Origin of the sequence: Dyella choica (genome assembly GCF_003977665.1) — a bacterium.
Lineage (GTDB): Bacteria > Pseudomonadota > Gammaproteobacteria > Xanthomonadales > Rhodanobacteraceae > Dyella_B > Dyella_B choica.
Genome location: NZ_RYYV01000005.1, coordinates 288,105 through 372,152 on the forward strand (window position 1 = coordinate 288,105; position 84,048 = coordinate 372,152).

Annotated in this window: 60 protein-coding genes (1 of these 60 cut by a window edge); 34 read left to right on the plus strand and 26 right to left on the minus strand. The window is 62.7% G+C overall.

The features are described 5' to 3' along the window. Window positions 1-1,416 carry the 5' portion of an acyl-CoA dehydrogenase C-terminal domain-containing protein gene (locus EKH80_RS08935; RefSeq protein WP_126684381.1) on the minus strand. Its footprint begins 360 nt before the window's first position, so only the first 1,416 of its 1,776 coding nucleotides appear in the window; its start codon is at window positions 1,414-1,416; the stop codon falls past the left edge of the window. A 28-nt stretch (window positions 1,417-1,444) separates the two neighbouring features. Beyond that, the gene (locus EKH80_RS08940; protein ID WP_126684382.1) at window positions 1,445-1,942 is read right to left on the minus strand and encodes a hypothetical protein; all 498 of its coding nucleotides are present in this window, start codon (window positions 1,940-1,942) and stop codon (window positions 1,445-1,447) included. Window positions 1,943-2,205: 263 nt separating this feature from the next. On the opposite strand from EKH80_RS08940, the gene EKH80_RS08945 reads away from it, so the two are divergent. The 10 genes from EKH80_RS08945 to EKH80_RS08990 all read left to right on the plus strand — a co-directional run bounded on the left by EKH80_RS08945 (window position 2,206) and on the right by EKH80_RS08990 (window position 11,506). Then, window positions 2,206-2,685: an SET domain-containing protein gene (locus EKH80_RS08945; RefSeq protein ID WP_126684383.1), complete on the plus strand. Its 480-nt coding sequence runs from the start codon at window positions 2,206-2,208 to the stop codon at window positions 2,683-2,685. A gap of 373 nt (window positions 2,686-3,058) precedes the next feature. Then, entirely contained in the window at window positions 3,059-3,583 is a 525-nt protein-coding gene (locus tag EKH80_RS08950; RefSeq protein WP_126684384.1) for an RDD family protein, read from the plus strand. After that, the gene (locus tag EKH80_RS08955) at window positions 3,583-4,263 is read left to right on the plus strand and encodes an RDD family protein (RefSeq protein ID WP_126684385.1); all 681 of its coding nucleotides are present in this window, start codon (window positions 3,583-3,585) and stop codon (window positions 4,261-4,263) included. The genes EKH80_RS08950 and EKH80_RS08955 overlap by 1 nt, the downstream gene beginning before the upstream one ends. Next, the gene (locus EKH80_RS08960; RefSeq protein WP_126684386.1) at window positions 4,260-5,237 is read left to right on the plus strand and encodes a stage II sporulation protein M; all 978 of its coding nucleotides are present in this window, start codon (window positions 4,260-4,262) and stop codon (window positions 5,235-5,237) included. Before EKH80_RS08955 ends, EKH80_RS08960 begins: the two co-directional genes overlap by 4 nt. Further along, a complete protein-coding gene (locus EKH80_RS08965) occupies window positions 5,227-6,741 on the plus strand; it encodes a DUF4129 domain-containing protein (protein ID WP_126684387.1) in 1,515 nt (504 codons plus the stop codon). The genes EKH80_RS08960 and EKH80_RS08965 overlap by 11 nt, the downstream gene beginning before the upstream one ends. After that, entirely contained in the window at window positions 6,738-7,871 is a 1,134-nt protein-coding gene (locus EKH80_RS08970) for a DUF4350 domain-containing protein (RefSeq protein ID WP_126684388.1), read from the plus strand. Before EKH80_RS08965 ends, EKH80_RS08970 begins: the two co-directional genes overlap by 4 nt. Further along, entirely contained in the window at window positions 7,868-8,860 is a 993-nt protein-coding gene (locus EKH80_RS08975; protein WP_126684389.1) for an AAA family ATPase, read from the plus strand. Before EKH80_RS08970 ends, EKH80_RS08975 begins: the two co-directional genes overlap by 4 nt. Continuing rightward, on the plus strand, window positions 8,860-10,167 hold the full coding sequence (locus EKH80_RS08980) for a DUF58 domain-containing protein (protein ID WP_126684462.1): 1,308 nt from the start codon (window positions 8,860-8,862) through the stop codon (window positions 10,165-10,167). Before EKH80_RS08975 ends, EKH80_RS08980 begins: the two co-directional genes overlap by 1 nt. A 464-nt stretch (window positions 10,168-10,631) precedes the next feature. After that, window positions 10,632-11,027, plus strand: coding sequence for a hypothetical protein (locus EKH80_RS08985; RefSeq protein WP_126684390.1), 396 nt, complete (start codon window positions 10,632-10,634; stop codon window positions 11,025-11,027). Window positions 11,028-11,098: 71 nt separating this feature from the next. Then, a complete protein-coding gene (locus tag EKH80_RS08990) occupies window positions 11,099-11,506 on the plus strand; it encodes a hypothetical protein (protein ID WP_126684391.1) in 408 nt (135 codons plus the stop codon). Between the two features lie 245 nt (window positions 11,507-11,751). Here EKH80_RS08990 and EKH80_RS08995 read toward each other — a convergent pair whose 3' ends face one another. After that, window positions 11,752-12,252: a GreA/GreB family elongation factor gene (locus tag EKH80_RS08995; protein WP_126684392.1), complete on the minus strand. Its 501-nt coding sequence runs from the start codon at window positions 12,250-12,252 to the stop codon at window positions 11,752-11,754. Window positions 12,253-12,339: 87 nt separating this feature from the next. Beyond that, window positions 12,340-14,379 (minus strand): elongation factor G, encoded by a 2,040-nt coding sequence (fusA, locus tag EKH80_RS09000; protein ID WP_126684393.1) that lies wholly within the window; start codon window positions 14,377-14,379, stop codon window positions 12,340-12,342. 419 nt (window positions 14,380-14,798) lie between these two features. Between fusA and EKH80_RS09005 the strand changes: the two genes are divergently transcribed. After that, window positions 14,799-15,680, plus strand: a complete 882-nt coding sequence (locus EKH80_RS09005; RefSeq protein WP_126684394.1) for a hypothetical protein — start codon at window positions 14,799-14,801, stop codon at window positions 15,678-15,680. Between the two features lie 87 nt (window positions 15,681-15,767). Continuing rightward, window positions 15,768-17,708, plus strand: a complete 1,941-nt coding sequence (locus EKH80_RS09010) for a hypothetical protein (protein ID WP_126684395.1) — start codon at window positions 15,768-15,770, stop codon at window positions 17,706-17,708. A 120-nt stretch (window positions 17,709-17,828) separates the two neighbouring features. Here the strand turns inward: EKH80_RS09010 and EKH80_RS09015 are convergent, their stop codons facing one another. The 5 genes from EKH80_RS09015 to EKH80_RS09035 all read right to left on the minus strand — a co-directional run bounded on the left by EKH80_RS09015 (window position 17,829) and on the right by EKH80_RS09035 (window position 25,172). Then, on the minus strand, window positions 17,829-20,081 hold the full coding sequence (locus tag EKH80_RS09015; protein WP_126684396.1) for a xanthine dehydrogenase family protein molybdopterin-binding subunit: 2,253 nt from the start codon (window positions 20,079-20,081) through the stop codon (window positions 17,829-17,831). Then, the gene (locus EKH80_RS09020; RefSeq protein WP_126684397.1) at window positions 20,078-20,614 is read right to left on the minus strand and encodes a (2Fe-2S)-binding protein; all 537 of its coding nucleotides are present in this window, start codon (window positions 20,612-20,614) and stop codon (window positions 20,078-20,080) included. The genes EKH80_RS09015 and EKH80_RS09020 overlap by 4 nt, the downstream gene beginning before the upstream one ends. A 204-nt stretch (window positions 20,615-20,818) precedes the next feature. After that, window positions 20,819-22,153 carry an APC family permease gene (locus EKH80_RS09025; RefSeq protein WP_126684398.1) on the minus strand — a complete coding sequence of 445 codons (1,335 nt, stop codon included), beginning with the start codon at window positions 22,151-22,153 and terminating at the stop codon, window positions 20,819-20,821. 47 nt (window positions 22,154-22,200) lie between these two features. After that, window positions 22,201-23,136, minus strand: coding sequence for a PhzF family phenazine biosynthesis protein (locus EKH80_RS09030; RefSeq protein ID WP_126684463.1), 936 nt, complete (start codon window positions 23,134-23,136; stop codon window positions 22,201-22,203). A gap of 116 nt (window positions 23,137-23,252) precedes the next feature. After that, a complete protein-coding gene (locus EKH80_RS09035) occupies window positions 23,253-25,172 on the minus strand; it encodes a S53 family peptidase (protein WP_126684399.1) in 1,920 nt (639 codons plus the stop codon). 691 nt (window positions 25,173-25,863) lie between these two features. On the opposite strand from EKH80_RS09035, the gene EKH80_RS09040 reads away from it, so the two are divergent. The 4 genes from EKH80_RS09040 (at window position 25,864) to murD (ending at window position 32,970) form a co-directional block, all read left to right on the plus strand. Then, on the plus strand, window positions 25,864-27,378 hold the full coding sequence (locus EKH80_RS09040; protein WP_126684400.1) for a fumarate hydratase: 1,515 nt from the start codon (window positions 25,864-25,866) through the stop codon (window positions 27,376-27,378). Window positions 27,379-27,557: 179 nt separating this feature from the next. Next, window positions 27,558-30,170, plus strand: coding sequence for a bifunctional aspartate kinase/diaminopimelate decarboxylase (locus EKH80_RS09045; protein ID WP_268991849.1), 2,613 nt, complete (start codon window positions 27,558-27,560; stop codon window positions 30,168-30,170). Between the two features lie 90 nt (window positions 30,171-30,260). Further along, window positions 30,261-31,610 carry a UDP-N-acetyl-alpha-D-muramoyl-L-alanyl-L-glutamate epimerase gene (gene murL, locus EKH80_RS09050; protein ID WP_126684401.1) on the plus strand — a complete coding sequence of 450 codons (1,350 nt, stop codon included), beginning with the start codon at window positions 30,261-30,263 and terminating at the stop codon, window positions 31,608-31,610. A gap of 1 nt (window position 31,611) precedes the next feature. Then, complete coding sequence (gene murD / locus EKH80_RS09055) at window positions 31,612-32,970, plus strand: UDP-N-acetylmuramoyl-L-alanine--D-glutamate ligase (RefSeq protein ID WP_126684402.1); 1,359 nt, start codon at window positions 31,612-31,614, stop codon at window positions 32,968-32,970. 29 nt (window positions 32,971-32,999) lie between these two features. On the opposite strand, the gene EKH80_RS09060 is transcribed toward murD, so the two are convergent. After that, window positions 33,000-33,623 carry a TetR/AcrR family transcriptional regulator gene (locus EKH80_RS09060; RefSeq protein WP_126684403.1) on the minus strand — a complete coding sequence of 208 codons (624 nt, stop codon included), beginning with the start codon at window positions 33,621-33,623 and terminating at the stop codon, window positions 33,000-33,002. Window positions 33,624-33,686: 63 nt separating this feature from the next. Here EKH80_RS09060 and EKH80_RS09065 point away from each other — a divergent pair, with 63 nt between their 5' ends. Continuing rightward, window positions 33,687-34,322 carry a glutathione S-transferase C-terminal domain-containing protein gene (locus EKH80_RS09065; RefSeq protein WP_126684404.1) on the plus strand — a complete coding sequence of 212 codons (636 nt, stop codon included), beginning with the start codon at window positions 33,687-33,689 and terminating at the stop codon, window positions 34,320-34,322. A gap of 78 nt (window positions 34,323-34,400) precedes the next feature. On the opposite strand, the gene EKH80_RS09070 is transcribed toward EKH80_RS09065, so the two are convergent. Together EKH80_RS09070 and EKH80_RS09075 are read right to left on the minus strand one after the other, a co-directional pair. Beyond that, window positions 34,401-36,485, minus strand: coding sequence for a M13 family metallopeptidase (locus EKH80_RS09070; RefSeq protein WP_126684405.1), 2,085 nt, complete (start codon window positions 36,483-36,485; stop codon window positions 34,401-34,403). A gap of 186 nt (window positions 36,486-36,671) precedes the next feature. Further along, complete coding sequence (locus EKH80_RS09075) at window positions 36,672-40,022, minus strand: GH92 family glycosyl hydrolase (protein WP_126684406.1); 3,351 nt, start codon at window positions 40,020-40,022, stop codon at window positions 36,672-36,674. Between the two features lie 243 nt (window positions 40,023-40,265). On the opposite strand from EKH80_RS09075, the gene EKH80_RS09080 reads away from it, so the two are divergent. Further along, on the plus strand, window positions 40,266-41,726 hold the full coding sequence (locus EKH80_RS09080) for a DHA2 family efflux MFS transporter permease subunit (RefSeq protein ID WP_230473536.1): 1,461 nt from the start codon (window positions 40,266-40,268) through the stop codon (window positions 41,724-41,726). Window positions 41,727-41,817: 91 nt separating this feature from the next. Here the strand turns inward: EKH80_RS09080 and EKH80_RS09085 are convergent, their stop codons facing one another. From EKH80_RS09085 to EKH80_RS09100, 4 genes are all read right to left on the minus strand, one after another. Next, entirely contained in the window at window positions 41,818-45,600 is a 3,783-nt protein-coding gene (locus EKH80_RS09085) for a translocation/assembly module TamB domain-containing protein (protein WP_126684407.1), read from the minus strand. A gap of 10 nt (window positions 45,601-45,610) precedes the next feature. Continuing rightward, on the minus strand, window positions 45,611-47,374 hold the full coding sequence (locus EKH80_RS09090; protein WP_126684408.1) for an autotransporter assembly complex protein TamA: 1,764 nt from the start codon (window positions 47,372-47,374) through the stop codon (window positions 45,611-45,613). 113 nt (window positions 47,375-47,487) lie between these two features. Further along, a complete protein-coding gene (locus tag EKH80_RS09095; RefSeq protein WP_126684466.1) occupies window positions 47,488-50,049 on the minus strand; it encodes a glycosyltransferase family 2 protein in 2,562 nt (853 codons plus the stop codon). 270 nt (window positions 50,050-50,319) lie between these two features. Further along, on the minus strand, window positions 50,320-50,787 hold the full coding sequence (locus EKH80_RS09100; RefSeq protein WP_126684409.1) for a Dps family protein: 468 nt from the start codon (window positions 50,785-50,787) through the stop codon (window positions 50,320-50,322). A 113-nt stretch (window positions 50,788-50,900) separates the two neighbouring features. On the opposite strand from EKH80_RS09100, the gene hrpA reads away from it, so the two are divergent. The 10 genes from hrpA (at window position 50,901) to EKH80_RS09150 (ending at window position 68,994) form a co-directional block, all read left to right on the plus strand. Next, window positions 50,901-54,899 carry an ATP-dependent RNA helicase HrpA gene (hrpA, locus tag EKH80_RS09105; RefSeq protein WP_126684410.1) on the plus strand — a complete coding sequence of 1,333 codons (3,999 nt, stop codon included), beginning with the start codon at window positions 50,901-50,903 and terminating at the stop codon, window positions 54,897-54,899. Between the two features lie 112 nt (window positions 54,900-55,011). Then, complete coding sequence (locus EKH80_RS09110) at window positions 55,012-57,141, plus strand: RelA/SpoT family protein (protein WP_126684411.1); 2,130 nt, start codon at window positions 55,012-55,014, stop codon at window positions 57,139-57,141. Between the two features lie 184 nt (window positions 57,142-57,325). Continuing rightward, on the plus strand, window positions 57,326-59,071 hold the full coding sequence (locus EKH80_RS09115; RefSeq protein WP_126684412.1) for a hypothetical protein: 1,746 nt from the start codon (window positions 57,326-57,328) through the stop codon (window positions 59,069-59,071). Next, entirely contained in the window at window positions 59,068-59,910 is an 843-nt protein-coding gene (locus EKH80_RS09120; protein WP_126684413.1) for an SDR family oxidoreductase, read from the plus strand. The genes EKH80_RS09115 and EKH80_RS09120 overlap by 4 nt, the downstream gene beginning before the upstream one ends. 273 nt (window positions 59,911-60,183) lie before the next feature. Next, entirely contained in the window at window positions 60,184-62,514 is a 2,331-nt protein-coding gene (gene mrcB, locus EKH80_RS09125) for a penicillin-binding protein 1B (RefSeq protein ID WP_126684414.1), read from the plus strand. Between the two features lie 11 nt (window positions 62,515-62,525). Then, window positions 62,526-63,062 carry a tetratricopeptide repeat protein gene (locus EKH80_RS09130; protein WP_126684415.1) on the plus strand — a complete coding sequence of 179 codons (537 nt, stop codon included), beginning with the start codon at window positions 62,526-62,528 and terminating at the stop codon, window positions 63,060-63,062. 77 nt (window positions 63,063-63,139) lie between these two features. Beyond that, window positions 63,140-63,487 carry a hypothetical protein gene (locus EKH80_RS09135; RefSeq protein WP_126684416.1) on the plus strand — a complete coding sequence of 116 codons (348 nt, stop codon included), beginning with the start codon at window positions 63,140-63,142 and terminating at the stop codon, window positions 63,485-63,487. 45 nt (window positions 63,488-63,532) lie between these two features. Beyond that, window positions 63,533-65,455, plus strand: coding sequence for a DNA repair helicase YoaA (yoaA, locus tag EKH80_RS09140; RefSeq protein WP_126684417.1), 1,923 nt, complete (start codon window positions 63,533-63,535; stop codon window positions 65,453-65,455). A gap of 255 nt (window positions 65,456-65,710) precedes the next feature. Continuing rightward, window positions 65,711-67,138: a sugar porter family MFS transporter gene (locus tag EKH80_RS09145; RefSeq protein WP_230473552.1), complete on the plus strand. Its 1,428-nt coding sequence runs from the start codon at window positions 65,711-65,713 to the stop codon at window positions 67,136-67,138. 308 nt (window positions 67,139-67,446) lie between these two features. Further along, window positions 67,447-68,994, plus strand: a complete 1,548-nt coding sequence (locus EKH80_RS09150) for an alpha/beta fold hydrolase (protein ID WP_230473538.1) — start codon at window positions 67,447-67,449, stop codon at window positions 68,992-68,994. 87 nt (window positions 68,995-69,081) lie between these two features. Here EKH80_RS09150 and hemE read toward each other — a convergent pair whose 3' ends face one another. The 4 genes from hemE to EKH80_RS09170 all read right to left on the minus strand — a co-directional run bounded on the left by hemE (window position 69,082) and on the right by EKH80_RS09170 (window position 72,275). Beyond that, entirely contained in the window at window positions 69,082-70,146 is a 1,065-nt protein-coding gene (gene hemE, locus EKH80_RS09155) for a uroporphyrinogen decarboxylase (protein ID WP_126684420.1), read from the minus strand. Between the two features lie 7 nt (window positions 70,147-70,153). Beyond that, a complete protein-coding gene (locus EKH80_RS09160) occupies window positions 70,154-70,417 on the minus strand; it encodes a WGR domain-containing protein (protein ID WP_126684421.1) in 264 nt (87 codons plus the stop codon). Window positions 70,418-70,632: 215 nt separating this feature from the next. Beyond that, window positions 70,633-71,733, minus strand: a complete 1,101-nt coding sequence (gene aroB / locus EKH80_RS09165) for a 3-dehydroquinate synthase (RefSeq protein WP_126684467.1) — start codon at window positions 71,731-71,733, stop codon at window positions 70,633-70,635. Continuing rightward, on the minus strand, window positions 71,733-72,275 hold the full coding sequence (locus EKH80_RS09170; RefSeq protein WP_126684422.1) for a shikimate kinase: 543 nt from the start codon (window positions 72,273-72,275) through the stop codon (window positions 71,733-71,735). The genes aroB and EKH80_RS09170 overlap by 1 nt, the downstream gene beginning before the upstream one ends. 44 nt (window positions 72,276-72,319) lie before the next feature. Between EKH80_RS09170 and EKH80_RS09175 the strand changes: the two genes are divergently transcribed. Then, complete coding sequence (locus tag EKH80_RS09175) at window positions 72,320-73,165, plus strand: NAD-dependent epimerase/dehydratase family protein (protein WP_126684423.1); 846 nt, start codon at window positions 72,320-72,322, stop codon at window positions 73,163-73,165. 6 nt (window positions 73,166-73,171) lie between these two features. Here the strand turns inward: EKH80_RS09175 and EKH80_RS09180 are convergent, their stop codons facing one another. Then, window positions 73,172-73,912 carry a response regulator gene (locus EKH80_RS09180; protein WP_126684424.1) on the minus strand — a complete coding sequence of 247 codons (741 nt, stop codon included), beginning with the start codon at window positions 73,910-73,912 and terminating at the stop codon, window positions 73,172-73,174. A gap of 259 nt (window positions 73,913-74,171) precedes the next feature. Continuing rightward, window positions 74,172-75,002, minus strand: a complete 831-nt coding sequence (locus EKH80_RS09185; RefSeq protein WP_126684425.1) for a kinase — start codon at window positions 75,000-75,002, stop codon at window positions 74,172-74,174. Between the two features lie 39 nt (window positions 75,003-75,041). On the opposite strand from EKH80_RS09185, the gene pdxH reads away from it, so the two are divergent. Genes pdxH through EKH80_RS09200 form a run of 3 tightly spaced genes read left to right on the plus strand, consistent with a single transcriptional unit; the run spans window position 75,042 to window position 76,896 of the window. Beyond that, entirely contained in the window at window positions 75,042-75,629 is a 588-nt protein-coding gene (gene pdxH, locus EKH80_RS09190) for a pyridoxamine 5'-phosphate oxidase (RefSeq protein ID WP_126684426.1), read from the plus strand. A 13-nt stretch (window positions 75,630-75,642) separates the two neighbouring features. Next, on the plus strand, window positions 75,643-76,083 hold the full coding sequence (locus EKH80_RS09195; RefSeq protein WP_126684427.1) for a secondary thiamine-phosphate synthase enzyme YjbQ: 441 nt from the start codon (window positions 75,643-75,645) through the stop codon (window positions 76,081-76,083). A gap of 3 nt (window positions 76,084-76,086) precedes the next feature. Further along, on the plus strand, window positions 76,087-76,896 hold the full coding sequence (locus tag EKH80_RS09200) for a cobalamin-binding protein (RefSeq protein WP_126684428.1): 810 nt from the start codon (window positions 76,087-76,089) through the stop codon (window positions 76,894-76,896). A gap of 74 nt (window positions 76,897-76,970) precedes the next feature. Here the strand turns inward: EKH80_RS09200 and EKH80_RS09205 are convergent, their stop codons facing one another. From EKH80_RS09205 to proC, 3 genes are read right to left on the minus strand one after another with little or no spacing between them, the layout of a single operon-like run. Continuing rightward, window positions 76,971-77,513, minus strand: coding sequence for a hypothetical protein (locus tag EKH80_RS09205; RefSeq protein WP_126684429.1), 543 nt, complete (start codon window positions 77,511-77,513; stop codon window positions 76,971-76,973). A gap of 6 nt (window positions 77,514-77,519) precedes the next feature. Continuing rightward, the gene (locus EKH80_RS09210) at window positions 77,520-78,089 is read right to left on the minus strand and encodes a YggT family protein (RefSeq protein WP_126684430.1); all 570 of its coding nucleotides are present in this window, start codon (window positions 78,087-78,089) and stop codon (window positions 77,520-77,522) included. Window positions 78,090-78,092: 3 nt separating this feature from the next. After that, entirely contained in the window at window positions 78,093-78,914 is an 822-nt protein-coding gene (gene proC, locus EKH80_RS09215) for a pyrroline-5-carboxylate reductase (protein WP_126684431.1), read from the minus strand. A gap of 350 nt (window positions 78,915-79,264) precedes the next feature. Between proC and EKH80_RS09220 the strand changes: the two genes are divergently transcribed. Together EKH80_RS09220 and EKH80_RS09225 are read left to right on the plus strand one after the other, a co-directional pair. After that, window positions 79,265-80,302 carry a type IV pilus twitching motility protein PilT gene (locus EKH80_RS09220; RefSeq protein ID WP_126684432.1) on the plus strand — a complete coding sequence of 346 codons (1,038 nt, stop codon included), beginning with the start codon at window positions 79,265-79,267 and terminating at the stop codon, window positions 80,300-80,302. 28 nt (window positions 80,303-80,330) lie between these two features. Next, window positions 80,331-81,500, plus strand: coding sequence for a PilT/PilU family type 4a pilus ATPase (locus EKH80_RS09225; protein WP_126684433.1), 1,170 nt, complete (start codon window positions 80,331-80,333; stop codon window positions 81,498-81,500). Window positions 81,501-81,696: 196 nt separating this feature from the next. On the opposite strand, the gene EKH80_RS09230 is transcribed toward EKH80_RS09225, so the two are convergent. Next, window positions 81,697-83,460 carry a hypothetical protein gene (locus tag EKH80_RS09230; protein WP_126684434.1) on the minus strand — a complete coding sequence of 588 codons (1,764 nt, stop codon included), beginning with the start codon at window positions 83,458-83,460 and terminating at the stop codon, window positions 81,697-81,699. Window positions 83,461-84,048: the final 588 nt, after the last annotated feature.

Here is an 84,048-nt window from a genome sequence, read left to right on the forward strand (position 1 = left end):
CTCACCTAGGAAATGCTGCAAGCCAACGCCCTTCAGCTGCAGGATCTTGCGTCCAAGCAGGTCCGCGGCCTGGATGCCGGTGGTGCCTTCGTACAGTGTGATGATGCGTGCGTCACGCACGAATTGCTCCACCCCGTTCTCCACGATGAAGCCGTGACCGCCGTAGACCTGCAGCGCTTCCTTGGTGCATTCCTGCGCCAGCTCGGTGACCACGCCCTTGGCAATGGGGATCAAGAAAGCGAGCAGTTCGCCGGCTTTGCGTCGCTGTGACTCGTCCGCGCCGCGCGCTTCGATGTCGGTCTGCAGTGCGGCATACAGCAGCAGCATGCGCGAACCTTCCACCAAGGCGCGCTGGGTCAGCAACATGCGCCGCACATCCGGCTGCACCAGCAGGTTATCGGCCGGCTTGTCCGGGAACTTCGCGCCGGAAAGGGAGCGCGACTGCAGGCGCTCGCGAGCATAGTTCAGGCTGTTCTGCCACGCGCGTTCGGAAAGCGCGAGCCCTTGCACGCCGACCGACAGGCGCGCGGCATTCATCATGGTGAACATGGCGGCCAGGCCCTTGTTCGCTTGGCCGATCAGGAAACCTTCCGCCTCGTCGAAGTTCATTACGCAGGTGGCGGAACCACGAATGCCCATCTTGTGTTCGATGGCGCCTGCGTACACGTTGTTGCGGTCACCCAGAGAGTCATCCGCGTTCAACTTGAACTTCGGCACGATGAACATGGAGATGCCGCGGCTGCCGGCTGGTGCATCGGGCAGGCGCGCGAGCACCAGGTGGACGATGTTTTCGGCGAGGTCATGGTCGCCTGCACTGATGAAGATCTTGGTGCCGGTAAGCTTGTAGCTGCCGTTGGCGCCGGGCTCGGCGCGCGTTTTCAGCAGCCCCAGGTCGGAGCCGGCCTGAGGTTCCGTCAGGCACATCGTGCCGGTCCAGCGACCGGCCACGATGGGTTTGAGGTAGGTGTGCTTCTGTTCTTCGGTGCCGTGCAGCTCCAGCGCGTGGCAGGCGCCTTCGGACAGCAGCGGATACAGGCTCCACGACAGGTTGCCGGACTGGAACAGCTCGGTAGTGGCGATACCCAGCACCGAGGGCAGCGCCTGGCCGCCGAACGCTTCGGCCATGGTGAGCCCGGCCCAGCCGCCTTCGGCGAACTGCTTGAACGCTTCCTTGAAGCCCTTGGGCGTGGTGACGGCACGGCTGACCTTGTCGAAATGGCAGCCTTCCTCGTCGCCCGACGCGTTGGTCGGCGCAAGCACTTGCTCGCTCAGCCGGCCAGCCTCTTCCAATACCGCGTCGAGCAGGTCACGGGTGTGGCCTTCGCCGCCTTGCAGCCTGGTTAGTACGGACTCCGCGCCGAGCACGTCGAAAAGTGCAAAGCGCTGATCATCGAGCGGGGCCTTATAGAGCGTCATGGCTAAATCCTTCGTAAGACTTGAGTCGTCAGCGGAAAGTGTTGGGGATGCCGGGAACCGGCGACAGGAAAGAGTTGCTGTTGAACGGGAAATCGCGTGGATTCTTGTTGTCCGGATGGTCTTCCAGATCGGGTACGCAGTGCACCGTGCCGGTCAGTGCATAAGCCAGAGAACCGGAACTGCCCTTGGCAGCCACCTCATGCAAGGCCTGGTTCATGGCCGGCGTCGGCAGCACTTCCACCTGCACCACGTCGCCGGCGAAGGAGGGCACATCCAGCTCAAACTTCGCGTGTACTCGCACCGGGATGCCCTGCGCCACCTGCAGGCTGCCTTCGAGCGACTGGTAATCCATGCCGGTGTAGCTGTTGTTCTGGATGCGCAGGGAAAGCTGCCAGGCGCCATCGGGTAGCGCACGCATCTGCTGGATGGTGATCGTGGGCGGGAACACGCTCTGCCGTTGCGGTCCGCAGGCCGTCAGCAGGGTTGCCAGCAGCAGAAGGGCCAGTCCGTGGAGCAGTCGTTTCATGGAAGCACCTCAAACGATTGTTTGAATATAGCAGGGAATGGGAGGGGTGGGTGGGGCAGCGCAATACGTAAAGCGTTTGAAACAGAAAGGCTTATACCGAAGGAAGGCGGCCAAAGGTATGCCCGGTCTTGCCATCCGCGATGGACCGCTTTCAGGGCGAAGGGAGCGTTGTGCACATCCCCCCTCGGTGCCTGCGGTTCCCAACGTCATACGGAGCAGGCATCATTGGTGGTTGCATTAACTCTCATTCCACACGGTCATCCATGTCCCGTCGCATCGTTGCTCGCCGCTCCCCCATCCACGGCAATGGCGTATTCGCCGTCACCCCCATCCAGAAGGGTGAAGAAATCATCGAGTACAGGGGCACGCTGATGACCCATGACGAAGCCGACGAGATGTACGGCGACGGCGGCGAAACAGGCCATACCTTCCTGTTCACGCTCAATGACGACTACATCATCGATGCCAACCGCAAGGGCAACGTCGCGCGTTGGATCAACCATAGCTGCGCCCCCAACTGCACCGCCTTCGTGGTGGAAAACGAAAGCGGCAATGCGCGCAAGGACAAGGTGATCATCGAAGCCAAGCGCAACATCAAGGCGGGTGAAGAGCTCACCTATGACTACGGCATCGTGCTGGAAGTGCCGCATACCGCGCGCCTGAAGAAAAAGTGGGCGTGCCTGTGCGGTTCGCCCAAGTGCACGGGCACTCTGCTCAAACCCAAGCGCGCCAAGAAGGGCTGATCACGCTAGTCGCGAGTTGGATGATGTATCGGCGTTCAGCAGGGCGTTGATCGAGTTTTTGGTAATTTGATCGGCAGGGCGAGGGCTTGGGCAGGAGACCATGCCTGTCTGATGCCTATCCGTGGCAAGCGTAGCTGGGATGCGAATCCCAGCATGGCCATCCATTCGAAAGCTGGGATCGTCATCCCAGCCTACGCCAGCTGGGATGGCGAGCGGAAAACGTGGGGTAGGTCAGCTCCAACCTTTTCTACGCGGCGCGGGAATAATGACCCGGTTGAAAGCGCCGCGCCACTTGTGCGCCCTTCACATCTTGCGCCTATACTCAAGGCAGGCATCGGCACAGGGGCCGATGTGCAGACAGGGAAAACTAGCCATGGAAAACAATCCGTATGCCGCGCCCGGCGCGGTGGTTGAGGATGTGCCTGCATTCGCGGGCGATGACCTGGAGGCACGCAAGGCGGGTCGCGGACGGCGGCTTGGGGCGCTCCTGCTGGATGACCTGATGTTTGCCCTCTGTCTGCTGCCTGTCGCGATCCCCGCCTATACGAATTATCTAGCCAGGGCACGTGGGGGAATCGCGTCGGCTCCCACCGCGAATGTGTACGCAATGGTGGGGGTCGCGCTCCTAATTTGCCTGGCAACTTACGACCTGGTGCTGCTTCACCGTAGTGGCCAGACCATCGGCAAGCGCCTGCTAGGTATCAAGATTGTGCGTACCGACGGTGACCGGGCATCGCTTGCGCGCATCTTCTTTTTACGAGCTTTACCCATTGGCCTGCTGGCGGCTGTTCCATTCGTCGGTCGTCTTGCCAGCCTCATCGATGCGCTGATGATTTTCGGTCAGGAAAAACGTTGTCTGCATGATCGGATCGCGGACACCATCGTCATCAACGACTGATGCTGGATACGGTGCGCGAAATCGAAACGCCGGAAGGTGTCAGCCTGCGTCTGCGTGCGGCCGGAGCGTTTGGCCGTGCGCAAGCCTGGCTGCTGGATACCTTGCTGCGTGCGGTGGTGTTCTTCGTGGGGCTGGGCATTTTTTCGGCGCTCGGCCGCGGCGGCGTAGGCTTGGGTCTGCTGCTGCTGTTTGTGCTCATGTGGGTTTACAACGTGATTTGCGAGGTGTGGTTCCACGGCCAGACCATCGGCAAGCGAGCATTGGGCTTGCGCGTGGTCAATGCCGACGGTACGCCGATCACCTTGCTTCCATCAGTGGTGCGCAACCTGCTACGCGTTGTTGATGCCTTGCCTGGCATCTACGGCGTTGGCTTGATCATGAGCATTATTGATCCTTCTGCGCGACGCATCGGCGACATCGTGGCCGGTACGATGGTGATTCACGCCGAGGAGCTACCTGCCGGCAGCAGGGTCCCGGTGGCTCCCGCACTACCGCTGCCCTTGCCGCTCGACCAGGATGAGCAGGCCGCCCTGATCGAATTCGCCGAACGTTCGTCGCAGCTTACCCCGCAGCGGCAGGAAGAGCTGGCCAACATTCTTTATCCGTTGACGGGGCGGGAAGGCAGCGCGGCTATTGTGCAGATTACAGCTTATGCCAATGGGTTGCTGGGTAGGCCATGAGGCAGGAGCAGTTCGTCGCCTTGCACGCCAAAGAATGGGACGCGTTGCGTAAATGGCTCGAACAGCTCGACCGGCAGCCGAAGGCGGCCATGAGCGCCGAACGTGCGTTGGACTTTCCGCAATCGTATCGACACGTGTGTCACCACCTTTCGCTGGCGCAAGCGCGCGGCTACAGCCGCGAAGTAACCGATCGCCTGCAGCAGATCGTGCTGATGGGGCATCGTCAGCTCTACCGTCCGCCTGCGCCGCGGTGGCACAAGCTGGCGATGTTTCTGGTTGCCGACTTCCCCCGGCTGGTACGGCAACAGTGGCGCTACATGCTGGTGGCTCTATTGTTGCTATACCTGCCGGCCGTCATTGCCTACGCGTTGATCCTATGGAAACCCGCGCTGGCGCATTCGCTTTTCACGACGCGGGAACTGGCTGATTTCGACAAGATGTACGACCCTGCCAACGGCCATATCGGACGAAGCAGCGGCACGGATTTGCAGATGTTCGGTTTCTACATCATGAACAACGTCAGCATCGCATTTCGCACGTTCGCGTCAGGTTTGCTGCTCGGTGTGGGAGCCATCTACGTGCTGGCGGCGAACGGTGTAATCATCGGCGGCGTGGCGGGCCATCTGAATGCCATCGGCTATGGCGCACCGTTTTGGCGCTTTGTGGTCGGCCATTCGGGGTTTGAGCTCACCGCCATCGTGATTGCCGGCGGCGCCGGTTTGCAATTCGGCTTGAGTTTGCTGGCGCCGGGACGGCTGCGGCGTGAGGTGGCGTTGCGCCGTGCGGCGTGGATAGGTGCACGCCTGGCCATGGGGGCGTTCGCGATGCTCATCGCTGCGGCCTTCATTGAAGCGTATTGGTCTTCGATTGCCGCACTGCCGGACCTCGTGAAGTACGGCAGCGGTGCGGGCATCTGGCTGCTGGTGTTGTGGTGGTTGCTGCGTGGCGGGGCAGGGGGCAAGCATGCAGCTTGAGCGCATCGGTGTGACGCTGCGTCCGCGTACGCCACAGGAAGCGATGGATCTGGGCATGGTCATGTTGCGCGCGCACGCGCGTCCGGTGTGGTCCGCCTGGCTGGTATTCACCCTACCGATATTTCTGCTGTGCCAGTTGCTGGCATGGTGGCTTGGCATGCCATGGCTGGGATTGGCGTTGCCGTGGTGGCTTCGTCCGATGTTCGATCGCATCCCCCTGTTTGTACTGTCGTACGCAGTGTTCGAGCAGGCCCCAAGTTGGCGCGTAACGCTGAAGGGGCAACGGACGTGGCCGTGGAAGCGTACTTTGGCGGCTTTGACCTGGCTGCGCGTGGATACCAATCGTGCGTTACGCCTGCCGATGGAGCTGCTGGAAGGTGTCGACTCGAAGCAGCGACGGGCACGCTGGCGGGTGTTGAGCCGGCCGCTGGCCGGAGTTGCTAGTGGCCTGACATGGACCTGCATGGCCTTCGAATGGGTGATTTCGCTCAGCCTGGGCATCTTCGTGCTGTGGCTGGTGCCGAAGGAGGCTTTGCCTGATTCCATGCGAAGTCTGGATCAGGCGCTCAGCTTGCCAGCGTTTCGGAACGCGCTGGTATGGATCGCCTCGGGCTTGACCTACCTATCCATGAGCATCATCGAGCCGCTCTATGTGGCGAGCGGTTTCGCGCTATATCTCAATCGTCGCACGCAACTGGAAGGGTGGGATGTCGATCTGGCGTTTCGGCGCTTGCGCAAACGCCTTGTGGACGCCGGCCTGGCCATCGCGTTGTTTGTTTGTGTGGTGTGCCTGCCAGGCTTCGCCTATGCGGCGGACAAGCGGTCCGACGCCGATCGTACGCCGCCGCAGAACATCGCCGAAGTTTTTCATCAGCCGGTCAACGACAAAGATACGTCGTTCGCCAGCGAAGCGGCTAACGTCTATCGCGATGCCCGCTTCGGTCAGTCGCGCAATGTGCGGCACTGGGTGCGGCGCACCCCCTCGACGCCACAAGCTGACGCGTCGTGGCTCGGCGGGATGTTTGCCAACCTTGGTGCGGGTCTTTTGAACGTGCTGCTATGGGGTTTGCTTGCGGTGTTGGTGGGTGCATTGATCTTGTTTGCGCTGCGCCGCCTGCGTATTGCGAAAGCGTCGCCGGGGGAAAGCAGCGAGACGCCCAGGCCGCTGAGCAGCATCATCATGCGGGAGATGCCACTACCGGAAGACCTTGCTGTTGCCGTGCACGAGCTATGGCGCGGTGGTAGCTGTCGCGAGGCCTTGGCCTTGCTCTACCGCGGCAGCGTGCAGCGCGCTGCCGCGGCACTGCGCATCCCGCCACCGATCGATGCAACGGAATCCGATTGGCTGCAGTATGCACGCGGTATGGAAGACTCGGCGCGCCGTGAGCGGCTGATCGCCATCGTGCGTACCTGGCAGCTCGCTGCCTATGCCGATCGTTATCCTGGCGACGCCGACGTGGATGCCTTGCTGACAGGTTGGCCGGCGCAGCAGGTGGCGTCATGAAAGGCAATTCGCGCCTCGTCGCTGCATTGATCGTGCTCGCCGTGATCGTGCTGGGCAGCGCTTTGTTCTTCGGCACGTACAAGCGGGAATGGACGACGACAACCACGGCTTCGTCCGGTGAAGCACGCTATAACCGCTTTTTCGCGCTGGAACAGATCCTGCAAAACATGGGGCAGCCAGCCAGCAGCGGCGTCTTGCTCGATCGGGTTCTGCCCTCGCTCAAGCCGGGTGACACGGTAGTCATCGGAGATGACGTAGGCCGGATCAAACCCGGGCAGGCAGAGCGGCTCGCCGCCTGGGTGCGCGGGGGCGGGCATCTGGTGTTCGTGCCCACCTCCGATGGCAGTCGCGATGTGCCGTTGCTTGAAGCGTTCGGATGGTTGGGCGATCAAAAGGGCAGCCAGGTCTGTGTGACGCTTTCGATGGGCGTCACCGCGCATGCCGAAGCTGAACAGCAATCGATGATGTTGTGCGGCATGGGTTTCCATCTGCAAGCCCGGGCGTACGCGCGCGCCGACGTTGTCATTGGCGACAATGCCGGCAAGGGGCTGCTGTTTGCCCGCGTGAAGGAAGGCTTGGGGCTGGTCAGCCTGCTGGATGACATGAGCGCGCTTTCAGGCGGCAACCTGAAGCATCTTCCCGAACAGCAGTTTGCCCTGCGTCTGCTCGCACCCCGTTTCGGACATGGCGAGGTCTATTTGCTGTACGAACTGATCGGCAACTCGTTCTGGGTCAATCTGTTCGTGCGTGGCTGGCCGGCGTTGCTGGCTTCCATGCTGCTGATACTTGGCTGGATGGCAGTACGCAGCGAGCGTCTGGGGCCGTTGGCGCCGGCGCCTGGCGCAGATCGCCGTGCGTTGCTGGAACACATCCAGGCGGTGGGCGAATTCCTGTTTCGCCGCGATGGCGGGCACAGCCTGCACCGTCTGGCCTGTGAATCCATACTGGCGCGCCTGCATCGCAGCGACCCGGCCAGCGCGATGCTCGGCAACGATGAGCTTTACGCTTGGCTGGCGCATCGCAGCCGGCTCGAATCAACACATATCGAACACGCTTTCCGCTCGCCCGCGAACGCGGTCGCGTTTCGCAGCAGCATGATCACTTTGGCGCGGCTGAGGAGCCACTTATGACGACAGAAACTCTTGCGCCCGCGGCGCCGATGGCGGTCGACTCCATCCATGCGCGCACCCATGCATTGCGGCAGCAAGTAGCGCATGCCTTCATTGGCCAGGCCGAGGTGTTCGACCAGGTACTGATGGCCCTGCTCGCCGGTGGTCATGTGCTGATCGAAGGCGTGCCCGGACTCGGCAAGACTCTGCTCGTACGCGCACTGGCTGCGGCCATGAACTGCAGTTTCGGCCGCATCCAGTTCACCCCCGATCTGATGCCCACCGACGTGACAGGGCACGCGATCTACGACGTCAAGGCCGAGCGCTTCCAGATCCGCCGCGGTCCGGTATTCGCCAATCTGCTGCTGGCCGATGAAATCAATCGCGCGCCGGCCAAGACGCAGGCGGCTTTGCTTGAGGCGATGCAGGAGGGGCAGGCCACCATCGAAGGGCGCCGCTTTCCGTTGCCGGCGCCGTTCATGGTGGTGGCCACACAGAACCCGATCGAGCAGGAAGGTACCTATCCGCTACCGGAAGCGCAGCTCGATCGCTTTCTGATCAAAGTACTGATTAACTACCCCTCGCTGGAGGACGAAAAGCACATGGTGGAGAGCGTGCTGAGCGGCAAGGTCGCCGCCGACCTCGATGTGTCGCGTGTGCAGCAGGTGATCACGCAGGAAGAACTGCTGGCGATGCAGCAAGGCGTGGCACACATGCACATGGACCCCGCCGTGACGGATTACGCCGTGCGCATTGCGCGCTCCACGCGCGAGTGGCCGGCTGTGGTGGGGGGCGCCGGTCCACGTGGCGGCCTGGCGCTGGCGCGCCTGGCGCGTGCGCATGCCGCCATGGACGGCAGAGATTTCGTTACGCCGGACGACGTGCGCACGGTTGCGCTGCCGGCATTGCGCCATCGCCTGATGCTCGCGCCGGAAGCCCTGGTCGAACGGCAGCGCCCGGATGACGTGATCCGCGCCCTGCTGCACAAGGTCGCAGCGCCACGGCAATGATGCGACCGGCACCACTGCTGCTGTGGCTGTTGTTCGGCTGGACGCTGGTGGGCGTGCTGGCGAGTATCGGCACGATCTCGTTGACAGCATGGCTGGCGTATGGCGCTGTATCGGCGTGCGTGATGCTCATCGATGCGTGGCGCCTGCTACGCACGCCTTCGCCGGCCTTGGAGCGCGAGCTCGCGCCGGTGGTACCGCTGGGCCTGGATATGTTCGTGCGCCTGCGCCTGCAGTCTGCCAAGCAGGCGTTGCGTGTCATTGACGTACATGACCTGCATCCAGGCGGCTGGCCGGTACGTGGCTTGCCACACAGATTGCAATTGGCGGCGCAGACTGAGTATGCGTTCGAATACATGTTGACTCCCGATGAGCGGGGACCTGCGGTCTTTGCCGGTTGTCATCTGCGGCTGCACTCGGCATGGCGCCTGTGGTCGCAGCGCCGCACGCTCGATGTGGTGAACAGCGTGCGCGTGTATCCCAATTTCGCGCCGTTGGCCGAACTGGCCGGCCTCAGTGTCGAGCTCGCCTCGCATACCATCGGCGCTCGTTTGCAGCGGCGGCGCGGCGAAGGCACTGAATTCCAGGAACTGCGCGACTATCGCGTCGGCGACAGTATGCGCAAGATCGATTGGAAGGCCACTGCGCGCATGGGGCATTTCATCTCGCGCGAATATCGTGAGGAGCGTAACCAGCAGATCGTGCTGCTGCTGGACTGCGGACGCCGCATGCTGGCGCGGGATGGCGCCATCTCGCATTTCGATCACGTACTGAATGCTTCGCTGTCATTGGCTTATATAGCCATGCGCGAAGGCGATGCCGTGGGCTTGCTCGCTTGCACGGGGCGCGCGCATCGCTGGTTGCCTCCGCAACGGGGCAGCGGGGGAATGGATATGCTGCTTGGTACAGGTTACGACTTGCAGGCGACTTCCGCGCCCACCGACTATCTGGCTGCGGCAAGCGCGCTGCAGGAGCGGCAGCGGCGACGTGCGCTGGTGATTCTCGTGACCAATGTGCGCGATGAGGACGATAAGGAACTTGCCATGGCGGTGACATTGCTGGCGCAAAGGCATCTGGTGTTGGTGGCCAGTTTGCGTGAGCAGGCCGTGGAACAGGCGGCCAACCATACCGGCGACACCCTGGAAACCGCCATCCGCAACGCCTCCGCCATGCACTATTTGGCGGGACGCGAACGCGTGCATGACGATCTCAACCGGCGCGGGGTGATGACGCTGGATGTGGAGTGTGCGCAGTTGTCGGGAGCGTTGATTGAGCGGTATTTGCGGCTCAAGCGGGAAAGCAGGCTTTAAGGATGTCCTGATCTATCCAGCGCACCCGTCACCGCACTGCGTGCACGTTTGGCTACGCAGGAGTGACAACCCCATCGCTGTGGCACGTTGGGCTCTGTCCACCTCGGCCGAGCCTGCGTCCAGTGTTCGCGGCCGCCATTCCTTGGTTTGTCCATGTTTGGGACCGCAATATTTTAAATTTCTTCTAATAAATGATGAATTGACGCGGGGATGGTCCCTCATAACACTGGCTTGGCCATGTGCCATGGCTTAAACGATTCTGATTAACGTTGTGTCTCAGTTGGCGCGTATCAGTCCCCGTATAGGATGGGCTTGGGTGGGGTGAGGCAACCTCGCCGTGAACTCAAACGGTGCGACAAGCTCGTACAGCCCCACCCAAACCTCCCCTGCAAGCAGAAGGGAGCTGCATACAGCGCAGCTGAAATTCGATGTCAATCAGGTAAATGATTGATTGGAGATTAATTATGGAAATGAAATACAGTGGATTGTCTTGGCTGATGCTATCCCTGTTTATAGCGCCTGCGATTGCATGCGCCAGCGACAATGATGCTCGCCAAACCGTGATAAACAGCATGCATGATATTCAATTGCAGCCGGGAGAGTCGGTTGAGGTAGATCATTTCGATTGTGGGAAAAATACCCTGGCCAGCCTTACGGTCAATCATTCATCGTCATATCCACTGCTCTTGCAAATTCAAGGCGGTGATTTTGCAAAATTCACGCTGGCTAAGCAGGACGGCGATTACGTCACGGCCAGGGCTCAGTCGTCCGGTACGCGTTTTGATTTTCATGTCACCAATCGGTCCACGCAGGCTATAACTGCAACGGTCGGTGCCACTTGCCAGGCTGTGGAAAGTTGAGAGCTGGCTGCCCAAGATGCTGGTTTCTATAGGTCGCATGTCTTAAATGGATTTTTTTGGAAATATCAATGATGAAAAATAAACTCAAAGGCTTGTCTTGGTTTGCGTTATCCATGATTTTGGTGCCGGTCATGGGGTATGCAAGCCCAGACGATGGTCGCCAAGTCGTACTGAACGGTGTTCATACCATTACATTGGACCCAGCGTCCGGGCTGGATGTGGACTATTTCATTTGCTCGTCCAGTTCCGTGCCGACATTGACGGTCAACCATGCATCGGGATACCCGCTGGTTCTACAAATTAAACCTGCAGCAGGTGCTGTAACAGCACAAAAAACCGCGATGAAAGATGGGGACTATGTCGAGTATCTCGGAAGGCCGCAGGATATGTACTATACGTTTACGGTGATTAATCCGTCTTCTACAAGGCCGCAGACCATAACCGCAACAGTCAATGCGAGTTGCCGGCCTAAGCTCTGACGGTATGCGACTGACCGTTGAACAGGATCCACAGGTGCAGGCATCGCACGTAGGCTGGGATGATAATCCCAGCTTTCCACGCAGCATCCAGGTGCTGGGATTGCCATCCTGCCTAGGCGCTCAGATGATTGCTATTCCTTCGATCCGGCGGTGTGCGGCAATGTCCATCACGCCTGCGCCGGAATAAAGGTTAGGTAAGGTTGTCGCCGCTTCGCTCTGGCCTGGCCAAGTGGAAAGAGGTGGCATCAGGCAACATAGTCAATCCGCAACACCTCGATCATCATGTCCCCCGCCGGCCGCTGCCAGCGCACTTCGTCACCCACCCGCGCGCCAAGCAGGGCTGTCGCTAATGGCGATACGTAGCTCACCAGGCCGTGTTCCGCGTCGGCTTCATCCTCGCCGACGATTTGCCAGCGCCGCTCGCCTTCTTCGCTGTCCACCGTGACGGTGGCACCGAACGCCACGCGATCGTGCGGCTGCTTGGATGGGTCGACTTCGATTGCGCTGGCGATGCGTGCATGGAGGTAGCGCAGGTCGCGTTCCAGCGCGCCCAGCTCGTTGCGCTGGTCGAGCGTCTCCTGCTCGTTCCCCTTTAAAGCATCGTGGCTCGCAGCGGCTTTTTCCAGGCGTCCACGCAACAGCGCCAGTCCGCGCGGCGTCACGTAATGGGGATGCGTGCTGATCGGCAGCTCGGGTAATACCTCGGGGGTATCGCCATCATCGTCTTTTACGAAGGCTCGGCTCATGCGGCCCTCCTGTTAGTGATCAAAAACCAGATGAAGCCAGGCGGCTGCTGCGTCGCCCGGCTTCTTTCGGTGAATGCGCGGGCGACGTCAGTCTTCGTCCAATTTGGGTTTCCAGGCCTCGCTGAGCTGGCGCTGGATCGGTGGCGGCACGGGTTCGTAATGGCTGAGATCGAGGCTGTATCGGCCACGGCCGCCGGTCATGGCTTTCAGCTCGGTCGGGTAGTCGGTGAGTTCGGCCAAGGGTGCCTGCGCCTTGATCACGATTTCACCGTCGTGCCTGGCGTCGGTACCCATGATGCGTGCGCGCTTGCTGGCTAGGCCGCCGGTGACGTCGCCCACGTTGGGTTCGGGTATCGCCACTTCGACATCCACGATCGGCTCCAGTACCAGCGGTCGCGCCCGGCTGACCGCATCGAGAAACGCCTTCTTGCCTGCCGCAACGAACGCCACTTCCTTCGAATCGACGGGGTGATATTTGCCGTCGTAAACCGTCACGCGCAGATCCTGCAGCGGATAGCCGGCCACTGCGCCGTTTTCCATCGCCTGGCGCACGCCTTTCTCGATCGCCGGCAGAAATTGCCCAGGGATCACCCCGCCCTTGACCGCGTCGACGAACTCGAAGCCCGCGCCGCGGTCGAGCGGATCGACGCGCAGGAATACCTCGCCGAATTGTCCGGCCCCGCCGGTTTGTTTTTTGTGACGGTGATGTCCTTCCGCCGAATTGGAAATGGTTTCGCGATAGGCAATGCGTGGCGGATGCGTTATCACTTCCACGCCATAGCGCTCTTTCATCCGCTCCAGCATGATCTTCAGATGCAGGTCGGAAAGGCCGCGAATCACCGTTTCGTTCAGTTCCTTGTGATGTTCCACCCGGAAGCATGGATCTTCTTCGGACAGCCGTGACAGCGCCTGCGAAAGCTTCTGCTCATGGCCTTTATGCTTGGGCTCCAGCGCCAGCCCGAACATGGGCTGCGGAAAGTGCACCGGCTCTAGGTGAATGCGGTCTTCGTCGCGCGAATCGTGCAGCACCGTGTCGAAATGAATGTCATCCACCTTGGCCACGGCAGCGATGTCGCCTGCGATGGCCTGCTCCGTTTCCACGTGTGATTTGCTGTTCAGGCGGAACAGGTGTCCCACTTTGAACGCCTTGCGGTTGTCGTCGATGAACAGTTGGCTGTCGCGGCGAATCGTACCTTGCCACACACGGAAAATGGCCAGCTTGCCAACGAAGGGGTCGTTCACCACCTTGAAGACATCGGCGATCACGTGTGCATCCGGATCGGGTTCCACGGCGAGCTGCACGTTCTGCGCATTGCGGAAGGGCGGAGGATTGGCCTCGGCCGGATTGGGCAGCAGCCGGTCGATGAGATCCAGCAGTTCATTCACACCAGCGCCGGTGCGCGCGCTGGCGAAACAGATCGGCACCAAGTGGCCTTCGCGCAGGCATTGTTCGAAGGCATCGTGCAATTGCTGCGGGGTAAGCGCGTCTTCGCCGGCATCCAGGTAGGCACCCATGGTGGCCTCGTTGATCTCCACCACCTGGTCGAGGATCTGTTGATGCGCTTCGGCCAGCGAGGAGAAATCGGTGGCGCCGTCACGCTGGAAGAAGCAGTCCAGCACCTTGCCGCCGTTCTCGGCTGGCAGGTTCACCGGCAGGCATTCGCTACCAAATTCCTCGCGTAACGCATTGACCAGCGCCGGAAGATTGGCGCCTTCGGCATCGATTTTGTTGATCACCAGCAGCCGGGCCAGATTGCGCTCGCGTGCGCGATCCATCATCCGCCGCGTGCCGTGTTCAATGCCGTTGGCGGCATTCACCACCACCGCCACCGTCTCAACCGCGGCAAAGGACGCCAGCGTGCCGCCGCGAAAATCCGGATAGCCGGCGGTGTCGGTCAGATTGATGTGGCAGGCATTGCGATCGATGCCGGCGATGCAGCTATCGATGGAATGGCCGCGCGCCTTTTCCTGCGGATCCGTATCGGACTGCGTTGTGCCACGCTCTACCGATCCAATAGTCTGGATGACGCCGCCGGCATGCAGCAAGGCTTCGAACAAGGTGGTCTTGCCCACGCTGGCATGCCCGGCGAGCGCGACGTTGCGGATGTGTTCCGTGTGGTAGGACACGATGCGACCCTCCTCTGCTTGAGCCGCACCTGGCGGCCGATAGTGGCGGGCCGTCATGCTCGTCCTTGGCGTGTGGACGCAGGGCGGTCATGGCGGGGAGCGGCAGCGACGCCTTTAAGGTTGCTGCTGTTGGTTAGCGTTCTCCCATTGGCGGAGATGGTCAAGTTGCAGTGCGAAGACAGCTGCACGACAACTCGCCGGTAAGCGTTAACCTCGCGTGATTGCCAGGGGAACTCTGCGGCCAAGGCAGGGTCTGTGAACCGCATTCCCTACCCACTACGGCCACAAGCAGGGGCCGGCAAATCATCTGAGGACGCCTTATCCAACGCGCTCAAAAGGTCGACCACCATCGCTGGTTCCCGTCGCCCGATGACGACAGACAGCGCGGACTGGCTCAGCTCGATGGCTCCACACGAGCCATGCTGCACGAATTGCGTTGGCGCAAACCACCGCGTGATCACCGCCGCCTGTGGCTGGCGGTGGCGATCGCGTTGCTGTTGCATGCCTTTTTTGCAGGGGCAGTGTGGTACGAGATGAAGCCGGGTGTGCAGGCGCCGCAAGTCGAGGGGGTGCGCCTTGAACAAGGGATCCAGGTACGCTTCATCACGCGCGGCGAGACGAAACCGCAAGCGGTTCCTCCGCCCGCCCCCCTGCCACCGCCTCGTCCTGTACGCGAGCCGGTATCGAAAAACGCGATGGCGCTGCACATGTCGGCGTCTCCCGCCTCGGTGCCTCAACCTGCCCCCGCATCATCGGCACTGCATCCGCCGTTGTTCGATCGCACCGGGCAGGTCTTGCTGCCTGCCACTGGATCCAGCGCGCCCGCCACGCCTTCGGCGGATTACGTGCAGCGGGCGCCGCAGGGAGACGCGCAAATCATGCAGCATCGTGCCGGAGCGGCTTACCAGTCGGCACCAAACGCCTTCAAGAAGTATTTTCCGCCGCCCAAGGAATCGTTCGTGGCGGGCGTCATGCGCAAATTGAATGGCCACGAAAGCAATACGAAGAATGTCGACCTGCCGGGTGGCATTCACCTGAAGTGCCCGAAGGTGCTGGGTATTGCCTTTTACCCCAACTGCGTCATGCCGCCTCCCCCTCCTCCCTCGACCGACGGCGATCAGCGCTTGAGCATGGCATCTGCGCCGCTGGCGAAGGGAACGCCCATGCCGAAGTTGGACACGGCAACTTGCATAGCCGACTATCGAGCCGGCAGGCCGCTACCTTATGGCTGTCCGGTGGATACTCCCGCGCGGGCGGTGGACGCCGAGAAGAACAAACAAACAGGAACCGTCGGCGGTTAGTGCGCGCTCGAGAATTTACTTCGTCCCATTACACTGGCGCCCATGCCGCCATTGCCACCCGAGCATCCCAACCCGTCCAAGGTCGTCATGATCAAGTCGCCACGCGATGCGGCGGCCTGGGCGATCGTTTATCGGCGGCGGACACGCGACAAGCCTGGTGATCGCCTGCTGAAGCTGGCGGGGGCTTTAGGGGCGCTGCTGGTGCACCTTATCGTGCTATTCGGAATGATACTCGGCGCGCCCTACGAGCTGCGGCCTCCGCCGCCGGAGCCCAAGGGCAATGCGTTGCTGGTACGGCTGATCACGAACAAGCCACAGCCGCCTCCGCCACCACCGGTGCGCGGCGTGCCGCCCAAGGAGCACGGCCCGACGCATCGCGGCAACATCTCCCAAGTGGCGCATGCCACGCATGAAGCTTCCACTGCCGCGCCCGTTGCGGCAGTGGCCCAACCGGCTGCGCCCGCACCAAAACAGCCGCCCGTAGTGGCGCAGGCCAAGCCGCCGGCCGCCGAAAAAGCGCAGCAGCAGCCTGCAGCTCCGTTGCCGCCGATCACGTTGCCAAAGCCGTCGCCGCAGCAGATCGAGCAACCCACGCCGACGGGCCTGCCGCCGCCTCCATTGTCCTTGCAGGCGATGCAGGTACCACAGCCGATACCGCCGCAGTTCCAACCGGAACCGGTCCGCAAGGCACAAGCCGAAGGCACGCAGCCGATGCCGCCCCTGCCATCCATCGCGCTGCCCACGCCGCCGGCGCAATCGGCGCAGACCATCACGGCAGAGCAAATTGCCGTGGAAAAACCCTCGCTGGCGCCGTCGCAGATGCCGAGCGTAGTGCCCGCGCAACCAAGTCCCACGCCTGCGGCGCCACCTTCGCCGTCGTTGCAGCCCATACCCATGCCGGCGCAGGCGGCGCCGAGCGTCAACTTGCAGGCGTCGGCGACGCCATTGGCAACGCCCAATGTGTCGCGTACTTCACCGCAGGAGCTCGGCCCGGTATTGCGTCCGCAGCAACAGCCGGAACTCGCGCCGGCCCCAGTGACGCCGATGGTCGCCCCGACGCCGAGTGTTGCGCCGTCCGCGCCGGCCGTGAATATCGAAGCGCCTAAACTGGCGGTGCCGGCGGTATCGCTGCGTCCGCAGCTGAGCCCGGCACCTTCGCTCACCCCGGCGCCGGCGCAGAACGAGGCGAAGCCGTCGACCTCGCCCAGTCGGGAGCAGGAAACCGCGGCCAGCTCTTCGCCTGCATCCACCCCATCCCCCTCCAACGAGCCTGCGAATGAAGGCAATGCGAGCGCCAGCAGCGCACCCAACGCCATTCCACTAGGCAGCGAAACCGGTAATCCAGGGCAGCCCAATGGCGTGGTGCAGGCGCCGAACGAAAGCAACGGGACCCAAGGCACGCAGCCGACGCCGTCCATTGGCACGGGCAACAACCCGGCAGGCGAGCAGGGCGGGGGAACGCCCGGGACCCCGAGCGGCACTTATATTCAACTCAAGCCGCGCGGTGATACGCAGATCATGTCGCATAACGTGCACCTGCCGGGTTATCGGCCCACGCGCTTCGACCAGTACTGGACGCCCGAGGGCGAGAGTTCTGTGGATACCGCTTTGCGCCATGCGGTGGAGAAGACGACGGTGAAGCACACCTTCAACCTGCCGCAAGGCGTACGCGTCGAATGCGCGGTGAGGCCGCTGCTGCTGCCGGCACTATTCGGCTGCCGCAATCCCGATCCACCGGCGCAGCCGTTGGAAAAGAAAATCTACGACCGGTTGAACCTGCCTTCGCAGAATGCGTCGATACCCAAGTCGCAAGCGGCGGCCGCGGCCAGTGCGCCACCACCTGCGGCATCGGTGGTGTTGGACAACAGCGCGGAATGCGCGGCGGCGCGTGTCAGCGGCGGACCGATGCCACCAAATTGCCCGCAGACCGCAGCAACGCCATCAAAGCCTTTGCCGCCGATCAAGTCGGTGGGTACGCCCACATCGGCGTCGGGTTCGTGGGTGCCTGCCGGCGATCAGTTCCATTGAACAACCGGAGCGTTGTGGTCCGGCGATGATCGAGTCGAGCAGGCTGGGATGACAGTCCCAGCGTTTCCAGCATCCCAGCCTACTCAATCGTCATTCCGGCGCCGGCGAGTCCGGTGAGTGTTACAGCAACCGCAGCAATTCCTTCATCAATGGAAGCCTGCGCACGCGCACCGCACTCACACGGAAAACAGCATTGGCCAGCGCCGGCGCCGCGGTCGGCATGGCAAGGAAACTCGCACCGGCCGGATCGCCTTCGCCCGGCACGGTGATCACTTCGACTGTGCGTGGCAGTTGCGCCATGCTGGCCAGCGGATATTCCTTCCAACTGCTTTGCTGCACCTTGCCGTCCTTGACCGTGATCGCGAGGTTGAGTGCGCTGGAAAGCGCATCCAGCGTGGCGCCGGCCACCTGGCCTTCCAGGCCGGTTGGGTTGATGACGCGGCCCACGTCCACCGCGCACACGGCGCGTTCGATGGTGAGTCTTTCGCCCTTCATCGACACTTCGATCGCATGGGCAACGTAAGCGCCGTCCATGTACCAGCAGGCGAGCCCCAGGCCGTTCACCGAATGCAGCCAGTCCTTCCAACTGATGCGGTCCGTGGCGAGCTTCAGCACGTTGGCCAGCCGTGCAGTGTCGACTGCACCGCCGCCTTGCTGGGGAATCAGCCGTGGTTCGCCGATCAGGCGCAGGTGGGTGGCCAGCGGATCTTCCTTCAGTGCATGCGCGATTTCGTCGATAAAACTGCCGACCGCGAAGGCGTTGGTGAGATGCGGCATGCCTCGATGCGGGCCGCGCGGCAAAGACGAAGACAGGCCCAGCCAGTCGCTGCGGTAATTCGGCACGAAACCCGCGGGAAACTGGTTGACGCTGACTTCGGAACTCCATAGATGATCGACCGGCACGCCGCGTCCGGCCAATGCCGAGGCACTGGCGACGCGCTGGTCCCAAGCGAGCACATGGCGCTTGGCGTCGATGGTCGCACTGAACTTGTGCACGCAGCCGGAGCGATAGTAGTCGTGCGTGAGATCTTCGTCGCGCGTCCAGAACAGACGCAGCGGCTTATCGACCTCTTTGGCCAGCAGCACCGCTTCGGCGACGTAATCATGATCGAGACGCCGGCCGTAACCGCCGCCGACACGAGGTACACGAATGTCGATCTGGTCTGGTGCCAGGCCGGTAAGGCGCTGCACCACCGTCCAAGCCTGTTGTGGCGATTGCGTCGGTACGTAGAGCGTGGCGCTGGTCTTGTCCAGGCGCACCAGACAGTTCATAGGTTCGCTGGTGGCATGCGCCAGCCATGGCTGGTAGTAGGTGGCTTCGACACGGCGCGCGGCTTTGCGTTTGGCCTTGTCGATATCGCCATCGTCGCGTACGCGTGTAGTTGGCGCGGCGTCGCTGTTGAGCAGGGCGGTGGTTTGCTGTTCCAGCGCAGCGCTGCTTTCGCCACCGCTTGCACCCGGTTTCCACTCGAGTTTCAGCGCGAGCCGCCCTTGCAAGGCGAGCCAGGTGTTTTCGGCGATTACCGCCACCGCCGGCGCAATGACCGTTTCGCCCAGCGGCAGTCGGGGGTCGGGCTTGAGCTCGATCACTTTCACGACGCCCTTGATGGCGAGCGCGGCGCTGCTGTCGAGCCCGGTGAGCTGGCCATCCGGCCATGGGCAATGCGCGAGCACGGCGGCAAGGGTGTCGCCGAAATGTTGATCGAGCGTGTATGCCGTTTGCCCCGTGACGATCGCCCGTGCTTCAGCGTCGCCGGCGGGCTTGCCGATCAAGCTGTAGCGGTCCGGGGTCTTCAGCGGCACCGGGCCGGAGGGCAAGGCTATTTTCGCCGCTGCCGAAGCAAGCTGTCCGTAGCCGAGACGGCGACCGTCAGGCGCTATCACCGAACCCTGCTCGGTGCGTAGTTGCTCGGGCGGGACGCCCAGTAACGGTACGGCGGCGCGAATCAGCAGCCAGCGCGCCAGGGCGCCGGCCGAACGCAGGTCGCGCCACGCGCGCGGTATCGAATTGCCGGTGCCGCCTGCCTGCTGGCCATACAGCCATCGTGGCTTGCCGTTGTCATCGGCAACCCCCAGGCCGAGCGGTACTACGCGCACGCGTTGCCAGTCGGCGTCCATTTCGTCGGCGATGATGCGTGCAAGGGCGGTGGAGACTCCGGTGCCGGTTTCCGGGTCGCGCGAACCGATCAGCACCGTACCGTCCGCATCAACGCGCACATACACGCCGAGGTCGTAAAGCGCATCGCCCAGCATGTCCGGCGGCACCGGTGTGGTGGCTGCGCGGGTGCTGCGAATGCCGACGATCAGTGCGCCGGCCGTACCGGCAAGCACCTGCAGGAAGCGGCGGCGCGAAAGCTTCAGCGTGCCGCTCATGCCTTGGTTCCTTGCTTCATCACAGCGGCCGCGCGCTTGACTGCTCTGCGCACGCGCGTTTGGCAGCCGCAGCGGCAAAGGTTGGGCAGGGTATCGATGTCGTTGTCGCCGGGATCCTTGATGCGGTTGAGCAGATCCATCGAGGCAATCAGCCAGCCTGGCGTACAGTAGCCGCAGCCGATCGCGTCTTCATCGATGAATGCCTGCTGCAGAGGATGCAGGCCGCCCTTGGCGTCAGCCATGCCCTCCACCGTGGTGACCTGCTTGCCGTCCAGCTTGCTCATCGGCAGACCAATGGCGGAAGCGGCCTTGCCGTTCACCAGCACCAGGTCCGCGCCGTCTTCGCCGTGCTCGCCGCCGTACTTGGTGCCGTCCAGTTGCAGCACATCGCGCAGGTACCACAGCAAGGGCATCGCGGGATCGCCACTGTGGTGAAACTGCTCGCCGTTGATGCGAAGGTCGATGCCGGCTGGGACGGAAACCGGAGTAACGTCATTCGGCTTGCTGGTCAGCGCGGCGTGGTCTTGCGCCATCGGGTGGTGTCTCCATCAAATCCTAACGGCGCATTGTGGCATTGCCGCACGCAATTAGGGATGGTCTGAAAAAGTCCGTCACGGACTTCCGCGCCGCGTCCGGTACACGCTCCGACGCGGTTACGCCAGATCAGGCACTTAGGTGTCCGATCTGCGGTGGGCCTTCCCTGGCCCACGGAAACTCTGAACTTGTTCAGAGTTTCCTTAGGAGCGTGCCGGGCTGAACAGATGCCGCCAAACCAGGTAGACGGGGATGCCCATCACCATGATGGCAAGGCCGATGCCGGTATTTACCCAGCTCGTCCGCAGGCTTTGCACCACCACCAGTCCGATCGTGGCGATGAAGATCAGCGGCGGCAGCGGATAGCCGGGCACGCTGAACCTCACTTCGGCGGCCTCCTCGCCGGTCTCCCTGCGGCGATACCAGAACAGCGTGCTCACGCCCACGGCGCAGGCCAGCCAATCGCCGAAGGTGGCGTAGTCGAGCAGCTGACCGTAACTACCGGACAACACCAACACGATGGACCAGCCTACCAGCAGCAGCAGTGCGAGGTTGGGCGTGTGGTGGCGTGGATGCAGGCGCCCTACGCTGGCGAAGAACAGGCCATCCGCCCCCATCACCTGTAGTACTCGTGCGCCTGCTACCAGCGTGATGTTGCAGAAGCCGAAGGTGGAAATGGCGATGCCCACGGCGATCAACTTGGCGCCGGCTGGGCCGAACACTTTGTTCATTACGTCGGCGGCCGGCGTGCGGCTGAGCGCCAGGCCGGCATGCCCGAGCACTGCCAGGTACGCCACGTTGACGAGCGCATATGCGCAGACCACGCCGAGCATGCCTAGCACTAGCGCACGGGGCAGGGTGCGCTGCGGTTCGCGCACTTCGCCGGCCAGATTGTTGAGGTAGGTGAAGCCGGAATAGGCAAACAGTACCGGCAGTGCAGCGCCCATGAAGCCGGCTTCGCCTTGGGCGGGGTCCGCTGCCAGCCAGGGTGCGCCGGTGCCGACGCCGGCCAGCAACAGCCCGCACACCACCAGCACCGCCACAGCCAGCAGCTTCAACAGGGTGAACAGGTTTTGCATCTGCACCCCGAACTTGAGGCCGAACAGGTTGATCAGCGCCACCAGCGCCAGCGCGCCCACCGCCAGTGGCGTCGCCATGCCGGCCGGGAGTCCGAATACCGTCGCGGTATAGCTGGCGAAGATGGTGGCTACCGCCGCGCTCGAACCGGAATAGATCACCAGCAGCATGGTCCAGCCGAACAGGAAGCCGGCCAGAGGACCAAAGGCCTCGCGCAGGTAGACGTAGCTGCCGCCGGCATGGGGCCGTCGCGCGCCCAATTCGGCGTAACACAGCGCGCCTAGCAGGGTGAGCACCCCGGCGCCCACCCACATGAGCAGCAGGGCCAGGCCCGATTCCGTGCGCTGCGCGGCAATCCCCGGATTGAGAAAGATGCCGCCTCCGATGATGCCGCCGATCACGACCAACGCCGCGTCCCGCAGGCGAAGGCTGCGCTGATAGCCGGTAACCGGTGACGTCATGGGAGAGCCCCTGGATTGGAAACGCAGAGCATGGCAATCGCGGAAGGTTACGGCAAGCTAGGCGTCATATTGCCTCCAGCCCGCACCCCTTTTTCCGTGTGGCCGCTCGGCAGGTCGAGTTCGCCCTGAATCACCGCCACGCACTGGCCGCCGATCGTGATAGCTGCAGTGGCGGCATCGTGCTTGACGATGACGTATCCGTCGCGGCCGATCTCGCGTCCCTGGCTTGCGACGTAGCCCGCGCCGTAGCGGATGTCATTGCGTGCGACCAGAAAAGCCATGATCGCGGCGTTGGCGCTGCCGGTCACTGGATCCTCCGGAAAGCCGTCCGCCGGGCAAAAGGCGCGCACGGCCATTTGTGCAGGGCCGCCGCCACGCTCCTGGCCGAACACGGCGAGACCGATCGCAGCGTGCTCCTCGCACAAGCGCTTGATGGCGTGCAGATCGGGCGTCAATGTACGCACGCGTGAGGCGTCCCCGAGGTCGCACACGTACCAACGCGGACCGTTGTCGACCAAGCCGGAGGGTGCATCATTGGCCATGCCAACTGCCCTGGCGATCGCATGGCGCATTTGGGCGCTTACGTCGCATTGCTTGGCAACAGGAGCCTGCACGTGGATGATGCGTTCCGTGCCGGGATGCTCGATCTGCACGGGCAGCAGTCCCGCGGCGCATTGCTGAATCAATTTCGTTTTACCGCCAGCGACGAGTCCCGCTTCGATTGCAGCATAGGCACTGCCAACACTCGGGTGTCCGGCGAACGGCAATTCCTGCTGCGGCGTGAAAATGCGCACGCGGTAGTCGGCTTCCGGTGCCGTCGGAGGCAGCAGAAAGACGGTTTCGGAGAGATTCGTCCAGCGCGCGAAAGCGCGCATTGCGGCTACGTCCAGCCCATCACCATCGATGACCACCGCCAGCGGATTGCCGTGCATGGGCTGGCGCGAGAACACGTCGATTTGCATGAAACGGCGCTTGATGGGCATCGGCATGTGAAGTTGCGGGATGGGTAGCCATCATAGCAATTGCCACACATGCGCTTTTTGCAGCAGTCAACCAGTTGCTCCCGCCTCTGCCAGCAGGGGCGGGAGCAATCCATCACTTAAAAACCAGCGCGCAGGAACGCATCCAGGTTCGCTACATCCAGCGTTCCGATGCCGGCACCTGGGGTGTAGTGCGGAGCACCGTTATAGAACCAATTGTCGCCGGCGCTGACGCGGTTGAACGGCGAGAAGAAGTCGTAGCCGAAGATGTTCTGCAAGGCATACACCTGCGGATTCCACCAGCCGATGCGACGACCCGTGCTCTGCTTGAGTAGCGCCGTGATGCCGTTGAGCTGCGGTGCTACGAAGCTGGTGCCGCCTTCGCCGCTGCTCAAAGCGCCGTTGGATACAAAGACGTAGCCGGTTTCCGGGTCGGCGTTGAGCGAGATATCCGGCACGTTGCGACCCGCGAAGCGGCTGGGCAATTGCAGCAGCGTGGTCGGGCCGGCACTGGGATCGTTGAAGACCAACGACTGGTTCGGCTCACTGCGGCGAATACCGTAGGTGAATGCCTGGTAGAACGGCCGGTGCCAGTACACGCTCACGCCGCCGCCGCCGCCCACGGAGAACAGGTTGATCGGACGGACGTACTGGGTGAAATAGGTCTGCAGATAATCCCAGCCCCATACGCTTTCCTGCGTGATCGACGCGGTCGGGCCCTTGCCGAACTGATAGCTGTAGGGCGTGGTGGTTCCGCCGGCCGCGGTGATGAAGGGATCGGAAGCCGGCGAATCGACGGTAAGCGGCGCGGTGTATTGGCCCACTCCCGTGCCCGCCCCCAGGTCGCGCGCCGTGTCGTATGCGCCCGAATCACCTGACGCAGCGAACAGCGATTGTCCCTGCACGGCGGCTTCCAGGAAGATCTTGTGGAACGCGCGCAGATCACCTGCGTCCGTAGTGTCGGTATTGCTTGCACCGGGCGTGTTGAGTGCGGCGAAGTTGAAGATTTCCGGCAAGCCCCAGCTGGTGGAGATGCTGTCGGCGGTGTTGTCCGAGACGGCTTGGGCGAAGGCATCGACATAGCCTGCGGTAGTGTTGGGCGCGTCATACACGATGACGTTTGCATAGGGGGCGATCCCGCCCGACTGCTCCACGTCGATCGAGGTCTCGCCGCTGCCGCCGTCGATGGCACCACCGCCATCCACGTGCACTTGCGTGATGCGATTGGGCTTGGTGTCCAGGCCGATATCCGACCAGTACGTGGTGGCGTCGTTGGGATCGAAGTTGGACAAGGTGACGACGCCTACGGTCGATCCATCGCCGACCACGCCGCGCTGGTAAAGCGGATTGATGTCATAGAAGTTGGCGACGTCGCCCACCGTGTACTGGCCCGGTACGCCGGATGCCGTGGGATTGTCGCTGGACCCGTTGCCGCTCTTTTTGCCCAGCGCATTGGCCTGCACGTTCGGTGTGCCCAGTGACGCAAAGGCAGGCGACGAAACGTGATGCGGACGATAGGCCTTCTCGCTGCTCAAGCCGGTCGCCACGTCGACCACGTCGGCAATGGCCGATGGTATCTGCGGTGCCGAGACGGGTTTGTGGAAGCTGCGGCCGTCCTCGCGCGAGACATAGTTGTGGATCGAGGTCTGGAACAGTTGGCCGAACTGGCTGAGCGAACCACTGGTGCGAATCGCCAGATGGCTGGGCAGGACTTCGCTGCTCAGGCCCTGGCTGCGCAAGTAGGACTGCACGCGCGCAATCTCCGCGTCAGTGGCGCCGTACCGTTTTGCAAACTGCTGAGTGGTAAGGAACTGCTGATAGTGCTCGCCGCCGGGCGTTACGGTCTGGCGGACGTAGTCCTCCAGCGCGGCTTCATGCTGCAGTTTCAAGATCAGCGTGACGTGTGCGACCTGATTGCCTGATGCCATGCCGACATCGACGGCAGGTTTGAGGTCCGCGGCCAACGCCCCGGCGCTCGTGCCGGCCAGCAACAAACCCAAAGACAAGGAAAGCGAATTGCGATGCAGCTTTGCAAACATGGATGCTCCCTCCAAGTGAGCACGACGGCATGTCGGCATGCGAGGCAAAGGTCGCAAGTGCGCACCCTTGCTTCATGCGAACGATGGCGTTGCGCATGGCTGAAATTTCCTCTTCTTCCCAGCGACGTCGTCCGTCTCCCCTGACGACCGGCATCGAGCCGCTTCGGTGAGCCTATAGGGCTTGCGTGAAACCTGGAAGTGCCTGAACGGCATCAGGGCAGAACCGCAAGTCATAGGCTGCGAAATGCTTGTCGCCTATTTCGATGCGGCGAAAAATGCTTGCAACAAGGCGCAGACGGATTGCTTGTGAAAAACCCTACCTAACGTGTTGGATATTTCTTAGGCATCAGCGAGATGATTGGGTGGGTGTTGCGGGAATTTTTCTCACGGGCTGCATACCCCGCGTGCGCATCGATGCGATCGATCACCATGAAAATCTTCGATGCGCAAGTTCGCGGTCAGTCACGAAGGCGACGATCCTGGGGTATGGTTCGGTCGCTGCGTTCGCCGATGCAAAGTCGTCGCCAACGCCAAAGCCGCCATTTCCGGCTGATTGGAGGCGTTCCCCATCCCGCGCGGCCGGTTTGCGCGAAGTTTTTTATCTGCGACGCATGATTGGGGCACAATAGGGCGGTTGTGCCCGGCCAGCGCAAGGCTGGCCGGGCCTCGTTCCCCAGTCGAAGCCACCGCCATGACCATCATCAAGCAAGACGATCTGATCCAGTCCGTCGCCGACGCCCTGCAATACATCAGCTACTACCACCCCGTCGACTACATCACCAACCTCGCCAAGGCCTATGAGCGCGAGGAATCGCCGGCCGCGAAGGACGCGATGGCGCAGATCCTGATCAATTCGCGCATGGCCGCCGAAGGTCATCGCCCGCTGTGCCAGGACACCGGCATCGTCACGGTATTCCTGAAAGTCGGCATGAACGTGCGCTGGGACGCGACGCTGAGCCTGGAGGACATGGTCAATGAGGGCGTGCGCCGCGCCTACAACCATCCGGACAACAAGCTGCGCGCGAGCGTATTGGCCGATCCGGCCGGCAGGCGCGCCAATACCAAGGACAACACGCCGGCGGTGATCAACGTTGCCATCGTTCCTGGCGATACGGTGGAGGTGATCGTGGCGGCGAAGGGCGGCGGCTCGGAGGCCAAGTCCAAGTTCGTCATGCTCAACCCCTCCGACTCCATCGTGGACTGGGTGCTCAAGACGGTGCCGACCATGGGGGCCGGCTGGTGCCCGCCGGGCATGCTGGGCATCGGCATCGGCGGCACGGCCGAGAAGGCCATGCTGTTGGCGAAAGAGGCCTTGATGGAGCCGATCGACATCCAGGATCTGATCGCGCGCGGCCCGCGCAATCGGGCGGAAGAGTTGCGTCTGGAGCTGTACGAGAAGGTGAATGCGCTGGGCATCGGCGCGCAGGGCTTGGGCGGTCTCACCACGGTGCTGGACGTGAAGGTCAAGGATTACCCCACCCACGCCGCCAATCTCCCGGTGGCGATGATTCCGAACTGCGCAGCCACGCGCCATGCGCACTTCACCCTGGACGGTTCCGGCCCGGTGATGCTCGACGCGCCCTCGCTGGAAGACTGGCCCAAGCTCAGCTACGACGCCTCCAAGGGTCGCCGCGTGAACCTCGATACGGTGACCCGCGAGGAAGTGGCCGGCTGGAAGCCAGGCGAAGTGCTGCTGCTCAACGGCAAGCTGCTCACCGGCCGCGACGCGGCCCACAAACGGATGGTGGACATGCTGAACAAGGGCGAGAAGCTGCCGGTGGATTTCCGCGGCCGTTTCATCTACTACGTCGGCCCGGTCGATCCGGTGCGTGACGAGGTGGTCGGTCCCGCAGGCCCCACCACCGCCACCCGCATGGACAAATTCACCGAACAGGTGCTGGCGCAGACCGGCCTGCTGGGCATGGTCGGCAAGGCCGAGCGCGGTCCGGCCGCCATCGAGGCGATCAAGCAACACCAGTCGGTGTACCTGATGGCCGTGGGTGGCGCGGCGTACCTGGTCTCCAAGGCCATCAAGGCCAGCCGGGTGGTGGCGTTCGAGGACCTGGGGATGGAGGCGATCTACGAATTCGAGGTCAAGGACATGCCGGTGACAGTGGCGGTGGATTCGGCGGGTAGCTCGGTGCACAAGACGGGCCCAAGGGAATGGCAGGCCAAGATCGGGAAAATTCCCGTTTCGATCGAGTGATATGGCGCGCTTTGCGCGCGACGTTGGCTCCCTCTCCCCTTTGGGAAGAGGGAGCAGATCGCGGCACGCGGGCACTATTTAGCCATCCAAACGCCATGCCGAATTTTCGGTTGCATTCCTGCTGACGCGGCGCAACACTGGCGGGATTGACTTTTCCCGCAACCCTAGACAGAGAAACCGTGACCTCGAACGCCCCCGCGCCGCTGTCCGCCGGCGCACCCTGGATCGTGATGAAGTTCGGCGGCACCAGTGTCGCCACCTTGCCGCGTTGGCAGAACATCCGTGAACTCGTTTCCAGCCGCCGCGCAGAAGGCGCTCGCGTGCTGGTGGTCGTGTCCGCGCTCACCGGCATCACCGACGCACTCAAACAACTGTGCGCCCAGGAAGACAAAGGCAAACGCATCGAGGCCTACAAGGCAATCGCGCAGCGTCACTACGAGTTGCTCGATCACATGCAGCTGCCAGTGCCCGAAACGCTGGCCGAGCGCCTGCGAGAGCTGGCTGGACTGGCCGAAGAAGGCCCGGCAGTGCTGGGCGAACTTGCATGGTCTGCGCTGGTACAGGCACATGGCGAGTTGATGTCCAGTGCGTTGGGTGCAACGTTTCTCTCGCACACCGGCGTACCCACGCAGTGGGTGGACGCGCGCGAATGTCTTGCGGCCATCGCGTTGCCGAACCAGAACGAACGCACCAAGCTGCTCTCGGCGATGGTCGAGGCCAAGCCTGATCCGGCCTTGAATGCGCGCCTGGAGCAGCTCGGCGAAGTGTTCATCACGCAGGGTTTCATCGCGCGTGAATCGCAAGGCCGCACAGTATTGCTCGGCCGTGGCGGCTCGGATACGTCGGCGTCGTACTTTGGCGCACTGCTGAAAGCGCAGCGCGTGGAAATCTGGACCGATGTGGCTGGCATGTTCACCGCCAACCCGCGCCAGGTGCCGGGTGCACGCCTGCTGCAGAAGCTCGACTACGAAGAAGCCCAGGAAATCGCTTCCACCGGTGCCAAAGTACTGCACCCGCGCTGTCTGTCGCCGCTACGCGAGCCGCGGGTACCCATGCTGATCAAGGACACCAACCGTCCGGAGCTGGAAGGCACGGTGATCGGACCGGAAGTGCGCGAGCACGCGCCCAGCGTGAAAGCGATCAGTGCACGCAAAGGCATCACGCTGGTGTCGATGGAGTCGGTGGGCATGTGGCAGCAGGTCGGCTTCCTGGCCGACGTGTTCGCCCACTTCAAGCAGCATGGACTGTCGGTGGACTTGATCAGTTCGGCCGAAACCAACGTGACGGTGTCGCTGGATCCCACCGAGAATCTGCTTGATTCCGACGCGGTGGCGGCGCTGGCCAGCGATCTGGCCAAGGTCTGCCGCGTGAAAGTGATCGCGCCGTGCGCGGCGATCACCATGGTGGGGCGCGGCATGCGTTCGATGCTGCACACCTTGTCCGGTGTGCTGGCGGAGTTCGGCCAGCTGCGCGTGCATCTGATTTCGCAGTCGTCGAATAATCTCAACCTTACCTTCGTGGTGGACGAGAGCGTGGTCGACGAACTGATGCCGCGCCTGCATGAAATGCTGATCGCCGCGGGTGCGCTGCGTACCGACGACAGTGCCTTGTTCGGCCACAGCTGGCAAAGCCTGTATGGCAGCGGCGAAACGGTCATGGCAGCGGATGCATGGTGGCGCAACGAGTGTCGCGATCGTCTGCTGGCGCTGGGTGCCGAAGCCACGCCACGCTACGTGTATCACCTGCCGACGGTGCGCAAGCAGGCGCGTGAGTTGAAGACGCTCACTGCGGTGGATCGCATGCATTACGCGGTGAAGGCCAATACCCATCCAGCCATCCTGCGTGCCCTGGCCGGGGAGGGCTTCGGCTTCGAATGCGTGTCGCCCGGGGAACTGAAGGCGGTCATGGCGGTGGTGCCCGAATCGGCCCCGTTGCTGTTCACGCCCAACTTCGCACCGCGCGAGGATTACGCGTGGGCCTTGAGCACCCGCGCCACGGTTTCGCTCGATTCGCTGTATCCGCTGGAACACTGGGGCGAAGTCTTCCGTGGGCGCGAAATCGTGCTGCGTGTCGACCTTGGCCGCGGCCTGGGGCACCACGAGAAGGTGCGTACCGGCGGCAGCGGCAGCAAGTTCGGCCTGCCGGTGGATCAGCTCGACGCCTTCCTGCGGCTGGCCGACACCCACGGTGTGGCCGTGCGAGGTCTGCATGCACACCTTGGCTCGGGCATCCTCGACGTCAAGCACTGGGGCGAGGTGTACAGCCAGCTGGCCAGCATTGCCGAACGCATCGGCAGCGTGGCCTTCCTCGACATCGGCGGCGGCCTCGGTGTGCCTTCGCATCCGGGCGAGGCCAGTCTTGACATCGCGGCGCTGGACGAGACCTTGCGCAAGGTCAAGGCGGCCTATCCGTACTACCAGCTGTGGATGGAGCCTGGCCGTTACCTGGTGGCCGACGCGGGCGTGCTGATTGCCCGTGTCACGCAGCAGAAAGGCAAGGGTTCATGGCGCTATCTCGGCGTGGATACCGGCATGAACAGTTTGATCCGTCCGGCGCTGTACGATGCCTGGCATGAAATCGTGAACCTCTCCCGTCTCGACGCAGAAGCCACCGCGCTTTACCAGGTGGTCGGCCCGATCTGCGAAAGCGGTGACGTGATCGGCTCCGACCGCCGCCTGCCGGAGGCGCAGGAAGGTGATGTGGTGCTGATCGCCCAGGCCGGCGCATACGGCAAGGTGATGTCCTCGCCGTACAATCTGCGGGATGAGGCGGAAGAGATCATTCTCGACTAATGGCGTCTGCTCCCTCTCCCTTTCGGGGGAGAGGGTTGGGGTGAGGGGCAACCTCGCGAAGTGTTAGCAATGAAGCCGGAGCTGTTTTAAGTGACCCAACCGATCCAACCCCGCCTGACCCAGGTTTTCCGCTTCGTCCGCGCGAGCTATGCCGACGGCGTGGCCGAGCTGGCGTATGCCTTCGACCAGGGCGAGGAATTGATCGAACGCGTGCGCTTTCCCGCGCCGCCCGCACTGACGCCGGAGCGAAAGCATGCTTTTGCAGCAGCGCTGAAATTGCTGCATCTGATCGCCGGCATCAGCTACTACAAGGCGGGCGTGCCGCCGAGCATCGAGGTGGCCTACGGTCCGCTCGACGATGCCACGGCAAACCTGCTGGATGACCTGTACCTGCATGGCCTGGCCGAGTTCGCCTATCGCAACGGATTGGATTTGCGCGGACGTATCGCGTTTCCCCGTTCTGGCGAGCCGCCGGGTAAAGTGGAAGCGCCCGCCTTGCATCTCCCCAAGCGCACGCTGGTACCCATCGGCGGCGGCAAGGATTCCGTCGTCGCGGCGGAAGCGATCAAGCGGATCGGTGGTGAGGCCACCGCAGTCTGGGTGGGCAATTCGCCGCTGATCGCGGCATGCGCCGAACGCACCGGCCTACCCTTGCTCAACATTCAGCGCGAACTCGCGCCAGGCCTGTTCGAATTGAACCGGCTCGGCGCGTGGAACGGCCATATTCCGGTGACGGCCGTCAATTCAGCCATCCTCGCCGTAGCGGCGGTGCTCTACGGCTATGACAGCATCGCCTTTGCCAACGAGCGTTCCGCGTCGGCCGCAACGCTGGAGTACGAAGGTCAGCAGGTCAACCATCAATGGAGCAAGGGCTATGCCTTCGAGCAGTTGCTCAGTGATTGGCTGCATACGCATGTCGCTGCCGATCTCGACTATTGCTCGCTGCTGCGCCCGTTCTCGGAGCTCGCGATTACGCGCGCGTTCGCCAAGCACACACCGTATTTCGATGTCTTCTCCAGCTGCAACCGCAACTTCAAGATCCTGGGCCCCAAGCCGGCCGATCGCTGGTGCGGCCAATGTCCGAAGTGCCATTTCGTGTTCCTGGCGTTAGCGCCGTTTCTGCCCAAGCCGCGCCTGCTCACCATTTTCGGTCGCAATCTGCTGGATGACGAATCGCAAGCCGCTGGCTTCGATGCTTTGCTTGAGTATCACGATCACAAGCCGTTCGAGTGCGTGGGCGAAGGTGCGGAGGCGCGCGCTGCCATGTACGCGTTGAGCCAGCGGCCGGAATGGCAGGAAGACGCACTCGTCGCGCGTTTCCGCAGTGAAATCCTGCCGCAGCTCGACGTTGCGCAATTGGCGCTGGAACCCTGGTTGCAGCCTTCCAGCGAGCATCGCGTGCCGAAGCGCTTGCAGGCGGCGCTGGCAGCGATCGCCTGACATGCGTATCGCGGAACTGGCCGGCAGGCGGGTTGCGATTTGGGGTTTCGGCCGCGAAGGGCGTGCCGCCATCCATGCTCTGCGCAAGCGTCTCCCCGAGCTGCCGCTTGCACTCTATTGCAGCGAGTCCGAGGCCGCCCAAGCACAAGCTTTCGATTCGTCGCTGCGGATCTATCCGAGTGAACCGGATGCCGTCGCCCTCAGCGCCTACGACGTGGTCATCAAGTCGCCGGGCATTTCCGCTTACAAGCCGGCCATCATCACGGCACAAGCGCAAGGCACGCATTTCACTTCCGGTACCGCGTTGTGGTTTGCGGAGAATCCGCAAGCGCGTGTGGTGGCGGTGACCGGTACCAAGGGCAAGAGCACCACGACCGCCCTGATTGCGCATCTTGCCCGCGTACAAGGCGTGCGCACCGCGCTGGCCGGCAATATCGGCTTGCCGTTGCTTGAACTGCTCGACAGCCAAGCCGAGCTTTGGGCGATCGAGCTGTCCAGCTTCCAGACCGGCGAAGCAGGCCAACTGGAACTGGGCGTGATTACGAGCCTTTATGAGGAGCACCTCGACTGGCATGGCTCGCGCGAACGTTATGTGGCCGACAAGCTCAAGCTGGTCGACCAGGCAAAGCGGCTGCTGGTGAACGCCCAGCAACCTCCATTGTTGGAGAAAACAGAGCATCACCCGCATCGTTTGCTGTTTGGGCGCACAGATGGATGGCATGTGGCAGAGGATGTCATTCGTTGCGGTATCACGGACGTATTTCCGTTGCAGCGAATCTCGGTTCCTGGTGCGCACAATGCATTGAATGCATGCGCGGCATTGGCTGCGCTGGAGGCCATGGGGGTTGATGCCATGGCGGCGGCGCAAGGCTTGGCGTCGTTTCACCCACTGCCGCATCGCCTGCAGCCGTTGGGTGAACGTGATGGCCTGCAATGGATCAACGACTCCATCAGCACGACGCCGCAGGCTACGCTTGCAGCACTTGAAAGCCTGCACGGCCGGGAGATCACCGTCATCGTCGGCGGCCACGACCGCGGCCTGGACTGGGCTCCCTTCGTTGATGCCGTGAAATCGCGCAAGGCGCTGCGCATCGTGGCGCAAGGCGCCAATGGCCAGCGCATTGCCGCCGCTTTGCGTGCTTCCAGGTCAGAAGTGCCATTGGGCGATGTCGACAAGCTTGCGGATGCCATCGAGATGGCGCGCACCATAACGCCGGAGGGGGGCACAGTGGTACTGTCGCCTGGAGCGCCGAGCTTCGACCAATTCCACGATTACGCAGAGCGCGGCAAGCGGTTTGCAGAAATGGCAGGGTTTGATGGAAGCAAGATAGCCGGCATCGTCGGATTGGGCATTGCCTAAGCCATGTAGGCTGGGATGGTCATCCCTGCCTATCCGGCACCGGCACAAATCATCTTCGCGCCGGCGACTGCCGTCAGCCGTAGGGCAGCACGCGCATCGCCTGCGCGCGAACGCAGGGCCAAGGTGTGCAGGATGGCCGAGGCAAGCTTTGCCAGCACGGCCGGTTTGGTCAAGGCAGGAATCTCTCCCTGCTTGTGCGCGCGCCTGAAACGCCGCTCAAAGGCGTCGTCGAAGCTTTTCAAGCCCTGGCCAAGCTTTTCGCGCACCTCGGCATCGTTCATCGCTTCGGCCAGCGACGTACCGATGAGAAAACAGCCGTGTGCGTCGTCGTTCGACGGGAAGTACATTTCAAGGGCGAGGTCATAGACCCGCATCAATGACTGTTCCAGTGGCATATCCGCGGCCAATGCAGTTTCCATGGCCAGCTCGCCGGCGGCGATATAGCGATCCATGGCGCACAGATAGAGCGCCCGCTTGTCACCGAAGGCGGCATACAGGCTCGGGCGATTCATACCGGTTGCCGCGCTCAGATCGTCAAGCGAAGTACCGGAGTAGCCCTGTCGCCAGAAGGTGTCTCGTGCGTCCGCAAGCGCCTGCTGCGGATCGTAGGCGCGTGGTCGCCCGCGCCGTGGCCTGGGTTCTTTTTGTACCATTTTGTATAAAAATTTGACCGTCGGTAATTTTGTGCAATATAGTACAAAAAATAGGAGCTCTACATGAATCTGTACTTTTCCCCGTTGGCTTGCTCGATGGCTACCCGTATCGCGTTCTACGAGGCAGGCGCCGAGGCCGAATTCACCCAGGTCGACACCAAGGCCAAGTCCCTGGCCGACGGGGCGGATTTCTATGCCATCAACCCGCTGGGCCAGGTGCCGGTATTGCGCACCGGCGAAGGTTTGTTGCTGACCGAAAACACGGCGATTCTGCCGTTCGTCGCCGAGCAGTTCCCTGCGTCCGGGCTTGCACCGGTGGGGGCAGCAGAGCGTGCCAGCATGCAGCAGTGGCTGGGCTTCATCAGTACGGAGCTGCACACGGCGGTATTCATTCCGCTGCTGGATTCGAAGGCGCCGGACGGGGCCAAGGCGTATGCGCGCGAAAAGGCAGGGCTGCGCTTGGACGTGCTGCAACGACACCTGGCATCGCGACTATTCCTGCTCGGCCATTTCACCGTGGCAGACGCCTATCTGTTCGTGGTGTTGAACTGGGCTGCGTTCAGTGGCATCCAATTGCAGCAGTGGCCGGGCGTGGCGGAGTACTACCAGCGCCTTGCCGCGCGCCCCAGTATTGCAAGAGCGCTATCCGAGGAGATAGTCATGTACAACGAACAGCGCTCCAAGCGTGCAAAAGCCTAAGCCTCCTGGGGCGCTTAATGCACGAAAAAGGCCGTGCCCCGAGAGGTACGGCCTTTTTGCTTTGTCGTCCCGGCGTGACTACCAGATCTTTACCCGCTGATCCGGCGCCAGATAGAGCTTCTCGCCCGGCTTCACATCGAAGGCGTCATACCAGCCATCGATGTTGCGCACGGTCAGCGCGCGAAACGCCGCCGGCGCGTGCCCGTCGGTGGCTAGGCGCTGGCGTTGTGCCGCATCGCGGATCTTGGAACGCCAGGCCTGCCCGAACGCCAGGAAGAAGCGCTGGTCGCCGCTGAGGCCGTCGATCACCGGCGCCGGCTTGCCACCGAGCGATTTGTGATAGGCGGCATAAGCGGCGGTCAGGCCGGAGACGTCGGCAATGTTCTCCCCCAGCGTCTGCTGGCCGTTCACATGCAGGCCGGGCAGGGGCTCATATTGGTCGTACTGCTTGACCAGCTTCTGCGTCGCGGACTGGAAGTGCGCGGCGTCTTCGGGCGTCCACCAATTTTCCATCCTGCCCTGCGCGTCGAAATCGGCGCCGGTGTTGTCGAAGCTGTGGCTGATTTCGTGGCCAATGATGGCGCCGATGGAGCCATAGTTGGCGGCGGCATCGGCGTTCGGGTCGAAGAACGGCGACTGCAGGATCGCGGCCGGGAAGTTGAGGGCGTTCTGCAGCGGCAGGTTCACGGCGTTGACGGTCTGTGGCGTCATCCACCACTCGCCCTTGTCCACCGGCTGGCCGAGCTTGGCGAGCTGATGCTTGTATTCCAGTGCCGCGGCGCGTTCATGATTGCCGAGCGGATCGTCAGCGCGAATTTCCAGCGTGCCGTAGTCGCGCCAGCTATCCGGGTAACCGACGCTTACGCGCAGTGTAGCGATTTTCTCCTTGGCCTTGGCGCGCGTCGCGGGAGTCATCCAGGCGAGCGTATCCAGGCGCTCGTCGAAGGCCGCAACGATGTTCTTCACCAGCGCCTCCACCTTGGCCTTCGAAGCAGGCGGGAAGTAGTGCTTTACGTAGAGCTGGCCTACTGCGTCACCGAGGTCGATGTTGGTGGCGCTGACCGCGCGTTTCCAGCGATCCTGCTGCTTGGGCGTACCTTGCAGCGTAGTGCCGTAGAAATTGAAGCTGAGATCCACATACGCCTTGGGCAGCAGCGGCGTGGCCTGGTTCAGTGCGTGATAGCGCAGCAGCTGCTTCCAGGCGTCGATCGGCTCGCTGCCCACCAGCTTGGCAATGCCGGTGGTGGCGGAGGGCTGCCAAACGTCGATCTGCTGCTGGTTATCCAGGCTGGCTGCCTTGAAGTAGGCGGACCAATTGAGTCCCGGCGCCTTCTGCGCAAAGTCGCTCCTGCTCCATACATTATTGGCCTTGTGCACGTCCTCGCTGTCGACCAGGTTTTCCTGCGCCTGAGCAATCTTGGTTTCCAGCGCAATGATGGTTTTGGCCTGGGCTTCCGCATCCGGCGTGCCGGCGAGCTTCAGCAGCGAGCTTACGTAGGCCTGATACTTCGCGCGAGTTTCGACCATGTCCTTGTCTTGCGACAGGTAGTAGTCGCGACTAGGCATCGCGATGCCGCCCTGCAGCAGGTACGCCATATTGTGCGACGAATCTTCCAGCCCCTGCGTCACGAACAGGCCGAACAGGTGATCGGTATGGAAGTTGGTGCTGTTGATCGGATCGACGTCAGCGCGCAGCTGGCTGCCGAGCACGCTGGCCAGGTCGTCGCGGGTCTTGATGGCATCGATACGGTCGAAGTCGGACTTCAGCGGAGCGAGGCCCAGCTTTTCGATGTTGGCCTCATTCATGTAGGCCGCGTAGTAGTCGGCAATCTTGCGCTCGTTGGAGCCGGTGGCTGCGTGGGCCTGCGCCACGTTGCGGATCAGCTGCGAGGTCTGCTTTTCGGCCAGCTGATACACCTGCAGGAAGGTGCCAGTGCCGGGGCGATCGGCCGGGATCTGCGTGTTCTTCACCCAGACGCCGTTGGCGTAGTCGAAGAAGTTGTTGCCGGGCTTGACGGCATGGTCGATACCTTTGAGATCGATGCCGATGTCCGTGCGAGCGGCTTGGGCCGTCGGCGCGTTATCCTCGGCGCCAGGTGCTGCGGCCAGGACAGTGCTGCTGGTCAGCATGGCCGCGGTGAGAACCCATCTGAATCGCTGCATGGCGATCACCTTTTATTGTGAGAAAGATTCCCCCACCTTAGTCGCCTGCCGGTGGCTTGTGAGCATGACTTTCGGGCTAGGGCGCGACTGCTCGCCACCATGCCCCATTCCCCATTCCTCCTTTTTGTGCGTCGCCCACCAGCGAATCGGTCACGTAGGCTGGGATGAAATCCCAGCTTTCTTGCTTCAGCGTCCCAGCAAGGCGATCTCCGCCAGGGCCATGGACGCCTTGCCATCGAAGCGCATGCGGTAATAGGCATGCGCGCCGGATTGATGAATGCCGAACACCCGCGTCTGTTGCGGCCACGGGAAGCGCTCTCCTTGTCGCCTGTCCAGCGCCATCCAGTGCTGGCCATCATCGGAGGCCTCCAGCGTCCAGTCCGACGGCGCCGGCGCTTGCTTTGCCGAAGTCAGCGTATACATCGCCACCAAGTGCGGCTGCGGAAAATGCCAGCTCACGATGGGCCGCTCACCAGGCAACTGCGCTTGGGTATCGCTGCTGTGATCGAACAGCTTGCCAAGATCGGGCATGGCCGGTTCGCTGCCGGGATCGCCTTGCCCTGGGCCGACGAGATCGCGCATCGGCGTGGGCTTGCCGGAGGTCGTAAGCGATGACGGTAAATCCCGTTCGTCGCTGCTCCAGGTGGAGGGTTTCGGTCCCATCACGAAATCCAGCGTGGCGCCCTGCGCAAGAAGCTCGTGCGGCAAGGTGAGTTTGTTCCATGGTTGCCCGTTCACGCGCAGGCCCTGTATATAGCGATTGTTATCGCTGACATCGGGTGCGTTGATGAGGATGTGCCTGCCGTTCTCCAGCGTGATGTCCATGTGCGGGAAATACGGCGCACCGATCACATATTCGGGCGTGCCCATCCGCAGCGGATAGAAGCCGGCGGCGCTGAACAGCCACCAGCCGGACATCTCGCCGTTGTCCTCATCGCCGACATAGCCCTGGCCGATCTCGCTGCCCAGGTACAGGCGCGAGAGCACGTCGCGTACCTTGTCCTGCGTTTTCCATGGCTGGCCGGTGTAGTCGTACATGTAGATGATGTGGTGCGAAGGCTGGTTGCTATGGCCGTATTGGCCCATGCGCACTGCCTGCGCTTCGCGCATCTCATGAATGGGCTCGCCGTAACTGCCGACGTGATAGATGCCCGCAGTGGCAAAGAACTGGTCCAGCTTTGCGGCGAGCTGGGCGCGGCCGCCGTACAGCGCGGCAAGTCCGTTACCATCCTGCGGGGCATGGAATGCCATGTTCCAGGCATCGGTCTCGGTGTAGTCATCGCCCCAGCGCATGGGGTCGAAATTCTGCTTCGTATAGCGCCAGTCGCCTTGCGCACTGCGGCCGACGAAAAAGCCGAGATTGGGATCGAACAAATTGGCGTAGCCCAGGGCACGGTCGTGGAAGTACGCAGCGTCTTCGACGTAGTGCACCTGATAGGGATCTTGCGCAGTTTGGCCAGCAGCCAATGCCGCGGCAAGATTGCCGATAGCGAAATCGTTGATGTAGCCGTCCATCGACCAGGACAGACCTTCCTTGACCGCGTAGTCCGTATAGCCGTTGAAGATCGAGCGCTGTATACCCTTTCGCCCAGTTCCGGCTAGCGGGCTTGCTACCGTGGCGTCCTTCAGCGCAGCCTGATAGAACGACTGCACGTCGAAGTTGCGTACGCCTTTCAGCCATGCATCGGCAAAAGCGACATCGGCGCTCGTGCCCACCATCAGATCGGCATAACCGGGCGAAGACCAGCGGGCGATCCAGCCGCCGTCGCGGTATTCCTGCACGAAGCCGTCGATCATCGTGCCGGCCTGTTGCGGCATCAGTAGCGCATAGGCAGGCCACGCGGTGCGATAGGTATCCCAGAAGCCGTTGTTGACGAATACCTTACCATCAACGATGCGTGCGCCGGTCTGCGTGGGCGTGTTCTTGCCTACGGTGGGCGAGAAGGGGCTGGCGTAGCGATAGACTGGATGGTTAGCGGTGCCGGCGTTCTCGTAGGCCGAATTGGGATACATCTGCAGGCGATACAGATTGGAATACAGCGTCGCCAGTTCGTCGTGAGTGGCGCCTTGTACTTTCACGATGTCCAGTTGCTTGTCCCAGATGGCCTGGGCATGTTCGCGCAGTTCATCGAAGCTCTCCTTTGGCGCGATTTCCAGCTCAAGGTTGTGCTTGGCCTGTTCAAGGCTGATCAGGGAGGTTGCGATACGCACGTTTACCGCTTTGGCCCTGGACGTGTCGAAGCCGAGCCATGCCGTGACGTGATCGCGGCCTTCGCCAGACAGCCGTCCGCTTTCGGCGATCGGCTGGTCGACCGTGGCATAGAAGAACAGGCGCGTGGCGCCGGTGGATAGCACGCTCTTCACGTCGGAGTAGCCGCTGAAGCTGCGATGCAAGGAGTCGAGCGTGATGGCTCCTTCATCCGTGCGGTTGTCGAACACGAGTTGTCCACGCTTGCCGGGGAAGCTGAAACGAAGCATGGCGGCGTGATCGCTGGGCGTCATTTCGCCGACGATGCCGTTGTCGAACGTTACCTTGTAGTAGTGCGCGTGGGCGATCTCATGGTCATGGCTGAAGCTCAAGGCGCGCGCTTGACGATTCGCATCCGGCGCGCCGCTGGCAACCGCTGCAGGCATCATCTGCAAGGTTTGGCGATCGCCCATCCAAGGGCTAGGCTCGTGCGAGAGCGAGAATGCTTCGATGCGCGGGCGGTTGTTCGCATCGTTGAGCTGCTGGTATTGGTACATCCAATCCGAACCGGCATCGGTCACCGGCGTCCAGAAGTTGAAGCCGTGCGGCAGGGTGACGGCGGGAATATTGTTACCGCGCGAGAACGTATGGCCGGAATTCGTGCCGCGCAAAATGTTTACGTAGTCACTAGGGCGCTTGTCCGCGTTGTCGTCAGGGGCCGGCCCGAGGTGCAGATCATCGAGGAAGCCTTCGATGTCCCCGGCAGGGCCATCATGTGTCAGCACGATGCGACGTATATGGCGTCCGGCCGCAACCCGGCCTACATCGATGCTCAGCCTGTTCCATTGATTCACATACACGGTACGGCTAGCACCCAGGGCGTGCGCGTTGGCGGGGATGCGGTGCTGATCTTGCGCTTGGCTCGCTGAAAGGCGCGAGCCATCATCGAACACCAGGTCGATGGCCACATAGGTGGAAGGGTCGGCGAGATCGTTCGCCGCGATGCGCGGGAACAGCAGATAGGTAAGCTGCGTATTTGCCTGTATCGCCAGGTCCAAATCAAATAGTGCAGCTTCCTGCTTGCCGCCGGTGTGCCCGTGAAATGCAAGCGAATGAAGGCCCGTGAACCCCACGCCTGGACGGGTGCTGTAGGCGTCATCCGGGGCGGGACCATCTTCGATCCGGACAGAGAAGGTCGCATTAGCCTGGCTCGCTATCGGCGCGGCTTCGCCTGTTTCGAACGAAGTGTAGAACGTACCGTTGCCATCTGCGCTGGCGACGGTAGTGCCGCAGGCGAGTGCGAGCAAAAGCAGTTTCTGCCGATATGGGCGGGTGGTGAAAGCTGGCATCGAGGACCCCTGTGGAAAGTGCTTGCGGATGTGCGGAGCGTGCCAAGAGCCGGATTTGATCGATCTAAATTAGGGGTGTCAAACCGCAGCGCAGCATGCACAGGTCGCGGTTTCGCCGTTCGCGGCCGCTGGGCAAACGGAGGCTTGTGCGATCGGGTAAGACGGGGAAGCAGTCGATTCCATCCTTTTTCATTCGTCGCGTAAAAGTGCAAACTCTTACGTCTCCCTCACAAGGACCTACTGATGAGCCACGCCGGACATGCCCCTCACGTCGCCATGCACCCTGAGCGCCGCTGGCTGGCGTTGATCGTGCTGTGCCTGGGCGTGTTGATGATCGTGCTGGATACCACGATCGTTAATGTGGCCTTGCCTTCCATCAAGATGGATCTGAAGTTCGGTGACACCGAGTTGGCCTGGGTGGTGAATGCGTACCTGTTGACCTATGGCGGCTTTCTCTTGCTGGGCGGTCGCCTGGGCGATCTGTACGGACACCGCCGCTTGTTCCTGATCGGCATCGCGGCCTTTACGCTTGCTTCGCTCGCCTGCGGGCTTTCCACTACCCAGATGGCGCTGGTCGTAGCACGGGCAGTGCAGGGGCTTGGTGGCGCGGTGGTCACAGCTGTGGCGCTCTCGCTGATCATGGACCTGTTCACCGACGCGCAGGATCGTGCAAAAGCGATGGGCGTCTACGGCTTCGTATGCGCGGGAGGCGGCAGCCTCGGCGCCATGTTGGGAGGCGTGCTGACTAGCAGCCTGAGCTGGCATTGGGTATTCCTGGTGAACCTGCCGATCGGCATTGGCGTGATCGTGGCCTCGCTGCGTCTGCTGCCCGCGGCGGCAGGTACGGCCAGTTCGCGGCATCTGGATGTGTGGGGTGCAGTGACCGTGACGGTGGCGCTGATGCTGGCCGTGTATGCCATCGTCAACGGCAACGAAGCAGGCTGGCTGTCATCGCGCACATTGGGACAGCTTGGCATCGCCACGATCCTGCTGGCGGTCTTCTTCTGGCTGGAAGCGCGCGTGCAGGCACCGTTGATGCCATTGCGTCTGTTCCGGCTGCGTAATCTGGTGGTTTCCAATGTCGTCGCCGTGCTGTGGGCGGCGGCAATGTTTGCGTGGTTCTTCCTGTCGGCGCTGTATATGCAGCTCGTGCTTGGCTACGGTCCGCTGGAAGTGGGCCTGGCCTTTCTGCCTGCGAATCTGATCATGGCGATGTTCTCGCTGGGCCTTTCCGCCAAGCTGGTGATGCGTTTCGGCATTCGTCGTCCCCTCGCGCTGGGCCTCGCTTTCGCTGCGTGTGGCTTGCTGCTGTTCGCGCATGCACCGGCGAACGGGCACTTTGTGAGTGACATTCTGCCCAGTATGGTTTTGCTCGGCATCGGCGCAGGCGTGGCCTTCAATCCCGTGCTGTTGGCGGCGATGAGCGAGGTGGGGCCATCGGAATCGGGACTCGCTTCGGGGGTGGTCAACACCGCCTTCATGATGGGTGGATCATTGGGCCTTGCCGCACTGGCCAGTCTTGCATCCTGGCGCACGCAAACCTTGGCGGCAATCGGCAATGGACAGGCGTTTGCACTCACCGGTGGCTATCAGTGGGCATTCCTGGTTGGAGCTTGCTTTGCGGCGCTAGGCGCATTGCTCGGAGCGTTGTTGTTGCGCACGGCGCGGGTCCCGACCGCAGAGCCTGCGGCCAGTGCCCATTGAAGGCGGCGATGCCGGGTTTCGCAACCCAGCCTACGCCCCCAACTTACATATTGCGGAGCCTCCTAGCGTGCAGACCCAATATAAAGGGTCATTATTTCTCGATCCGATAGTTAAGGCTCGCACGATTGAAATCGGTGGCGTTTTGCGCTTCGAAATTCCAGCGCCGGCTCAGGCGATAGCGCAGTGTGATCACCTGGCCGGGTTCGAACAAGCCGATGCCATAACTGAGATAAAGCCGTGGCGAAAGGTATTTGCCGACGGTGAAGGCGGAGCTGCCATTCAACGCTTCGCTGCTGCTTACACCGATATCTTCGATTCCAAGCTTGCTGCCGATGCTCTTGGCAAGCAGGTTGCCGGTGGCTGAGCCGAGCGCCTGCGCGGCCTTGCTCACCATGCTGCTTTCGCCGCCGCTGCTCACTTGCGAAATGGGCTTGCCGGTAACCAGATAGGAGAGCGCATCGGATTGATCCATCAGCGGATTGGAGAACACGGTAAGAACAGGCCGCTTCGCGGTGCCGGTGATCTGCAGCCCCACCTGCTGGCCTTCGTTGATGGTGGCATTGGGCTGCAGGTTGCGGATGGCCTTGAGGTTGAGGCCGGGGTTGTCGATCGGCGTGCTGGCGAACAGCAGTTGGCCTTGCTGGATCACAAGGTTTTGCCCGTAGGCTTGGTACGTGCCGCTGACGGTCACTTGACCTTGTCCGGTGGTAGGCCGACCGGGGTGTTCGTCCACGGTGATCACGCCGCCAAGTCGGCCGTCCAGGCCCATGCCGGCCAGATGCGCATGCTGGCCGAGATCGACTTTGATCGACGCGTTGATCAAAGTCGATCCACTGCTGGCAGCGGATTGAGGCTCATCTAACACGACTACGTCAGGCGATGCCTTGTTGACGCCGCCACCCGGCAGCTTGTCGAGATTCACGTCGGCACTGTCCAGCCGTACGGAACCGGTAGCCTGAATGCCCTGCGCATCATGACGCACCATGAGATCCGGTGTAAGCGCAACTTTGGCCGCAGGAATATCGATGACGGTGACATCACTGCCCTTCAACGTGATGGCAGTGGGCGTTTGCGCATCCAGTCCTGACGTCCCACTGATGGCAAGCGTGCCCTTGCCGGATTGCACGCTGCCGTCGATGTTCAGCACTCGCGCATCAGTCGTGCTGGCAGCGAGGCGACCGCCGGTAAGTTTCAGGCCTGCGTCGGGCACTTCGGCGGCAAAACCGTCAATGCCGGCCTGGCCGGTGACGGCAGGTGCAGTGAGCGTTCCGCCGAGCTTGAAATCGCCGTCGATGCGGCCTTTCACGTTGGCAAGGTCGTCTGAGAACAAGCTGATGAAGGCGAGATCGCCCAGATGCAGGCTGACTTGGCCGCCGAGCGCTTGCTGTGTACCGGTAATCGCAACCTGGCCGTCCAGGCGGCCGTTGCCATTGATCGCAGCGTGCACAGTCGCCAGTTGGTTGCCCGGGGCGAGCGTGGCGCTCAGCGCGAGATCCTCGTACGACAGCAGCGGCTGATCAGGATGCTCGTTGTACGTGATGCGGCCCTGCGAAGAAGTGATGGATGCATTGCCGGTCAGCACCCCTGTTGCCGTGCGCCTGATCCTGCCGCTTCCCTCCAGCGTGCCATCGGCGCTGATCGGCATTTCGGTGCGACCGGTGGCGCTGGCAATCAGGGCCACCGGTACTGCGTGCAGGCGATAACCGGCATCGATGTTGCCGGCCTTGTCCATGTCGCCGCTGGCGCAAAGCAAAGGTTCTCCAGCGCTAAGGCACAGCTCGCCAAGGCTCGCGGCGCCATGGTTCCAGGCCAGCTTCGTCGCCTGTTGCAATCGCCAGCGCGGCAAGGCTTGCACGTCCAGTGTGAGCGAGGAGAGCGTGCCGTTCCAGTTTCCGCCTTTGACCGCGCCGTTGAGCGCAAACGAGGTGGAAAGCTGGCCGCCTTGCGCATCGAGCATGAGCTGATGTTGGGTCGAGGTACCTTGGCCACTCAAATGGATCTGCTTGAACGCCAGGCCGGCCAGTTCGGCGCCGACCGCATTCAACTGCAGCTTGCCGCCAATGCTGGTAATGTCGGGCAGGTCGGCCTGCAGTTGAAACTGCTGCACACGCTGTTTGTCCCAGGTCAGCGCTTGGCCCTGCAATGTGCCGCCAACTGCCAATTCGGGATACTTGCCGCGCACAAGGAATTGGCCATTGAGCGCGCCGGATGCTTGCGGCAACCAGTCGTTCAAGGAAGCGATGGTGAGCGTCACACTGGCATCATTGCGCTGCCCCGCTCGCGCCTGCACTTTCACGCTGCTGCTGCCGGATGCGAGGTCAAGCGTGCCATCCACCACCTGGTTCGCCGACAAGTGCAGATGACCGGCGCCACGCAGCTGGCGTTGACGCAATTGTCCTTGCAGTTTGCGCAAGTCGAGCGTCGCTTCAGGTCCGTTCTGCGGGAGTTTGCCTTGCGTGGTGAGATCGGTATCCAGCGAACCTTGCCAACCGGCAAAAAGTTGGCCGGGATCGAACTTGCTGGCATGCGCCTCAAGCTGCCAGGCAAGATCAGGTTGCAAGGTGATCTTGCCCTGAGCGGTAAGGCTGCCTTGTGGCTGTAGGAGGCTCAACGTCTGCAACCGGATGTACCGCGGCGTTCCCTCCAGATTGAGCGCGAGCTTGGCTAGCTTGCCAGACGGACCGATCGTCACGTTGCCCTCGGCGTGATACGCGTCGGCGCTGCCTTTTGCCGCGAGACGCCCTTCACTGTCGAGCGCCTGGCCGATCAAGTCAGCCGGCAATTCCACGCCCCTCCAGTCGATGGCCAGATCCGCACTCAGCGGATGCACGTTGAGCTGGACGGTACCAGCGGCGTGGACTATGCCTTTGATCTGCGGCGAAGCGATTTGCAGCTGCTGCAAAGTCAGTTGTTTGAAATCCTGGTCGAGGATGGCCCGCATGGGCAGCAGCAGCACGCGATAGGCGTTGAGATCGAGCTGGCCGCTAAGCGTGCCGCCTTGCTGGTCGCCACTCCCTTGCAGGTCTGCGCCCATGCGCGCGATCGAAGTGCTGCCGAGCAGGGGCCTGGGATCGAAGGGCGGTACTTCGAGTTTGCTGGTCCAGGCGTTGTTCCTGTTCTGATCCAGTTCGAGCTGCCAGTGCGCCTTCATGGGCCGGGTCAGGCTGAGCCGGGATCGCGCATGGCGGCCATCGCCTTGCGCGTCCAACGTGCCGACGTATTCGTTCTCGCCAATTTTCCATACGACATCCGCATGGCCCTTGCCGCGATAGCGGCGGCCGGTGCCGAGCTGTCCGACAAGGTCGACGTGTCCTGCGGGCGCACGCAGGGCCAGCTTGCCTACCTCGATACCGCCGTTGGTCCAGCTGCCGGAAAGATCAAGCTGGTCGGCAGCAAACAAGGGCTTGCCATCCCGCTTGATCGTCACCGGGCCGACGTGCATGCGATCCAGCGTCAGCGCGATGGGCGGTTTCAGTGAGAACGGGCCGGATGACGAAGTGTTTTCCTGCGCGGCGGGCAATGCAACATCCACGCGCTCCACACGGAGGTCAAGCACATGCACATGCCGGTAGAGCAGGGTGTTGATATTCCAATCCAGATGCGTGCCTGTGATGAGAACGTCAGTGCCCTTGCCATCGTCGTAGCTCAGCCGCGAGATATCGATGGGGCCGATCAGGCGGCCTTCTGCCTGCTGCGCCTGCAGCGCACCGTGAGTAAAGCTCTGTGCTCGCGACAATGCGAAGCGCAAACCGGAACCGGTGCATAGCAGCCAGCCCAGGCCGCTCGATGCAAGAACCACGACCGAGACCAGCACAATGCCCGTAATGCGCAGCCAGCGGCGGCGAAGACGAGGTGCGGCTTGTGCTGCATTCATGCCATTCGCCTCACAGATCCGGTCCGATCACGAGGTGCAATTCCACGCCGTGGCGTTGGGCATCGTTGATGGGCGTGCCGACGTCCACGCGAATCATGCCGACGGGTGAACGCCAGCGTACGCCGATACCGGTGCCGATTTTGGGATGTACGCGGGTACCGCTGAAGGCATTGCCGGCATCGACGAAACTGGCGATGCCCCAGCGCGGTGTGAAGTAGTGCTCCAGGGTGGCGCTGCCGATCACCAGGTTGTCGCCGCCGATCACTCGGCCGTAGCTGTTCTTGGGGCCGATGGCCTGATACGTGTAGCCGCGAATCGATTGATCGCCGCCGGCGAAGAAGCGCAACTGCGGCGGCAGGGCCTCGAAATGGTTGGTCCATACGTGCCCAAGGTCTCCGCGCAGGATCAGGCGATTGCTGCGCCAGAATCCGCGTATCCATTTTCCGCTGGCGGTCAGCTCGCTGAAGCGTGCGGTGGAAAACAGGTCTCCAGCCGTGCTGCGCATGTCCAAATTCAGCGACCAGCCGCGGTGCACGAAGTCGAGGTTGTCCGCCACCTTCCGGCTCAACGAGCCTTCCGCGTAAATCAGAGTGCTGCGACCATGCTCCACGCCCGGCGTGCTTTCCGGTTCATCCGAACGCTTGCCGACGTCGAACGTGCCCGTCAGCGCATGCACGCCCACGGTGCGCACCCATTCGTGCCACAGCTCGCTTTCGTTGGCGACCAGCTCAAGCGTGCGCGACTGCGAGGTCACGGTATTCGCATCGCGGAAATTTACGCCGAAATTGACGCTACGCTGATTGTCGCCGGGCAACGGAATGGTGTATTGGCTGGAGAGTGTTTTCAGCCTCTGCGCCAGCACGATGTCGTTCTTCCACTTATGGCCGTAGCTGTTCACCCAGCGGTATTCCAAGCCGCCGCGTATGCCGATACCGGTATCGGTACCCACGAACAGGCCGCTGGTGTAGATCCTGCGCTTGGCGGGCGCCAACTGCACCTTGACGTCGACCACACCGTCCTGGGCGGTGGGGATTTCGGGCATTACGTTGACCACCGAGAAATAGTCGGCGTTATTCAAGGCCTGCTGCAGGCCGAGCAATTGGTTCTGGTCGAAGTAGTCGCCGGGCTTGAAGGGAACATAGCGCTGCAGGAAGTCTGGCTGGAACTGCGAGCCTTCGAAGCGCACCGCGCCGTAGCGGTAACGGCGGCCCACATCCCAGGCCAGATGGATGGCCGCGCTGTGCTCGCCCCGATTCACCTCGACGCGGCGCACAGTGAGCTTCGCATCAAGATAGCCGTTGGCGGCCAGGGCGTTGTTCAAGGCATCGCGAGCGGAGTCGTAGGCAGCGTCATCCAGGCGTTGATCCTTGAGTTTTTCAATGCCGCGGCGCGCGGCGCGGATGGGGCGCAGTGCGGCGGCGGCGGGATCTAGCCGAAGATCGATGGACGTAACCTTCACCGGTTGGCCGGGGGCGATGTGCAGGGTAACGCGCCAGTCCTTGCCGGACTGTCCGATTTTGCCGGTGACGTGCGCATCGTAGTAGCCGTACGGCCGTAGCGCGTTGCCGACTTCCGCGTCGGCACGGTCGTAGAGACGGTGCACCTGTGCTTCGCTCACTTCGCGTGCGGCATATTGCGAAAGACCTACGCCTGCGACGACGGCAGCCTTGAGCGGATCATCCACGCCATCCACGACGAGCTGCACCCCGGCATGGCTCAGAGCGGGAACCATCAGCAGCGGGAGCAGGCTCAGGTAGCGGCGGATCCGGCGCATCCGTCAGGGTTCCATCCTCGGCTGGGCATCGCAAGTGCAGAAGCGTAGGCTGGGATGGTAATCCCAGCATCGTGAAGCCGAGTAAAGCTGGGATGCCCATCCCAGCCTACCCATTAGCCGGCCTTATCGCCTGAACGGTGTGCAATCCATGCGCCCACCAACGCCGAAAAATACGGAATCGACTGCGCGGCCAGGATGAATATCCACAGCTGGCCCTCCGTGAAGTGCGCCGCGGTGCTCTTAGCCATGCCAATGACGCACAGCAGGAGCGCGATGAACATCAGCATTTCCTCGCGTACTGGCGTGAAGGCGGCGAAGTTGCTGCCACCGAGGCGGCGGCTCTTGGCGGTGACCACGAACGAGGTCTTCTTGCGCGTAAGGCCATGCAGGATGCCGCGCGCGATGGCGTGGCTCAAGCTCATGCTGGCCAGCGAGGCCATGATGGTGTCGTACCAACTGCAAGGCACGCGCACACGGTACAGCACCACGCCGAAGATCGCCTTGGCAAAGAAGAAGCCGATCACCGGAATCAGGAACAGCTGCATCGGCAGGCTGAAGAATTGCGGCAGGCCCACCATGCCTGCGGTCCAGAAGATCGCCATCAGCGTAAAGAGCAGGTGCAGCGCGTCGGCAAACCAGCTGAACCAGCCGGTGAGGAAGTGGAAGCGCTGGCCGCTGGAGAGCGGGCCTTTCCTGGTCATCCAGCTCCAGCGGCCTTTCAGGATCTGCATCGCGCCGAAGGCCCAGCGGTAGCGCTGGCTCTTGTAGGCCTTGAAGTCGGCAGGCGTGAGGCCCTTGCCCATCAGTTCGTCAACATAGACCAGGTCGTAGCCGGCATGCATCAAGCGCAGGCCGAGTTCGGCGTCTTCGCAGATGGTCCATTCCGACCAGCCGCCGGTGCCTTCCAGCGCCGAGCGGCGCACCATGGTCATGGTGCCGTGCTGGATGATCGCGTTGCGCTCGTTGCGGTGATGCATGCCGATGCGGAAGAAACCGTCGTATTCCCACGCGGTCATGCGGCGGAAGCGATTGTGCTCGAAGTCGCGATGGGCTTGCGGGCATTGCACCACCGCCACTTTCGGATCGTGGAAATAGCCGGTGAGCGTGCTGAGCCAGTCCTTGCGCACCACATAGTCGGCATCGATCACCGCCACCACGTCGGCCTTCGGGCTGGTTTCCTTCAGGCCGAAGTTCAGCGCACCGGCCTTGAAGCCGGGCCACGGCTCCAGGTGGAAGAAGCGGAATTTCGATCCCAGCTTCTCGCAGTATTCCTGCACCGGCTTCCAGATCGCCGGGTCCTTGGTGTTGTTGTCGATCACCAGCACTTCGAAGTTTTCATACTCAAGCGCGGCGAGCGAATCGAGCGTGACGATGACCATCTCCGGCGGCTCGTTGTAGCAAGCCAGATGGATGGAGACGAAGGGCTGCTTTTCCTGGCTGTCCGGCGGCAGCAGCTCGGCGTGGCGAATCCATCGACGCCGCCACAACACCTCCGTGAACTCGAAGCCGTTGATCAGCAGGATCGCGAGGATCGCCACCTGCGCGGGGAACAGCAGCACCAGCATGCTCCAGTCCACCCAGCTCAGGTAGAAATTGAACGGCAGCGTCACCGACCACACGATCAGGCCGCAGGCAAGCTGGATCAGCATGTCGAAGAACAGCCGGCCCATCAGCTTGAAGCGGCTGAAGCGGATGCCGAACCAGACCATCGGAAGCAGCGCCAGCAGGCTCGCAGCCAGCGCTTTCCACGGCCAGCCGGTATCTTCCGTCACCGGGCCGGTGAAGGGGAATTTCAGCTGGCGATCCGCATTGAACACGCCCCAGTAGGCGCCGGTGCGGCCTTCGCCCAGGCCTTCCTTCCACGGTTGGTCGAAGGCTTCGAAGAGATAGTAGTCGACGTTGTGGCGCTTGGCCCAGATCAGCCACTGGCGATCGAAGATGGCTTCGTCGGAAATGGACGGATAGGCGTGCTCGCGGTGGTCACCATTGGAGGGCCAGCCTATTTCGCCCACGACCACAAGCTTGTTGGGGAATCGTTGCTTGATTGCCAGGTAGGCGTCTTCGGCCTGCCTGACGGCGCCCTGGTCTTCGCCCCGGACCCGCTGGGGAGAAACGGCAACGCCGTTCCAGAACGGGAACAGGTGGATGGTGATGTAATCCACGTGATCGGCCAGTTCCGGGTACTTCAGCCAGATGTAGTCCGGCTCGGCGATCGACACCGGCTGGTGAATGTGTGCGCGTGCCCGGTCGAGGTACGTGATCATCTTGTCGACGGGCAGATCGTTGCGGAACAGCACTTCGTTGCCGATCACCACGCGCTCGATGGTGTCCGGATAGCGCCGCGACAGGGCGGTTAGCGCGTCCAGTTCCTTCTCGTTGTGCTCCAACCGGGTGTCGATCTCCGCGCCGGCCATCATCTTCAGCCCCTCTTTCTGGGCCAAGCGGAACGCCTGCGGATTCACTACCGTGGAATAGGTACGGATGCGACCCGTGTACTGATGCAGCAGCTTCAGGTCGCCAGCGATCTCATCATCGCTGGGAAAGCTCTGGTTGAACGGGTTCTGGTAGCGCTGGAACAATGATACGGAAAAGCCGCTGATCTGCCCGTGCCAGTCTTCCGGACCATGCGGGCGGTTGCCCCACCACCACAGGCCGATGTTCAACGCCGCAACCATGAGTGCCAGCAGGATGGCGGCGATGATTGAGGATGGGCCGGCTTTGGTTGGAGTGGGTCTGGCGCTCAAGAAAATCCCCGCGGTTCACCTCTCTCGAGGTATACGAAACTCACGGAGCTTAACCAATTCACGGCGGGTGGCTCAATAAATTGCGGTTGGGGTGGTCAGCCGAAGGTCAGGGGGTGCCTTCGCGCCGATACGCGGGCTGGGGCGCTGACCCCAGCATCGGCATCTATACAGTACCCGATGGTGGGGCTGCCCCGAATGCCATCACTTCAACAACGACCGCAACATCCATGCGGTCTTCTCATGCGCCTTCAGGCGGCCGGTGGCCATGTCCACGCTGCCTTCGTCGCCCGCCGCCTCGGCCGCCTTGATCACTTCGCGCGCCGTCACGGCGGCAATCTCATGGCCCGCCACCAGCTGGTTCACCATGTCTTTCCAGTCCGGTACGCCGGGTTCTTCCTGGATCGTAGTGAGCTTGCCGAACTGGCTGTAGGAGCCCGGCGCGAACACATCCAGCACGCGGATGCGCTCGGCCACTTCGTCCGCGGCCAGCCACAATTCGTTGTACTGGGTCTCGAACATGGTGTGCAGGCTGTTGAAGTGGGGGCCGGTCACGTTCCAGTGGAAGCTGTGGCTTTTCAGGTACAGCGAATAGGTGTCGGCCAGCAGCTTGGAAAGCTGCCTGGCAATGGTGTCCCGATCCTGCCGGGCAATGCCGATGCTGGTATCCATCATGCGCTCCTTTGATCTGTCGAATCTGGAGTCGAGCTTAGCCAGCCGTGCACAGACGGGGAAATGAATAATGCGGATGCCGCCGATAGATACGGGCTATCATATGCGGCTCCATGAGCGATCCGAAGCCCGATACTCCTTCCGCTTCCCCGGAAACCCGATTGCCAGCGCTGCGCAAGTCGCTGGACGCCGTCTCCAGCCGCGACTTCGGCCGGCTGCTGGGCCGCTGGCGCAGTCTGTCGCGTCGTCCGGATGCGAGGAAACTGGAAGCCCTCGCTGCCGACATTGCCGCATCGGCCCAGCGGAGGCAGCGGCGCGCGCAAAGCAAGCCGGAAATCCGCCTGGACGAATCGCTGCCGATCACTGCGCGCGCCGATGAGATCGTCAAGCTGATCCGCGACCACCAGGTGGTGGTGATCGCGGGCGAGACCGGTTCGGGCAAGACCACGCAGTTGCCCAAGCTGTGCCTGGCGGCGGGACGCGGCGAAGCCGGCATGATCGGCTGCACGCAGCCGCGCCGCCTCGCTGCGCGTTCCGTGGCCAGGCGCGTGGCAGAAGAACTGGGCACGCAACTGGGTGACAAGGTCGGCTTCCAGGTGCGCTTTACGGATCAGGTCTCAGAGCAGAGCCTGGTCAAGTTCATGACCGACGGCATCCTGTTGGCCGAAACGCAGAACGATCCGTGGCTGTCGACTTACGACACCCTCATTATCGATGAGGCGCACGAGCGTAGCCTCAATATCGATTTCCTGCTCGGCTACCTCAAGCGCCTGACCACCAAGCGGCCGGAGCTGAAGATCATCGTCACCTCCGCCACCATCGACACCGCACGTTTCGCCGAGCACTTCGGCGATGCGCCGGTGGTCTCGGTGGAAGGGCGCACCTATCCGGTGGAGGTGCGCTGGCGTTCCGGGGAGGAGGTCGCTGCGCGCCGCAATCAGCGCAACGCAGATTTGCAGCAGGGCAGCGCGGAACATATCGCCGCCGTGCTGGACGAAATCACCCACGACGACCCGCGTGGCGACGTGCTGGTGTTCATGCCCGGCGAACGCGAAATACGCGATGCGCATCTGTTGCTGTCTCGGCGGCAATACCGTGAAACGGAAATCCTGCCGCTGTACGCACGCTTGTCCGCGCACGACCAGGATCGCGTGTTCAAGCCCGGGCCAAAGCGGCGCGTGGTGCTGGCCACCAATGTGGCGGAAACTTCGCTGACCGTGCCCCGCATACGCTATGTGGTAGACACCGGCAGTGCGCGCGTAAAACGCTACAGCCAGCGCAGCCAGCTCGAACGCCTGCACGTGGAGCCCATTTCGCAGGCCGCAGCCGACCAGCGTAAAGGCCGTTGCGGCCGCGTTGGCCCCGGCATCTGCTATCGCTTGTATGACGAAGGCGATTACGCATCGCGCGCCGCCTATACCGACCCCGAATTGCTGCGTTCTTCGCTCGCGAACGTGATCCTGCGCATGCTGTCGCTGCAGCTGGGCGAGGTGGACGAATTTCCGTTCCTCGAAGCGCCCGACGTCCGCGTGGTGGCGGATGGCTACCGGCGCCTTGCCGAGATCGGCGCGATTGACGAGCAGCGGCAGCTGTCCAGCACCGGGCGCACCTTGTCCCGCCTGCCGATCGATGTGCAGCTCGCGCGTATGCTGGTCGAGGCACACAAGCTCGGCAGCCTGCGCGAGTTGCTGGTGCTGGTGGCTTTCCTCAGCATCCAGGATCCGCGCGAGCGCCCCGCTGATGCACGCCAGCAGGCGGATGCGGCGCATGCGGCTTTCGCCGATCCCAAGTCGGATTTCATCGGTGTGCTTAACCTGTGGCGCGAATACGACAGTGCGCACGGGGAACTGACTCAGTCGAAATTGCGCGACTGGTGTTCGCGGCACTTCCTGAGCTTCCTGCGCATGCGTGAGTGGCGTGAGCTGCATCGCCAGCTGTTGCTGGTGGCGCAAGAAATCTGGGGAACCGGGAACAGGGAGCGAGAGTCGGGCAAGAGCGCCCAGTCCCATGCCGAGCGGCCCGAACCCGGCGACAAGAGCAGGAATACAGGAGAGACCAAGGATCCCCGGTCCCCGTTTCCCGACCATCAATACGAGGCCATCCACCGCAGCCTGCTCGCCGGTCTTCCCACCCAGGTCGGGAGCAAGGACGAAAAGGGCATCTACCGCGGCACGCGTGAGCGCCGTTTCCAGGTGTTCCCTGGCTCCGCCCTAGCCAAGACGCCGCCCAACTGGATCTTTGCCGCGCAAATCCTGGATATCGGCGGTCGCGTATGGGGCATGATGTGCGCGCGCGTCGAGCCGCTGTGGATCGAGCAGCAGGCCGCGCATCTCCTGCGCAGCAGCTGCCGCGACGCTCACTGGTCGCGCAAGCGCGGGACCGTGGTGGCGTACGAACAGGTGAGCTTGTTCGGGCTTGTACTGGTCGAGCGCCGGCCGGTGACTTTCCAGCAACAAGATCCTGCGCTCGCCCATGAGATATTCCTGCGTGAAGCACTTGCTCGTTGCGACATCCAGGCGCGCGCGGATTTTGTGCGCGCCAATCAACGAGTACTTGAAGACGCCCGCGGTGTCGAAGCACGCCAGCGCCGCGAAGGCCTGATCCGCCACGAAGACGAACTGGTGGATTTTTTCCGCGGCAAGCTGGCGCAAGAGATCGCCAACAGCCGTGCGCTGGATGCCTGGTATCGCAGCGCGCGTCCTACGGAGCAGGCAGCGCTGCGCTGGTCGATCGATGACGTCATGGCTGCTGGTGCGGGCCTGGACCCGAGGGCGTTTCCTGCCGCGCTGGAGCTGCCGCCGCAGCGTTACCGCCTGGAATATCGCTTTGTGCCAGGTGATGAAGCTGACGGCGTCACGCTGCATCTGCCGCTAGCGATGCTCAACGCATTGCCGGCCGCTCGCTGCGAATGGCTGGTGCCTGGCCTGCTGGGCGACAAGGTGGCCGAGTTGATCCGCGGTTTGCCCAAGGCACTGCGCCGCAACTTCGTACCGGCGCCGGATTTCGCGCGTGCCTTCGTGGAGGCGGAAGCACCGAGGGATGAACCGCTGGCCAAGGTGCTTGCTGGTTTCCTGCGCCGTGCGACAGGCGTGGAGGTTGAGGCGGGCGATTTCGTGCAGATCGAACTTGCGCCACATTTTGCGATGCGTTTCCGCTTGCACGATGAGAACGGACGAACGCTTGCCACAGGGCGCGAGCTGGCAGGCTTGCGCAACCAGTGGGAGGGGCCGGCACGCGAAGCGTTTTCGCGCAAGACCGACATTGAGCTTACGCGCGAAGACGTGACGAGCTGGGATTTCGAGGAAATCCCGCAACAAGTTCGCTCCGAAGGCGGTTTGCTGGCATTTCCAGCACTGGTCGATCTGGGCGAGGCCGTGGCGCTGCGCGTGTTCGAACGTCGGGACGAAGCGCTGGCTGCACACGTAAAGGGTGTGGAACGCCTGCTGCGCAATGCACTTGTCACTGACATCAAGCAGGCGCGTCGACGTCTGCCGATCTCCCATCCCATTTCCCTGAAATATGCGCCGCTGGGCAGCGTGGACGGCTTGCGCGAGGACTTGGTGGAAGGCGGCGTCCGTGATCTGCTTGCCACGCAAGACCTGAATGCGCGCAGCGCCACCACGTTCGAGCTGTTGCGTACGCACTTCGCACGCGAATTGTTCGCGGCAGCAGTATGCCGGCTCAAACTGGCCGAACCGATCATCGAGGCGCAAGCCGACATGAAGCCCTGGCTGCAGCCGCCGTTGATCGGATTCGCCCGCGCCAGCTACGACGATTTGCGTGAGCAGATTGATGGCTTGCTTGGGCCGGGCTTCTTGTGCGAGCTGTCGACGGTGCGGCTTGCCCACTTTCCGCGTTATCTGAAAGCGATGCGCCTGCGTGCCGAACGTCTGCGCCAGGATCCTGCCAGGGATCAGCAGCGCCTGCTGCAGGTCCTGCCGTATTGGCGCGAATGCCTCAAGCACCGCGCCGCCGGCGATGAAGGACTGGACGAATTGCGCTGGCTGATCGAGGAGTGGCGGGTGTCGCTGTTCGCACAGGAACTGAAGACGGCCGAGCCGGTGTCGGTGAAGCGACTGGCGAAAGCACTCGAAGCCCTGCGCAACTCATAGGCTGGGATGGCAGTCGTAGGCTAGGTTGCGAAACCCAGCATCGCCATGCATGCAATACGCGATGCCGGGATTAGCATCCCAGCCAACGTGCTTGCGCTATGCTCCCAACACAATGGTTCACGCTATCACCACTCCAGGGCACTTGGCGGCGTGGCAGTCACGGGCCGGCAGCTTGCCCCCCGTACTGGCCGACGCTCTGGAGCTGTGCGCGCAAAACGGCGTGAACGAGCTCGAGTGCGGCGATGTGCTGGACCTGCTTGCCATGCTCGGTTGCGATGCACATACCCAGGCGGCCGCGTTGTGGTTCGAGATCGGACGCACGCATCCGTTGGTATGGGAGCAGCGCGCAGCTTCCTTGCCGGAAGAATTGCAGCGGCTGGTCGCTGGCCAGGTGGCGGCTGAGCGGGTATGGGCACTGCATGCACAGCGGCCGCCGCAGGGCGGTTCCGAAGGCTTGCGGCGCCTGTTGCTGGCGATCATTCGTGACGTGCGTGTGGTGTTCATTCTGCTTTCGCGCCAGCTGGCGCGCATGCGCGCGGCCGCCACCCTGCCGGAAGGCGAGCGGCAGGAACTGGCGCGGCTCACCCGCGACATCCATGCACCGCTCGCCAACCGGCTCGGCATTTGGCAGCTGAAGTGGGAGCTGGAAGACCTCGCCTTTCGCTACCTGCAGCCGGACACGTACAAACGCATCGCCAAGCTGCTGGACGAACGTCGCAGCGATCGCGAACACTTCATTCGTGAGACGCTGGCCGCACTGGGCAAAGCGTTACGCACGGCGGGCATCAAGTCCGACCTGGCAGGACGTCCCAAGCACATATACTCCATCTGGAAGAAGATGCAGCGCAAAGCCGTGGAGTTCTCCGATCTCTACGATATCCGCGCCGTACGCATCCTCGTCGACAGTGTGGCCGATTGCTATGGGGCACTCGGCATCGTGCATTCCCTGTGGCCGCATCTGCCCGGCGAGTTCGACGATTACGTGGCGCGCCCCAAGAGCAATGGCTATCGCTCGTTGCATACCGCCGTGGTCGGCCCGCATGGCAAGACGCTGGAAGTGCAGATCCGCACGCACGACATGCATCGCGCCAATGAGCTGGGGGTGGCAGCGCATTGGCGTTACAAGGAAGGTGGCAGCGGCGACGCGGATTTCGAGGCGAAGATCGCCTGGATGCGCAAGCTGCTCGAGCCGCGTAGCGACGATGGCGAGCTGGCGGCAGAACTGCAGACCGAGCTGCACGAAGATCGCGTCTACGTGCTCACGCCCAGGGGCGAGGTGGTCGACTTGCCACGCGGCGCCACCGTGCTCGATTTCGCCTATCACGTGCATACCGAGGTAGGTCACCGCTGCCGCGGCGCCAAGGTCAACGGGCGCATCGTGCAGCTGACGCATCAGCCGCACAGCGGCGATCGCGTGGAAATCCTCACCGCCAAGGTGGCCGAACCGCGGCGTGACTGGCTTTCGCCGCATCATGGCTATCTGCATACCAGCCGCGCGCGTGACAAGGTGCGCGCATGGTTCCGGCGCAGTGCGCACGAAGCCAATCTCGCGGCGGGCCGCGCGTTGCTGGAGCGCGAGCTGAAACGACTGGCGCTGCCTGAGGCGGATCCGTCCAAGCTGCCAGCGTTGTTTCACTTGCAGACGCTGGACGAATTACTGGTCGCACTCGCCTTGGGCGAGATCAGCTTGGGGCAGGTGGCGCGGGTACTGCAGGAGTCGCAACAGCCATCCGAGCCGCTGCTGCCCAGCGTGCCGCTTCCGGCGACGCGTCCCACCGTGCTCGATCACAGCGCCATCACGATCGAGGGCGTGGGCAATTTGCTCACCGCGCTGGCCAAATGCTGCCAGCCGCTGCCGGGCGACCCGGTGCGCGGTTTCATCACGCGCACCAAGGGAGTTTCGGTGCATCGCGCAAACTGCGCCAGCCTGGCGCGGCTGGCGCGGCGTGACCCGGAGCGGGTGATCGAGGTGAGCTGGGGGCAGGCTGGCGCGCAGGCCTATGAGGTCACCATCCAGCTCAACGGCTACGATCGCAAGGGATTGCAGAAGGACGTGGTGGGTGTGATCAGCAACGCCAGCATCAACATCATCGCCTCCAACAGCCGGCTGTTCCCGCGTAGCGGGGAGGTGGAGATGCGGTACACCTTGCGCGTGCGGGATTTCGAGCAGCTCTCGGCCCTGCTGGATCGGCTGGCGGCGCTGCCGAATGTGGTGGAAGCGCATAGGATTGGGACAGGTTGAAACGGGGAACAGGGGGGGCAGGGAATGGAATAGGACCCGAATCAGGTCCATGGCGTTCCAAGTGAGCTGCTTACGCTATCCCCCGTTACCCGTTCTCCGCCTTCCTGAACGCAACTTTTCGCTCCCCGCGCCTGCCTTCGACGCAATGCTAAGCTGAACACCTTGATCTGCTAGCCCACGAGCCATGAGCGGAAACCGCGACTTGAACGATCCGGGCCACAACGGCAACGGCCGTACCGAACCGAAGCTGGGTAACTTGGAAGACTTGCATCGGCCACCTGCAGCCGCGCCCGATGACGGCCTGCCGAAAATCAAGGTGGAGCCCGAGTATCGCCGTGACGTATCGGCCGGCAAAAGTCCTTACAGAAAGCACAATTGGTTCCTGCCGGCACTTATCGTCGTGCTGGCGGCGGCGATCGGTGGGCTGTGGTTCAACCAGACGCGCTTGCGCAGCCTGGTGCCGCGCACCGATTTCGACGACGTGTTGCATCGTGCGCAGGTCGCCTTGCAGCAGGGGCATCTGGATGGTACCGACGGCACCAGCGCCCGCGAGCTGTTCGAGGCTGCCCGTGGGCTGGAACCCGACAACGACGCCACGCGGCAAGGCCTTAACCAGGTCGGCCGCGCGGAAATAGCACGCGCGGATGCGGCCTTGCACGCGGGCAAGATCGATGAAGCCACGCAAGCGCTGACCAACGCGCGCGAACTGCTCGGCGGCGGCAACGACGTGGATCGCCTTACGCAGGCGCTTGCCAAGGCGCAGGTATCATCCGGGCAGACGGATACCTTGATCGCGCAGGCGCAGCAGGCGTTCAGCCAGAACCGGCTGGACGGTCCGGATGGAGCGGCCGCGCTTTACCAGCGTGTGCTGGCGGCTGAACCGGATAACGCGGTCGCACGGCATGGCATGGATCAGGTCGGTGACGCGGCGGCAGCGCAAGTCCAGAAAGCGTTGAGCGCTAACGACATGGCGACGGCTTCCGCCGGCATCGATCGCCTTGCGGCCATGTTGCCCAACTACGCTCAGTTGCCGACCTTGCGTGCATCGTTGTCGGCCCTGCAAACCCAGACCAATGGCGCCCTTGCGGACGCGATCAACCAAGGGAATGATGCCTTGCGCGCGGGGCGCATTGCCGGTGACGGCAACGACACCGCGCTGGCGCATTTCAAGGCGGCGCTGGCGATCGATCCGAACAATGCACCGGCGAAAGCGGGGATTGGACAGGTTGCCCAGGCGCTGGTGGTGCAGGCCGATGCAGCCATCGATGCGGGCGATGCCGATCATGCGCGGCAACTGCTGGATGAGGCCGATGCGCTAGCTCCCGGTTCGGCGGACCTGGTCGCCGCGCGGGCACGCCTGGGACAGCCGCCGGTTCCCGCCATAGCGTCATCGTCCGCCACCAGCAACGCAAGTTCAGGTGCAAAGCCGCAGGAGATCACGCAACCGAAGGACGACACCGCGGCTTCACCGACAGTGCACCTCACGGGCGCACAGGAAGTCCAGGTCGCCGACCTGGTAAGCCGCGCCAGGCAGGCTACGTCACGCGGCAATATCATGTCGCCTCCCGGAGATTGCGCGTACGACCTCTATCGCGGCGCACTCGCCATCGACGGCAACAACCCGGGAGCATTGGCTGGCCTGCAAGCGCTGCCCGGCGAAGTGCAGCAACAATTCAACCAGGCGTTGCGAGGCGGCAGCCTGAGCAAGGCCGGTGACCTGCTCAACGCACTCGACAACCTCGAACCGGGCAACGCGGCGATCGCCATTTCGCGCCAGCGCCTGGCGTATGCATGGATCGACCAGGCCGAGCAGCAATTCGATAGCGGCGATCGCAACAACGCCGCCGTTTCACTGGCACAGGGGCGCCGGCTGCTCCCCGACGATCCGCGGGTGCGGGAACTCGCTGCGCGCATGCAGGGCAGCCGATGACGGTACTGTTGTTCGGAGGCAGCAGCCAGATCGGGCATTACCTGCTGCCGTTGCTTGCTGCCCGGGATGAGCCTGTGGTGGCGCTGAGCCGCGAGGCGCGCGCATCTGTACCAGGCGTGACCTGGCTGAACGGGCATCTGCCGGATGGCGTGCCTGCCATCGAAGACGTTTCGGCCATTTTCAGCATGGGTCCCTTGCAACGGTTCGTAAGCTGGTTGAACCAGGCTGCGTTGCTGCATGCGCCGCGCGTGATTGCATTCAGCTCGATGAGTGCCGAAAGCAAGCGCGCTTCGGAGGTGCCGGCCGAGCGGGACCTCTCGCAATTGCTTCGCGACAGCGAGGCCGCGTTGGCCGAGGCCTGCGCCAGGCACGGCAGTGCGTGGACTGTGCTGCGTCCCACGCTTGTCTATGGCGCAGGGCTGGACAAGAGCCTGACCCCGATTGCCCATCGCGCGATGCGCTTGAGAGTGTTTCCGTTGCCGGCGGGCCAGGGCATGCGTCAACCGGTGCATGCGCAGGATCTGGCCCGCGCAGCGCTCGCGGCGCTGGATAACCCGGTCGCGGCGGGCAGGATCCTCGCCATCGGTGGCGGCGAACGGCTGACGGCAGGCGAGATGTTTGCACGCGTGCGGGCCAGTTTGCCGGTGGATACCTTGCCGCTGCCGTTGCCGGCCTGGTTGTTGCGCATGGCTCGGCGCGGTGTGGGAAAGTTGCGCGGACCGCTGAGTCGCCTGGAGGCAGACCTCATCGCCGACAATACGGAGATGACGCGATTGCTGGGCATACAGCCGCGGCCGTTCCGGCCGGATGCGGAGTGCTGGGGGCGCAGGTTGGGGTAGAGCCCCAGCCCCGCCCTGCCAACCATCGCGCCATGTTGGGGCTTGCACCCCGGTATCGCTGGCGGGGAAGGTGGCGGTCAGGTGAAAACCCCTGAAATGCCCCGCCCATGCCACCAAGCAGCCTCTGATCATTCCTACGTGACCGGCATGATGTCCAATAGGCCGCAAGGTGAGGGCTCCCAGGCCAGGTGGCGTTCATCCGGCCGCCGGGTACCGGGCTCTATGATCCTTTAAGTCACGCCGATCCGACTTCCTGCCCTGGATACTGCCCCGTTGGACTTTCTTAGCCGACTTCGATCGATTGCAAGCGCCTGCTGGCCCTGGCTGCGCATTCCCTTTTGGGTCTGCACCGGCCTGTTATTCGGTTTCCTGCTGCCGTATTCGCTGATACTCAACAAGCGCGTGCAGGATCGTTTCAGCGACCTTGTGTTCGCCGTGCCGACGCGAATTTACTCGCAGCCGCTGCGGCTGGCGCTAGACGTACCGATGACGCCTGGCGCGCTGGAAGTGGAACTGACATTCGCCGGCTACGCCGATGACGGTCACGGCGACGTGCCGGGCAGCTGGGCGAAGAAGGGCAGCACGTATTACATTTCTTCGCGCGGCTACGCAGGCCCTGACGGTGGCGAATTGCCCAAGCACATTCGCGTTGCGCTGGGTGAGGGCGTGGTGCAATCGGTCACCGACCAGGGCACCGCCAAGCCGTTGAAGGAAACGCATCTCGATCCAGCGCGAATCGGCACCGTGTATGGCGTCAAGCAGGAAGATCGCAGCTACGTGCAGTTGAACGACGTGCCGCAGTTGCTGGTATCGGGCCTGCAGGCGGTGGAAGACCGCGACTTCAAACATCACATAGGGGTGGACTTCATCGCCATCCTGCGCGCGGCCTTTGCCGATTTGCGCGCCGGTCATACCGTGCAGGGGGCTTCCACGCTCACGCAGCAATTGGTGCGCAATCTGTTCCTCAATCGCGAACAGACCATGGGACGCAAGTTGAACGAAGCCTTGATGTCGATCCTGCTGGAGATGCACTACAGCAAGGCACGCATCCTTGAGGCTTACATCAACGAGGTGTTCCTCGGCCAACAGGGGAGCCAGGCGGTGCACGGCTTTGCGGCAGCATCGGAATTCTATTTCGGGCGCCGCCTGCAGTACCTGCGCCCGCAGGAAGTCGCTTTGCTGGTCGGGTTGGTGAAAGGCCCCAGCCAGCTAGATCCGCGGCGCTATCCCGACCGCGCCATGGCGCGGCGCAATCTGGTGCTGGACACGTTCGTCAGCACCGGCCTGTTGACGGAGCAACAAGCGCGTGTGGCCAAGGCCACGCCGTTGAGCGTGATCGAAGATGGCCAGCTGCCGCATAACCGCTTCCCGGCCTTCATGGAGCTGGTGCGCCAGCAGATCACCAACGACTTTGACGAAGACACCCTCAAGCAGGGCAATCTGTCGATCTTCACCACGCTCGACCCGGCCACCCAGTTGTATACGGAAGAGGCGGTCAGCACGGCGATCAGGAATCTCGGCAAGCGCGGCGACGACACGCAGGGTGCCGCGGTGGTGACCGACTCGAAAACCGGCAAGGTGCTCGCCGTGGTTGGCAGCAAGCTCGCCGATGAGCAGGGCTTCAATCGTGCGCTGGATGCACGCCGGCCCATTGGCTCCACCATCAAGCCGTTCGTGTATCTGGTCGCGCTGGCCGATCCCGGGCGCTGGAATCTCGCCGTTCAACTGGACGATTCGCCGATCAGCATGAAGCAGCCTGACGGCAGCTGGTGGACGCCGCACAACGACGACAACCAGAGCCATGGCATGGTGCCGATGGTGGACGCACTGGCGAACTCGTGGAACCTCGCCACGATTCACCTCGGCATGACGGTGGGGGTGCCCCGCATCAAGGCGTTTCTTGACTCATTCGGCTTGGCTGACGTCCAGCCCGGTCCGTCGTTGCTGATCGGCGCGCTCGACCTGGCGCCGATCCAGGTCACGCAGCTTTATCAGTACATTGCTTCGGATGGCCACGCCTTGCCGCTGTTGGCGGTAAGCGGTGTGGTCGACGGCAATGGCCGCACCATCAAGCGATACGAAGTGGAAGCGGGCAAGGGCGAATACCAGCCGGCTGTGCGCCTGGTGACCTGGGCGATGCAGCAGGTCGCCACGTATGGCACGGCGAGCTCGCTGGCCAAATCCAACCTTGCCTACCTGCATACGGCCGGCAAGACCGGCACCAGCAACGACCTGCGCGATAGCTGGTTCGCCGGTTTCACCGGCGACCGTCTGGCGGTGTTCTGGATGGGCCGCGACGACAACAAGCCCAGTCACCTGTGGGGCTCGACGGGCGCCCTGCGCGGCTGGCAGGAACTGTTCCGAAAGCTGCCTACCGTGCCGTTGTCCGCTGCACCGGGCGATGGCCTGGAAATGGCGTGGATCAACCCCGCTGACGGCCGCCGCAGCGATCCGGCGTGTTCCGGCGCCAAGCAGGTGCCGGTGATCGCGGGCAGCCTGTCGACGGATACGGAAGGGTGTTTCTGGCAAAAGATCGGTAATCTGTTCGGCTCCGGCGAGAGCGCTGCACAGCCTTCCGCCGGATCGCCCACGACTGCTCAGTAGACTGAAGACCCATGCCGTATCGTTCCTTCCGCCTCCGTCATCCCCTTGCCCCCGCTGCGCTGGCGGGCCTGTTGCTCACCGCCTGCGCGCAGCCCGCGCCCGAGGCGCCCAAGCCGCCACCCGGAAAATCCAACGCCTTGATGGTGGACGAGATCCGCGCCGCCGGCGAGCGGGACAAGTCGGTCATCAACGTGCATCCGCTGGTCGATCCGGGCATCGTCGCATTGCAGGACGCCGCTCGACAGGACGAGCGCAGCGGCCAGTACCAAGCGGCGGCCACGAAGCTCGACATGGCCCTGAAACGCAGCCCCGAAGCGCCGGATGTGCTGCAGGATCGCGCCGAGGTCGCCATCTACATGGGCGACTTCCAGTTGGCTGAAAAACTGGCGCACCAGTCTTGGGCGCTGGGCTCCAAGCAAGGCCCGCTGTGCGCACGCAACTGGCAGACCATCGTGGAGATTCGCCTGCAAGTGCATGACCAGACTGGTGCGGCTTCGGCGAGCAAGTGGGTGGGGGAATGCCGCGAGACGGGTGTTCAGCGGCTTTGATGCGGTGACTGTTCTGCTGTCCTTCGGGGAAGGGATCAGAACATCCCTGGCAGAACAGCCCGTTCGAGTATCCCTACGTGGCGCCCATGCTGGAGTGCTTTGCCGCGCGCCGCTACAACTTGCGCGATTTGGCGCGCCGGGCGATAACACCGCACGCGTGCGCATGTGCGAAACAATGCTCGAGCAAAACCACTCATGTCGGTATAGCAGCCACGGCCGAAGGCAGCTACGCGTTCGAACGCCTGGACCATCAGCAAGACACCAATCTCGATTCCACTCCTTCCTCGCGCGGCGCCGAATTCGAATTGCTGTTCCCCATCAGCGTGAGAGGGCGTGGCGACGCAGCACGCTCGCGCGGCGCGATGCGAGCCATCGAAGCTGAAGGTATCGGTCGGATAGTGGAAGTCGCTGGCGCCGTGCCGTAGTACGGCAAGGTTTCTCCGGCGGCGCGCCTGCGCGATACTGTCCCGATGACCGACCCCGACGACATCGGCGCATTGCTCGGCGCCGACGGCCCGTTTGCCCGCGAATTGCCGAACTTCGCCCCACGCCCTGCACAGCAGGAGATGGCGCGCGCAGTGCAACATGCGATTGCCGAATGCGAAACCCTGATTGCGGAAGCTGGCACCGGTACCGGCAAGACTTACGCGTACCTGGTGCCTGCGATGCTGTCGGGCGAGCGCGTGATCGTATCCACCGGCACCAAGGCGCTGCAGGATCAGCTGTTCTTTCGGGATATCCCCAAGGTGCGCTCAGTGCTGGGGGCGCGTCTGAAGACCGCATTATTGAAGGGGCGTGCGAACTACCTGTGCTTGTACCGCCTTGACCAGACGGTGCGTGAAGGCTCGGCCATGGATCGCAACCAGGCGGCGCAGCTGGCTGCGATCCGTGCGTGGTCCGCGCGCACTCGACGCGGCGATCGCATGGAGTTGGCCGAGGTGCCGGAGGATTCGCCGCTCTGGCTGCGAGTGACCTCCACACCGGAAAATTGCCTGGGCGTGGAATGTCCGTTCTACGAGGATTGCCACGTGATCAGCGCGCGCCGTGAAGCGCAGGAAGCGGACCTGGTGGTGGTCAATCACCACTTGCTGTTCGCTGACCTGGCCTTGAAGCAGGAAGGTTTCGGCGAAATCCTGCCCGGCGCGCAGGCTTTCATTCTGGACGAGGCGCATCAGGTCCCCGAGCTTGCCGGACAGTTCTTTTCGCAAAGCGTCAGCGCGCGCCAGCTTACCGAACTGTCCCAGGACGCCTTGGCCGAATGCCATGGCGTCACCGGTGCGATCGGATCGGTGCTGGAGCCGGTCGAGGCCTTGCAGGAAGCCGTACGCAAGTTCCGGCTGACGATCGATCCGCTGCCAGTGCGCGGCCCGTTCCATGAATTGCTCAAGCGTGACGGCGTGCCGGATGCGTTGCGTGAAATGGGCGAAGTGCTGGCTGCTCTGGCCGATGCACTGGCGTCACAGGCCGAACGCTCGCGCGGGCTGATGAACGTGCACGAACGCGCGCTGCATCTGAGCGAGCGCCTGGATCGCATCACGGAAGCCGGCTCCGAGCAGGACGTGCGCTGGTACGAGTCGTTTCCACGCGGCTTCGCCTTGCATGCTACGCCGCTGGACCTGGCGGCGCCGTTGCGCGCGATGCGCGAGCGCACGCATGCGGCATGGATTCACACGTCGGCAACGCTGTCGGTGGCGGGGCAGTTCGATCATTTCGCGCGTCAGCTTGGCCTGGACGATCCGCAGACTTTGAGCCTGGAAAGTCCTTTCGACTACGCGCGGCAGGCTTTGTGTTACCTGCCGGACGGTTTGCCCGATCCGGCCATGCGCGATTACCCCGATCGCGTGATCGATGCCACACTGCCGGTGCTGCAGGCTTCCAACGGCCGCGCCTTCCTGTTGTTTACTTCACACCGCGCCTTACGTCGTGCCGCCGATCTGCTTGCCGACCGCGTGCCATGGCCTTTGTTCGTGCAAGGCACTGCGCCACGGCATCAATTGCTCGAGGAATTTCGCGCCAGCGGCCATGGCGTGCTGCTTGGGGCGGCCAGTTTCTGGGAAGGCGTGGACGTGGCCGGCGAAGCGCTGTCGGTGGTGATGATCGACAAGCTGCCGTTCGCCGCACCGGACGATCCGGTCCTGCAAGCGCGCCTGGAGGCACTGGAGCAGGCGGGCATCAATCCTTTCATGGGCTGGCAGGTGCCATCGGCGGTGATTGCGCTCAAGCAGGGCGTAGGGCGCTTGATTCGCGACATTTACGATCGCGGCGTGTTGGTGCTGTGCGATCCGCGGCTGACCACCAAGGGCTACGGCAAGCTGTTTCTCAATAGTTTGCCGGCAATGCCCCGTACGCGTGATATAGCCGACGTGCAGCGTTTCTTCGAGTTAGCCAATTAGCCGCGTAGGCTGGGAGGACAATCCTCGCATCGCGCAGGTTGGACGCATGGCAATGCTGGGTTTTGCAACGTAAGCCTACGATTGCGTGGATCCAGGACTTCCGCCCCAGCCTCAGACTTCGCTGTAAGGGTTGCTCTCCCCCGCATGCTGCTAGAGTCTTGGTGCTGCATACGTATTCAGGGGGACAAGACCAGCACGCGTGCGCAGAATCGTCCTCCACCAGTACCATCATGCGGGGAGCGTGATCACATGCACATGAACACGGGCAATGCGAGCGTGGCGCAGGGGGAAGAGGCGCGCACCACCGCCAGGGTCGTGCTGATTGCGGCGGCGGCGGCGATCGGCGGATTTCTGTTCGGCTTCGACACGGCGGTCATCAACGGTGCGGTTGATGCGGTGCGGCATGGATTTGGCCTGAGCGCCGGCCGGATCGGCATCGCGGTTTCCTGCGCGCTGCTGGGTTCCGCGCTGGGTGCGTGGTATGCGGGTCCGTTGGCGGATCGCCTGGGCCGTGTGCGCACGATGCAGGTGGCCGCATTGTTCCTGGTGCTCTGTGCAGTTGGCTCGGGACTGGTCCGCGGCGTGTGGGATCTCATGTTCTGGCGCGTGATCGGTGGCATCGGCGTAGGCGTCGCTTCGGTCATCGCACCGGCTTATATCGCCGAGGTGTCGCCGGCAAACGTGCGCGGGCGCCTCGGTTCCATGCAGCAACTCGCCATCGTGCTCGGCATCTTCGTGGCATTGCTCAGTGACGCGTGGCTGGCGAGCACGGCCGGCGGCGCTGCACAGAAACTCTGGTTTGGCCTGGAGGCCTGGCGCTGGATGTTTCTGGTCGCCATGGTGCCGGCGCTGATCTACGGCGTATTGGTGCTGGGCGTGCCGGAGTCGCCTCGCTATCTTGTCGCGCGGGGGCGTCCCGCTGAAGCGCGCGTGGTGCTGGCGAAGGTGCTTGATCTGCATAGCGATCAAGCGCTGGATGCCAAGATCAACGACATTGCACATAGCCTGAAGGTGGAATATCGACCCACCCTGAAAGACTTGCAAGGTTCGCGCTGCGGACTGCTGCCAATCGTGTGGGTGGGTATCCTGCTATCGGTATTCCAGCAGTTCGTCGGCATCAACGTGATCTTCTATTACTCCTCGACACTGTGGCATTCGGTGGGCTTCAGTGAGGCGGATTCGTTTTCGATCACGGTGTTCACCTCGGTCGTCAACGTGTTGGTAACCCTGGTGGCGATTGCGCTGGTCGACAAGATCGGGCGCAAGCCGTTGCTGTTGATTGGCTCGGCCGGCATGGCTGTCACGTTGGGCTTGATGGCATGGTGCTTCTCGCAAGCAACCGGCAGCGGTGCTTCGCTGAGCCTGGCGGCACCATGGGGAATGATTGCGCTGGTTGCCGCGAATCTTTATGTGGTGTGCTTCGGCCTGAGCTGGGGGCCGATGGTATGGGTGCTGCTGGGCGAGATGTTCCCCAACAGTATTCGTGCGATCGCGCTGGCCGTGGCGGCAGCGGCGCAGTGGGTGGCCAATTTCATCATTACCAGCACCTTCCCGTGGCTGGCTCAGGTTGGCCTCACGTTTGCGTATGGCTTGTATGCATTGTTCGCCTTCGCCTCCTTGTTGTTCGTGCTGCGTGCAGTGCGCGAAACACGCGGCATCGAGCTGGAAGACATGCAGGCCTGATACCTGCGCGCCGGCATGCGCTCATGCCGGTGCGTTTCATATGTTTCAATCGATAATCGCGCCGCGTACCTGCAACGCCGGCATTTTTCGATCATTGCAACCGCTTCCCTCCGATTGCTGAGCAGCGCATTCGGACTGTTCACGCGCACGTCACCGGCGTAAGTGCACATGTGCGTCCTGCCATGCGCAGCGTAAGCGCACGCGCAAGGGGACACATTCAGTCTTCAGCCCTATCTGCGGAGGGTGATATGCGATGCGTTGCGATGGCAATTGCTGTGCTGATGATGTTTGCGGTAGGAGTTGCTCCAGTGGCAGCGCAGAGTCTTCCTGGCTCGCTGGTTTCGATTCCAACCTCGGATGGGTATCAATTGCAGGCTTACGTGGCGGTGCCGCAGGGCAACGGGCCGCTCCCGCTGGTGGTGATGCCTTCGAGCTGGGCGGAAAACGATGCGGAATATGTGGGCGAGGCCAATCACCTGGCCAACGATGGTTTCATCGTCATCAGTTACAGCTCGCGTGGTTTCGGTATCGGCTGCTCACTTGATCCACAGTGCGGCTACGTCGACATCGACGGTCCGCTTACCATCGGCGATGCCGGCACGGTGATCGACTGGGCGCTCAAGAACACGCCGGCCGACGCGAACGAGATCGGTATTTCCGGCATTTCGTATGGCGGCGGCACCAGCCTGCTTGCGGCGGAACACGATTCGCGGATCAAGGCCGTGGCGGCGCTGAGCAGCTGGGCGGATCTGGTGGCGTCGCTGGGTGCCAACCAGACACCGAGTTCGCAAGGGATAGGGCTGTTATCCCTGGCCAGCCATGTCGGTAAGCCGGGCATGCTGATGCAGCAGGTGAATGCGAAGGTGGATGGCCTGGATTTCATGGGCGCGGTCGACGTGATGCTGGCCGATGCCAATACGCCGGGACGTTCGGCCAGCAACGGGATAGGTATGCTCAACGCCAATCGGCCGGCTGTGCTGCTCGCCAATGCGTTCGAGGACAGCCTGTTCGTGCCGGGCCAACTGGTCGATTTCTACAATCAGCTGGCGGTGCCGAAGATGCTGCTGCTCTCCCATGGAGATCACACGACGGCCGAAATGGCTGGAGCAAGCGGTTTCCCCAATGAAATCTATGCGACGGTCAATGCCTGGTTCGAGCATTACCTCAAGGGAGTGCGCAACGGCATTGAAGCGCAGCTGCCGATCCGGCTCAAGTCACAAACCGGGGTGTGGAGCACCTACGCGGATTGGGACGCAATACAGAAGGGCTCGGTGGTCTACTCATTGACCAAGCCCACAGGGCTGTTCGGCATCCTTCCGACAGGAAGCCTGTCTACGGCAGGGAGTGGAAGCTGGCAGTACGGCATCACCGGCGGCTATCTGACGGCGGCCACGACGGGTGTGGCCCTGGTAAGCGGCGCCCTTACGGGATATCTGGACCTGCCGCCGCCGGTGGAGCTGGCGCTGGTCAATCGATCGAGCGCGGGGGTATGGACCGGGCCAATACTGGGGCAAACGCAAAACCTGATGGGCATGTCGTCGCTGCAGATCAGCGTGACGCCAAGCACCAGCCAGCTCACCCTGATCGCGTATCTCTACAGTGTCGACCCGATCACTGGCATGGGGCAGTTGATTACGTGGAAACCCTATACGCTGCTCGATGCGGCAGTCGGCCGGCCCCAGACGGTCAGCATGAAGCTGGAGGCAACCGACTGGGAGATCCCCGCGGGCCATCGATTGGCCCTGGTCATCGACACCAGTGATATCCGTTATGCCGGTGCGACCCCGCCAGGGAGCGCGGTGACCTTCAGTTCTTCGGCAGCGATGCCGTCGACGTTGACGGTGTCGTTGCACTGAATGAGCGGCACAGGCTGGGTTGTAAACCCAGCATCGCAATGCATGCGTGGATGGCAATGCTGGGATTGCCATCCCAGCCTACGATGGTCATCCCTGCCTATGGCTGTAGGCATGTACTTCGTCCACCAACACCTTCACATGCTCCGGATCGACCTCGGGCGTAATGCCGTGGCCGAGGTTGAAGATGTGTCCTGGATGATTGCCGTAGCTGTCGAGCACACGCCGTACCTCGCGGCGGATCACTTCAGGGCTGGCGCGCAGTACCGCCGGATCGAGATTGCCTTGCAGCGCGACCTTGCCATTCACGGCCTGACGTGCGTCGGCGAGATCGATGGTCCAGTCCACGCCTAGCGCTGCGCAACCGATCTGCGCCATCTCGGCCAGATGCGCATTCGCGCCCTTGGAGAACAGGATCAACGGCACGTTGCGTGCCTGGACATCGGCCTTGAGTCCGTCGACGATCTGCGCCAGGTAGCGCAATGAAAATTCGCGAAACGCGACCGGGCCAAGCATGCCGCCCCAGGTATCGAAGATCATCAGCGCCTGGGCGCCGGCGGCAACCTGGGCGCCGAGATAGGCGATGACCGAGCGCGCCAGCGTATCGAGCAGCTTGTGCGCGAGCGCGGGCTCGTTCCAGCACATCGCCTTGGCGCTGGCAAAATCGCGCGACCCCTTGCCTTCCACCATGTAGCAGGCCAGTGTCCAGGGGCTGCCGGAGAAGCCGATCAGCGGCGCGCGGCCCGCCAGCTCGCCGCGAATCAGCCGCACGGCGTCCATCACGTAGCGCAACTCGCTTTCCATGTCCGGCACACCTAGCCGTTCTACGTCGGCGCGTGTACGTACCGGATGGGCGAACTGCGGGCCTTCGCCTTGCGCAAAGGACAGGCCCAGGCCCATCGCATCCGGAATGGTGAGGATGTCGGAGAACAGGATGGCCGCATCCAGTGCGTAGCGTTCCAGCGGCTGCAGCGTGACTTCGCAGGCCAGTTCCGGGTTGGTGGCCAGTGCCATGAAACTGCCGGCCTTGGCGCGCGTGGCGCGATATTCGGGCAGATAGCGGCCGGCCTGGCGCATCACCCATACGGGCGTGGTATCAACAGGTTCGCGGCGCAGGGCGCGCAGCAGGCGATCGTTCTTCAGGGTATCGGGCATGCTTTTTTTACCGGCGTCCGTAGGGGCCATCCACTCCTTGGGCAAAGACCACGCGATAGCCGCGCTTGAGCTGGGCGTCACGCACTTTTTCGAAGGCGGCAATCGCTTCATCGCGTTCCAGGTACTGGTCGCGCTTGAGCGTGGCGCGGCCGCCCTGGGTGCCTGACTCGCGGTAGAGCGTCCAGCCGCCCAGCAGGTCCTGCTCCAGCACGATCTGGACATAGCGCGGCGGTTCGGCCGAGGCTGGCATGGTTTGCAGATAAAGGCGCATGACGTCCCTGAATGACGTTACGGCTACAAGGCCGCTAAGCCAGGTATTTTAGCAGGCTGTTGAGAAACAGCCTGCTGGAGCAGGCCACGGATGGCCTGCGTTGAGAAAGTGCAGGAAAGCACTTTTTCAACATCCTGTTAGGACGGGCTGGGCCTAGGTAGCGAGGGGACGCCCAGGCAGCTCTCGCTCGCGCAAGGGGCGGAACGCGGCTGCTTTCACGCATTGGTGCAGGCCTCACGCAACACCGCCAGCACCTCTGCTTCGTTGATTCCGGACACGATTTGCGCCTGCCCGATGCCGCGCCATAGGATCAGGCGCGACGTGCCGGCGGTGTTCTTCTTGTCCAGTCGCATCAGAGCCAGCAATTGCTCCGGATCGAAGCCGGCCGGAACGCCGACCGGCAGGCCAATGGCCTTGAGCAAGCGCTCAAGGCGCAGCGTGTCGGCTTGCGTGCTCATGCCCAGGCGCTCGGATAGCCGGCCCGCCAACAGCATGCCCACGGCCACCCCTTCACCGTGCAGCAAGGCAGTGTATTGGCCCGCCGTTTCCAGCGCATGGCCGAAGGTATGGCCCAGATTGAGCAGGGCGCGCTCACCCTGCTCGGTTTCATCGCGAGCTACTACCCCTGCCTTGTAGCGCAGCTTGGTGGCGATGGCTTGTACGAGCGCAGTTTCCTCGCGCGCAGCGAGCGCATCGGCATGCTGTTCCAGCCAGGCGAAGAAGCCGGCGTCGCCGATGGCCGCGCCCTTGATCACTTCAGCCATGCCGGCTCGGTATTCGCGCGCGGGCAGGCTGTCCAGGGTGCCGATATCGGCTACCACCGCACGCGGCTGATGGAACGCGCCGACCAGGTTCTTGCCGGCGGCAAGGTTGACGCCGGTCTTGCCACCCACCGAGGAGTCCACCATTGACAGCAGGGTGGTCGGCATCTGGATGAAGTCGATGCCGCGCATCCAGCAGGCAGCGGTGAAGCCGGCAAGGTCGCCCACCACGCCGCCGCCAAGCGCAATGACGCAGGCGTCACGGGTGGCGCTAAGCGTGGCCAATGCTTCCAGCGCAAGCCCGACATTGGCAAAGCTCTTATGCGCTTCACCGTCCTCAAGCAGAAACGAAGACCAGCGCAAGCCGTCGAGGCCGCGCGAGACGCGTTCCAGATACAGCGGCGCGACGGTGCGATTGCTGATCACCAGTGCATGCCTGCCGCGCAGCACGGCTTGCCAGCGTGCGTGATCGTCCAGTAGGCCGCGGCCAATCCAGACCGGATAGCTGCGCTCGCCTAGCGTGACTTGAATGGTTTCCTGGGGTGTGGAGTTCATCATGCAGCTTGCCGATTCCAGTGCCGATCGATCAGGGCGATGCAGCGTTCGCATGCCGCAGCAACGCCTTCGTTTTCCGTGCCCGGCGGAATGACCAGTTCGGCGATTTCTGCATAGAGCGAGGTGCGTGCGGCCGCCATTGCTTCCAACTTCCGGTGACGATCGGCGTCCGCCAGCAGCGGCCGCGACGTGTCGAGCGCCAGCCGCTGCAATTGCAGCGTTACTGTGGCCTGCAGCCATACCACATAACCGCGTTCGGCCAGAGTGCGGCGATTGGCCGGGTCGAGTACCGCGCCGGCACCGCAGGCCAGCAGCACGCCGTGGTGGCCGCTGCACTCCTCCAGCATCATGCGCTCTCGCTGGCGAAAGCCAGCCTCGCCTTCGATGTCGAAGATGGTGCTGATGGAAACACCGGTGGTGCGTTCGATTTCCTGGTCGAGATCGAGAAACGGCAGCCCAAAGCGTGCCGAGAGCTGCCGGCCGATCGAAGTCTTGCCTGCGCCGGTAGGGCCGATCAGGAACAGGTTGCACGATGGATTCATGGGTGCATAGTAGCAGGCTGTTTAGATCGCCCCGAGGTATCTGGATGTCCGAACGGATCTTGATTGCCGGCTGCGGCGACCTGGGCCAACGCGTGGCGCGCCTGCTGCTGGCGCGGGGCGATGAGGTGTATGCACTGCGCCGCCATCCACCCAACCGGGACGACAGCCTTCGCTGGCTGGCGGCGGACTTGGCTAGTCCGGAAACGCTTGCCAGCTTGCCCACAGGGATCACGCAGCTGATTTTCGTGCCGGCCCCGGATGCGCGCCAACCGGACATTTACCGGGCCGTTTTCCTTTCCGGTCTACGCAATGTGCTCGACGCCCTGGATAACGCATCGTTGCAACGCGTGCTGTTCGTGTCTTCGAGTGCCGTCTACGGCGAACATGGTGATGAGTGGGTGGACGAAGCTACGCGACCTGCGCCGCCGGGCTTCAATGGACAGGTGCTGCTGGATGCCGAGCGGGCATTGTCGAAGCATCCGGTGGATTCGATCGTCTTGCGCCTCGCCGGACTCTATGGGCCAGGACGCCTGCAGCTGATAGACCGCTTGCGCGCCGGACGGGTCAATGCACCGCGCCAGCAAAAACACTGGGCCAATCGCATCCACGTCGAGGATGCCGCCGCAGCGATCGTGCACCTGCTTGGCTTGCGCGAACACCAATCGCTGTATGTCGGCGTCGACGATACGCCGCTGCCGCTGGATGTTCTTTACGATGCACTGGCCGCATTGGCGGGTGCGCCGCCTGCGTCCGCCGGGCCGGCGCCTGCAGGCATAGGCAGCAAGCGGCTCAGCAACGCGCGGCTGAAGGCCAGCGGTTTTCGTTTACGCTGGCCGGATTCGCGCATTGGGTACGCCGCATTGCTGCAGCACGCGACTTCGGCCGGCTAGCTTGCGTCAAGACTGCGGGATGCTTGACGCGGGCAAAAGCTTCGCTTGCAGGTGCGTCTCGATGCCTTGCGAGGTGAGTTTCTCGTCGATGCCGTACTTGATGAGGTCGACATCGCGCCTGATGCTGAGCTTACGCATTGCGCTCATCTTCTGTGTGCTCACTGTCTGCTTGCAGCGCTGCAGACGATGCGCGATTTCACTGATGGTGAATCCGGATACGAAAAGCCGTACTACTTCCAGTTCGCGGATGGAAAGATGGCGGCCGCGTGATGACTGCCCGCCTTGGATGCCGTGCCGCTGCACGATCGCCTCGATGCTGGGCGAGAGATAGCGTTTGCCGGCCAGGGCTGCATACGCCGCCGTGGTGAGATATTCCAGCGGATCGGCCTTGCTTATGATGCAATTGACGCCCTGCGCCAACAGCGAGCGAATCACGTCGGCATGGCTCATCATGGTCAAGGCAACCAGGCCGACGTTCGGAAACCGTTGCCGCAGCAGCCCGAACAGCATGATGCCATCGCCATGCCTGCCGCCAGGCATGGCGTAGTCGGAGATGACGACGTCGATGGCATGCTTTTCCAGCGACTCCACCAGTCCCGTGGAACTGATGGCGGAGTCGACGATCTGGAAACTCCGCTGGCCTTGCAGTTCATACAGGAGTCCCGCCAGCGTCAGCGGGTGGTCGTCAGCGATCACCACGCGGATGGGGCTGCCGTCGGGCAAAGGCCTGTCGTGGGCAAATTTCATGGACATAAGCTGCAGAGCTCTTGAGTGCTTTTCGTTACACCGCGTATTGGCCACGGAGACATCGGCGGCGAAGCCAGGTGCGGAGCCGGGCTGCTTCGACCCGGTAGCCGGGCAAGCCGCAGGCCTGGCAGCGCGACCTGCGCCAGGAATCGCCAGTCGAAAGATTAGGGGGAGAGGAAAAGTTCGGGCAATCGCACTTTTCCGAAAATGCATCGGACGTATACGACCGGCCGGAGCTTTAGGCTCCCGCGTAACGTTTTCAACTGTGGCTGAGTCCCATCACGTGATGATGGGTGTCGTATTCCACGCAGGTGTCGGCCAGTACGGGCAATGTGGCCAGGGCATGCCTGCTGAGGCGCTCGAAATGGGCGAGAAACCGCCGCATGGCCACAGCGTCCATCGCCAGAGGGGCTCCGCGCGCCAGCAGTCCTTGCTCGGTTTCGCTGCGCCACTCGCGTATCACATCCCAGTTCGGTGCCTGCAGCACGACCAGCGCATCAAGCTTGCGCCATAGTGGCTGGTACGCGCGCAGCTGTTTGTTGACCCAGTGGCGCCAGCGACCATCCGGGTCTTCCAGGCGTTCCAGCTCGTTCACCGGGTCTTCCAGCGCGCTTTCCAGTTGCGGCCTGAGGCCGAGCGCCCAGCCTTCCATCACCACCAGGCGCGGCGGCCGGATCACGCGCGGCCAGCGCGAGGGCGGCATGCGGGTGTCACGGCCCTTGTCGAAGCGAGGCCAGCTCACCGGAAACTTTTCGGTGGCATTCGGCAGGGCGGCTAGCACGGACAGCAGCAGCTCGATTTCGTGCGTCCCAGGTACGCCCCGCGTCTTCAACAGCGGATGCACTTGATGGGCGAGCGTTTCGCGTTCGCTGCGCGAATAGTAGAAATCGTCCAGCGCGAGCACTTCCGTAGGCCAGCCGCGATGCTCGGCCTGGGTCTTGATCACCCGGGCGAGGCTGCTCTTGCCACTGCCCTGCAGGCCGGACAGGCCAAGCACATACGGCCGCTGCATCCGCGCGATGCGGCCGGCGTAATGATCCAGCAAGTGGCCGGCTAGGGCCTCGGTCTGCGTGCTAGCATCATCCTTCATCGCGTAATCATGACGTGCGCTGGCTACGATTCAATACCTATGCTGAAATCCGAAATCCTTGACACCTTCAACACCCTGCTGGACCAGGCGGTGGCCAGTGGCGATCCTGAACCCACTGCCATGAACCTGTCCAGCGTCGATGCCGGCGGCCGCGTCAGTTCGCGCATCGTACTGCTGAAAGGAGCGGACCAGCGCGGGTTCCGCTTCTTCACCAATTATGAAAGTGACAAGGGCGTGCAGATGGATGCTCATGCTCAGGTGGCCCTTTGCTTTCACTGGAAGCGCCTGCGCGAGGGCGTGCAGGTGCGGGTCGAAGGCGTGGTGCGCAAGCTTACGGCGGAAGAATCCGACGCTTATTTTGCGAGCCGGCCGCGTGGCAGCCAGATCGGTGCATGGGCTTCGCTGCAATCGCAGACCCTGGCCGCGCGTGAGATGTTTGAACATCGCGTGGCGCATTATGAGCAGCAGTTCGCTGGCCGCGAGGTGCCGCGTCCGCCGCACTGGGGCGGCTATCTGGTGGAGCCGGACATGATCGAGTTCTGGTACGGCGCCGACTTCCGCCTGCACGAACGCGTGCGCTGGGACCGCCACGGCCAGACCTGGACCCACCGGCTGCTCTATCCATGATGAGGACCGTGCCATGAGCCGAGCCACACCCGCGGAACATGTTGCGCAGAACGGTTTCACGGTACATACGCGCGGCCGCGGCTTCAGCGAAATCACTGACAAGGTAGCTGAACTGGTGGCAGCCAGCGGTGTGCACACCGGTATCGTCAACGTTTTCACTACCCATACCAGCTGTTCGCTGTTGATCAGCGAAAACGCCGACCCGTCGGTGCGCGCCGATCTGGAGCGATGGTTTACCCGCGCGGTGCCGGATGGTGACGCGATCTTCCAGCATGACGCCGAAGGCCCCGACGACATGCCTTCCCACGTACGGGCTATCCTGACCGGCGTGAGCCTGACGGTTCCCGTGCATGGCGGCAAGCCGCAGCTCGGCACCTGGCAGGGAATCTACCTGTGGGAACACCGGCTGGATCCGCACCAGCGCAAGGTGACGGTGACCGTGTTCGGGCATTGACGCATGACTGAAAACGACTCCTTTCCCCATCGTATCGTCTGCCTTACCGAAGAACCTACCGAAGTGCTGTACGCGCTGGGTGAGGAGCATCGTATCGTCGGCATTTCCGGTTTCACGGTGCGCCCGCCGCGCGCGCGCAAGGAGAAGCCGAAGGTATCGGCCTTCACCAGTGCAAAGCTGGAGGAAATCCTCGCCTTGCAACCCGACCTGGTGATCGGCTTCTCCGACATCCAGGCGGATATCGCGCGCGACCTGATTCGCGCAGGCGTCGAAGTCTGGATCAGCAATCACCGCAGCGTCGAGGGCATTCTCGCTTACATCCGTCGGCTCGGCGCCATGGTGGGCGCCAGTGAAAAAGCCGAAGGCTACGCACAACGCGCCAGAACGCATCTTGCCGAAGTGCGCGCTGCGGCAGCGGCGTGGCCGCGGCGGCCGAAGGTCTACTTCGAGGAATGGGACGAGCCGATCATCACCGGTATCCGCTGGGTGGCCGAGCTGATCGGGATTGCCGGCGGCGAAGACCTGTTTCCCGAACTCGCGCGCGAGTCACTGGCGAAAAACCGCATTCTGGCCGATGGCGGCGAAGTGGTGCGCCGGGCGCCGGACATCATTCTCGGTTCATGGTGCGGCAAGCGCTTTCGTCCCGAGCGGGTGGTGCAACGCCCCGGCTGGGAGACGATTCCTGCCGTACGCCATGGCGACCTGCACGAGATCAAATCGCCGATCATTCTGCAGCCCGGACCGGCGGCGTTATTCGATGGGCTGGATGCGATGCACGCGGTGTTTGCTCAATGGGCGGCGCGTCACACGTAGGCATACGTTGAGAAACCCCGCATTGCCAAGCATGCACGCTGCGCGATGCTGGGATTGCCATCCCAGCCTACGAGCTAACGGCGATGGGGGAGGCACGGCGCCGCAATGCGTTTCAGCTCGCCGCTCTCAGCCGCATCCGCCACAAACTTCGCGGTCAACGGCGGCGTCTGCATGTTATTGCTGTTCTGCGCCCAGGTGATGGTCACGCCCGGCTTGCCGAGCGCCGCAACGAAATCAGTCACTGCATTGCGTTTTCCCAATGAGCTGGCCATGCCGAACACGAACATGTCCGGATCATCGCCGCTGGTCCAGCCCCCAACCGCAACCGGCGCAAAGGATTGCTGGCCCACCTGCAACGTTGCACTGGGTAGTTGTGACGCCGGAGCATCCGGACCTTCAAAGGCATCGAAAGGGAAGCCGGGCGCCGTATCGCGAATCACCCCCAGCTGCAGCGACAAGGCACCACCGGTGCCGGTGGTACAGGCCAGCGTGAACAAGGCAGGATGTTCGCCGCTTTGCGTAGTGACCGTGCCGTGCAAGACAATCTGCGGTGGCGCTGCGATCAGCCTGCTCGAGACAAGTCCGAGGGCAAGCAACAGCGAATAGTGCCTGAGCATACGGGCCTACCTCGCCAGGCTCACGCCGAAATCGAACAACGGTGCAGTAATCAGCCGTTGCGCCAGTAGCAGGAGGATCATCACCAGCATGGGTGAGAAATCAAGGCTGCCTGCCACCAGCTTGCCGCGCAGCGGACGCAACAGCGGCTCCACGATGACGCTGGCCAGGCGGATCATCGGATGATACGGGTCGGGTGCGAACATGCTGAGCAGCGACCAGCCGAACAGCACGACGATGTAGAACACCAGCACGAAGCTGAGTAGGTCGGCTAGAGAAATCACCAGCAAGCCGGCCAGCGCTGGAACGAAGCCCCCCAATACGAAAAGCAGCAGCCGCTCCAGTACGAACGTGAGCCACAGAATCAGCAGAGCGGCCAGGTTGATGCGCCGCCAGTTCGGCAGCACGCGGCGGATCGGCGCGAGGATGAGATTGGTGTAGCGGTAGACGAACTGGCTGAGGGGATTATGGAAATCGGCTCGGTTGGCCTCCGCCAGCATTCGGACCAGGAACAGTGTGGCGATCGCACCAAACGCCAGCTGGACCAGCAGGGATAGAGCGTCAAAGAAGTATGACATCGATCATTCCTTGTCCAGGGCGGCGGCAAGTTCCGCGCCGCGCCGGGTAGCCGCGGCCACCGCGCGGGTGACGATGCGCGGGAGCTGGTCGGCGCTGAAGCTTTCCAGTGCCGCTTGGGTGGTGCCGTTGGGTGAGGTGACGCGCTGGCGTAGGGTGGCCGGTGCTTCGTTGCTCTCCACCAACATGCGACCGGCGCCGAGGCAGGTCTGAACAGCGAGCATGCGGGCGGTTTCCCGTGGCATGCCCTGCGCTACGGCGGCTTCCTCCAGCGCCTCGACGAAGGCAAAGAAATAGGCGGGACCGGAGCCGGAAAGGGCCGTGACGGTGTCCATCAGTGTTTCGTCGTCGATCCAGCGCGTGATGCCCACGGCGTCCAGGATGTGCTGTGCCTGCTCGCGTTGCTGCGGCGTGACGCGCAGGTTGGCGCACAGGCCCGTGGCACCGGCGCCGATCAGGGCCGGCGTATTGGGCATGCAACGCACGATCGGCAGCAGGTTGCCGAACCAGCGTTCCAATTGGTCGATGCGTACGCCGGCAGCAATCGAGATCAGCAGCGGGCGGTTGCGTTGCAGGGTATCGCGTAGTTCGTGGTGGATGGCGGGCATCACCTGGGGCTTCACCGCCAGCACCAGTACGCCGGCGTCGGCGGCGGCCAGTCGGTTGTCGTCGAAGGTGGTCACGCCGAAGTCGCGGCCCAGGCTTTCACGCGCCTGCGCCATGGGCTCGGCCACCCGCAGCTTGGTGGCCGGCACGCCGGTCTTGAGCAGGCCGCCGATCAGGCTCCGCGCCATGTTGCCGCCACCGATGAATGCGATATGGGTCATTGTTATGGGTCATTCCGGAGTCTTGCAGGGGCTATACCTTACTGGACGCCAGGGACCGGAGAACAGGGAACGGGGAACGTGAAGATCGGGTGGGTGACCGGGCATCGCTTTTTACCACCTGGCGGGCAAAGTCCCCGTTCCCGGCTATTTTCTGTGCTTAGGCCCGCAATTAAATGATCCCAAGACTGGCTGCCCGCCCTGCGCCGCGAGTAGTATCGGCATCGCTGCAAGGATCGGGGGAATGGCGGGCAGGCATGCCCCGCCAGCGCATCTATCCGGATGACCTACCGTTGTCCTGCTGCGGCTTGCGTTTTGTTACAAGACGATCGGTTCTGAGGGGACAACATCCAATGGATATCGCCGAACTGCTTGCCTTCTCGGTAAAGAACAAGGCTTCCGACTTGCACTTGTCGGCGGGCCTGCCGCCGATGATCCGCGTCGATGGCGACGTACGTCGCATCAATATTCCCGCCCTGGACCACAAGCAGGTGCACGCGCTGATCTACGACATCATGTCGGACAAGCAGCGCCGCGACTACGAAGAATTCTTCGAGACCGACTTTTCGTTCGAGATTCCCGGGCTGGCGCGCTTCCGCGTCAATGCGTTCAACCAGAACCGCGGCGCAGGTTCGGTGTTCCGTACCATTCCTTCCGAAGTGCTCACCCTGGACGACCTGGGCGCACCCAAGGTGTTCCGTGAGCTGATCGAGCAGCCGCAGGGCCTGATCCTGGTCACTGGGCCAACCGGCTCGGGCAAGTCGACCACGCTGGCGGCGATGGTCGACCACATCAACAAGAACGAATACGGCCATATCCTCACCGTCGAGGATCCGATCGAATTCGTGCACACCTCGCAGAAGTGCCTGGTCAACCAGCGCGAGGTGCATCGCGATACGCACGGCTTCAATGAAGCGCTGCGCTCAGCGCTGCGTGAAGACCCGGACTACATCCTGGTGGGCGAATTGCGCGACCTGGAAACCATCCGCCTGGCGCTCACCGCCGCGGAAACCGGCCACTTGGTGTTCGGCACGCTGCACACCAGCTCTGCCGCCAAAACCATCGACCGCATCATCGACGTGTTCCCGGCCGGCGAGAAGCCGATGGTGCGCTCGATGCTGTCCGAGTCGCTGCGGGCGGTGATTTCGCAAACCCTGCTCAAAAAGGTGGGCGGAGGCCGTATCGCCGCGCACGAGATCATGGTGGGCATACCCGCCATCCGCAACCTGATCCGTGAAGACAAAGTGGCGCAAATGTATTCATCCATCCAGACCGGCCAGCAGTACGGCATGCAGACCCTGGACCAGATCCTGATCGACCTGGTGAAGCGTGGCCTGGTCACGCGCCAGCAGGCGATCGGGTATGCGAAGAACAAGGAAGTGTTCAAGTGATTAGGGCACGCCCTAACGGGAGCACGCCATGAGCGAATTCGACTTTACCTCATTCCTCAAATTGATGGTCCACAAGAAGGCGTCGGATCTGTTCATCACCGCCGGCGTGCCGCCGTCGATGAAAGTGCAGGGGCGCGTCGTACCGATCACGCAAAGTCCGTTGTCCGCACAGCAGTCGCGTGACATGGTGGTCAACGTGATGACGCCGATGCAACGTGAGGAATTCGAAAAGACGCACGAATGCCAATTCGCGATTTCCGCGCAAGGCGTGGGACGCTTTCGTGTATCGGCTTTCTATCAGCGCAATTGCGTTGGCATGGTGCTACGCCGGATCGAATCGAAGATTCCGACCATCGAGGAATTGAACCTGCCGCCGGTGATCAAGCAGCTGGCCATGACCAAGCGCGGCATCATCATCTTCGTGGGTGCGACCGGCACCGGCAAATCGACCTCGCTGGCGTCGATGGTGGGCTACCGCAACCAGAATTCCACCGGTCACATCATCACCATCGAAGACCCGATCGAATACGTGCACAAGCACGAAGGCTGCATCGTCACCCAGCGCGAGGTCGGCATCGACACCGACAACTGGGAGAACGCGCTGAAAAACACCTTGCGCCAGGCGCCCGACGTGATCCTCATCGGCGAAGTGCGTACGCGCGAAACGATGGAGTTCGCGATCAACTTCGCCGAAACCGGTCACTTGTGCCTGTGCACCCTGCATGCCAACAACGCCAACCAGGCGATCGACCGCATCCTGCACTTCTTTCCGGAAGATCGCCGTCAACAGCTGTTCATGGATCTGTCCCTGAACCTCAAGGGCATCGTGGCGCAGCAGCTTATTCCCACACCGGACGGCAAGGCTCGCCGCGTGGCGATGGAAGTGATGCTGGGCACGCCGCTGGTGCAGGATTACATCCGTCAGGGCGAAGTCCACAAGCTCAAGGAAGTGATGAAGGAATCCACCAATCTGGGCATGATGACCTTCGACCAGAACCTGGTCTCGCTGTACCAGGCCGGGGAAATCAGCTACGAGGACGCGCTGCGCCACGCGGACAGTGCCAATGAAGTGCGCTTGCGCATCAAGCTGGCGCAAGGCGGTGATGCGCATACCTTGTCGCAGGGCCTGGAGGGCGTGGAGCTGGAGGAGGACCAGGTCAACAAGGGCGGCATGGGCGGGGGGTTCCTGCGGCGTTGAGCGGCAAGTTTCGTTGCCGCGACCGTCATTCCCGCGCAAGCGGGAAGCCATTTCGATTTGCTTTTGCATCACAGCATATGGGTTGACCAGCATTCGCTGTTGAAAAGCGTTTCCGCTTGTGCGGGAATGACGACTTCCCACAAAAAAAGGAGCCGGTGGCTCCTTTTTTTGTGGGACTGTCCGCAGCCGCAGATCGCTACTTCAATTCCGTGTGCGTGGTAATCACCAGGCCCTGGTCTTCCATCCGCACCCCCGCGCTGATTGCCTTGATGCGTGCCGCTTCCGACTTCATCGCTTCGAACTGCGCCTTGGTGCTGGCCAACGTCGCCTTCTGGTCATTCTGTGCGCCGGCATCGTCGGGATTGATGGTGGCGTTCATCGCGGCAGTGTTTTCGGCGCGCTGCTCCAGCAGGTTGATCCAGTTGGCGTACATGTCGCCATCCAGATGCGTGCGCATGAGTTCACCTGCGTCACCACCCGGCTGCTGCATGACTTCAGCCAGTTTGCTGTCCTCATTGGCGCCCACCGCGATGCCGATGGACTTCGTACCCATCGCCGCCCACCCGGATTCGCCCAGTGCATTGGTGAGTTGGGCAGGCAGCACGGCCGGCTTGCCGTCGCCGCTGAGCTTGATGCCGTTGAGCATCGGACTGGTCACCTGCGCCATCGCCAGCAAGCCGGCCGGATTGCCGGTGCCGATCACTACGCGACCGGACAATTTCGGCATGCCGCCGTTGGGGTTGGGGGTGTAGCTGTCGAGCGCGACATGCAGGCCGAGCAGATCGCCGATCGGCGGCACGGCGGCCTTCTGCATGCTGTCGCCCAGGTTGCTGAAGGTGTCGTTGAGATTGTCGAGCATGGGGCAGGTGAACGGCTTGTCCGCCACCGCTTGCGCCTGTGCGCTCCAGAAGGCTCGCAGTTGCGGCATTGGCAGGGCCAGGCTCAGCTCGAACGGTGCGCTGGGATCGGTGCCCAGGCCCGGCAGTTCCACCTTCATGCCCTTGAATGCACTGATGATGTCGCCGGCGAGGGATACGTCGAAGCGCATGTCGCGATGCTTTTCATCCAGCTGGGTGTAGCCCATGCTCATCTGCGGCATGCGCGAAGCGATGCGGGACGCCTCGCCCTGGCAGCTGGGCGGCACTTGCATGATGTTCGCCACCGGTTCGCCGGTCTTGGCCGATTCGTTTTCCGCGCGCATCTTCTGCAGGGCTTGCGCCAGCGGATCCTGACCACCCACCAATAGCGGCAGCAGGTGCGTCAGATCCACTTCACCCACGGCCCACTTCGCATAACCTTTGGCCTTGGCCAGGTCGGCGAGGCGCTCGGTGTCCTGCACGCTCTTGGCCGGGCGATCGAGCCCCAGCGCCTGGCGCAGCAGCGGCTGCGCGGCATCCTGCGGCAACAGCGCGAGCACGGCCTGCTTGCCGGCCACCGCGATGATGAACTGTACATGCGAAGCCGGCGCCACGTAGCGCTGATAACTTTGCGTACCCAGTGTTACCGCGTCGAACTTCTTGCCGTAGTCGTTCTGGAGCTTGGCGACGAAGCCCTCGAACGCCTTCGCGTCGGCCAGCTCCAGGCGCAGCACCGGCGACAGGCCCAGGCCATAGAACGCCATGTAACCCTTGGGATCGACGCCGGTTTCCTGGATCACCTGCGCGGCCGTCTTGCCGTCGAATTCGGCCGCCACCGTACGCAGGTACTTGGCCATGTCCGGATCTTTGTCGACGAGTTGGTCGGCCTGCGATTTCATCTGCGCGACCTGCGCCGGCATCTCGGCATCGACCTGCGCCAGGATGGCCTGGCGTGTCCGGTCGTCCAGCACGTCCAGATTGGCCATCACGTAAGGGGTGTCCGCCGGCACGAAGGCCAGAGGGGCATCCTTGTCTTTGTGCGAGCAGGCGGCCAGCAGCAAGCCGGAAAACGCCAGCGCCAGCACGCGCTTGGGTCTACGCATATTTCATCCCCAGGGGTGTCTTTATTTACGGCGGCATTATGCCTGCTCTCGCATAGGTTGGGGGTGTTAGCCCCCAACATCCCCCTTCACTACGCACGGTTGCAGCATGTCGTGACTGGCAGCATTGCCTGCGGCGCTTTCGGTCGCGGAGCGACCGAGTCACTTTTCTTTGCTGGCCCAAAGAAAAGTAACCCAAAGAAACGGCCTCAAGAGCGTGCGGCACTGCCCAGGTTACAAGCCTGAACCATATCGCCATGCTTTGATTGTTGGCGGGCCAAGCTTCCACCGCGCCGCTATACCGCGAGGCGTCGGGGCGCTGAGGGCTTAAAGCGCGCGTGCCGACGGGTTGAGTCTTGCTGAGACTTGCCTGCTCTTAAGTTCTCAGCGCCCCGACGCCTCGCGGTATAGCGGGGGCGTCGAACCATGGGCGAGCAACCTTCGATCTAGCCATCGACGTTCAGGCTTTTACCCTACCCATGCCAAGAGCCTGTTAGGCCATTTCTTTGGGTTGGCGGAGTCAATCTAGAAGTGCATCATCGATCTTTTGTGCCAGATCGTCTCGCCCAAGCGCTCGCATAAACATCTCGG

What these genes read in the sequence shown, in the direction of transcription:
- EKH80_RS08940 (WP_126684382.1), bottom strand. Translation starts at nt 1,942, where the DNA reads ATGAAACGACTGCTCCACGGACTGGCCCTTCTGCTGCTGGCAACCCTG.
- EKH80_RS08945 (WP_126684383.1), top strand. Translation starts at nt 2,206, where the DNA reads ATGTCCCGTCGCATCGTTGCTCGCCGCTCCCCCATCCACGGCAATGGC.
- EKH80_RS08950 (WP_126684384.1), top strand. Translation starts at nt 3,059, where the DNA reads ATGGAAAACAATCCGTATGCCGCGCCCGGCGCGGTGGTTGAGGATGTG.
- EKH80_RS08955 (WP_126684385.1), top strand. Translation starts at nt 3,583, where the DNA reads ATGCTGGATACGGTGCGCGAAATCGAAACGCCGGAAGGTGTCAGCCTG.
- EKH80_RS08960 (WP_126684386.1), top strand. Translation starts at nt 4,260, where the DNA reads ATGAGGCAGGAGCAGTTCGTCGCCTTGCACGCCAAAGAATGGGACGCG.
- EKH80_RS08965 (WP_126684387.1), top strand. Translation starts at nt 5,227, where the DNA reads ATGCAGCTTGAGCGCATCGGTGTGACGCTGCGTCCGCGTACGCCACAG.
- EKH80_RS08970 (WP_126684388.1), top strand. Translation starts at nt 6,738, where the DNA reads ATGAAAGGCAATTCGCGCCTCGTCGCTGCATTGATCGTGCTCGCCGTG.
- EKH80_RS08975 (WP_126684389.1), top strand. Translation starts at nt 7,868, where the DNA reads ATGACGACAGAAACTCTTGCGCCCGCGGCGCCGATGGCGGTCGACTCC.
- EKH80_RS08980 (WP_126684462.1), top strand. Translation starts at nt 8,860, where the DNA reads ATGCGACCGGCACCACTGCTGCTGTGGCTGTTGTTCGGCTGGACGCTG.
- EKH80_RS08985 (WP_126684390.1), top strand. Translation starts at nt 10,632, where the DNA reads ATGGAAATGAAATACAGTGGATTGTCTTGGCTGATGCTATCCCTGTTT.
- EKH80_RS08990 (WP_126684391.1), top strand. Translation starts at nt 11,099, where the DNA reads ATGAAAAATAAACTCAAAGGCTTGTCTTGGTTTGCGTTATCCATGATT.
- EKH80_RS08995 (WP_126684392.1), bottom strand. Translation starts at nt 12,252, where the DNA reads ATGAGCCGAGCCTTCGTAAAAGACGATGATGGCGATACCCCCGAGGTA.
- EKH80_RS09005 (WP_126684394.1), top strand. Translation starts at nt 14,799, where the DNA reads ATGCTGCACGAATTGCGTTGGCGCAAACCACCGCGTGATCACCGCCGC.
- EKH80_RS09010 (WP_126684395.1), top strand. Translation starts at nt 15,768, where the DNA reads ATGATCAAGTCGCCACGCGATGCGGCGGCCTGGGCGATCGTTTATCGG.
- EKH80_RS09015 (WP_126684396.1), bottom strand. Translation starts at nt 20,081, where the DNA reads ATGAGCGGCACGCTGAAGCTTTCGCGCCGCCGCTTCCTGCAGGTGCTT.
- EKH80_RS09020 (WP_126684397.1), bottom strand. Translation starts at nt 20,614, where the DNA reads ATGGCGCAAGACCACGCCGCGCTGACCAGCAAGCCGAATGACGTTACT.
- EKH80_RS09025 (WP_126684398.1), bottom strand. Translation starts at nt 22,153, where the DNA reads ATGACGTCACCGGTTACCGGCTATCAGCGCAGCCTTCGCCTGCGGGAC.
- EKH80_RS09030 (WP_126684463.1), bottom strand. Translation starts at nt 23,136, where the DNA reads ATGCCCATCAAGCGCCGTTTCATGCAAATCGACGTGTTCTCGCGCCAG.
- EKH80_RS09035 (WP_126684399.1), bottom strand. Translation starts at nt 25,172, where the DNA reads ATGTTTGCAAAGCTGCATCGCAATTCGCTTTCCTTGTCTTTGGGTTTG.
- EKH80_RS09040 (WP_126684400.1), top strand. Translation starts at nt 25,864, where the DNA reads ATGACCATCATCAAGCAAGACGATCTGATCCAGTCCGTCGCCGACGCC.
- murD (WP_126684402.1), top strand. Translation starts at nt 31,612, where the DNA reads ATGCGTATCGCGGAACTGGCCGGCAGGCGGGTTGCGATTTGGGGTTTC.
- EKH80_RS09060 (WP_126684403.1), bottom strand. Translation starts at nt 33,623, where the DNA reads ATGGTACAAAAAGAACCCAGGCCACGGCGCGGGCGACCACGCGCCTAC.
- EKH80_RS09065 (WP_126684404.1), top strand. Translation starts at nt 33,687, where the DNA reads ATGAATCTGTACTTTTCCCCGTTGGCTTGCTCGATGGCTACCCGTATC.
- EKH80_RS09070 (WP_126684405.1), bottom strand. Translation starts at nt 36,485, where the DNA reads ATGCAGCGATTCAGATGGGTTCTCACCGCGGCCATGCTGACCAGCAGC.
- EKH80_RS09075 (WP_126684406.1), bottom strand. Translation starts at nt 40,022, where the DNA reads ATGCCAGCTTTCACCACCCGCCCATATCGGCAGAAACTGCTTTTGCTC.
- EKH80_RS09080 (WP_230473536.1), top strand. Translation starts at nt 40,266, where the DNA reads ATGAGCCACGCCGGACATGCCCCTCACGTCGCCATGCACCCTGAGCGC.
- EKH80_RS09085 (WP_126684407.1), bottom strand. Translation starts at nt 45,600, where the DNA reads ATGAATGCAGCACAAGCCGCACCTCGTCTTCGCCGCCGCTGGCTGCGC.
- EKH80_RS09090 (WP_126684408.1), bottom strand. Translation starts at nt 47,374, where the DNA reads ATGCGCCGGATCCGCCGCTACCTGAGCCTGCTCCCGCTGCTGATGGTT.
- EKH80_RS09095 (WP_126684466.1), bottom strand. Translation starts at nt 50,049, where the DNA reads ATGGTTGCGGCGTTGAACATCGGCCTGTGGTGGTGGGGCAACCGCCCG.
- EKH80_RS09100 (WP_126684409.1), bottom strand. Translation starts at nt 50,787, where the DNA reads ATGGATACCAGCATCGGCATTGCCCGGCAGGATCGGGACACCATTGCC.
- hrpA (WP_126684410.1), top strand. Translation starts at nt 50,901, where the DNA reads ATGAGCGATCCGAAGCCCGATACTCCTTCCGCTTCCCCGGAAACCCGA.
- EKH80_RS09110 (WP_126684411.1), top strand. Translation starts at nt 55,012, where the DNA reads ATGGTTCACGCTATCACCACTCCAGGGCACTTGGCGGCGTGGCAGTCA.
- EKH80_RS09115 (WP_126684412.1), top strand. Translation starts at nt 57,326, where the DNA reads ATGAGCGGAAACCGCGACTTGAACGATCCGGGCCACAACGGCAACGGC.
- EKH80_RS09120 (WP_126684413.1), top strand. Translation starts at nt 59,068, where the DNA reads ATGACGGTACTGTTGTTCGGAGGCAGCAGCCAGATCGGGCATTACCTG.
- EKH80_RS09130 (WP_126684415.1), top strand. Translation starts at nt 62,526, where the DNA reads ATGCCGTATCGTTCCTTCCGCCTCCGTCATCCCCTTGCCCCCGCTGCG.
- yoaA (WP_126684417.1), top strand. Translation starts at nt 63,533, where the DNA reads ATGACCGACCCCGACGACATCGGCGCATTGCTCGGCGCCGACGGCCCG.
- EKH80_RS09145 (WP_230473552.1), top strand. Translation starts at nt 65,711, where the DNA reads ATGAACACGGGCAATGCGAGCGTGGCGCAGGGGGAAGAGGCGCGCACC.
- hemE (WP_126684420.1), bottom strand. Translation starts at nt 70,146, where the DNA reads ATGCCCGATACCCTGAAGAACGATCGCCTGCTGCGCGCCCTGCGCCGC.
- EKH80_RS09160 (WP_126684421.1), bottom strand. Translation starts at nt 70,417, where the DNA reads ATGCGCCTTTATCTGCAAACCATGCCAGCCTCGGCCGAACCGCCGCGC.
- aroB (WP_126684467.1), bottom strand. Translation starts at nt 71,733, where the DNA reads ATGAACTCCACACCCCAGGAAACCATTCAAGTCACGCTAGGCGAGCGC.
- EKH80_RS09170 (WP_126684422.1), bottom strand. Translation starts at nt 72,275, where the DNA reads ATGAATCCATCGTGCAACCTGTTCCTGATCGGCCCTACCGGCGCAGGC.
- EKH80_RS09175 (WP_126684423.1), top strand. Translation starts at nt 72,320, where the DNA reads ATGTCCGAACGGATCTTGATTGCCGGCTGCGGCGACCTGGGCCAACGC.
- EKH80_RS09180 (WP_126684424.1), bottom strand. Translation starts at nt 73,912, where the DNA reads ATGAAATTTGCCCACGACAGGCCTTTGCCCGACGGCAGCCCCATCCGC.
- EKH80_RS09185 (WP_126684425.1), bottom strand. Translation starts at nt 75,002, where the DNA reads ATGAAGGATGATGCTAGCACGCAGACCGAGGCCCTAGCCGGCCACTTG.
- pdxH (WP_126684426.1), top strand. Translation starts at nt 75,042, where the DNA reads ATGCTGAAATCCGAAATCCTTGACACCTTCAACACCCTGCTGGACCAG.
- EKH80_RS09195 (WP_126684427.1), top strand. Translation starts at nt 75,643, where the DNA reads ATGAGCCGAGCCACACCCGCGGAACATGTTGCGCAGAACGGTTTCACG.
- EKH80_RS09200 (WP_126684428.1), top strand. Translation starts at nt 76,087, where the DNA reads ATGACTGAAAACGACTCCTTTCCCCATCGTATCGTCTGCCTTACCGAA.
- EKH80_RS09205 (WP_126684429.1), bottom strand. Translation starts at nt 77,513, where the DNA reads ATGCTCAGGCACTATTCGCTGTTGCTTGCCCTCGGACTTGTCTCGAGC.
- EKH80_RS09210 (WP_126684430.1), bottom strand. Translation starts at nt 78,089, where the DNA reads ATGTCATACTTCTTTGACGCTCTATCCCTGCTGGTCCAGCTGGCGTTT.
- proC (WP_126684431.1), bottom strand. Translation starts at nt 78,914, where the DNA reads ATGACCCATATCGCATTCATCGGTGGCGGCAACATGGCGCGGAGCCTG.
- EKH80_RS09220 (WP_126684432.1), top strand. Translation starts at nt 79,265, where the DNA reads ATGGATATCGCCGAACTGCTTGCCTTCTCGGTAAAGAACAAGGCTTCC.
- EKH80_RS09225 (WP_126684433.1), top strand. Translation starts at nt 80,331, where the DNA reads ATGAGCGAATTCGACTTTACCTCATTCCTCAAATTGATGGTCCACAAG.
- EKH80_RS09230 (WP_126684434.1), bottom strand. Translation starts at nt 83,460, where the DNA reads ATGCGTAGACCCAAGCGCGTGCTGGCGCTGGCGTTTTCCGGCTTGCTG.